Source organism: Paenibacillus sp. sgz302190, from assembly GCF_059820445.1.
This window is the reverse complement of record NZ_JBZYAO010000021.1, coordinates 57,672-142,546: the sequence shown is the minus strand read 5'-3', so window position 1 is coordinate 142,546 and position 84,875 is coordinate 57,672. Positions and strand designations below refer to the sequence as shown.

Sequence of the window (84,875 nt, the reverse complement as noted above, 5' to 3'; positions counted from 1 at the left end):
AGATTTTTTAATTATCCGCCAGACAAAAAGCATCAATAAAATACAGTTTTAGGAACATTTTGAAACAAATTTTTCATGTCAGGTTTGATGCAAAGCTAGTGGGAAAAGTGCATCTTTTTGCGCCCGGAAACCCTTTCCTCGCATAATTCCTGCAAATATGCAGTTTTTTTCACTCAAACGCAGAGCCAGCCCCGCTATGGGTGAATTCCTGCACAAATGCAGGCTTTTCCCAAAAACGAGCCGCTTTCACCGAAAAAACCTGCACAAATGCAGGTTTTCCCGCTTCTGGGGCAGAAAGAGATGAAGCTGCTGGAGGAATAGCACATAAATGGTGAGTATGCGGATAGATGGTGACGACGAGGCGGTTGCAACTTGGGTGAAGCGTATGGGGACGGCAGTTTGAATAGGCAGGGGGAGGATATGCGCCTAACGGGCAGCGAAAATGTGCTCAAAAAAATGCCTTGTGATCATAACTGCAATCACAAGGCATTTTTACGTCAAAAACATGTAAATGAACTGATTCGGCGCAAATCAATACCGAAGAACATCCAAAACCTGCCGTTCCATCTAAACCCGGAAACCGATGTTCGTCCTACAAAGGTAGGGAAAAACCAGAATTGCTCTCCATTGTTGAGCCAGACGTACGTATTGCGAAACAGGCAACCGGAGATAGCTCCCGGGTCGACTGCAAAAGGCATAACCTGCGGCTCGAATGACGGGGGAGGGGCTGTCGGAGCCTGCACTCCCTGTGGGCTTTGCGGTCCTTGCGGTCCGAAAGGTCCGAATTGGCCCGGCGGTCCTGGAGGCGGCATAAATCCCATCGATATTCACTCCTTTTCATGTTTCTCCCACATAGTATGCTGAATTAGCGGAGAAGTGCCTGTTAAAGCGCAATTAGCTACTGTCAAATACCTACAGCGGGACAATTTTCGCCAATGCCGTTGAATCGATGTCTGCATCGCCCCGAGCAGGCCGTAACGATGATTGCGACATCCGAACACGTATCCGGCCGACAAAGGCCGTCAAAGATGTACGGAACGATGAATTTCATCGTTCCAGTCAGCAGCGCCATCCGGCGGCCCGTCGCCGGCGCGATGTTTTAGCTTGGTGCCCGGAACCGATACGGATAGCGCTGCGGACACAAAGGACTGGCCTTTCCAGGACAAAAGATTTTCGACGTAGCCCAGCGTGTCCGCGTTCGTCGTGCCAATGATGCGCTGGAAGGCGAGCAGGTCGTAGCTCAAGCTTTTTTCGTTGGTCACGATCGGCTGTAAGGCGCCTATTGCCAACACTTCGCCTTGGACAGGCATTTTCAATTTGCCGTGCTCGTCGTACATTTGCGACAAATAATCGGCGCTTTTGGTGCTGATGTCGATCATAAACTGCGCGCCAAGGCGCGGGCTGGCCACGCTCACTTTGTACCCATCCTCGTAATTCACGCGGAACGCGTACTCCTCGTTGTAGCTTTCAAAATCGAACAGCTGGCGCAGCAGGCTGTGCCTGAACGAGTACACATAGAAGATACCGTACCCGCCGCTTCCTCCCGAATCGATGCCGATCCATATATCGGCGATCCGGTCCTGGTCAAAATCCCCGAGAAACAGCCTGGCGTTATAGCCGGCGCCGCTCGGAAGTTTCACTGCCGTCCGGTAATTGGTATACCCGTCCTCGATAACGAGCGTGATGTGGTCGGCAAAAAGCTCCGACGACCCTTCTGGCCTATGGCCGAGCAAGTACACGGTATCGAGAATTCCGTCTCCGGTTACGTCGCTCTGCATCGAGTCCAGCATAACCATGGCGGCATGGAAAGGTCCGTGCAAAATAAACCCCTCCTGTTCTAAAGTCAATCCTGCTTTGGTCTATCTTATGTGGGCAAGAATCCATTTGCCTGTGCAGCGGCCCAGCCCATTCGGCCCAAACGGCGGGACTTTTACGCCAGGGTCAGCGAGTTGAAAATAATATTTGACGTAGAAAAGATTTGCTGATATGATGGCTTATATAATTCCGATAGGAAAAGTAAGATTTGTTGATCGGTTCACCGAAAACACAGCTCCTCTTTTTGAGTTGTGTTTTTTTGCATTCATTTTATTTTAGGAGGTCATGCTTGATGACAGAAAGACAATTATCTCCGGAAACTTTGGCTATCCATGCGGGGCAGCAAATCGATCCCGCCACGCAATCGCGCGCCGTGCCGATTTACCAAACGACTTCGTACGGATTCCGGGATACGGAGCATGCGGCCAATTTGTTCGCTCTCAAGGAATTCGGCAACATCTACTCGCGAATTATGAATCCGACGACGGACGTGTTCGAACAAAGGATTGCCGCCCTGGAAAACGGGGCCGGAGCGCTCGGCGTAGCTTCAGGCCAAGCCGCCATCACCTATTCGATTTTGAATATCGCGGGAGCGGGAGACGAGATCGTATCGGCAACTAGCCTGTACGGGGGCACTTTTAATTTGTTCGCCACCACTCTGCCAAAGCTTGGGATTACGGTGAAATTCGTCGATCCGGGCGATCCGGAAAATTTCCGCAAAGCGATTACGAACAAAACGAAAGCTCTCTACGCCGAAACGATCGGCAATCCGAAAGGGGACGTCCTCGACATTGAAGCGGTCGCCGCCATCGCCCACGAGAACGGCATTCCGCTTATTGTGGACAATACGTTTCCGAGTCCGTTCCTGCTGCGTCCCATCGATTTTGGCGCGGATATCGTCGTCCATTCGGCCACGAAATTTATCGGCGGGCATGGCACGTCGATCGGCGGCGTCATCGTGGACGGCGGCAAATTCGACTGGAAAGCGAGCGGCAAATTTCCCGGCTTGACGGAACCGGACCCGAGCTATAACTGCGTCGTATATACCGAAGCGGTCGGGCCTGTCGCCTACATCATTAAAGCACGGGTGCAGCTGCTGAGGGATCTGGGCGCTTCTTTGTCCCCATTCAATTCATTCCTGCTGCTGCAAGGTCTGGAGACGCTGCACCTGCGGTTGGAACGCCACAGCGAGAATGCGCTGAAAACGGCGCAGTATCTGGAAAAGCATCCTTTGGTCGAGTGGGTGAACTACCCCGGTTTGGAGAGCCACGCTTCGTATGCACTGGCGCAAAAGTATTTGCCCAAAGGTCAGGGAGCCATTTTGACTTTCGGCATTAAAGGCGGCATAGAGGCAGGCAAAAAATTGATTCACGCCGTCCGCTTGTTTTCTCACCTGGCGAATGTCGGAGATTCCAAATCGCTCATCATTCATCCTGCGAGCACGACGCACCAGCAGTTGAGCGAAGCCGACCAGGCCAAAGCGGGCGTCACGCCCGGATTGATCCGTCTATCGATCGGGACGGAGGCAATCGGCGATATTTTATACGATCTTGAGCAGGCTTTGGCGGCGAGTCAGGCCATTCAAGCGGAATGAAGGGAGTTTGGCGAACATGATACAAGTGAAAGCGCCGGCCCAATATTGGAACGAACCCGGCATTTTATCGCAAGCCGGACGGTATATTGCGGAAATTGGCAAACGAGCCTATATGATCGGCGGCCCGGCGGCGCTGGAGGCAGTCAAGCCTGCGCTTTACGGCAGCCTGGACGAATCGGGGATCGGTTATTCCACGCATCTCTTCTCGGGAACTTGCACGACCGATGAAATCGAGGCGTACGCCCGCGAGGCGTCGGCAGACGGCAGCGACGTCATTATCGGCGTAGGCGGCGGCAAGGCGCTGGATTTGTCCAAAGCGGTCGGCGACAAGCTCGACCTGCCTGTCGTGACGGTCCCGACCATTGCGGCCACCTGCGCCGCCTGGTCGGCGCTCACGGTGCTGTACGACGCGGAGGGCCGCTCCACAGGCTACTTGCCGCTCAGGCACTCGCCGGCGCTGGTGCTGGCCGACACGCGCGTTTTGGCGCTCGCGCCCAAGCGCTATCTTGCATCGGGCATAGGCGACACGATCGTCAAGTGGTATGAAGTCGGCGTCAACGTGAAGGATGCGCCCGAAGCGCTGGACGTCCGGATCGGGACGCAGACGGCCAAACTGGCGCTCGATTTGCTGCTGCAGCACGCGCCTCGGGCTTACGAAACGGCGGGCAGCGGAGAGGTGACTCCCGCATTCGTTGAAACGACGAACGCTGTCCTGCTGCTGGCCGGTCTGGTCGGCAGCCTGAGCGGGGGAGCGGCCCGGGCCGGAATCGCCCACGCGATCCACTCCAGCCTGACCTATTTGCCGGAAACGCGCGGTACGCTGCACGGGGAGAAAGTCGCCTACGGACTGCTCGCGCAAGTTATTCTCGAAGGGAAGCCCCGGGAAGAAATCGAGCGGTTGGGGGCATTGCTGCACGGCTTCGGACTGCCGATTACGCTGAAAGCGCTCGGCATCGGCAAGGACGCGGCTGAGGTGGCGGCCGAAGTAGCGGAAGGCGTGCTGCTTCCGGAGGCGGCGGTCAGCGGGCTGCCGTTCCGGGTTAACGAAGAAACGTTGGCTCAGGCCGTTTATCGAACGAATGAAGTAGGACAACAAATTGAACTGGCATACGAAAGGGCGAATCCGAACTATGAAACGATCCAAACATAAATTGTTTTCCGGCACCGCATTTTTGCTTGTTCTCGCTCTGCTGGAGGGCTGCGCGAGCAGCGCTTCGACGGGAGGAAGCGCGTCCCGAAGCTCCGCGTCGCCGGAAGCGTCTTCCGCATCCCCGAATGCGGCCGTGTCAGCGTCGGGAGCCAAAGTCGATTTGAGCAAAGTGGTTTTGCGGATCAGCCAGACGGGATGGGCGAACCTGGATATCGGGTTTAAAGCCGCCGGGCTGCGCGATACCCCGTACAAAATCGAATTCAGCGTGTTCCAGGGCGGCAACCTGCAGCTGGAGGCGATGGCGGCCAGCCATCTGGACGTGGCGCTGACGAGCGAAATTCCGCCGATTTTTGCTTCGCAGGCTGCGGGCGGCGGCAATTTTAATATTGTTGCGGTGCAGGAGGCGAATACCTTAAATCAGGAACTGGTCGTGCCCAAGGGCTCGCCGATCAAAAGCGTCGCCGATCTGAAAGGCAAGCAGGTGGCCTATGTCGGCAGCACGACCGCACATTATTTTTTGCTCAAAATGCTGCAGCAAAACAGCCTGAAATGGGAAGATATCAAGCCCGTTCAACTGTCGACTTCCGACGGGTTGGGCGCGCTTGTCGGCGGCAAGGTCGATGCGCTGGCCAGCTACGGGAATGCGATTATTTCGGCCCGCCAGAACGGGGCAACGACTTTGGCCAGTGCAAAAGATATTTTATCCGGCAATTTCCTGATCGAAGCGCTCCCCGAGGCGATTGACGATCCTGGCCGGCATGCGGCGATTGTGGATTTTTTGCAGCGCCTGAACAAATTTTACGAGTGGACACGCAATAACCAGACGAAGTGGGCCGAAATTACGGCGGACAATACGAAGCAGGCCGTGGACCAGGCACTCGCTACTCTGAAAGAGGGCGAAGCGCAGCGCCAGTCGCGCATCGTCGCGATTTCCGACAAGGCGATCGCTTCCGAACAAGACGTAGCCGACGTGCTTCAAAGCGTGAATCTGCTCAAACAAAAAGTGAATGTCAGCACAACCTGGAGTCATGCATTTGACGAGGAGCTAAAGAAACCATGAAGCGAAACGGTTTGTTTGACAAAATCGCCCCGTGGATCGTTCCCGTCGTGATTTTGCTGGCGTGGCACGTGCTGACGACCGGCGGGGCGCTGGCGACGAATATTTTGCCGCAGCCGCTAAAGGTATTGAGCACCTTCTGTGAGCTGGTCCAGAGCGGCGACCTGCTGAAGCATATCGGCGTCAGCTCCAAAAGAGCGCTCAGCGGCTTTGTGATCGGCGGCGGGATCGGGTTCCTGCTGGGGCTCGTTAACGCCGTTTTTTATACGGCGGACAAATTGGTCGATTCGTCGATCCAGATGGTCCGCAACATTCCTCACCTGGCGCTTATTCCGCTGGTCATCATCTGGTTCGGCATCGGTGAGGAAGTCAAGCTGGTGCTTGTGTCTCTGGGCGTATTTTTTCCGGTCTACTTGAATACGTTCCACGGCATCCGCTCCATTGACCCCGGGCTGATCGAAATGGGCAAAGTGTACGGGTTAAAACGGTTTTCGCTGTACGCGCACGTCATTTTGCCCGGCGCACTGCCGTCCATTCTCGTCGGCGTCCGTTATTCGCTGGGCATCACCTGGCTGACCCTGATCGTCGCCGAGACGGTCGCTGCGGATTCCGGCATCGGGTATATGGCGATGCAGGCGAGAGAGCATTTGCAGATGGACATCATCGTGCTCAGCATTTTGATCTATGCGCTCCTCGGAAAGCTGTCGGATTCGATCGCCAAGCTGCTGGAGCGGAGGTTTTTGCGGTGGAGCCCGAATTTCCAAAAAGCATCCTCATGAAGATGGAAGGAGAAGCAGCATGAGCAAAATATCGACCGGAACGCGCATCCAGATCCAAAAGCTGCGCAAACAGTTCGGGAGCAAGCCGATTTTAAGCGATCTCGACATCGCGATCGGGCATGGCGAATTTATTGCGATCGTCGGCCGCAGCGGATGCGGCAAAAGCACGCTGCTGCGCCTGATCGCCGGGCTGGACCAACCGACAGGGGGCACGATTCTGCTGGGCAATGACAGAGGCGATGCGGCGCATTCCGATACGCGGTTCCTGTTCCAGGAAGCCCGGCTGCTGCCGTGGAAAACCGTGCTCGACAACGTGCGCGTCGGCGCTCCGCGCAAGGACAAGGCGCTGGCCGCTCAGGCGCTCGGGCAAGTCGGCCTGGCGGAACGCGCAGGCGAGTGGCCGAGCGTGCTATCCGGCGGGCAAAAGCAGCGCGTCGCGTTGGCGCGCGCGCTCGCCAGTCATCCGCGCCTGCTGCTGCTGGATGAACCGCTCGGCGCGCTGGACGCCTTGACGCGCATCGAGATGCAGAGCCTGATCGAGCGGCTCTGGCTGGAGCAAGGCTTCACTGTCATCCTCGTTACACACGATGTCAGCGAAGCGGTGGCGCTGGCTGATCGGGTGCTCCTGATCGATCAGGGCAAAATCTCCCTCGACACGCGCATCACGCTAGCCCGGCCGAGGGAGCGGGACAGCGGTTTCGCTTATTTCGAAAACCTGATCCTCAACCGGGTCATGGACAGAGAAGAAAATTTGGCTGCCGCCCCCGTCCCCGAGGAGAAAAAGCTGGCTTATTCCATATAAGCCGAAACGGGCCGGCGAGTGCCGCCCAGGCACCGCTGGCTTTTTTGCGCGTTCCGCGGGCTAACCTTCTGCCGGTGCAGGTACCGGACCGGCGGTCCGCACCCCGCACCCGGCAAGCTGTAAACCGCAAACCGCAAACCGCAAACCGCAAACCGCAAACCGCAAACCGCAAACCGCAAACCGCAAACCGCAAACCGCAAACCGCAAACCGCAAACCGCAACATACTGCCTTGCAAATAAAAATAACCCGCAGTCAGCGGGCCGCTTTATCCGCGCGAGGTGAAAAGAAAAAGGTGCTAACCCCAAACCCCTCACACTAGCGCAAGCAGCACATTTATTAGGAGTTTGTCCGATGAAATCAGTAGAAGGTATATGTACACGGAATGACGGATTTTATGCAATGTGAGCGGCATATTTGCAGTCATGATTCACCCCGTCATGCACAAAAGCAACTCTGCCCGCCAGACTCCTAGCAACGCGAAGAAAGCCTGCAAAAGTGCAGGCTTTCTTCGCGCTGGGGCGATTGCCGCGAAACTTTCCTGCAAAAATGCAGGCTTTTCATCGAACAAACCGGCTCAGAGTCCTTTTTATCGGAAATTCCTGTACAATTGCAGGCTTTTCGCCAAAATGAGTCACTTTCATGGAAAAAGCCTGCACTTTTGCAGGTTTTTCCCGCTGCCTGGCTAGGCCGCTCCCCGGCGAACGCCTGGGTAGGCGGCCCGCAAGGCACTCACTCCGGCAGCGCCTAACAGAGTGACGCGACCGCCCCCCGGCCCTCCGGCTTTCACAGGCATGCCGGCCGGTACCTGTCCCGGCCGCGGACGGCTGCACCGCCCTAGGCGGCCAATCACCGCAGCCGCCTACCTTTAGCGGGCCGGGGCGAAGCCCTCCACCTGCTTGAGAATCCGCTCGATGTGTTCGAGCGTCTCCGGTGCAAGCGTGATGTCCACGGCTCGCACGTTTTCCTCGATCTGCTGCGGATTGGTGGCGCCGATCAGGGCGGAGCTGACGCCCGGCTCTCTCAGCACCCATGCCAGCGCAAGCTGCGACAGCTTGATGCCGAGACCGCCCGCCAACCGGTCGAGCTCCTGCACGCAGCCCAGCACCTGATCGTTCAAGTAGCTGCCGATGACGCCGTTGATCGAGCTGTTCGCCGCTCGGCTGTTCGCAGGCAGCGCTTGCCCGGGCTTGTATTTTCCGGTCAGAATGCCTTGGGCGAGCGGCGAAAAGACGATTTGCCCGATGCCTTCCCGAACGGACACGGGGATCACCTCGCGCTCGATATAGCGCTCGAACATGTTGTAAATCGGCTGGTTGGAAATGAGCGGCCGCAAGTTGAGTCTTTTGCCGATGCCTGCAGCATCCGCGATTTGGGCGGCGCTCCATTCGCTGACGGCGGCATATAGGATTTTGCCCTGCGCCGTCAAATCGTCCAGAGCGCGCAGCGTTTCTTCCGGAGGCGTGTTCGGATCGTACCTGTGGCAAAAATAAATGTCGATGTAGTCGGTGCCCAGCCGCTTTAAGCTGGCTTCGCATTGCTCCATGATGTGCTTGCGGGAAAGTCCGCGGTCGTTCGGGCCTGTACCCATCGGGAAATACACTTTGGTCGACAGCACGTAGCTGGACCTTTCATACGGCTTGAGCGCGGCTCCGATCGCTTTTTCGCCTTCGCCGGTGTTGTAGGCGTTGGCCGTATCGAAGAAGTTGATTCCGCTTTCAAACGCGTTGCGAACGCACGCGTCGGCAGCCTGCTGCTCGGCCGCAGTACCGTAAGTAAGCCAGCTGCCGAGGCCGATTTCGCTCACTTTGAGTCCGCTTTTTCCTACATTTCTATATTTCACTGGTGCTCATCCTTTCTTAAACCGGGTTGTGAAAATTATATATGCAAGCGGGCATTCTGCAAAGTACGCAAAAGGTTTTCATTAAGTATCCTTGATGAAAGTAACTCAACTAAACTTTTCAAAGCAAGGCATTTAATTTGTCGGGTAACCGGATGCGGCGCGCAGCGGTATACTTGAAGAAATGCAAGCGTTTTCCAAACGCGCGGAAGGCGCTGCCGGACATTTTGTACGTTTCAGGAGGAGTCAACCGTATGGATCATCGCAAGGAGCCAGTTCCGTCATTATACCGGCTGTTCGCAGGCAGCTTCGATATCGGGGCGGCCGTGAGCCCGCAGACGCTGCAGACGCAAGCCGATTTGCTCGTGACGCACTACAACAGTCTGACCGCAGAAAATCATATGAAATTTAGCGAGATTCATCCTGAACCTGGCCGCTACACGTTTGAGCGTGCCGATGCGATTGTCGATTTTGCGGCGCAGCACGGCAAAAAGGTGCGCGGCCATACGCTGGTCTGGCACAACCAGACGCCGGATTGGGTTTTTGCCAGCGCTGACGGGAAGCCCGCGGCCAGGGACGTGCTGCTGGAGCGGATGCGGGAGCACATCGACTGCGTCGTGAAGCGGTACCGCGGCGCGGTATACGCGTGGGACGTCGTCAACGAAGCGATTGACGACGGCGAGGGCGGGACGCTCCGCAAGTCCGGGTGGCTGGAGTCGATCGGCGAGGACTATATCGCGAAAGCGTTCGAATACGCGCATCGGGCGGACCCGGACGCGTTGTTGTTTTACAACGATTACAACGAGACCGACCCGGTGAAGCGGGAGAAAATATTTGGCCTGGTCCAGTCGCTGCTCCGTCAGGGCGTGCCGATCCACGGTGTCGGCCTGCAGGGGCACTGGAACATTTACGGCCCGCCGCTGGACGAAATCCGCGAAGCCATCGAGCGCTACGCGGCGCTCGGCTTGCAGCTGCAAATTACGGAGCTGGATTTGTCCGTTTTTGAATTTAACGACCGCCGCACGGACATCGTGCATCCGACGGAAGCGATGATGGAGTTGCAGCAGCGCCGGTACGAAGACATTTTCAGATTGTTCAACGAATACAAGGGCGTCATTACAGCCGTGACGTTCTGGGGCGCTGCGGACGACTATACGTGGCTCGACAATTTTCCGGCGCAAGGCAGGAAAAATTGGCCTTTCCTGTTTGATGCCGGGCATGCCCCGAAAGGCTCGTTTTACCGGGTTGCGCAGCTGCGGGCGTAAAAATTCCTTTGCGAATCGGCCGATATCCCGTACAATATGAGCCAGACGCCGACACTTACATAACGAACGCGAGCCCGGTACATGCTGCCGGGCTCGCTTTGCCATCTTTTTCAGGAAAGGAACGGATGCTTCCATGTACAAAGTTTTGCTGGTTGACGATGAACCTTACGTGCGCATGGGTCTGCTCGGCATGATCGACTGGGAAGGGCTCGGCTACAGCGTCTGCTATGAAGCGGACAACGGACAAGACGCCCTTGACATCATCGCCAAGGAACAGCCGGATGTGGTCATCACGGATATTCGCATGCCTGTTTTTGACGGCCTGCAGCTCATCGAGCAGGTGCAAACGCGCAGCATAAGCACTTGCAAGTTTATTATTTTAAGCGGTTACAATGATTTTGCGTATGCACAAACCGCGCTTCGGCACGGCGTAAGCGACTATATGCTGAAACCGATCGAGGAAGAGGATCTGGAGGACATGCTGCGCAAGCTGGCACTGCAAATCGATGACGAGCGCCGGCGCCGCGAATTGCTGAGCCGGCAGGCCCTGGCAAGCCTGTTCGAGCAGCTGTCCTGTGGCAGCAATGCGGATGCCGCGCTGCGGGAGCTGGCGCCTCTTGTCTGCGTCCCCAAAGGCGCGCTCGTGCGCTGCGGCATTGTGGAAATCAACCGCGGCGTCGGCGCGGAAGACGGGGCGCCCGCAGGCCGGGAAGCCGACGACCCGTTGACCGTTGCGGAAGCGCTTCGCTCGCTGACGGGGCGTTCCTCCGGGCTCGCGCATGCTTTGCGCCGCAACCACTGCGCTTTCATCGTCGGCAGCGACATGCTGCAGCAGCATGGAGGGAGCGCGGAGCGGTTCGCGGGAGCGCTGCAAAACGAGCTGGAGCGGCGTCTTCGCCACCCGGTCTGCGTGTACGTCGGCATCGGTGTGAAAGATTTGCAGTCACTCGGACAATCGGTCCGGACCGCCAATGAGGTGTTTCAGTACAAGTATGTGCAGAGCTTGAAAGGGGTCGTCGTCCATGAGACGGCGAAGGCGGTTCCCCTTGTCTACGCGGAGCCGGATGACAGCTTGTTTCATGCGATCGTCGAAGCGGCCGAAGAGCGCGATACGGACCGGCTCAGCGCGGGGGTGCAGCGGCTGTTTGCGGAACTCGCGGCAAAGCCGATGGCCAAAGACGCGATTCGCGCGATTTTGAACCGTTACGTGCATAAAGCGGTCGGCATCCTGCAGAGCATGGAGGGCCCGGTTGAGCGGCTGGCTGCGTTAAGGCCGATGCTGGAGTGGGACCGCCACTCGCTTACCCTGCAGCAGCTTGGCGAGCTGTTCCGGGCGTTCATGTTGGAAAGCGCCGAATGGATGGACCGGCTGCGCGGCGAGCAGACGAAAGGCAGCATCCACAAAATCAAAGCTTACATCGAAAAGCATTATCAGGAGAACATCAATCTCAAAAGCATTGCCGCCGAATTTTTCATGAATCCCGTATATGTCGGCCAATTGTTCAAGAAGAAATACGGCATGTATTTCAACGAGTTTCTGCTGTCGATCCGCATCGGGGAGGCCAAGCAGCTGCTCAGGCAAACGGACCTGCGCATTTACGAAATTGCCGAAAAGGTCGGCTTCAACAATGCGGACTACTTCGTGACCCAATTCGAAAAAACTGAAGGACTCCCTCCATCCGAGTACCGGAAAAAACTTTTGACCAAACGAGGCGGCTGCTCAGATGAAAAAACGGTTCTTTCAACTTGACAATGTAAGGCTGCGGAACAAGCTGCTGATGCTGTATGTGCTGTGCGTGTTCATTCCGATTTTGCTGACAAATCTTATTTTTTACAGCATTACGACGCATAACGTGAAGAGGCAAAAAATGGAAGATATTTCATTGAATCTGGAAAAGCTGAGAAACGATTTCCGCGCCAAAATCGACAACGCCGTCGGGATATCGTCCGTTTTTTATACCGATAATTTGCTGAACGAGGCTTTGGAGCAAAAGTATACCGAGGCGATCGGGTTCGTCCGCCAGTACAATTCGCAGATAGCAGGGGTGCTCAGCAAATATACGCCGATTTACAAGGAAATCTCGTCGATTGAGCTGTATACCGATAATCCGACGATTATCGATTCGGGCGGCGTGCATCCGATTACGGACGTTACGCGGACGGAGGCGTGGTACCGCAGTTTGCAGCAATCGCTCCGCGCCGGGCAAACGTATCCGCTCGTCATTCGCGCCGGCTCTCGGGAGGACTCGTTCAGCGGGCTTACGCTCATCCGGTATATGAATTATTTTGCCTCCCAGAATACATACAACAAATATTTGAAAATCGACCTGAGCCCCGACGCCATCAAGCAGTTGTTCGGCAGCCAGACATTGCAGGGACGCCTCTACCTGCTGGACGACAGGGGGGACATCCAGTATTCGACCGATACGGGCCTGGACTGGAGCCGGGGGCAGATCAACTTCAATACGCTGCCAGTGCCGAAAGATGCGATCGTGCTGGAGGAAAAGTACACCGTCAACTACTTGAACGGGTGGCGCATCGTGCTCATCTCCGATTCGCACGTCCTCGACGCGGTGCGCAAGTCGCGGGAATTCGTCATTTACTTGGCGCTCGCCAACATTTTGCTGCCGACGCTCCTCATTATTTGGATCAGCCGCTCGCTGCACGTCCGCCTCGTCCGCATTGTGCAGCATATGAAAAAAGTGAAAAACCAACATTTCGAGTTGATCGGCGAAAATGAATCCAAGGACGAAATCGGCCAGCTGACGCGCGAATTCAACCGGATGACCGTTCAGATCAAAAGCCTGATCGATGACGTCTATATCGCCGATATCCAGAAGAAGGACCTGGAGCTGAAGCGCCGCCAATCGCAGCTGCACGCCCTGCAAAGCCAGATCAACCCGCATTTTCTGTTCAACGCGCTTGAAACGATCCGCATGCGCAGCATCATCAAAGAGGAAAACGAAACGGCCAAAATTATTAAAAATATGGCGAAAATGTTCCGCCGTTCCCTGGAATGGGGCGGGGATTGGGTCACGTTCCGGGATGAGATGGACCTGATCCTGTGTTTTCTGGAAATTCAGCGGTACCGGTTCGGCGACAAGCTGAGCTACCGCTTCGATGTGGACGAATCGGTCTACGACTGCACGATTCCGAAAATGACGCTGCTGCCGTTCATCGAGAATGCCAGCATTCACGGCATCGAGCCGCAGCAGGGCGAGGGCATGATCGAGTTGAAGGCGCAGCGCAGCGCCGAACGGCTGCTGTTCACGTTGTCGGACAGCGGGATCGGCATGCCTCCGGAGAAGCTCGCTTCCTTGCACGCATACATGATGAGCGGCGAAGAGGTCAAGGAGCACGTCGGCATGAAGAACGCTTATTTGCGATTGAAGCTGTATTACGGCAGCAGCGCTCAAGTCGCTATTTCCAGCGAATACGGCCGTGGGACGGCCGTTACGATCTCGATTCCGGCTGACCGCGACTGCGCGGATGCGGCATCTATGCTTTCCTAAGAAGATGCTAAAGTTTGCCGGGTAATCAAAATAATAGCGATTCTTTATAATGAAAGTGCTTACAGCGAATCGTTTGAAAGGGGAGTTTCAACCAGGATGAAGAAGTTAAAATGGTTTACGGCCGGTTTGTTGCTGACGCTTTCGTTAAGCGCTTGCGGCAGTGCGGATACGGCCAAGCCCGGCGCTTCGGGCGCGGCGGCCGGCCCCGGCGGCACGGCTGCTTCGGCGGACGACAAGGTGCCGGTCACATTTTCGATGTTTATTTTTAATGCAGGCAAGAACATCAATACGAACGAGACGCCGATCGGCAAAGAGCTGGAGAAGCAGACGGGGGTCAATTTCAAGCTGGAGAAGCTGGTCGGCGAATCGAAGACCAAAGCCGGCGTCATGATCGCCAGCAACGAATACCCGGACGTTATTCAGCCGGAGGGCGAAATCGACAAGTTTTTAGACGCCGGAGCGTTCATAGCGCTGGACGACCTGATTGAGAAATACGGTCCGAACATCAAGCGCGTGTATGGCCCGTATTTTAACAAAATGAAGCAAAAAGACGGTAAAATTTATCATCTTCCTTTCAGCGCGAATCAGGGCTACATCGCCAACCCGAACGTCGATCAAGGGGCGTTCTGGATTCAGCGCGGCGTCCTCAAGGAAATGGGCTATCCGAAGGTGACGACGCTTGACGAATACTTCGATTTGATCAAGCAGTACAAGGACAAGCATCCGCAGGTCGACGGCAAGGATACGATCGGGTTCTCGATGCTGACCTATGACACGAACTTTTTTACGATTACGAATCCGCCGATGCATCTGGCCGGCTATCCGAACGACGGCGACGTGATCGTCGACATGAAGTCGCGCGAAGCGAAAGTGTACGCCGTGGACGACATCACCAAGCGTTGGGTGAAAAAGCTGAACGACATGAACGCCGCAGGCTTGTTCGACAAAGAGTCGTTCACGATGAATAAAGATCAATATTTGGCCAAATTGACTTCCGGCCGTGTGATCGGCTACTTCGCATACGACTGGCAGGTGGGCGACGCCCGCAACAATCTGAAAAGAGCCGGTATCGACGACAAGCGCTACATGCCGCTGCCGATCGTGTTCGATAAAGGCACGAAGGACCAGTACCTCGATCCCCCGGGCTTCGTGAACAACCGCGGCGTCGCGATTACCAAAAGCGCGAAGGACCCGGTTCGCATCGTCAAGTTTTGGGACAACCTGCTGAAAGAAGACAACCAGGTGCTGATGCAGTGGGGCATCAAAGGCCAAACCTATGAAGTCGACGACAAAGGGAAGTTTTACCGCACGGACGAGCAAATCGCCAAAGTCGCCGATCCCAAGTTTTATGAGGATTTCGGGCTTAAGGATTTCGCCTGGAACTGGCCGCGCTACGGCAATTCCTCCGTGCTCAAGGACGGCAATGCGTTCGATCCGAACAAGCAGCCTTCGGTAGCCGAGAAAAATTTCACCGACGGCGACAAAACGATATTGAAAGCTTACAACGCGAAAGTGTTTACCGATTTGTTGAGCACGCCGGACGAACGCCCTTGGTATCCCGCATGGAGCATCAACAAAGGCCAGGGCACGCCGGAACAAATTTTCGGGCAAAAAAGCAGCGATGTCCAGAAAAAATATTACCCGGAAATGATTCTCGCCGCGCCTGACAAATTCGACAAATTGTGGGGCGATTACACGGCGCAAATGAACAAATTGGACGTAAAAGGATACGAAACGTTCGTCACCAAAATCGTGCAGGCCCGCGCGGCAGGCGATTGGTCCAAATAGCGTCACGGGGTGCCGGGCACGGGCGGGTGTGGCAAGTGCCCGGCGTATTTTTACCGGAAAAAGACAAGCAAGTCTTGGAGGAGCGAGTGATTTTCTATGGAGAGCCCTACTTCAAATACGATGGCTGGCCAAACAAAGCTGTCCGGGAAATCGACGGGAATTGCGCTGTTTTGGCACAAGCTCGGCAGGCAAAAAGCGTTGTTCGCCATGTCGGTTCCGTTTCTGATCTGGCTGTTCATGTTCAAATATGTCCCGCTGTGGGGCTGGACGATGGCGTTTCAAAACTACCGGCCGGCCAAAAAGTTCGCGGAGCAAACCTGGGTCGGGTTGGATCAGTTCAAGTTTTTGTTTCAGGATGAAGCATTTCTTCGCGTCCTGCGCAATACGTTTGCGATGAGTGTGATCAATCTTGTTCTCGGCTTCGCTACGGCGATTGCGCTGGCGATTTTGCTCAACGAGCTTCGGCAAGTTTTCTTTAAAAGAGTCGTGCAGACGATCAGCTATTTGCCTCACTTTATTTCCTGGGTTGTCGCGGCAAGCATTATTTCAGGCGCCTTGTCGACGGACGGTGGTATCATCAACGTGATCCTGCTGCAATTGCATCTGATTGACGAACCGATTCTGTGGCTTGGCAAAGGCGAATATTTCTGGGGCATTCTCGGAGCTTCCGAGGTATGGAAAAACGTCGGCTGGAACACGATCATTTATTTGGCGGCGATGACGACGATCGATCCGGCGCTTTACGAATCCGCGGAAATGGACGGAGCGGGCAGGCTCCAACGCATTTTGCACATTACGCTGCCAAGTTTAAAACCGGTTTTTATCATTCTGCTCATTATGAATTTGGGAAACATTCTGGAATCCGGCTTTGAGCCGCAATATTTGCTCGGCAACGGAATGACCGTCGACTATTCGGAAAATCTCGATATTTTCGTGCTAAAATACGGGATTTCGCTAGGGAATTTCTCGCTGGCGACGGCGGCGGGCATTTTCAAGACGGTGGTCAGCTTCGTGTTTTTGATCAGCGCCAATCAGATTGCCAAACGGGCCGGAGAAGCCCGGTTGTTCTAGACGGAAGGAGGGCGTTCGGCTTTGGAAACCGTGCGCGTTAAACGCTCGAACAGACGCTATTCTTCCCCGGGAGACCGTTTGTTCGACATATTCAATATCGGGTTCATGCTTTGTCTGGTCATCGTGACGCTGTATCCGTTTCTGAACACGTTGGCCGTAGCCTTGAACGATGCGAACGACGCGGTTCGCGGAGGCATTTATTTGTGGCCGAGAGTGTGGACCGGGAAAAATTTTCAATACGTATTCAGCGAGGCGCTCATTATTCATTCGACGTTCATTTCGATTCTGCGGACGGTGATCGGCACCGTCGTGACGGTGTTCTGCTCGGCGATGGTCGCCTACACGATTTCCCGCCGGGAGTACGTGCTGCGCAAATTCGTCTCGGTCGCTTTCATCTTTACGATGTATTTCAGCGGCGGCCTCATTCCGGGATATTTGCTTATCCGCGATCTCGGCATGGTCGGCAGTTTCTGGGTGTACATCATTCCCGGCCTGATCGGCGTATTCAACCTGATCGTCATCCGCTCGTTTATCGACGGGCTGCCCGACGGCATTCTGGAAGCGGCGCGGATCGACGGAGCAGGGGACTTCGCGATGTTCATCCGGGTCGTACTGCCGCTCATCGTGCCGGTACTGGCTACCGTTGCACTGTTCAGCGCGGTCGGGCAGTGGAACTCGTGGTTCGACGTATTTTTGTACAACTCGTCCAAAGATAATCTAAGCACGCTGCAATACGAACTGATGAAAATATTGCAAAATACGAACACGACGACGTCCCAGTCGGCAGCCGACGTATTCGCCAGCAGCGGCAACACCGGCGCGCTGACCGTAACGCCGACGACGATCCGCGCGACGATGACGATTGTGGCCAGCGTCCCGATCATCCTCGTCTACCCGTTCCTGCAAAAGTACTTTGTCAAAGGAATGACTGTCGGCGGTGTGAAGGGCTGATGCCGGCGATGAGGCGGCTATTCGGGGAGTAAGCCTGCGCAAAAGTCAGGCTGCCCGGAAACCCCTGCGTTAGAGGCGATAGCTACAACCTGCCTGGCTGCACGAAGAAAACCTGCAAAAATACATGAATTTGCTTCCTTGATCGCTGGATACGGAGAATTCCTGCAATTGTGCAGGCTTTTCAGCGGGGACATAGGATCAGGTTCACTTTCAGCGAAAATTCCTGCACTTTTGCAGGTTTTTCGCCAAAATAAGCCGATTTCAGAGGGAAAACCTGCACATTTGCAGGTTTTTTCTGCATCCCGTGCAGCTCCCAGCGCGCGGTGCTGCGCTTCATGACGGCGGTCAGTCGACCGCATTCCTGCCAAGCTACTCCTGCCTAGTTGCGCAGTTCCACGGCCTGCGCCGGGTGAGGCGCAAGTTGGGAAAAAGCGGTCTCACGGGTTCCCCTAGCCCTGAATAGTGCCGCGACTTTCTCGGGCTGCCTGGAAAGTGCAAGCTTTTTTACCCCCAAAACAGCTTGCGTCAATTCGTGAAAAGTACTCGAACCGGTTTTGTAGGTTCGTGTAGATTTTTATAGTTGAGGGTTTAGACTGAATAATGAAAGCGGTTTAATATCAATCTAAAGTTGAGCCAAATGTCTTTAAGGGGGAATTTTTCAAGTGAAGAAATTAACCGGGAAGAAAGTCGCGGCTATCGCTGTACTGACATTATCTCTCATATCTTCAGGGTGTGCGGTGAAAAACCAAACGGATGCACAAACAAAAAATACGGCCCCAAATGACCCGGCTCCCGTTACAAATTCGAGCAGTGCCGTCAAATCCAATTTGCCCAACATTCAAATTTTGGCAATGGGCGGCACGATCGCCGGAACCGGCTCTGTTGCCACGCAAACTACCGGTTATCAAGCGGGGGTTCTGACTCCGGATCAGCTTATTGAAGCGGTGCCATCGCTAAAAGATATTGCCAACCTGTCCGCTGCCCAAGTGGCGAAAATCGATTCAGGCACATCCAATACCGATGCCATCATGATCAAGCTGGCGAAGGAAGTCCAAAAGACATTGGATGATCCGAAGTATGACGGCGTTGTCATCAGCCACGGTACCGATACATTGGAGGAGACTGCCTATTTCCTCGATTTGACCGTTCATTCCGACAAACCGGTCGTGATCGTCGGTTCCATGCGTCCCTCTACGGCCATATCGGCTGACGGCCCGTTAAACCTGTACAACGCTGTAGCGTTAGCCGGTTCTAAAGAAGCCCAGGGCAAGGGTGTCCTGATTTCCTTGAACGACAAGATCGGAAACGCTCGCGATACTTTTAAAACCAGCACTACCGGCGTTGATACTTTCAAAAATCCGGAACTGGGTTACCTTGGATATATGCAGGGAGGTAAACCTTACTTTTACAACTTGCCGGTTAAAAAACATACAAGCCAGTCCGAATTTGACATTCGCAACATGACTGAAGATAGTTTGAAGCGCGTAGATATCGTCTACTCTCATGCCAATGACGACCGTATATTGGTTGACGCCGCGGTTTCAGCCGGAGCAAAGGGCATTATCCACGCCGGTACAGGCGACGGCTCCATTCATGAGAAAACGCTTCCGGGTCTGCAGGATGCTGTAAAAAAAGGTGTTGCCGTTGTTCGCGGTACCCGCGTGCCTGAAGGTATAGTTACCAGAGAAAAAATGGATGACGACAATAAATTTATCACTTCCGACAATCTCAGCCCGCAAAAAGCACGCATCTTGTTGATGTTGGCGCTCGCCAAAACCCAAGATCCGCAAAAGATTCAAGCGTATTTCAACCAATACTGAGAGATTATTCGAGTGCGCCGCTCCGTTCAGGGGCGGCGTTTTTATTTGTGAAGCCAGGGGTGTGCATATGTTGGATTAGTGGACATTTATTAGAAAACCAAGTTTAGTCCACCAAAACAAAATCATTCGAATTTCCGTTTGAAAGCGCGAACATTATAATCGGTTTACATAGGCGCTGCGAATGTGCATCTGCGGCAAGGAGGCTGATATGTCATTGTTTTCGTAAAAAAGAGAGCAACCAGGGAGTGGATAGCCGGACTGTTATTTGCGTCGCCGGTGCTGCTGGGATTTCTGATTTTTGTAGTCGGACCGCTGGCGTATACGTTCATTTTGAGCTTTACCGAGTACAATGTAGTTTCGGCTCCCCGTTTTATCGGTTTGGTGAATTACAGGGACCTTTTGGGGGGCAAGGACACCTTTTTCTTTCCTGCCGTGCGGGCCACTGCGTACTATGTGCTGATCAGCGTGCCGGCCGGAGTCGTGTTTGCGTTTGCGATGGCGATTCTTTTGAACCGGCGGATTAAAGGCAGGAGTGTGTTTCGGGCGATTTTTTATTTGCCGGTCATCATTCCCGCTGCCGCCGCCTCCATGATTTGGCTGTGGCTGCTGCAGCCGGATTTTGGCGTCGTGAACTATGTGCTGGACAGTCTGCATCTGCCGACCTCGCTTTGGCTGTCGTCCGACAGCACGGTGATGCCGACGTTCATTTTGTTGAGCTTGTGGACGACGGGCAACATGATCGTCATTTTTTTGGCCGGACTGCAATATATTCCGTCCCACCTGTACGAAGCCATCGAGGTCGACGGCGGCAGCGCGCTGCATAAGCTTGCGTATATTACCGTTCCGATGAGCTCGCCGATTGTTTTTTTCAACACGGTTATCGGCTTTATCAACGGGTTTCAAACGTTCGTGCAGCCGCATGTCATGACGCAGGGCGGGCCGAACAAGGCCAGCTATTTGTACGTGTATTATTTGTTCAAGGAAAGCTTCCAGTTTTCCAGGTTCGGCACTTCAAGCGCCAGCGCGGTGCTGCTGTTTCTCGTCATGCTGCTGATCACCGGCGTATGCTTCAAGCTTTCCAACTCGCTCGTCTATTACGAAGACCAGGAGCGGCGCCAATGAAGACTAAACATATGCTTTCGCAGGCAGCGATTTATGCCATTTTGCTCATGGGCAGCATCATTTGTTTGTTTCCCATTTATTGGATTTTTCGTACGACTTTAATCGATATGGGCCAAATTTTTCAGAAACCGCCGCAGTTTATTCCGGCAGCTTTGCAATGGAGCAATTTTGCTACTGCTTTGGGCAATTATCCTTTCGGCACTTACTTTTTGAACAGTGTGCTGGTGACCGGGCTTTCCGTGCTGGGCGTGCTGCTGACCGCTTCCATGTGCGCCTACAGTTTCTCGAAAATTCAGTGGCCGGGGAGGAACCGCGTGTTCGGAGTCATTTTGACGGGGATGATGCTGCCTTTTTTCGCCGTCATGATCCCGCATTTCATCGGCTGGAAAATGCTTGGGCTCACCGACACGCTCGTGCCGCTTATTGCTCCGTCCTGGTTTGGATGCGGCGTGTTTCATATTTTTTTGCTCAGGCAGTTTTTCCTGTCGATTCCGCGCGATCTGGATGAAGCGGCCAAAATGGACGGCGCCGGGCACGCCCAAATTTATTGGACCATCATCGTGCCGCTCGGCAAGCAGGCGATGACCGTCGTCGGTTTGCTGGCGTTTTTGGCCAGTTGGAACGATTTTCTCGGTCCGCTCGTGTTCATCACGTCCGAGAAGCACTACACGCTTATGCTCGGCTTGACGCTGTTTCAAGGCTCGTACTCGGCGCAGTGGAATTACATGATGGCCGCCACTTCGATCATCGTGCTGCCGTCGCTGCTGCTGTTTTTGTTCGCGCAGAGGGCGCTTATAGAAGGCATCACCATGACCGGCATCAAAGGCTAGGCAAGGAGGTTAAAAAAGCCGACTTTGATCAAGTTGATTCTGCTCATAGACGAGCGCAAGGAGGTATGACATGCCAACCGATGCAAAGGGTTTCAAAAAAGCGCTTGCCGTTTTGACCGTGTGTATTTCCGTTCTGACGCTGCTTGCCAGTCCGAGTCCGGCGCTTGCGGCTAACGACCCGGGAATGCCCGTATTTGGCGGGGCGGCGAATCCGGTGCCTGCCGAACCTGTGTCTTATACCGTGAACAGCATGATGCAAGCGATGTACGATACGGAGAAGGGCGGGACCGATTTCTGGATGGACCGCATGCTGTCCAGACCCGGCAACGATCCGGAAGGCTCCGATTTGATGACGAGGGGCAGGAGCGCCTATATGAAGGTGCACAATCCGGGCGTCCTCGGCTTTGCGGGTTCTTTTGCGTATCAGGACAATTTGAACGATAGGGACGCCTACACCGTTGCCGTTTCACCGGGAAGCTTCAGCGAGAATGTGTCCAAACGGCTGCAGACGCCGAGTTACTGGCAGAGCGAATTCAATGCAAGCGGCGTGCAAATTACGCAAAAGAAATTCATTACGCAAAACAATGTTTTCGTCACTTTGCTGTACATAACAAATCTTCATGCATAACCTGCTGAACAACGGAAAAGCAAGCCCCGGATACTACCTGGTCAATTTCGGAAAAGTGACGGACATGAGCTTCTCGGCGCTGGACCCGGTCTGGCTCGGCAAAGAAACAGCCGAACAGGCCATGAAAGCACTAGCGCCCAAAATCCAGCCGGAAATCAAAGGAAGATACGGCAAGTAATAAACACCAACGATGCGTGCCGAAACCGCGCCCTCCTTCAATTGAACTTCATTGAAGGAGGACGGTTTCGGCGACTTCCGTCGGTCGCCGGATACAAAACAAAGCCGCCGTCGTCCGCTCGCCGCTGCATACAAAGCAGATCCGCCGCGCCCTGCCCGCCGTCCGCATACAAACCAGACCCGCCGCCATCCGTCTGCCGCCCGCGTACAAACCAGATCCGCCGCGCCCTGCCCGCCGCCCGCGAACAAACCAGACCTGACGCCATCCGTATACCGCCCGCGTACAAACCAGATCTGCCGCCATCTGTCCGCCGTCCGCCGACAAACCAGATCTACCGTCGCCCATCCGCCACGCTCCAGTACTTCCATCTGTCCCCAGCCTAAAAAACCTGCAAAAGTGCATCTTTTTCCCCGACAGTACGCCTGCAGCGCAATATTCCTGCAAAAATACAGGCTTTTCAGCGTATATATGAGCTCAAAGCGGTTTGAGCCGGGAATTCCTGCACAATTGCAGGCTTTTCCTCAAAACGAACCACATATGCGGAAAAAGCCTGCACTTTTGCAGGTTTTTGGCGCATGGCCGGTGACGTATTCGTCATCCGGCTTTTCTGCATCGCTTTTCCTGCAAGTGACTACTCCTGGCGATTATTGCTATGGTACCCGCGGAGGAATTGCCGCCGGTTTTGTCGAAATAAGTTTTGTCGAATTAAGGTACTAGTCGAACTTAGTACTATGAATTATGCTGCGTTCCCTTACAATAGGAGCAAGGAGAACGTCACAACGTTGGAGGGCAGCATGATGCTAAAAGTGAAAATAACGGGAACAGGGGTCTATTTGCCGGGGCGCCGGATTACGGCTGCGGAAATGGACCGCAAATTGAACGTTGCACAGGGCTGGGTGAGCAAAAAGACGAATGTGCTGACCCGGCATTTTATCGATAAAGAGACTGCTTCCGAAATGGGAGCGAGGGCGGCGCAGCGGGCGCTTGAAGCTGCCGGACGGGATTTTGCGGAAATCGATTGCCTCGTTTGCGTCAGCGGCACGATGGAACAGCCGATCCCGTGTACGGCTGCTCTGATTCAGAGAGCGATGGGGCAGGAGCAATCGGGCGTGCCTTCGTTCGACATCAATTCCACCTGCCTCAGTTTTGTGGCCGGGCTGGATATCATGTCGTACATGGTTCACGCCGGGCGCTACAAAAGGGTGCTGTTGGTATCGACGGAAGTGGCGTCCAAAGGGCTGAACTGGCAGCACAAGGAGAGCGCCGCCCTGTTCGGGGATGGGGCGGCAGCGGCTGTTATCGAACAGGCGGGGTCGGAAGAGCGCTCAGGCATCGTGTTTGCGGCGATGGAGACGTACAGCGGCGGTGCGCATTATTCGGAAATACGCGGCGGCGGAAGCGCCCGGCATGCCAAGGAGTACGGTGAAGAATCCGCAGCGGACTACTTGTTCGACATGAACGGAGAGGCGATTTTCCGGATGGCTTCGAGGCTGCTTCCGGACTTTTTGCGGCGGATTTTGTCCGCAAGCGGCAGCGATATCCGGGATTACCGGCTCGTCATCCCGCACCAGGGCAGCGCGATGGCGATGCGGCTGCTGCGCCGCAAGCTGGGCATATCGGAGGAGCAGCTGATGTACATTACCCCGGACCACGGCAATACGATCGCCGCCTCGATTCCGATGGGGCTGCACGAGGCAATCCGGCAGGGGCGGATCGGGCGCGGCGACCGGGTGCTTTTGCTCGGAACGTCGGCGGGCTTCTCGTTGGGAGGCGTCGATTTTGTGTACTGAAGGGACGCCGGGGCAGCGGCCGCTCCGCAGGGTGCTGATCACGGGGGGCCGGGCTCCGGCCGCCCTGGAACTGGCCCGCCTGCTCGCTGCGGCGGGCTGCGAAGTGTACGCAGCGGAGAGCGCTGCGCATCATTTGTGCCGCGTTTCATCGGCCGTGAAACGAAACTTTGCGGTGCCGAGTCCGGCCCGGCATACGGCCGATTTTATTTCCGCGCTGGAGGACATCATCCGGCGCGAGGGCATTGATTTGCTGCTTCCGACCTGCGAGGAAGTGTTTTATGTGGCTTCGGCGCGGGAGCGGCTCAGCCGCAGCTGCCGCGTGTTTGCGCCTCCGCTCGGGCAGCTGCGCACCCTGCACAGCAAGTGGGCGTTCATCCGCCGGGCGGAAGCGCTGGGCTTCGCCGTGCCGGAGACACGGCTGCTGCGCACCGCCGGGGAGCTCGCCGAATACGCGGGAGCGGGCGGCGGTGGCGCAGCGGCGGCTTCCGCGTTCCCGGAAGGGTACGTGCTGAAGCCGGAATATTCGCGGTTCGCCGCCAAGGTTCGGATCGTGAAGCTGTCCGGCACCTTCTGCGGTCGTTCGACGTCGGAACAGGCGCAAGCGTCAGCTCGGGCGCAAGCGTCGGCACAAGCACAGACGCCGGCGGCAAACCCGGAGGCGTTCGGCTGCCCCTGGGTGGCGCAGCAGTATATTGCCGGCCGCAGCGTCTGCACGTACAGCGTCGCGCTCGAGGGGCGCCTGACCGCCCATGCGGCCTACGGCTCGCAGTATGCTTTCGGCGGCGGCGCGAGCATTTACTTCGAGCCGCTTGCTCATCAGGCGGCGCTGGAGTGGGTTCGCAAGTTTGTGAGACTGGAAAATTTCAGCGGACAAATCGCTTTTGATTTTATAGAAACGGCGGACGGGCGGTTGTTTCCGATCGAATGCAACCCGCGGACGACCAGCGGCATTCATCTGCTTGCGGCGGAGCCCGGCATGGCGGATGCTTTTGTGCAGCCGGAAGCTTTGCAGGGCCGCATCGTCGAGCCGTCGCCTCACGTGCGGAGGATGCTCGGACTGCCGATGCTGGCTTACGGCTTGTCCGGGCAGAGCGCCTGGCGCAGCCTGCCGGAATGGCTGCGCAAGCTGGCGGCGGCCAAGGACGTCATTTTCAGACGGTCGGATCCGAGGCCGTATCTGGAGCAGCTGCCGATGCTGGCCGATATGCGAAAAATCGCCTCCGCGCAGGGCATTTCGCTCATCGAAGCATCGACATCCGATCTGGAATGGAACGGTGATGAGCTATGAGAGCGTTAGTAACCGGCGGGACCGGTTTTTTGGGGCGGCGTCTGGCTGTCCGGCTTTGCCGGTCGGGTTGGGACGTCACCGCCATGGGAAGAAGGGCGGATGCAGGCCGCGAGCTGGAAGCTCTCGGTATCCGGTTCGCGCAGGCCGATTTGCGCAGCGCAGAGCAGACGGCCGCCGCTTGCGCCGGGCAGGACGCCGTATTTCACTGCGGCGCTTTATCCGCATCGTGGGGGGCTTACGGGCTTTTTTACGACGCCAACGTCAAAGGGACGGAACATCTGCTTGCCGGCTGCTTCCGGCACGGGGTCGGCCGGTTCATCCACGTATCCACGCCGAGCGTGTACTTCGGCGCGGCGCACAGGATGAACGTCAGCGAGGCCGACCCGCTGCCGGCGCGCCAGGCAAGCGCCTATGCCGCGACGAAGCGGCTTGCGGAAGCCGCCGTGGAACGCGCCTGCGCTGCCGGTCTGCCGGCCGTGATCGTGCGGCCGAGGGCGATTTTCGGGCCCGGCGATGCGTCGATCCTGCCCCGGATTATTGCGGCGAACGCCACGAGGGGCGTTCCGATGATTGACGGCGGCCGGGCGCTGATCGACCTCACTTACGTGGACAACGTCGTCGATGCGCTCCTTTTGTGCCAAAGCGCACCGGCCGCCGTGCTTGGCCGCGTCTACAACATCACGAACGGGGAGCCCTTGCCGTTCGCGGAGGCGGCCGCAAGGCTGTTCGCCAAGCTTGGCGTGCCGCTGCGACCGAAAAAGCTGCCGTTCGCAGCCGCCTATGCGGCAGCGGCGGCGATGGAACTGGCGGCGCTGTGGCTGCCGGGATCGCGCGAGCCGCTGCTGACGCGGGCGATGGCGGGGATGCTCGGCCGCAGCCAGACGCTCGACATCAGCGCGGCGCGCCGCGATTTGGGCTATGTGCCCCGCATCGGCGTGGACGAGGGGCTGGACGCTTTTGCAGCCTGGTGGAAGGAGCGGGAAGGCTATGGCAAGTAAGCTGCCGACAACGGCAAAAGTGAAGCTGCAGCTGTTCGCTGCCGGCTACTGCAAACACCCGGAATGGGTAACGATTCGCGGAGGAAAGCCGGGCGTCTGCCGCATTCCGGCGCTGTTCGCGCTGATCGAGCATCCGCGGGCGGGCTTCTTGCTGTGGGACACCGGCTATGCCGAGCGGTTTCTTGCGGAGACGGAGCGTCTGCCGAACCGGCTGTACCGGATGACGACGCCGGTCGTGTTTCGTGAGCCGGACAGCGCCGTCAGGCAGCTGCTTGCTTGCGGCGTCCGCCCGGAGCAGGTGAACGGCGTCATCATTTCGCATTTTCATGCCGACCATGTGGCAGGATTGAAAGATTTTCCGCACGCGGCATTTTGGTACGCGCCCGAAGCGTATGATGCCGTGCGGCATCTGCGCGGCATGGCCGCTCTGCGCAGAGCTTTTTTGCCGGGACTGCTGCCGGACGATTTCCTGCAGCGGTCCCGCTTTATCGAGCGCAGCTCGCAGGTCGCGCTGCCGCCCGAGTTCGGGTTCCCCTGCGCGATGGACGTGCTCGGCGACGGCAGCCTGCTGGCGGTCGAGCTGCCGGGCCACGCCGAGGGGCAGATCGGCCTGTTCCTGTCGACGGAACGGCACGATTATTTGCTCTGCGCGGATGCGGCCTGGTCGAGCCGGGCGTACCGGGAGAACCGCCCGCCGCACCCTTTGACCGGGCTGATCATGCCGGACAAGCGCCAATACGACGAGAGCTTCGAGCGCTTGGTCCGCCTGCACCGGGAAATCCCCGGGCTTCGCATCGTTCCGTCGCACTGTCCCGAGATTTGGGAAAACTGGATCCAGGGAGGCGTTCCGCTCTAATGCCGACCGATACTCTGCAAATCGCATATTGCTACGCGGCCGCCCGGATGAGACAGCGGTGGACCGACCGCGGACAGCTCGAACGCTGGCAGGAGGAGAAAGTGCGCCGCCATCTGGAACGGGTGCGGCAAGCGTCGGCGTTTTACCGCGAGCTTTGGGGAGATATGCCGGCGGCGGAGTGGCGCCGGTTTCCCGTCATCGACAAGCAGATGATGATGGATCATTTCGACGCGCTCAATACGGCGGGCATCCGCAAAGCTTCGGCGTTCGAGCTCGCTCTGGAGGCGGAGCGGACGCGGGAGTTTACGCCGATGATCGGCGGGATTACCGTCGGCCTGTCCTCCGGCACTTCGGGCAGCCGCGGGCTCTTTCTGGTCAGCCGGCGGGAACGGCTGGCATGGGCCGGAACCGTGCTGGCCAAAATCTTGCCCGGCTCGCTGCTTGGCCGTCACCGGATCGCCTTTTTTCTGCGGGCGAACAGCAATTTATACGGCTCGGTGGGCAGCCGCAGGCTGCAGTTCCGGTTTTACGATCTGCTCGATTCCCCGGAAGAGCACCTGGAACGGCTTAACATGCAAAAGCCTACGCTGCTCGTTGCCCCGCCGTCCATGCTGAGGCTGCTCGCCGACGCGAAGCGGGAGGGCCGGCTGCATATCGAGCCGGAGCGTATCGTCTCCGTCGCCGAGGTGCTCGACCCGCTGGACCGGCGAATCATGGAAGCGGCTTTCCGCCAGACGGTGCATCAGGTGTATCAATGCACCGAGGGGTTTTTGGCCGCCACCTGCCCGCACGGAACGCTGCACCTCAACGAAGACGTCGTCTGCGTGCAAAAGGAGTACGTGGACCGCGGACTGCGCAAATTCGTGCCCATCGTGACCGACTTTTCCAGATTCACGCAGCCGATCGTCCGCTATCGTCTTAACGATTTGCTGACGGAGCGGGCGGAGCCGTGTCCTTGCGGCTCGCCCTTTACCGCGATCGAGCGGATCGAGGGCCGGTGCGACGATCTGTTTTATTTGCCTACCTTGGAGGGGGACCGGCTGGCACCGGTATTTCCCGATTTTATTTCCCGGTGCATCATCGGCGCATCCGAACAGGTCAGCGCCTACCGCGCGATTCTCCATGCGCCGGAGCGGCTGGAAATTTCGCTGCAGGTGGACGATGGGCGGGGGGAGACCGAGGCTCGGGTTCAAGCCGCTGTCCGCAGCTCGCTTGAAGCTTTATGCGGCCGCATCGGCTGCCGGATGCCCGAAATCATTTTTACCAGCTTCCATCATGTGCCCGGAGACCGCAAGCTGCGCCGCGTGGAAAGGAGATTTACGCATGTCGACGGACATCCGCTTTTATGACAAAAACACGATAAAAAGCATGAATTGGCCGGAAACGGAAGACGGCTCATATGCGAAACGGTTTTTGCTCCCGTTCTTCGAGCAGCCGGCTGAAACGCTCATTCCCAACGTGCGGACGAAGCTGCATGCGCTGAAGCTGGACGAACACGTGCTGCCCGTTACCGAGAACGACGGCGAATACGGGAATTCTTACGTATGCTCGCCTTATACGCACTATATCAGCTACGCCAGACAGGAATTGTATTTGCTCAAATCGCGCGCCGCCCGGCTGCTGCTTCCGGCGCTGCTCGGCGGTCTGGGGCTGCTGCTGAAAGCGGGCCGTTTCAACCGGACCGTCCATGTCAACAATTGGCTGCTGTCGACGAACTTATATCCCAACCTGTCCGACAGGCATATCGACGAAGCGGTTGCGCTATTGCTGGACACATTTCCTCGGCATACGCTGGTGTTCCGCTCTTTGAACCGCACGACGAACGGCGCGCTGATGGACGCTTTGCAGTTGCGCGGATTCCGCCTTGTGCCGAGCAGGCAAATTTATTTTCTCCGGCCTTCGGAGGAAGCGGGAACGAACGCGAAAGCGCGCTGGCTCCTGAAGCGGGACTATGGGCTTCTGGAGGCGCATCGCTACGAGGTGTTGGGTCCCGAGCAGTTGTCGGAAAAGGACGTTCCGCGGCTGTCCGCCCTGTACAAGTCGCTTTACCTGGATAAATATTCGTATCATAATCCGCAGTTCGGCGACCGTTTTTTTGCGCTTGCGCTGAAGGAAAAGCTCCTGCAGTTCCATGCGCTGCGCAGCCGGAATACGGGGAGCATCGATGCGGTTTTGGGCTATTTTTGCCGCAATGGCGTCATGACGACTCCGGTGTTCGGCTACGATACGTCGCTGCCGCAGGAGCTCGGGCTGTACCGTATGCTCTCGGCGGTGTTGCTTGACATTGCCCGCCGCAGCGGGCATCTGCTTCATGAAAGCTCCGGCGCGGCGCAGTTCAAACGCAATCGCGGAGCCGTCTCCGATATGGAGTACAGCGCGGTATACGGCGCGCATCTCCCGGCCTACAGGCAGGCCGGATGGGCGTTTCTCCATAACGTCCTGGACAAAATCGGCGTACCGCTAATGCGAAAATATAAGCTGTAAAGGAGGCTCTGTGCGATGGGAAACGAACCGAAGGTCGCGCTGGTTACCGGAGCGTCAGGGGGCTTCGGGCTGCGAACGTCCGTCGCTCTGGCGGGAAGCGGGTACCGCGTCATCGCGGCCATGCGCAATTTGCAGAAGCGGGAACTGTTGCTTAAGCACGCAGAGCAGGCAGGCGTTTCGGCGGCGGAAAATATTGAAATCGTTCGCATGGATGTAACCGATCATGACGCGGTAGAGGCGGTTGTGGAAGACATTATGCGCACCTATGGGCGCATCGATGTGCTGGTCAACAATGCGGGCTTTGCCGCAGGCGGATTTGTCGAGGATGTGCCGATGGACGTATGGAGGGAGCAAATGGAGACGAATCTGTTCGGTGTCATCGCCGTCGCCAAGTCGGTTCTCCCTTACATGCGGAAGCAGCGATCAGGCGTCATCATCAACGTGAGCAGCGTGAGCGGGCGCTCGGGATATCCGGGCTACGGGCCTTACTGCACGTCCAAATTCGCCGTCGAGGGCTTCAGCGAGTCGCTGCGGCTGGAAATGAAGCCTTATGGAGTCGACGTCGTGCTCGTCGAGCCGGGGGCGTACCGGACTGACATTTGGCAAAAAGGGTTTGACGCCATCAGCGCCCCGGAGGAGTCGGCATACCGGAAGCCGCTGCATAAAGTGCTCGAATTTTCGCGCCGGACAGCCGAAACCGCTTCCGACCCGGGGGAAGTGGCCGATACGATCGTGCGAATCGCCGGCTCGGACAAACCGCGGCTGCGGTATCCTCTGGGACGCGGCGTCATCGCCGGCTTGTGGGGCAAAGCGCTGCTGCCGTGGAAATGGTACGAAGCCGTCCTGCTGCGCTTCCTCAAATAAAAAACGCGACAGCTGCGCATATCCGCACGGCTGCCGCGTTTTCTCATTTAACCAAATATTTGACGAGTTCATCGAGCATGAGATTGGCTGAAATGATGCCGCCGGACGAGTTCCAAATGCCGTCATTCACTTTGTGCACGTTGCCCGCTTTGACCACATTCAAATTTTTCCAGAGCGCTTCCTCCTGCCATGCTTTCTCGTTCTTCGTCGTTTCGCTTTTGTCGTCTTCCAGCGTGAAGTAGAATAGGACGTCGCCTTCCAGCTCGGGGATGCGCTCTTTCGGAATAATGTCGGCGAACGTATCTTTGTTTTGAACGGCAGGTCGCTTCAGGCCAACGGTTTTCAAAATATTGCCGGCAAACGTATCGTTATAATAAATACGGACTTTATCCCCTACGTAAAAGCGGGCCAGCGAGACTTGCGAGTTCACTTTGTCTCCGAGCTTTTGCTTGACTTCGGCGAGATGCTTGTCAAATTCGGCCAGTTTTTTGCCACCTTCTTCTTTTTTGTTCAAAGCTTCGGCAAACAGCATGAAGTTGATTTTCCAGTCTGCCTGCAGACGCTCGGACAAGACGGTCGGAGCGATCGCAGACAGCTGATCGTAAATTTTTTCCTGGCGGATCTTGTTGCCGATAATCAGGTCGGGCTTCAGCGATGTGATAAGCTCCAGATTCGGCTGCTGCTCGTCTCCGACGATTTGCACGCCTTGCAGATCGTTTTTCAGGTGCGGGTAGTAGGGCTCAACGCCCCATGCCCGGACCATGCCGACAGGCTTGACGCCGAGAGCCAAAATGTCCTCGACACCGTCGTTGACCAGGACGACGACGCGTTCCGGCTGCTTTTTGATCGTTGTCGTGCCCATGGCATGCTTGACGGTGTATTCCACCGCAGCGGCCGGAGCGGCAGTGGCCGGCGCTGTGGCGGGAGGCGGCGAGCCTGCGGCGGGTTTGCCGCTGCCGCAGCCTGAGAGCGCGAGGGCCAGCGAAAGCAGCAAAGTTGCTGCGATAGCTGCAAATTTTGTACGTTGAAACATGGTGTCTGTTCTCCCCTTTTACAATGATAATGAGAATTGTTATCATAAAATAGTGTAAAGTTTGCATGCCGATTCGTCCATGCCTTCAAGTATCCCGGTTTTGCCCGATTGTCACATCGGCTGCCGGATGAATAGAGGAGTTAGCTGCCTGCTATGGAACATACGCTGTATTTGTTTTCATCCGTGCGTACTTACAAAAGGACCGGAGAAGCCGTGGTTCGCCTTCGCCGTGTGCCGTTTCCGATGCTTTGCCTTGTCGTGAGAGGAAAGGCGGAAGTGCTGTTGGACGGCGCCGTCTATGAGGCGGAGCCGTACCGGCTGTTTTTCCTGCATCCGGGCATGTCGGTTGACGCTGCCGTGCTGTCCGACGAGTTGGAGTGCCAGATCGTCTTCATGCGCGCCGTTACGGTTTCCAGGCATAGAGGCGCATGGAATTTAAGCGGCGGCGATGGCGCGGGGCCGCCGGAGCATATGCCGCAGGGCTGCATCCCGATCGGCGAAGAGCGGCTGCTGCCGGAGCGGTTTCAGCGGCTGGCCCAATCGGCCATGGAGCGCTCCGGGCTGCGCGATCCGAACTTGCAGCTGCAGGAGCTGCTGCATGTCATCGCGAGGGACGCGGCGGCGCAGAGCGAGGTGCGCACGGGGAACGAAGCAATCGATCGAAGCATCGCTTATATGCACAAGCAATATGAGCGGAAGCTGAGCCGCGATACGCTGGCCCAAATAGCCCGGCTGTCGCCGAATTCCTTTTGCCGCAGCTTCAAAAAAGCGACCGGCGTGTCGCCGACCGACTATGTGAACCAAATCCGGCTGCAGCATGCGAAGCAGCGGCTTAGTTCGGGCGGCTCCGTTAAGGAGGTGTCGGCGTCCGTCGGTTTTGACAGCGAGTATTACTTCAGCCGTCTGTTTAAGCGGCATTCCGGCATTCCGCCTGCCCTTTACATAAAACGGTATCAGTTGAGAGTCGCCTCCGCTTCACGTTTTGGCTACCATGACAACTTGGCTGCGATTGGCGTCGAGCCTGTTGCAGCGATCGATTGCCATCCATATCCGGGGATGAGCGATGCCGAGCACAGGCGCTTGTGCAGCGTGCAGCTGGAGGAGTTGAAGCGTTCGAAGCCGGAGCTGATCGTGGCGGATTTTTCGCATCAGGCTTTGTACGATACATTCAAAAGTATCGCGCCGACGGTGCTGATGAAGTTCCATATGGATTGGCGCGTCACGCTGCTGAAGCTGGGGGAAATGTTCGACAGGGACAGCGAGGCCCTGCGGACGGTGCGGCAGTTGGAAGAGCGGACCGCCAGGGTGCGGAAAATGCTTGCTCCCGCCTTCCGGGACGAGGGCGTCACCTACATGCAGGTCATTCACTCGCAGTTTCGCGTTCAAGGGACTGCGAACCATCCGCTGAACGATTTGCTGTATGCGGAGCTCGGCTTCAACCCGGGAAGCGGCGTGCCCCGCGGGGCAATGAGGGAGCATTTTACGCCGGAGCAATTTCCCGACCTGGACGCCGATCATTTGTTCATTGAAAAGTTTTCCAGCCACCCGGAGATCGAGGAGACTTTCTCACAAATCCAGCGCCAGCGCCGCTGGCAATCGATCCGCGCTGTCCGGAACGGCCAGGCCCGGTTTATTCCGAATTGGCTGACGATGAGCTGGACGCCGCAGGGACGGCACCGGATTATCGACGAGCTCGTCTCGGTTTTCTGAAAAAGGTTTGGCCCGGCGCCGCCCGCCGAGAGTCATGATTCGTTCCTTGCGAAAAGCAGGGAATTGTTTTTTTACAATTATGATGATACAATTTGTATCATCATAAGAGGCGGTTGTGCTGCATTGCGGCAAAAGCAGCACCCAACGCGCGCGAACCCCGGGCGCGCGTTGGGTCGCCGACGCATGGCGGCGGTCAGAACCCCGGCGTTATTAGGAGCCGCGGAATTAGGAGTTTCGCGCGCGAGGGGCTTCGCGGGTGGGGAGCTTCGCAGGTGAGGAGCCGCATTCGCGAGGAGCTTCGCATGCGAGGAGCTATGCAGGTGAGGAGCTTGGCAAGTAAGGAGCTGCACTCGCGAGGAGATTCGCATGCGAGGAGCTTGGCAAGTAAGGAACTGCACTCGCAAGGAGATTCGCATGTGAGAAGCTTCGCAAGTATGCACTTACCTCGCAAGGAGCTTCACATGTGGGGGAGCTGCGGATACGAGGGGCTGTGCGCACGCTGCCGGCCAGGCGCCGACCGTTCTTTTTGAAAGCGTGTTCAAATCGGACAGGACGCTGCGGGCCTCGCGCTATTTTGATCCGGCAGTATATTTACTTTTACACTCGAAAGGACGGACTAGTACATGTTGAAAAGACTGCTTGTTGTTTGCACCACGTTGTTTGTATGCATCGCTTTGCTGCCGTTTGCGATTGCGGCCGCAGAAAGTCCCGCGTATTCTTTATCGGTCAGCGGCGATCAGGCCGGTTCCGATATTCGCGTCACGGTTAAAGGGGAGCATATCGAGGATATGTACAGCTATGAAATCAATGTAACATACGATACGAGCAAACTCCGCTTTAAAAAAGCGGTCAGCTCGGTTACGGGATTTTCCGTTCCGGCGATTGTGAAGGACGGTAAAGTGACTTTTGCGCACACGAAAGTGGGGCCAAAATCGGGCGAAAACGGCTCGGTCGAGTTGGCCGTTTTGACGTTTGAGAGCATCGGCGAGGGGGAAGCGGCCATCAAGCTGACGAGCGTCAAGAACGTCAACAGCCAACTGGCGGCAGCCGACTACACGCCGAATGTACAGCTGAATGTGAAGCCGCACGTCAGCGACAAGCCGGTCACGTTCGCCGACATTGCCGGCCATTGGGCAAAGAGCGGCATCGAACGAGCTGCAGGCCTCGGCATTGTGAACGGCTATGCGGACGGCACGTTCCGTCCGGAAGGGCAAGTGACGAGAGCGGAGTTTACGGCGATGCTGGTCAGAGCCGTCGACGTTCCGGTGAACGGCGGGATAACGCTGGCTTTCGCCGACGTGGACAGCATTCCCGAATGGGGCAAATCGTTCGTGTCGGAAGCGGTGTCGGCGGGCATCGTGACCGGCTACGACGACAACACGTTCCGCTCGGACAAGCTGATTTCCCGCGCCGAAATGGCCGTGATGGTCATGCGCGCAGCCGGCATCCGGGTGCCGGAAGGGGCGAAGTCCTCCTTCGCGGACGCCGATCAAATACCGGATTGGGCCCACGCCTACGTTGCGTCGGCTTTCAAAGAAGGGCTTGTTCACGGCCGTGACGGCAATGCGTTCGTGCCTTTCGATAACGCCACCCGCGCGGAAGCCGTGACGATGATCATCGCGCTGCTCGATCATAAAAAGTAGCCGCGCACCGGCTTCCGCTCCCTGGGGCGTTGCCGACCGGAGCAAAAACCGGCTGCGCCTTCGCACCGCGCGCAGCTCCCAGCGCTGCGCTGCATGACGGCGGTCGGTCAGCCAAGCCGGAACGTGAGCGGCCTAGGAGTCTGGCGGGTGACCCACGTAGAAGGTATATGGATGCAAAATGACAGTCATTATGCCGCGTAAGCGGCAATATATGCAGTCATAATTCACCCGGTATGCACAAAAGTATCTCCTCCCGCCAGACTCCAAGCGCAAAAAAACTGCAAAAGTGCAGTTTTTGCCCGATGGATACGCAGGCCATGACAAATTCCTGCAAATGTGCAGGCTTTTCGCCGCAAACATAGGCTCAGACTCATTTTCTCCGAAAATTCCTGCACTTTCGCAGGCTTTTCGCTTAAATGAACCATTTTTAAGGAAGAAGCCTGCACTTTTGCAGGTTTTTTCCTTGCCAAGCCGCCTTGTCCCCCACTTCAACTCCCCAATCCGTGTAGGAGAGGCATAGGTCGGGGAAGAGTGGCTGGCTGTGCCCTACGGTTCCTCTAACCCGGCACTTTATCATTTTTTCGCAGGTTTTCCCACTTCAGCTCCCAAACCAATGTAGGAGAGACATCGATAGGGGAAGAGTAGCTGACTGTGCCTCTCTTGTTCCTCTAACCCGGTACTTTATCAATTTTTCGCAGGTTTCCCCACTTCAGCTCCCCAATCCGATGTAGGAGAGGCATCGGTCGGGGAAGAGCGGCTACGACTCTCCAATGCACGTTGTCTCCACAGCCTGACTTTTGCCGGTTTTTGCGCAGCACGGCCTCGCAACAGCGTAACGCGCGCCGGGGATACGCTCGCGCGTACCACCGAAGCGCCTGAGATACGCTCGCGCGCAGTCGAAGCGCTCGGGGTACGCTTGCATGTACAGCCGAAGCGCCCGAGATTCGCTCGCGCTTGGGCAGCAGAAGCGTGCAAAAAGACTACCCCGAAGCGGGAAACTACGGGGTAGTCTTTTTGCCGTTCAGTTCTGGAGGAAGCCTTCCAGAGCGGCGGTCGGCTTGCCGTCGCTGCCCCATGCGCCCAATTTGTAGCCGCCGTTGTAATTCGGGAACGCTTCCGGTTCCCAGTAAAAGACGCCCAGCCCTTTGCCGTTTGGCAGCGATTTCGTTTTGCTGACCATATCGGCGACAAAGCTTTTGGCCTCGGCGGGACGGTCGTAGCTCATGCCGATTTCGGAGACCATGATTTCTTTGCCGAATTTGGCAATCATGTCGTTCATGGTCGTCAGCGTCTTGCTCGTTTGGGTCGACCAGTCGCTGTAAGAAGGATAAAGTGACATCGCGATCACGTCAAAGTTGGCGCCATTGTTGATAAGCCCGCTGATGTTCCACTGAAAGACGGCGTTGTCGGCGCCGTTCGCCAGATGGACGACCGTTTTCGTCGAGCTGCTGACGGATTTTACCGCATTGTGGCCGGTGTTGACCAGCCATGCATAATTTTTCATGTTTTTGGACGCTCTGCCGTCCTCCCACAGCATCCCGTCATTCGTTTCGTTGCCCACCTGCACCCATTCCGGCGTGACACCTTTGGCTTGCATCGCGAGCATCACATCGCGGGTATAGCTGTAAACGTTGTCCATCAACTGCTGAAACGTGAAATTTTTCCAGGCGGCAGGTTTGCTTTGCGCTCCCGGGTCCGCCCAGGTGTCGCTGTAGTGCAGGGTCAGCATGATCCGGAATCCCAGCTTTTTGGCGCGCTCAGCGAGCAGGGCGGCCCGTTCCTTGTTCATGTAACCGTTGCCATAATCGGACGACGGATTGACGAACACGCGGATGCGGACGGAATTGATTTGGTAGTCATCTTTCAAAATTTGTAAAATGTCGCGCTGGACGCCTTTTTTATCCTTCCATACGTAGCCTTGGGCTTCCATGCCCGGAACCCAGCTGATGTCCGCGCCTTTTGCGAAGGCGGCAGCCGCCTCCACACGGGCCGGCCCGGCGAAGTTCCCCGAACCAGCCGCAAGCAAAGTCAGGCAAATGGCCCAGATGAACATGAGACGAAACCTTTTTCTCAACATTGCGATTCTCCTCCATTTTGTTCAAATGCAATTCATATCCAAACCGCAAGCGCTTGCAAAACTGTGAGCCTCCTTTCCGCGACCGGGATAGTATACATCCTACTTTTTTCCTGGAGAGATAAAACCGTAGAAAACTATAATAACAGGGAAAATACTATCCACTTCGCCGAAATGGATTGAATTCTGTCATGAAGCGCTTACAATGAGGGGGAGTTTGCACAAAGCCGACAAAAAGGAGGAGAAAAACGTGAAAATCAGAAAGAGGCTGGCCATTGTGCTGATGGCGGCGGCTTTGTTCCAGGCGATGCCGGTTCCCGGTTCATATGCCGCGGTTCAGCCGGAGACGCCGATCCGGGTGAATCCGATCCCGGGGATCAGCCCTGATTTTATCAAGGGCGCGGATATTTCGATGTTAAAGCAGATTGAGGATCACGGGGGCGTCTATTACGACAACGGCGTGCGCAAAGACGCTTTGCAAATTTTCAAAGACCATGGGGTAAACTGGGTTCGCCTGCGCATTTGGAACAATCCGGATGACGCCAGCCGCATCGATAGCGGTGGCGGGGAGGCGATCACGCCGGCCGGAGGCCGCAACGACGAAGCGACGACCATAGCGCTTGCCAAAAGAGCGAAAGAACTGGGCCTCAAGGTGCTGCTCGATTTCCATTACAGCGATTATTGGGCGGACCCCGGCAAGCAGTACAAGCCATATGCGTGGAGGGATTTGTCGGGAACGGCTCTAGAGCAGGCCGTATACGATTATACGAAGCGGGTGATGAGCGATCTCACCGCGCAAAATGCGGCGCCGGACATGGTCCAGATCGGCAATGAGACGAACGGCGGCATGATTTGGCCGGACGGGAAGACGTGGCGGCAAAATGCCGGCGAAACGATCGGCGGCTATGACGGTTTTGCCCGCTTGCTGGAGCAGGGGGCGAAAGCGGTGCGGGACAACGATCCGAACCGGAACGATGCCGACCGGAAGATCAAAATCATGATCCATCTCGCCGACGGCGGGGACAATGAGCTGTACCACCGGGTCTTCGACCAGTTGAAGCAAAGAAATGTCGATTATGACGTCATCGGGTTTTCTTTTTATCCTTATTGGCACGGAACGATGGAGCAGCTGCAAAAAAACATGAACGACATTAGCGCCACGTACAACAAGGAAGTGCTTGTCGCCGAAACGGCTTACGCGTACACGCTGGACAATGCCGACAGCCAGAACAACAATTTTGGCGAAAACGAGGAAAATACCGGCGGCTACAAAGCTACTGTGCAGGGACAAGCCTCGGCCGTCCGCGACGTCATGAACGTTGTGGCGCAGGTGCCTGGCGGCAAAGGACTCGGCGTTTTTTATTGGGAGCCGGACTGGATTCCGGTGAAGGGTGCTGGCTGGACGGAAGGAGCGGACAGCGGCTGGGAAAACCAGGCGATGTTCGATTTTCAGGGCAACGTTTTGCCTTCTCTGGACGTGTTCAACCGCGTTTCCGCCGGCGGCGCAGTCGTTCCGCCTGTGTTAACAGGGCTTCGCCCGGTGAATATGACCGTGACTGTAGGCTCCTCCGCAGCGCTTCCGCTGACGGTAAAAGCCGATTATTCGGAGGATTCGGTCAGGAAGCTTCCCGTCGAATGGGAAGCCGTAGATGCGGAGCTGCTGAACAAGCCGGGAACTTTCACCGTGTACGGAACGATTGCGGGTGTTTCCGAAAAAGCGTCTGCCATCGTCACGGTAGAAGGCTTAACCAACTATGTGAGCAATCCCGGCTTTGAAACGGGGAATTTTGACGGTTGGACGATTGCCGGAGATACGTCCAAATTCAGAGTGAAGAACGAGCCGTCCAACGCCCACAGCGACGATTACTCCGTTCATTACTATGCCGATCAAGCATTTCAATTTACCGTCTCGCAGACGATTACGGGCTTGAAGAACGGAACTTACACGTTGAGCGCCAGAACGCAGGGCGGCGGCGGGGAAAAAAGCATGCGCCTGTTCGCCTCGGGCTTCGGCGGCTCGACGATGACGGCGGACATTCACAATACAAAATGGCACGATTGGCAGGAGCCTGTTTTGTCAGGAATCGAGGTTACGAACGGGCAAATCACGATCGGTATCGAGGCTGATGCCGAGACGGGAAATTGGGGCAATATCGACGATTTTGTCCTTGTGACGGACCATTCGGCGGCAGCTTTGACGGCGCCGGCCCAAGTGGCGCCGGGTGCCGAATTTACGGTGCAAGCCGGCGTTAGCGGCCTCGCCTACAAGGTGTACGCACAGGATTTGACGATCAACTACGACAGCGAACGGTTCGAATTCGTGAAGGCGGAAGCTGCGGCCGAGGGCACATCGCTTGTCGACATCGACAGCAGCACGCCGGGCGTGATCAAGCTGTTGGCGGCGTCCGGCAGCGGGCTCGCGGAGCCTGCGAATGTGGCGAAGCTCACTTTTAAGGCGAAAGCGGAGGGAGCGGGCAAAATCGCCATCGGGCACGCGGAGTGGGGCACTGCTCCCCAAGGGCTCGTCATCGTGCCGGCCGCGCTCGGAAGCGCGCTGGTCACCGTAAAGAGCGGGGATACCGGAGGTTCCCCGGGGGACGGCGGCAGCAATGGAGGCAGCGGAGGCAATAGCGGTGGTAGCGGTAGCGACAATGGCAGCAACGGTAACAACGGCGGCAGTAGCGGTAGCGCTGGAAGCAGCAGTAGCGGCGGCTCGGCGAGTTCGGATAAGCCGGAGCGACGCGCCGACGGCTCGATCAAGCTGAAGCAAACGGCGGTGTATGACGCCGTTCAAAAGAAAGCGGCCGCGTCACTGGACCGCGAAACGATGAAGCAGCTGCTGAGCGAAGCCAAGAGCGTCAGCGGCAAGAAGCGTATTGCGCTGGAAATTTCCCAAGCGGAGGGCGCACAGACATACGCGCAGGAACTTCCTGCGGAGCTGTTGACGTCGGCCGCAGCCGACGTATCGGTCGAGCTGGCAACTCCGCTCGGCAGGATGACCTTGCCGGGCAGCATGCTCCAAGGAGCCGGCGTCGGAAGCGGCAATGTCACCGTCCGGATCGGCCTTGCGGACGCTGCAAAATTCGGCGGCAAGCCCGTATGGGAGCTGACGCTGCTGTCCGCGGACGGGAAAATCGTCCCGTGGCACAATCCTGATGCGCCGGTTGCCGTGTCGCTTCCGTATAAGCCGAGCGCTGAGGAAGCCGGCAGCACGGAACATCTGGTCGTCCGGTATTTGAACGCAGACGGTGAGGCGGTTCCCGTACCGAATGCGAGATACAACCCCCAAACGCAGGAAATCTCATTTACGACGGCTCATTTCAGTTTTTACACCGTGGCACACGTCCGCCAAACTTTCGCCGATCTGGATAGCGTTCAATGGGCAAAACCGGCGATCGACGTTCTCGCGTCCAAAGGTGTCGTCACAGGCACAGGCGCGCAGAGTTTCTCTCCGCAAGCGCAAGTAACCCGGGCGGATTTCCTCGTGATGCTCGTCCGCGCGCTCGGTCTTTCGGCGAAAGCGGACGCCAATTTCAGCGACGTGCGCCAAGCCGATTACTACTTTGAGGCCGTCAGCATCGCCAAAAAACTCGGAATCGCCGGCGGGGCGGGCGATAACGCATTTCATCCCGGTGAGCTTATTACGCGGCAGGACATGATGACGCTGACGCAGAGAGCGCTTCATGCGGCTAGAGCCGTGCAGGCCGGAACATCCGATGCCGCCGTTTTAAGCAGATTCGAAGATCGCTCATCGATCTCCGCGTATGCCGAGGCGCCGATAGCCGAATTGCTGCGGCAGGGCATCGTGCAAGGCGGCGGTGACCGGATAGCGCCGCAGGACGCGGCAACAAGAGCGGAAGCGGCGGTTCTCATATACCGCGCTATGCACCAATAAAACGAAGAGGAGGAAACCATCGTGCAGGTTCATAAAATGATCGGCGCAGCGGCATTGTTCGCAAGCCTGCTGTTCTCCGCCTTCATGCCGGGCTCGGCGGCTTTGGCCGATGCCCCGGCCAACCTCGTGCAAAACCCCGGCTTTGAAGCCGGGTGGAGCCCGGACCCTTGGGAAGTTGCAGGCGATGCGTCCGCCGTATCCGTAAGCGATGAAGGATCGGGCAATGCGCACACAGGTTCCAAATATTTGAAATATTACAAAGGAACCGGCTTTTCTTTTTCCGTTACGCAAACGGTGTACGGCGTGCCTGACGGCATTTATACGCTGACGGCGGCGGTGCAGGGCAACGCAGGGGCCAACCTGTCGCAAATTTTTGCCAAAGATTACGGAGATATCGAGCTGACGCAAAACTTTGCGAATACCGGATGGGGGCAATGGTCCGAGCCGGCCATCGCGAATTTCAAAGTAACCGGCGGCAAAGTGACAATCGGGATGAGAATCCAGTCCCCCGGCGAACTGTGGGGCGTGCTGGACGATGTCGCGCTGGTCAAAGTCGGGGACATCTCCGCGGAGGCGCCTGTGGTCGCTGCGATCACTCCGGTTCAGGTCACCTCCATCGTCCATGATTTGCCGCTATTGCCGACCGTCGTCACCGCCGTGTACAGCGACAAAACGGCCAAAAGCCTCCCGGTCGTCTGGGAGCCGGTCGATCCGGCCAAGCTTCAACAGCCGGGCAGCTTTGAAGTGCGCGGTTCGGTGCAGGGCACGGACGTTCCTGCAACAGCATCGATTACCGTGACGTACAAATCGATCGATGTAAACAACGATCAAGCCATGAACGTCGGCGACCTTGCAGTAGCCGTGTACTATAAAGGCTTCCGTTCGGACAATGCCGGCTGGGCCCAGGCCAAAGCGGCCGATGTGAACAACGACGGAACAGTCGATGCGGCGGACATCCAACTGATCGCCCGCAAAATCCGCAATCCGTAAGCATCGCACGGATGCGAAAATAAGCCAAGCGAAGAAGCCTCCAAACCCACTGTTCAAGCGGGGTTGGAGGCTTCAGTCTGCCCGGGAAAGCGGCGGCACTCTGCTGGGCTTGGAGGAACTAGAGGACGCGCTTAAAGTAACCGTGTCCTAACGCGCGCGCTTCTCCTGGCGCGGATAACGCCTCGACCGACCGCCATGATGCAGCGCAACACCACGCGCAGGGAGCTGAGCGGGTGTTGCGCTGCATGTCGTGCGATCAAGAGCCGGTTTGGCAAGACAGGACAGGAGAAAACCTGCAAAAGTGCAGTTTTTTTCTGCGGAAATGGTTCATTTTGGCGAAAAACCTGCGAAAGTGCAGGAATTTTCGGCGATAATGAACCTGAGCCCCTGTGTGCGGCGAAAAGCCTGCACAATTGCAGGAATTGTTCGCGGCCAGCGCATCAAGGGCGCAAATTCATGTATTTTTGCAGGTTTTCTTCGCACCCGCCCACCCCCAGACAGATTATGGCTATCGGCTCAGGTGTGGCGTGGTGCGGCGCGGGGGGGCAACAGTTGGTCAGCCTCCAAACCGCTGCTAAAGTGGAGTTGAGGAACAGCTTGCTAAGCTGTTTTCCCGCCACTTGCGGGAAATGCCTGAGCCGCTTCTTGCTCCGGCAAAAGGATCGCCCCTTAGCTGCCAAGCCAGGGGCGATCCTTTTATTTCACCGGCATCGCTTGCGCCTCGTCTTGTACGAGCGGCACAATCGGCAGCCGAATCTCAACGGTTGTGCCTTGGCCTGGGCTGCTGCGGTAATGGAGGCCGTATTGCTCGCCGTAGTACAGCTTAATGCGGCGGTTAATGTTTTTGATGCCGTAGCCGTCTTTTTTATCGTGAACATCGTTCGCGTTCAGGCGGCTCACAAGCTCGTCCGGCATGCCGACGCCATTGTCCTCGACGCACAGCACCATATCCCCATTGTCCGTATAGGAGTGGATGACAATTTCCCCATGCCGTGAATCGCCCTCCATAATCCCGTGCAAAATGGCGTTTTCCACGATAGGCTGTAGCGTGATCTTGAGCATCGTGCAGTCGTACAAGCTTTCGTCGACATCAATGTGGAACGTAATCGCGTTGCCGTAGCGCTTGTTTTGAATCTCGACGTAAAGCTGCACGTGCTTCAGCTCGTTTTCCACCGAAATGATCTCGTCGCCCTTGTTCAGGCTGATTTTGTAAAACTGGCTGAGCGCCTGCACAATTTCCGGAATATCGGGCACGTTGTGGCGGATCGCCGTCCAATTGATCAAATCGAGCGTGTTGTACAAAAAGTGCGGATTGATTTGCGACTGCAGCGCCTTCAGCTCGGCATTTTTTGCCTCCTGCCCCAGCTTGTACTGCTCGCTTATAAAAAACTTCATCCGCCCGACCATAAAGTTGAAGTTCTCCACAAGCTCCCCGACCTCGTCGCGGGTCGTCTCCACTTTGACGGTGTCCAGCTCGCCGCTCTGCACTTTGCGCATTTTGCGGATCACGATGCCGATGCGGTTCGTAATGGAGCTGGAGATGAAATACAGACAAATGTTGGCTACTATGACCAGCACGGACATGACGATGATCGTCTGCTGCCGCAGCTTCTTGCTGGTCGAGTACATCTCTTCCAGCGGAACGACGGTGACGAGTTGCCAGTCGGTGCCTTTGATCGTTTTCGCCCCGACGAGCACGCTCTCGCCGCTGCGGGTCAGCGTCTGCCAAGGGTCGTCCTGATTGGCGATGCTTTGGGTGACGGGGGCTTCGAGCAGCCACCGCTTCAACTGCCGCTCGTTGGAGCTGACAATAATGGAGCCGCTGGAATTTTGCAAATAAGCGACCCCATTTTGCGTCGTATTCGCCCGTTTCACGATATCTTTCAGCATTTCCTCGCGGATATCGATGCTCAGCACGCCGACATTGTCGTCCAGGGCGCTGAAATTTTTGATGTAGCGGATCGAATGAATCGCTTTCTGCTCGGGATCTCGGAGCGCCGGAACCGCTTCCTCGTCGGAAATCCACTTCATTTTGCCCGTAGCTTGTTTAAGCAGCTGTTCCGTCGGGGAGCCGGCAAACAAGCTGATCGGATAAAACATCGTCTGCTCGTTCGAATAAATCAGCCCGTCTTTAATAAAAAGCCGGATTTTGACGATATCGTCCACCTTTTGAAAGGAGGAAAGATTCAGCGACAAGTTCTGAAAATCGCGCAGCTGATCGGATAGCGTATACGTCGCGACCGGGCGCGACAGCATGTCGTTCATATGGCTGTCGACTACGATGCTGTCGGAAATTTCGATAATTTTGCCTAACTTGTAGTTGAGGAACGAATCGGTTTGCTCCAGCACCTGTTTGGTCGAGAACAGCACTTCCGAATTGACGGTTTCCGAGCTTTGCTTGTAGGACATATAGGATAAAATGCTGAGCGTGATCATGATGAGCAGCGAATTGAAAATCATCAATTTTTGCTTGAGCTTCAAGTTGCGCAGCAGCTGCCACATGCTCATGAGTATTTCTCCTTATATTCCGTCGGCGTCATACCCGTCAGTTTTTTGAACGTTTTGGCAAAATAATTGGCATCCTGGAAGCCGACGAGGGCGGCGATTTCATAAAGCTTGCGCTTGCGGTCGCGCAGCAGCTCCTGCGCCCGCTCGATGCGCAATTCGGTTATATACTGGTTGATGGTCGAGCCCGTCTCTTTTTTAAATTGCAGGCTCAAATAGTTCGGCGTCAAATACAGCGCATCGGAAATCGATTTAATCGACAAATCCGGCTCGTCGACATGTTTGAGCACATGCTTTTGAATGCTGAGCGCGATGGAGCCGCCCTGTTCTCTTTGCTCCAAATACCCGAAAAACCGCTCCAGCTTGCCCAAGACGTACTGCTCTACCTCAGCCAACGTATGGAGCTGGACGATGATGTTCCACAAAAACTGCTCCCCGGCGCCCTCCTCCGACAGCGGCACATTTTTTTTGTCCCCTGCCCGGTAAATGGCCAACAGCATTTTGAAGAAAAAGTTTTTGGCGCTGTTGACCAGCGTGTCTTCGTTGTCGGCGATTTCTCCGGCCGCCTGCTTGACAACGGACATCGCCTGTTCCTTCTGCTCGGCCGCAAGGTGGGCGGAGAACTGTTCGATCCAGTGATCGTCGAGCGGGTGGGAGCGCTTGTGCGATTCGAACTCCCGGTAAACGGTCACCTGGTTGTAGCCTAGAAAAAATTGGCGCTGCACCGCGACGATCGCCGTTTGGTAAGACTCCAGCGCGCGGTGGGCGCGGTATACGATTTGCCCGATCCCGATGAACGTCTTCACGGGTTCGTTCAACAAGGTCTGCAGCTCTCCGCGGATGCGGCCCAGCGGGATGACGAGCTGGTTGGCATCGGCCAGCCGCTTGCTGTACGCGTGAATGACGATATGCTGCAAGTCCTTGAAGCCGCAAAAGCATTCCAGCTCGTAGTCCGCGCACACCGCTTCGATCCGCTCGAAGAGCGTCTTCTTGCTGGCCTGCAGCAGGTGCAGGGCGGCGTCCTCCAGCCCGAGCAGCTTGACGACGACCGAGGCGAGCGCCGCCCCGGGCGGAATGTCCTTGCCGGTGAGCAGCAGGGCTTCGGCCAGTTCCTCCGGGGTGAGCGGCTTGCTGGCGAGCTGCAGGGCGAACTCCTCCCGGAGCAAAGTCATGCTCATGCTCAGCTTGTGCTCCATCGTCGATTCCTTCAAGCGGCGGGACTGCTCTTCCTGCAGCAGCGCTGCGGCTTCGCGGATATGCTTTTTGATCTCTTCCAGGTTGACCGGCTTTTCCAAATAATCAAGCGCTTGCAGTTGTATCGCCGATTTTAAATACGCTTTGTCCGCGTAGCTGCTCAAAAAGATGATTTTGCAATGAGGAAGCGCCTCTCTAAGCTTCGTCGCGAACTGAATGCCGTCCATCCGCGGCATCTTCACATCGGTAAGCACGATGTCGGGCTTGTACTGCATGCTGAGCTGGAGCGCTTGCAGGCCGTCCTCGGCGTCTTTGACCATATCGATGCCGAGCTCGCGCCAAGGAATGAAATGCATGAGCCCGTCGCGGGTCATTTTTTCATCATCGACAATAAGTAATTTTAACAACGGTGATGCCCCCTAAAACTGCAGAAAATTTCGGATGATGGTATTCATCATATAGGCTGGTTCTTGTTAAATCAAGCCCGTGTGCGTCCGGCAAACCGTGTTGAATATTCCTTACTTTTATAGTTTTATTCTATTTTTTTCGCGTCCCCGCAGCCCTATGATAGAACTATGAAAAGCACAGACAGCCAGAAAGAGGGGACAATAAGGATGAACGCAATTGGACGGGGATTTTTCGGAGAAATACGCAAAAACAAAGTGAAGTTTTTGATGATTTTGCCCGCTGTCCTGTTTTTCTTTGTCATGGCGTACCTGCCGATGGCGGGGATTGTCATTGCATTTAAACAGTATAACTACACGGAAGGCATTTTCGGCAGCCCCTGGGTCGGGCTGGACAATTTCAAGTACTTTTTCGAATCGGGCCAGCTTTACCGGGTGACGATCAACACGGTTTTGTATAATACGGCCTTTATCATCATCAACAACGGGCTGGAGATTTTGTTTGCGATTATTCTCGCGGAGATGGCCGGCAAGCGCCTCCGCAAATTGCTGCAGTCGGCCGTATTTTTGCCTTACTTCATCTCGTGGGTTGTGGTAGGCGCGTTTGTCTACAACTTCTTCAACTACGAATTCGGCTCGGTGAACACGTTTCTCAAATCCATCGGCATGGAACCGATCGACGTGTACTCGAACCCGACGGCCTGGGTGTTTATTCTGATCTTCTTCTCAGCGTGGAAATCCGTCGGATACGGCACCGTCTTTTACCTGGCGGCGATTATGAACATCGACAATGAGACGTACGAAGCCGCCGAGATTGACGGCGCGAACATTTTTCAACGCATCCGCCTTATTACGCTGCCTGCGCTTGTGCCGACGATCATTATTTTGCTGCTGCTTTCGGTCGGCAATATCGTCAGAGGAGACTTCCAGCTGTTCTTCCAGGTTGTCGGCGACAACGGGCTCGTTTTTGACGCAACGGATGTGATCGACACGTTCGTCGTCCGCTCGCTCCTCAACATTCAGGAATTCGGGATGTCGTCTGCTGCAGGCGTATATCAATCCGTCATCTCGTTCATCATCATTATGACAGTCAATACCATCGTGCGAAAAGTGGAAAAAGATTACGCTTTATTTTAGGGGGGGAAACCGATGCGAAAAATACAAGCAGACAGACTATGGTTTAACCTTGTCGGTTATGTGCTCATTGGCAGTTTTGCCATTCTCTGTATTCTGCCGTTTATCATGGTGGTGACGGGCTCGTTCACGCCGCAGGAATTGATCGTGACCGACGGATACCGGCTCATTCCGCGATCGTTCTCGCTGGCCGCCTACGATATTTTATTCGAGTCGTCGGGCAAATTGTTCAGAGCCTACGGGGTTACGATCTTCGTCACGGCCGTCGGAACGGCTGTCGGGCTCTTATTGACCGCGATGACCGCCTACGTGCTGAACTGCCAGGATTTCAAGTACCGGAACCATTTCGCGTTTTACTTTTATTTCACGACGTTGTTCAGCGGCGGACTCGTTCCGTGGTATATTCTGATCGTCAAATATTTGCATTTGAAAAATAATCTGCTAGCATTAATTATTCCGCTCCTGCTGAACGTGTTCTATATCCTGATCATGCGCAGTTTCGTCAGCGCGATTCCGGAGGCGATCAAGGAATCCGCCAAAATCGACGGCGCCGGCGATTTCACCATTTTCACGCGGCTTATTTTGCCGCTTCTGCAATCGGCGCTGGCGACCATCGGTCTGTTCATCGCGCTGAATTACTGGAACGACTGGTTCAACTCGATGCTTTTCATCGACAACGAAAAACTGTACAACCTGCAATATTTCCTGTACCAAATTTTGAGCAAGCTCGATTTCGTCAGCGCGGCGATGACGCAAGCGGGAATCTCTTTGCCTACGATGCCGACCGATTCCTACAAAATGGCGATGACGCTCGTAGCGACAGGCCCGATCGTGCTGCTGTACCCGTTCGTGCAGCGGTATTTCGTCAAAGGCATTACGATCGGCGCGGTCAAAGGATAAAATCGGCTTGCCCGATTTATCATATATACACATAATTGAAAGGGGAAAACAAACATGATAAAGAGCTTGAAATGGAAAGGCCTCGTTGCTGTACCGATGGCACTGTCGCTTGCCCTGGCCGGCTGCTCGTCGTCGAAGACGGCGGAGCCTGGCAAATCGCCGGAGGCCAGCGCGGCGCCGACTGCGGCTTCCGCGACAGGCTCCCAAAAAGCCGATACGTCCAAAGAAGTGAAGCTGAAAATGTATCTGCTCGGGGACAAGCCCAAAGATTTCGATCTCGTCTACGGCGAAGTCAACAAAATGTTGAAGCAGGACATTAACGCTACGGTGGACGTCAGCTTCCTGTCCTGGGGAGACTGGCAGCAAAAATACCCGCTGCTGTTCGCATCCGGGGAAGATTTCGACCTGATTTATACCGCCAACTGGGCGCAGTACAACACCCAGGCGACGAAAGGCGGATTTTTGGAAATTACGCAGGATATGCTGAAACAATATGCCCCCAAAACCGCGGCAAGCATTTACCCGGAAGCTTGGGAGCAGTCGAAGCTGAACGGCAAAGTGCACATGCTGCCGATGAATTTTAAAGAAATTCAGGGCGTTATCTCGCTGTTCCGCGGTGACCTGGCCGAGAAATACAACGTGGACGTCAAAGACGCGGCGTCGAGCTCGATCAATATGGCGAAGTATTACGAGCCAGTCGCAAAAGGCGAAAAAGGGCTGCTGCCGATCAACGGAGCCGGTTTGCAATGGGTTGGTTATCCGATCTACTTGCCTAAGGACAAGATGAAAAACTGGTTCGAAATCGGCGGCACCGGCAACTTCTCCATGTGGTACAATGCTTCGGACAAAGATGTGAAGGCGGTTTCTTTATACGACACGGACTTCTTCACGGAAGGCGTCAAAGTATCTTCCGATTGGGCGGGCAAAGGCTACTGGTCCAAAAGCGCGATGGTCAGCAAAACGACCGACAACGACGCGTTCAAAAACGGCAAAGCGGCAATCGTCAGCGGCAACCTCTCCACAATGAACTCTTTGTACACAACTGTGAACAAAGAACATCCGGACTGGAAAGTCATTGCGGCAGACACCAACTACGGCAATCCGGTCGATTTGAAGCCGTACATCCAGAACGGCGTTGCGATCAACAAAAACTCGAAAAATCCGGAGCGCGCTCTGATGATGCTCGATTTGTTCCGCAACGATCCGCGGTATTTCGACCTGACGTTCTACGGCATCAAAGGCAAGCACTATGACATAGGCGCGGACGGCAAAAGCATCAAGCTGCTGGCCGACAGCCCGAACTATGCTCCTGAGGGCGCATGCCCTTGGGGATGGCGCGAAGACAAGCTCGTCCGCCCGATCGAAGGCGGCATTCCGAACTACAACGAGCTGCGCGACAACATGCTCAAAACAGCTGTAACGGCGCCGCTCCAAGCGTTCAACTTCGACGACAGCAAAGTGAAAAACGAGCTTGCGGCCGTGAACAACATTTTGACGCAATACGTGAAACCGCTGACTTTCGGCGTTGTGAAATCCGATGCGGACGCCGAGATCAAAGACGTCAGAAAACGTCTGGAAGATGCGGGAAGCAAAAAAATCGTAGACGAATTCAATCGTCAAATCGGCGAGTTTTTAGCGGCTCAAAAGAAATAGAAATTTGAGGCTATGACCTTATGCGCGGCGGGTGCCGCTTGCGGGATATGTTTGATCCGCGGGCGGCACCCGCCGTTTTTTTTCGCGCAATAAACACTGTTTTTTTAACAAAAATAACCGATTTCTGAATTCTTTACGCTTCCCAAAAGATGGATAATGAAAATGTAAGCGCTATCTGTTTGCATTTAAACAGAACCAGGGGAGGAAATAGAGATGAAAAAAACGTTCTGGGCGTGAATGCGCTCGAAACGACGCTGGACGTGAACACACTGAAAAGCTTGAATATCGACCTGCCGGGTAAAGACTGGACTTGGGACGATTTTGAGGCGTTAGCCGCCAAGGCAAAAGCAGGAGGCAAGCAGGTCGGAGGATTTGCGCAGCGTTACGAAGTTTATTTCCCTTATTATTTGAGATCGCTCGATCAAAAAATGTACAATGCCGACGGAACCGCGCTCGGCTACGCGGATGACAAGCCTTTTATCGATTTCTTCAAACGATATCAACAATGGTATGACGCCGGATACGTGCTCTCGCTCGACAAGGAATCGCAAAAGAAAGGCGTAGCGGAGGAAGATGAAATCCTGCTCGGCCACGCCGTCTCGGGCCACGGCTGGTCCAACCAGTTCCTGGCGGTTGCCAACCTCATCAAGGACCGCCCGCTCGAGCTGTACCCGATGCCCGGACGCAACGGCAGCAAAGCGCTGTACCTGAAGCCGAGCATGTATTTCTCCGTGACAAACAGTTCGAAGCAAAAGGAGGAAGCAGCCAAATTCATCAGCTTCTTCGTCAACGATATCGAAGCGAACAAATTGATCAAAGGCGACCGGGGCGTGCCGGTATCTTCGAAAGTGGAGGACGCGCTCAAACCGCTTTTAAGCGCCAATGAAGTGAAAATCTTTGATTATGTCGCCTGGGCCGAGCAAAACAGCAGCCCGATGGACCCTCCGAGCCCTGTAGGCTCGATTGAAGTCGAGAAACTGCTGAAAGCCGCAGGGGAGCAAATCTTGTACAAAAAAATATCCGTCGAAGAGGCGGCGACCAAGTTCCGCAAAGACGCAAACGCCATTTTGGAGAAAAACAAAAGTTCTAAATAAAGCCACCACGGTATGAAGCATACGGCTAACCCCTGCTCCCCTGTTCCCCCTGAGAACAGGCGGTGTGCGGGGGCTTTTGCCATCATGCGAAAGCCCGCATCCCTGCACTATTCGGCAATCCGGTCTTGCGCGAAAGCCGAATCAATGGAATAATTTGCAGGAGAAGCAATCTTTTTAATAAGAAAAGAGGCGGTGCGAGATGCCCAAAATATTGTTATGTTATCCGAACGGAAAACATAAAGCGCTTACGATGAGCTACGATGACGGCAGAGCGGCTGACCGGAGGCTGGTCGGCATATTTAACCGGAACGGGATCAAGGGGACGTTCCACTTGAATTCGGGGATGTTCGGCGAAGGCGACCGCCTCACGGAGGCCGAGGCTCCTTCGCTGTATCAGGGGCACGAGGTTTCCGCCCATACGCTGACCCATCCGACCATTGCGCGCTGCCCCAAAGAGCAGCTCGTCCATGAAATCATGGAAGACCGCAAAAGACTGGAGCAAACTTTCGGATATACGGTGAGAGGCATGTCTTATCCGAACGGTTCGTTCAACAAGCAAATCAAAGACATGCTCCCGCACCTCGGAATCGAGTACGCCCGAGTCGTGCAAACGACGAAAGACTTTGGCATTCCCGACGATTGGCTGGAGTGGAAGCCGACCTGTCACCATAAAGACAACCTGCTGCCGCTTGCCGAAAGCTTCATAGCTCTGCACAAACAGCAGTATCTGTATTTAATGTACGTATGGGGGCACAGCTATGAATTCGATACGGACAACAACTGGGAGCTGATTGAGCAATTTTGCGAGCTTGCCGGCGGCAGAGACGATATTTGGTACGCGACGAACATGGAAATCGTGGATTACTTTCAAGCGTTTCATCGGCTTAAGTTTTCGGCTGCACAGGATTTTGTGTACAATCCGTCCTCGTCATCCGTATGGCTCAGCGTCGATCAACATATTATGGAAGTGAAGGGCGGCAGTCAAACAAGACTTACGGCAATACCGGTACAAACTTAACGAATAGAGGAGGCACCAAACCTATGCAAACCTTGCAGGCGGAAGAACTGCTCAAGCGAGTATTTGAACGAATGATTTCAGCCAATAAAGACAATTCGAACGACCACATGAATTTCGATACTTGGGAATGGCCTGTCGGCGTGGCTCTGTTCGGGCTGTACAAATATTACCGGCGCACCGGACGCGAAGCGTATTTGACTTTCATGACCGATTGGTTCGACCGTCACATGCAGGAGGGCCTGCCCAGCAAAAATGTGAACACCGTAGCCCCCTTGCTGACGATGGCGCATATTTACGAAATAAGCCGCAATGAATCATACCTGAATACTTGCCTGGAGTGGACGGATTGGATCATGAACGGCATGCCGAGGACGGAAGAAGGCGGCCTTCAGCATATTACGATACTCGATGCGAACGACAGGCAGCTTTGGGACGATACGCTGTTCATGACCGTGCTGTTTTTAGCGAAAATGGGACAAATCACCGGCAAAAAAGAACTGCAGGAAGAAGCCGAATATCAGTTTTTGCTACATATCAAATACTTGTATGATACGCCGACAGGCCTCTGGTATCACGGCTGGAACTTTATCGGCAGGCACGCGTACGGCAAGTCGCTGTGGGCCCGCGGGAACTGCTGGTTCACATCCAGCGTTGTGGAGTTCCTTGAGCTGACAGGGCTTGAAGGGGCGCTGAAACGATACTTACTGGAAACGCTGCACGCCCAGGTCGAGCGGCTGAGCGAGCTGCAGGAGCCGGACGGCATGTGGCATACGCTGCTCATGGACCCGGGTTCCTACGTCGAAACCTCGGCCACAGCCGGTTTTGGTTATGGCATTCTTAAGGGGATCCGCCTCGGCTACCTCCCTGAACGCTTTAAAGAAACGGGACGCAAAGCGCTCGAAGCCGTCGTTAACCGGATCGGCGAAGACGGAACCGTCACCGGAGTATCATATGGCACAGCGATCGGCATGAACGACGATCATTACAAAGCAATTCCGCTTACACCCACAGCGTATGGCCAGGCACTGGCAATCATGCTGCTGTCCGAAGCGATGGAGCTCTCTCCCCAATCATAAGTTTACAAAATTACATGGCTGACGCCCGATTGAATTTAGTGAAATCGGCTGCGATCAGCCATGATGCGTTGTACACAGTTCAGCTTCGAATATCAAACCCCGCTATCAACCCCCCGCCCCGATTTCTTCGGATTCCTCTAAAGTAACAATCAATTTTCTTTGAAGAGTAAACATAACTATAAAAAGTAAACATAACAAAACCTATAATTAAGTTGACTGAATTTCAATTCCATAATAAAATAAATCAGAGAGTAACTGAAAACGGTTTCTTTCTCGTTCGTAAAAATCCAGTTTTTTCGAAAGAGGGATTGGGAGATGTTCGTCTATTCAGACTCCATGAGTGAACGCAGCTTGAATGAAAAACTTTCCGCTCGGGATTTGAGCCATTCTTATATATTTCCCGCCATTGCTTTAGTTGAACTGTCAGAACTCCATAACGTCGAGAACGGTTTGTACAAGGAACTGGAGAAGCTTGCACATTTTCTCAAACTAACCTTGTCTGACAGTAACGACGTTTTTGTTTTTATGGACGGCTTGGACCGGATAGGTATACTATTCTCGTGGCATTCAAAGGGAATGGCCGAACTGCTTCAGGAAAAAATCGTTCAATATCCTACCTGCAAGGTAAATATCGGAGTCGGCAAACCGTCCGATCATCTGGATTGCATCTATGAATCTTATCGGCAAGCTTCGCGCGCCCTGCAGCACATGTTCTACCTCGGGCATGGGAAAGTCGCGTATTACGACGACATCAAAGAGAACCGGCAAGCCTGTGAATACCCGGACGCTCTGGAGAAGGCGCTGTTCACTGCGCTGATGTCCGGGTGCAAAAACGCGGAGCTGCATCAAGAAATCGAAGCTTTTTACAAAACCATCCTTCAAAACGGCACCGTTGCAGTCAATGAAATTTACGAAATATCAATTCGCTTATTAATCGGAATCGAAAAGAGAGCCGCATCGGAATTCGGCAGCGATCTTGACTGCCGCCAATTCGATATCGTTTCAATTGTACGGATGAACACGCTTCAGGAAGTAATCACCCATGTCCGAAAATGCCTCGAACAACTCGGCCATGCCATCTCGCAAAAATACAACAGCGCACACTCCAGCATCATTCAAAAAACGATTCAGAACATGGAAAAATACTGCGAACACGCAACCCTGCACAATATGGCGCAAAAAGTCTACATGACGCCAACTTACCTGAGCCTGCTGTTCAAAATGAACACAGGCAAAACCTTTATCGAACAACTGACAGAAATCCGAATGAACAAAGCCAAACAACTGCTCCGCAACACTTACCTCAAAAACTATGAAGTCGCCGAAAAAGTAGGCTATCAAGACTCCCGTTACTTTAGCCAAATCTTCAAAAAGAAAGTCGGCCTATCCCCAAGCGACTACAGAGAATCGTACCACCGATAAATATTTGCCAAAGCAGCCGACGAAACGGCACAAGAAACACAGCACAAACAGCAAGATCAGACCAGGTTAAGAACCTAAGAAACTTAAAAGCATGGTATGTGGAGGGGAGGAGTGAGACGAGATGATATACTTTCAACCACTGCTTATGACCACTATCCCATCAACTCAGATACAACGCACAAACCAATATTAAAAAACACTACCATGATAGTTGACCCATGATAACTGACTCTCGGATTTTGAATCTCTCTTGAAGCTACTCTAAACCAGTCATTAATCCAATCTAAACTCCCTGTAGGGACTATGATGCGATTTTCGCAACTTGTGAAACTGATGGAGAAGTAGCGAAACATATTCGTGTTAAATGGGGGAATGGCGGCTCGGTACGAATGGAGAGATTCAAACGGTAGCTGAATTCGTCCAGATAGTTTTGCAAGTATTTATGTCCAATTCCATGAAAATTTTTATTGATCCACTTGCCGGCTTGAGCGGCAATGGCTAATAAGGAGCGGAAGCGTTTGGGGCTATAGCGGCCGGTTATGATTTGGACATCGCTAGTTTGAGGTTCTACATGCTTCTTAATAAATGTGGCGTCTTCAGACCGTAAAATAACGCTGTTGTGAATGTTTGCCTCTGAAATCAGCTTCATTTTCAAGTAATTGGATTCTCCGTGCTCGTTAAGCGAAGAGCCGATGAGAAAATAGTGCTCCTGCGGATGCTTCCGAATAGAGGGATTGTACGGTTTTCCGTAGATGGCGGAATTAATCCTTACAATGCCGGACAACAGAGCGGATTGGTCGGCCTCACTAATCATTTTGCGTATTTTGTGGAGGATCAGCCAGGCTGTTTTATATGTAACTTGAATGATTTTTGAGAGTTCTACTGCGTTAATGCCCTGATCGGCGGGGCGGGAAACTAGGAACATAGCAATCAACCATTTGCGCAAATCCGTCCGGCTACCTTCCAGGATCGTGCCTGCAGTAAGCGACGTTTGGTGGCGGCAATGCCGGCATTCGTAAAGCGGGAGCCGCCGTGTGCCTGTCACATAGGCATGTTGGTGTCCGCATCGAGGGCAAACAAACCCGATAGGCCATTTCGTCTGAAACAAATACTCCACACATGCTTCTTCAGTAGCAAAATGCTGACAAAACTGCTCTAAAGACACACTACAGTTCATTTCATCCATCGATTTGCCCCCTCCCAACGCCAAAAAGCAAACATATGTTCTTTTTACATGTTACCAAACATTTGTTCTTGTTTCAAGTGGTTTGGTGAAAATTTTTAAAAAGTAAAGTTGCGCCACTGAGCAAAAGGGATAGTGGTCGGAAGGGGCATCGTTGAGATACGGCATCCTGCGTTTGAATAATTGGGGTTAGTGTCTGATAGGTAAGTCTCCAGGATACAGCCTCTTACGTCTGAGTAATTGGGATAGTGACTGAAAGGAAGAACAGCGGGATACGGCCTTCTGTATCTGAGTAAAGGGGATAGTGCTAAGAGGGATGACTATTGGGATATAAGCAAGCCGAATCTGAGTAGTAGGAAAGCGGTCGAAAGGGTATGTCGTCAGGGGAAGCATCTTGTATCTGAGCAAAGGGGATAGCGAAGTATTTTGTCTCTGTAGGAGGATGGATAAAAGGTGCGCTCGGGGACATCTAAGAAGGACTGGAGGCTTGAACCTCCGGTCCTTTGTTTGTATTATCTGGCTTCCTACAGCTCGTTGGTCCACTCTAAGTGCCGGTAGGGGGCGGCGTCTCCGGTTGTTTCGAACCATGTGAGAAAGTCGTTCCAAATGGCGGTTGTCCAGGGGGAGTCGATTTGGGCTGTTGTGTAGGCTCCTTCTTTCAGGCGGACGAAGCCGAATATGTCGCGGACCTGGGATTTTTCCGCTTGGATGAGCGCAGGTTCGGCCAGATGCGGCGGAATAAAGATGACCCCGGACGGAGTGCCCAGCACAACGTCGCCGGGCATGCAGATGGCTCGTCCGATTCTGCAAGGCGTATTTAGGCCGACTAACGATACATCGCCAATGGCCGTAGGATCGCTGCCACGGTAATAGACGTTGATGCCTTCTATTTTTTCGACCTGTTGATTGTCGCGAATGCCTCCCCAAATGACGGCGCCGCCTGTTTTGGTTTTCGCCGCGATTGCCGTGGACAGGTTGCCGCCTACGAATGTTCCTTCGTACACTTTATCGAACATGTCGACGACTGCCACATCGCCTTCCTCCAAAATATCGATGACCCACTGATTGAAAAAACCGCTTCTGCCTTCCTGTTGATGACCGTAGTTCAGCAATGTTTCGTGGAGGTCGGGGCGTTTTGGCACGAGTACGGCTGTCACCGCTCTGCCCGCCATTATTTTGTTCGGATGGATGATTTTAAAATCGCCTTCAAACTGGTAGCGGTAGCCGGCGTTCCAAAGGGGCCCCCATGCTTCCTCCAATGTAATTCTTGTCATCCTGTGTAAAATGTCGTCCGGAACCCGCGGCCGTCCGTTCGGAAATCTGTCGCCTTGCCATAGCGGAGTAAGCTGTTTGATGGTTTCAGGATCGTCGTATTTCATGTTCGCATCCCTCTTTTCTCACGGTTATTATGTCTTATGGTAAAGAAAAATAAGGGATTGTCGACAGTGAATTTTTTACGATCCGGGGGAGTATTTTACAGCGATGAAAAATATCAAACATTATCATAAAATCGTCGCCTGTGCAGGCAAAATCCGCTTTGCTAAAATGGCTGTAGAATTTCATTTGGAAGGGTGCGTGCGGTGATGCAATTAGCGGAGTTTTTTACTTCAAAGCCGAATCGGCTGTGGCATTTGGCTAAACAGATGGGTGTCAATTATGCGGTGGGGCCGCTTCCTGAAGCGGAGCACGGTACGAAACCGTGGGATTTTGTCAATCTTATGCATATGAAAAAGCGGTTCGAGGATTTTGGCATTGAACTGCTCGTGATCGAGTCAGCGCCTCCGACGAATAAAATTAAACTGGGGCTGCCGGGCAGAGACGAGGAAATTGAGGTCATGCAGCAGTTGATTACCCATATGGGCGCGTTAGGTATCCCGGTTCTCTGCTATAATTTTATGGCTCAATTCGGTTGGTTTCGCACTTCGACAACGACCCGCACGCGGGGAGGGGCGCTTGTGTCGAGCTATGATCACGCTTTGATGAAGGACGCTCCGCTTACGGAAGCGGGGATCGTCAGCGAGGAGAAGCTGTGGGACAACCTGAAGTATTATCTGGAGCGGATTGTCCCGGTAGCTGAAAAGGCGAAGGTCAAGCTGGCTCTGCATCCGGACGATCCGCCGATCTCCCCGATCCGCGGCGTATCGCGGATATTGACGAGCGCCGATGCTTTGCAGCGCGCTATCGACCTCGTGCCGAGCGCTTACAGCGGGATTACGCTGTGTCAAGGCACGCTGGCTGCGGCCGGTGAGGATATTCCCGCTGTTATCCGCCGATTTTCGGCGCAGGGTAAAGTCTTCTTCGTTCATTTTCGCGATGTGCGGGGCAACGCGGAGCGGTTCGAAGAAACGTTCCATGACGACGGCAAAACGAACATGCTGGAAGCGATGAAGCTGTACTACGAGCTGGGTTACGACGGCCCGGCGAGACCCGATCATGTTCCAACGATGGAAGGGGAGGACAACGCCAATCCCGGTTACGAACTGTTAGGCCGTTTGTATGGCGTAGGCTATATCAAAGGCCTCATGGAAGCGGCGGCTTGCCATGCGCGTCGGAACTAAAATTCACCGGCATCTGCGATTAGGCGGATGCCGGTTTTCTTTTGCCTGAAGGGCCGCCGTTTTGTTCATTCTGCGGGCTGCCCGGTGCATTTTTTTCGATAGTTGAGCGGGGACATGCCTTCTTTGCTGGAAAAGCAGTAGGAAAAGTAAGAGCCATGCTGAAATCCGACTTCTTCCGCGATGCGCGTCATGGACCATTTGGTTTGAATCAGCAGCTTCTTGGCTTGCTCGATGCGATACTGCTGCAAGTAATCCATGGGCGTCATTCCGTATACTTTTAGCATGCATTTGGCCAAATAGTTGGGATGGTAGTTCAAATCTTTTTGCAGTTGGGAATTTGTAATTTTTTGCGTATAGTTTTGGCGGAGATAGAGCTCCACTTTTTCGGCTAGATGGAATGCGGTCACATCCGAAGCTGCGGCAAAATCCCTGTCGATGTGCTGAAAAAAAAGCTGAAAAGCCGTCTGTCTTTTCCAGTTTCTCAAAGACCTCGGTTCTTCGTCGAGCTGGAAAAATTGCTCCAGTATGTCCATCGCTTTCGATGACAGCTTCATAAATTTAGGAATGAAAATCGAACAAACCTCGCTGTGGTTCAAATAAGCCATCTTCTTATGATTGTCGATGAGGGCGGCCTGATTTTCCAGGCAAACGTCCATGCAGTTGCATTCGCTCCAGGCTCCGAATGTCTGAAAATGAATCCAGATGATCTCCGTATCGCTCTCGCACGGCAGCGTGCCGAAATGGCTCGAATCGGGTCTGAGAATGAAAGCTTCCCCTTGCCCGATCGCCCATTCGGTATCCCTTTCTCCCAGATGCAAAGTGCCTTTGGTGACCACGATCAAGTCGAACACTCCGATTTGTTTTCTGCTTATATGGTACTCTCCCTTATGGTAAGAAGCTCTGCCGCAATCGATGAAATAGGGGACCGGCGGTGAGATGAAATGAAGAATCGGTGAGCTCATAGCATACCTCCAAAAGGTTGAAATATTTAAAAATATAGTTGTAAAAGGATATATAAATACTATGTTACTACATGTATCATGATAATAAAAGCGCTTACTTAAAAGGTGGTATTTATAAAATGATTAACGTGCAGATTGCGGACGCATTTTGGTCCGAATATATTCGATTGGTTCGGGAAGTTGTCGTCCCTTATCAGTGGGAAGCGTTGAATGACCGGGTGGAGGGGGCGGAGCCCAGCCATGCGATTCAGAATTTCAAAATAGCCGCCGGACTTGAGCATGGGGAGTACTATGGCATGGTTTTTCAGGACAGCGACGTAGCCAAATGGCTGGAAGCCGTCAGCTACTTGCTGGAAACCGGAAAGGACCCGGAATTGGAGCGCTTGGCGGATGAAGTGATCGAGCTGATCGCCAGCGCCCAGCAGAAGGACGGGTACTTGAACACCTACTTTACGTTGAAAGAGCCTGACGGCAGGTGGACGAACCTGGCGGAATGCCACGAGCTGTACTGCGCAGGGCACATGATCGAGGCGGCGGTCGCTTATTATCAGGCGACAAGGAAACGAAAAATTTTGGACGTCGCCTGCCGGCTGGCCGACTGTATCGATGAAGCGTTCGGTCCGGGGGAAGATCAGATCCATGGCTATGACGGCCATGAAGAAATCGAGCTGGCGCTTGTCAAGCTGTATCGCGTGACAGGGAATGAGAAATATTTGACGCTCAGCAAATATTTTTTGGATGAGCGGGGCCGGGAGCCCGGCTTCTACGCGTGGGAGTTCGAGCGCCGGGGCGGCCAGGTGCATTTTCCGCAGCTGGATATGGCGCACGATCTGTCTTACAGCCAGGCCCATCTGCCGGTCAGGCAGCAAACAACGGCGGAAGGCCACGCTGTCCGCGTCGCGTATTTATGCGCCGGGATGGCGGACGTGGCGGCGGAAACCGGGGACCGGGAGCTGCTGCAGGCATGCCTCACTCTTTGGAACAACATCGTAACGAAGCGCATGTACGTTACGGGAGGGATCGGCTCCATGGCGCACGGGGAGTCTTTTACGCTCGACTACGACTTGCCCGGCGATACGGCTTATGCGGAAACATGCGCCTCGATCGGACTCATTTTTTTCGCGCAAAGAATGCTTGCGATCGAACCGAAAAGCGAATACGCCGATGTGATGGAGCTGGCTTTGTACAATACGGTTCTCGGCGGCATGTCCCGCGACGGGAGGCATTTTTTCTACGTCAATCCGCTTGAAGTGTGGCCTGACGCTTGTGACAAGAACCACAACATGCACCATGTAAAACCGGAGCGCCAGGGCTGGTTCGGATGCGCTTGCTGCCCGCCGAATATCGCGAGATTGCTCGCTTCGCTGGGGCGCTACATTTACTCGGCCAAAGACAAGACGATTTATACGCATCTTTATATAGGTAGCGAAGCGGAAACCGAAATCGACGGTCAACCGGTCCGCTTGACGCAAACGTCCAAGTTTCCTTGGGACGGAGAGATCCGGTTTGACATCCGGACGGAACGGCCGGTTCATTTTGACCTGGCCTGCAGGGTGCCTCGTTGGTGCAAAGAAGCGAAGCTTCGAATCAACGGGGAGGAGATTCAAACGGGCGGCCGGCTCGCGGACGGATATTTGCACATAAGCCGGGAGTGGCGCCCGGACGATGTGTTGGAGCTAAGCCTGCCGATGTCCGTCAGCCGGGTGAAAGGCCATCCGCTCATTCGGGATACGATGGGCAAAACGGCTCTGCAGCGCGGTCCGATGGTCTACTGCCTGGAAGAAGCCGATAACGGAGCGAATTTGCACCAGATTGTGCTGAACAGCGGCTCCGGTGAAGAGGTGCATTTTGACCGGAATTTGCTTGGCGGCGTTCAAACGATTCAAGTGCCCGCATACAGAGTGCAAGCTGAAAATTGGGGCGGATCGTTGTATGGATACGACGTAAATTTTCAAAAGCAGTCTGTCACCGCAGCGTTCATCCCTTATTTTGCCTGGGCGAACCGGGGGCGGGGGGAGATGGCCGTGTGGGTCCGCGAGCAATAAGTCCGGAATCCTGCCGGAGAAGAGGGATTGTGGCTTCAACCTGAAAAGGTTAAGTATATTCATGGAAACTAATAATGGAGGGGTTCATGTGAAATTCAAAGGATTCATGAAAGCGGGAACCGTAACCTTATTGGCGGCTTCCGTCGCCGCCGGCTGCAGCTCGACGACGAATACGCCGTCGGCTTCAGGAACGGGGGCGTCGGCGGCGCCGTCCGCAGGAGCGCAGACGAAAGCGCCCGACAGCGGCGGGGACAAAGTCACCATCCGCTTTACGGACTGGGCCAACAACGAGGAGGCCAAATCGACGCGGGTCAGCCTGGACGCATTCGAGAAAGCGCATCCAAACATCAAAGTCGACTACCAGAACGTGGCGCTGAGCGAATTTGGCGCCAAATTAAGCGCCATGGCTGCTTCGAATACGCTTCCCGACGTCAGCACGATGTTGGAAGCGCAGGCGCTGAAATATGCCGAGTCCGGCATTTTGATGGATTTGTCCCCGTACTACAAGGACGGGTCGGTTACGCCGAAGATCGAAAGCAACAAATTCGTATCGCCCGACGGCAAGCTGCTGGGCTACAGCGTAGCGAACGAAGTTATTATTTTGCACTATAACAAAGATATGTTCGATGAGGCCAAAATCCCTTATCCTCCGGCAGAGACAGAGAAGGCGTGGACCTGGGATCAAATGCTCGACGTCGCGAAAAAATTGACGAAGGACAAAAACGGGAAGCATCCGGGCGAAGCGGGATTTGACCCGAAAAACATCGTTCAATACGGCATCAACATCAGCAAAAGCGCGGACTTTTTCTGGACACCGTTCGCCATCAGCAACGGCGGCGGCGAAGTGAGCCAGGACGGCAAGGAACTGCTGCTCGACAAGCCGGAAACGATCGAGGCTATACAAAAAATCGCCGATCTGTCCAACGTGGAGCACGTCTCCCCGACAGCGGCCCAATCTTCCGGGCTTCCCGGCGACGTAGGCCAACTGCTGCTGTCCAAAAAAGTAGCCATGGTCACGTCCGGCCAATGGGAGCTGGTCAACATCAATCCGCAGCTGAAAAACGGCTTGAAAAACGGCGTCGGCGTGCTTCCGATCTTTAAAAAGCCGGCGACGACCAATACCGGAACGCCGATCGTCATCTACAAAAACACGAAGCATGCGAAAGAAGCGATCGAGCTGTACAAATGGCTGATGGATACGGAGAAAAACTTGGCGAACATCGACAGCGGCGTATGGATGCCGACGGAGATGAGCTGGTATACCGACCAGGACAAAATCAAGCGCTGGACGCAGTCGCCGGTTCATCCGCCGGAGTACAAAACAGCGGTTATCGACTACGCGCTCAAGGCGACTTATCCGACGCCATGGTTCTTCCTGCCGACGTACAGCCGCATCAGCGATGTGCTGAATCCGGGGCTTGATCCGGTATGGCTGGGCACCAAATCGGCGAAGGACGCGATCGCTGAAATGATGCCGAAAATCAAGCCGATCTTCGAAAGCGGCAAAGCGAACTGATCGCAGCCGGAGCTGGTTATATAAAAAACGCCTACAGAGGCAGCGGCAGCCCGATTGCCTCTGTAAGCGATTACGTTGACGGCCCGCAATCGTCAGGCTTTACAGTTGCGGGGGTTGCAGGGGAGAAAGAGGAGGTACCCGGAATGTCTACAGTGAAGTCATCCAGTTTCTGGAGTCTTAAGCGGCAGCAGGCGCTTATCGGTTATGTTTGCATACTGCCCGCCATACTTGGGCTGCTGATTTTTACGTTAGGACCGCTGCTGTACAGCTTGTATTTAAGCTTTACCGACTGGACGATCTTGAAGCCGAAGGAATGGGTCGGCTTGGCCAATTACCGCAACATTTTCACAGAAGATTTGTTTTTCTACGACTCGCTCAAAGCGACAGCCTACTATTCCATCGGTTCCGTCATTGCGTCGATCGTTTTTTGCTTCATCATCGCTCTGTTTTTGAACCAGAATATACGGGGGAGAGCCGCTTTCCGGGCTATTTTCTATTTGCCTTCGATTATTCCGGTTTTGGCCAGCAGCATTATTTGGCTGTGGTTGTACAATCCGGACTTCGGGATTATCAATCATATTTTGAGTTTTGCCGGCATTGAGAAACAGATGTGGGTGAACAGCCCGGATACATCCGTTCTTTCGATGATTATTATTGCAGTGTGGGGCTCCGGGAACGTCATCGTCATCTTTCTCGCCGGATTGCAGGATGTTCCTTCGCACTTGCTCGAGGCTGTGGAAATCGATGGTGGGGGCTGGTGGCACAAGCTCAAATCGGTCACAATTCCGCTCATGTCGCCCATTATTTTCTATAATGTGATTCTCGGTTTCGTGAATTCAATCACGGCGTTCACCCAGGCGTACTCGATGACGCAGGGCGGACCGGAAAATACGACGCTGTTCTATGCGTTCTATATTTACCGTGAAGCGTTTCAACGCCAAAATATGGGCTATGCGTGCGCCTTGGCCTGGGTGCTGTTCGTCATTGTCGCCTTCTTCACGTACCTGCTCTTCAGAACCTCGTCCGGTTGGGTGCACTACGAAGGAGGTAAAAAATAATGACTTACCGCTTGCGAGGAAAAATCGTCACTTACTTCATTCTGGGCCTGCTGTCGTTGATCGTCTTTTTCCCGATGTACTGGATTCTTCGCTCTTCGCTATTGAATTTGCAGGAAATTTTGGAATTTCCGCCGATTTGGGTTCCGCATGCATTCCGCATTGAAAACTATTCCGAGGTGATGGACCGGATTAATTTCGGCCAATATTTTTTAAATACGCTGATCATCATCGTGCCCGTTCTCATCGGGGTCGGCTTGACCAGCAGTATTGCGGCTTTCGGCTTTGCCAGACTGGAATTCCCGCTCAAAAACTTCTGGTTCGGCCTCATCGTCATGACGATTTTGTTGCCCAGCATCGTTACGCTGGTGCCGACCTACCTCGGCTGGTCCAAGCTGCAGCTGACCAATTCGTATTGGCCCCTGATCATACCCGCGTTTTTCGGCGGTGGCGCTTTCAACATATTTTTGCTCCGGCAGTTTTTGATGACGATTCCGAAGGAACTGGACGAATCCGCGGTCATTGACGGAGCGGGGTATTTTACCATCTACTCGAAAATCATTCTCCCACTGATCAAGCCCGCTATCGTCGTTGTCCTGCTGTTCACTTTCGTCGGCGTATGGAACGACTTTTTGGGACAGCTCGTCTATTTGAACGATTCCAACAAATACACGGTGTCTCTGGGCTTATCCACCCTGCGGGGAGCGAACAATACGCCTATGAACCTACTCATGGCAGGAACCGCGATCATGGTCATGCCGGCGATTATCGTGTACCTGCTCGGACAGCGGTATTTTATCGAAGGCATTGCGACTACGGGAATCAAGGGGTGAGGAGATGGGAGGGGGCTGCTGCGGCAGCTTCTTTTTTGTTGTTGTGCGGCAAGCATGCGCCGAGCTGGCTAATCCGGCAGGATTCACCCGCAGCGGCTGAGCTTGGCATAGCGGCCTGAAAAGCCTGCAAAAGTGCAGGCTTTTTCCGCGTAAGTGGCATGATTTGGCGAAAAGCCTGCGATTGTGCAGGAATTTTCGGTTAAAATGAGTCTGAGCGCGAATAAGCGCTGGAAAACCTGCACATTTGCAGGAATTTTCCCATGCACGCGTCTCAACGAGCAAAAAGATGTATTTTTGCAGGCTTTCTTCGCGTAGCTCAGACAAATGCGCTGCTGCCTACAGCTGGCGAGTTGTTCAACAGTCTGAGAAGAGGGGTTTTTGTTGAAAAACCCCATGAATTATATTATTTTGAGGAAAAAGGAGGAAAAAATGAGGTTCTATAGAATTATTTGTAATAAAATTAAGGTTATAAGTCCTAAGACTTATGGGATGGTATTACACGAGTTGATTGGAGCTTATCAGATAAGGAGATATATTAACGTGCATCTATTTATTTCACTTAAAAGCACTAATGTTGTAAAACTTCCGATGCATTACAATTACATACTTCAGGCGCTGATTTATCAATCTTTGGATGAGAAATTAGCTGCTTTTTTACATGATAAAGGGTATACATACGGATCAAGGACATTTAAATTGTTCGCAATATCAAGATTAATGGGGCAATTTGACATTGATCGCAATCTTCAACAAATTCAGTTCCAAAAAGATATTCGATTTATTATTTCTTCTCCGATTCAATCATTTTGTGAGTCTATTGCTCTTAACTTTCTTAAGAAGCCGGAACTGCGTTTAGGACAAAATTCCGTAACGGTTGACCGGATTGAGGCGAAACAATTGCAAGCTGCTGGCGAGAAAATTAGAGTGAAGACGGTTTCTCCGGTAGTAGCTTACAGTACGTTCTTGAGGCCGGATCAACGAAAATATACTTGTTACTTTCAACCTGGAGAGGCGGATTTTGAACAACTCGTTCGACAAAACTTGCATAAAAAACATTCGATTCTACATGGTTCCGAGGCTGCAGCCGATGGTTTACGGATACGAAAAATAGGTTTGATCAAACAACAAATAATTAAATACAAAGATACGGTAATTAAAGGGTACACTGGTATGTTGGAATTAACCGGAGATCAACAAGTGCTCCAGACTGCATTGGATTGTGGCATTGGGTCTAAAAATTCGCAAGGATTCGGCTGTATTGTTTTGGAGTAGGGTAGTTAAACAAACCTCATAGGTAGGCTGATCAATATCTAAACATTTCAATTCCTTGTTCAGGTAATTGGTATCATTATATCTATCAATTCTGGAATTGACAATTTAGAATTTGCGATTGACAAATATTAGTAATAAAATTACAATTATTTACTATAAAGGGTGATTTAATAAATATATAAACTAAAGAGAAAAGAGGTGACAACATTTGAACGCTCTTAAATCATACCGTATCAAGCAGCGTCATCAATTTTGGATCGATTCTGGAATTGTAGGTTTGCGTAGTGTTGCTCATTATCTTAATTCGATATTTCCTGGAATTGAAATTGCGATTTCTTCCGACGATAATGAGCTCGTATTTACTTATGAGTCTGGAGACGAGCTGCGATCTTTCTTGCATGCATGCTATGAAGAACTTGCGAAACGGCACTGGAATGTCTCGACTTCAAAGCAACTGGAACAACGCGAATGGATTATTTACAATCGTGAACTTGATCGGTTCGAGCAATGGGCGAAGAGACAGCCTACCCCCATCCCTGCTCTTTTCGTCAAAGGTTCCAGTTGGCGGGCTAATGCAGTACCTATTGACGAACTATCTCTTCAGGAACCACAACTGGCACAACGGGCGAAGGAGTATGTTGAGCAGGGGAAAAAGACGTTTTGGGGGTCTAAAAAGCAATTGCTTTTTGAACCCGCCGTTTGCCATTCCGTTCTTGATATTTTACCTGAAGAGAAGCGAAAGAAAAGTGTTTGTTCTGTTTGCGGACAAGCTTCGTCATCATGCGATGAAGTATCGCAACCCGCTTTTCTGTTATTTGCAAGCCAGTCGGCAGCCAAATCTTTCAATTCGGAATTAAAAAATCCGGATAAAATTTGTTGGGAATGCAGTTTGCTCAGCCGGTTTGCTATTGAAACCGCGCTTTATCGAAAAATGGGAGATAAGTTGTTTATCTTACAAATTAATTCTCCAAGCTTATCCAAATTACACAATTTGCAAGGGACACTAGGCGTTGGTTCGCAAATTCACGAATTGGACGATGCTTATTTTTTTTGCAATATCAGTATGAAGGATGGTTTGCTGTATCGAACGCAAAAGCCGTATGAATTCCTTTGGGCCTACTATTTGAAGGTCTTTACATGGTTTGAAGAAAACAATCCGCAAGCTTCAGATGAATTTGTACTTCTCGAATTAATGGAAATGGCGTTGGATCAAGCTCCGGTCGAGTTAGCACTGTTCTCTTTGTCCTCCAAGGGCCAAACTTTTCTTGTTGACGATTTGATTTTATATAATGAAACCGTATATATGTTCCGGCTTATGCACGCTATGCGTTATTCCGAACATCCAGTTGATTTAAAAGCGTTTTACTTTGATTTGCAGGACCGCACGGATGAGAAAAATCCGACGCTGCGTCGAAACCGTATTTTGCGCAGGGTGATGGAAAAGAAACTGATCATCACAGAGATCGAGCGGTTTTCTTTTCATATTAGCCGAAAGGGACAGCATCCGAATATTAATCATATTTTGCAATTTACAATTGTTTATGAATCGCTCATTCGACAAGGTATGAACGACAATGAGGAAAGGGGACGTACAATGGACGTCGAGCAAATCAAAATTGCAACGCAGATGGGCAAGCAAGTCGTGATTAGAGCACGCGATTACTTGTGTGGGAATGATCCCAAACGTATCGATGAATTAAAGAAGATTAAGGGTGATTTGTTCACCTTGCGCAAAACGCGAACTTTAGCTGACTTTATGAATCAAATTAACACATTTCAATTGCGTTACGGTTTTGTCGTTTCTAAAGAATATTCCGAAGGTGCATTTGAGAAATGCAACTTTGAACACGTTAAAGCTTACGTGGTAACAAGCGCTCTTAACACTTACAACTCATTAATATATCACATGGGGAAAGATGAGGAGGAGAAACATGAGTAAACCTTGGAAGCAAGCCAAATGTCTTACTATCACTTATGTGACAAAAGGTTCGTATGTTTCATTAAATGGTTCGGATAAAGAAGCGGATAACATCTCCAGTATTAAGAAGATTCAAATGAACGATGGTAAAGAGTACCCTTATTGCTCGTCTCAAGCAGTGCGTCGCGCTCTGCGCGAACAGTTAAGTACATTAGGGTGCACACTTTCCGAAGGGGCGGCGTCCGAGAAAGACAAGGGAGCGGCGACAACGCAATGCGATCCGCAGCAATATATCGACGACGATCTTTTTGGCTTTATGCGAGCGGACAAAGATACGGTTAAAAGAACCAGCCCCGTTCGGGTTTCGCCGTTGATTGCGCTTGACCCGTACAGAGGGGAGCTCGATTTCGCCACAAATTATATGTCGACGAAAACCGGCGGAAATCCAAACATTTTTGAAACGGAGATCCATTCGGGCTTTTATCGGGGGACAATTCTTATTGAGTTGGATCGTGTGGGAGTTAAATCCGTCGGTGACAAGTATGATTTGGAGCTAACCTCCGAAGAAAAGGTTGAACGGGTGTCGCTGTTGCTGGATGCCATTCAGAGTTTATGGACGGTAGGACGTCAAAGCCGCTTCCTATCGGACATGTCGCCCAAATTTGTAAGTGCAGCCTTGCTTCGCGTAAAAAATCCGATATTCCTCGAATCTGTGTTTTTACAAGATAACGTTGTACAAATACATTCGATTAAGCAAACGATTAATGACTTTGAACCAGTACTTGTTGAACACATTTTAGGAGAAAGAAAAGGTTTTTTTGGAACTGATCATGAAGGGATCGGTACGGTCGGAGAGGCTTTCTTTCAAATGAAAAATTGGCTGCAAGAGGTTTATCAATAATAAATACTGATGAGATGAGGGATAGGGAAGCCGTGTATGGAATTAAGGTTGCGCTAGTAGCTGAAACCGCATGTTTTCGTGACCCTGGCGGACAATTGTATCACGCAACATTGCCGCTTCCTCCCGTCTCCACTATCGTGGGTTTGGCAGGGGCTGCATTAGGACTGTCTTTTGACCGGGTGTGGGAGTGGTTTCGGCAAAAACAGGTGAGTGTCGGGGTGAATGGCACCCCGTTCGGCAAAGGCAAGGATTTATGGAATTACACAAAGCGAACCGTCGATTTGGAGAAAAATCCGCGAACAGATATTTTGAATCGCGAGTTTTTATGTTTTGCTCCTCGATTTATGCAGGAACAATCGGATTCGGGCAGCGTAAATATTTATTACGCTTGTGAGGATCAAATTAGTGCACGTCAATTGTATGAAGCATTTTTAGAGCCGGTGTTCGCATTGACGCTTGGATCGAGCGATGATTTGGCAAAATGCAAATCGGTGAAATGGTTTGACAACTTATCTGCTGTTACTACAAGCGAACTGCAGGACGTAATGGTTGAGGGCGATTGGAGCCAACAATTTACGTTTGATTTTGAAGCTATAAAAAAATCTCCTTTGTCTGTATCGCTTTCGGCGCCAAAAGTAAAACGGCTGCCTGTGGATTATTCATTCGATGAATCCGGTGTGCGAAAGGCAGTACGATATGAAAGTTTTACTTTTCTTAGCAATATGCAACGTTTGAAAGAACAAGTTCCCGCTTATTGCTATGGGGAGGAGCAAATTCCGCTTTCCGCTATTCGATGAAATCAGATTTCAGTTGGGGAGAGTGCCATGAATATCCCGCATTATTACGCTAAACCCGAACATGGTGAAACAGGGAGTTACGATTATCATATAGACCGCTGCTATGCTGTATGGCAGCGGATTTTTTTAAGTTCTTGGTCAACCGAACTGCGTCAGGTAGTGGAAAAACTTGAACTAAGTTGGGATGATTTCCAGGAGCGGACTTGTTATGCAGTTCTTATGCATGATTCGGGAAAATTAATCCCGCCTTTTCAAATGAGGATGAAGCAACTGCTTCAATTGGAGGAGCAGGATAGCATTGAATCTCAATCAAATGCTCCTCAGCATTTTCGCCATGAACTTTGGTCTGCACTATGCATGGTTCCTCGTGTGTTGATAGATCAAGCACATCGTTTTCCATTCGAATGGTTTGCTGTTCTAGGCCATCATAAAGCGCTTGACAGAAGTTGGGAATCTTTCGTAAGAGAAAGAGAACGGGTCCAGTGGCCGATAATGGACGCAAACGCATTGCAATATATTTTTGACCACGCTGCTTCGCGAATCAAGGAATTCATTACCGGTGGAAAAATGATTGATTCCCAGCGGCACATTGCCGTGATAAAAACTTTTAAACCTGAGATTAGTGGAAAACAGATGATTGTTTTGATGAATGCAATTTCAAATAAAATGAGAAATCGAGAATTTGGTCTATCGCCTGTACAGATGAGATTGCAATACGCTTTGGCCAAAGGTTTGCTTCATACATGCGATTGGCTTGCATCCGGAAATTCGGACGATCATTGGGTGTTGGAGTGTTCCACAACGAAACAAGATCTTTGGGGGAAAATACGGGCCAAAGTAGAATCGACGGGAAAGAATGGAAAGATGGAATATAAGGAACGTCAGTTCCACAAAGCTTGCGCGCAAGCTGAAGGAAGTATGATCGTTATTGCTCCGACAGGTTCAGGCAAAACAGAGGCCGCTCTGCTATGGGCACTTAGGGCAAATGGCAGTAAACTGCTGTTTCTTATGCCCACGATGGTTACTTCCAACAGTTTATTTCAAAGGTTTAAAGATCATTACTTTCAAGCTTCAGAATGTGGTTTATCTCACTCAGGGGCAGAGACATATTTTTCCATGGAAAATGAAGCTGCCGCGGAGGATAATTTGCCCGAACTTCGTAAATCATTGCTGCTTTCCAAAGCATTTATGAAGCCGGTGATGGTATCGACAGTTGACCAATTATTAACGACCAATTTTAATGTCGGGTATTGGACGCAAAAGTTGTTCTCACTCGTTGGAAACCATGTTGTATTCGATGAAATCCATGCCTACGATACGTATACTTTAGCACTAATTACAGAGACAATAAAAACTATTCAACTGTTAGGCGGGCAAGTGCTGCTCATGAGTGCGACCATGCCCAGCGGATTGCGGGAACATTTCCGACAAGAGGTCGGGATTGATCAAATTGTAGTTGCTGAAGAGCTAATGGACCGGCAGCGTGTTTCTTGGCGTTATGTGCGGTATTCAATTGAAGATCGTGAGCTTGAAAGCGAAATTGAAAGTAAACTAAACGAGGGCAAGCGGGTAGCAATAGTAGTCAATACGGTAGAAAGAGCCAAATCGTTATACATGTTATGGAAAAAAAAGCTGGGTAGTAGTGTATTATGCTATCATTCTCAATTTACAATGGAGGATCGATTAATTAAGGAGGAAAGATTAATTCAATCGAATGGGGAAATTGTCCGGCTGTTAATAGCCACGCAAGCGATTGAGGTATCTTTAGATATTAGCTTTGATATCATGTACAGTGAATGCGCCCCTTTTGATGCTTTGGTACAGCGGGCAGGACGCTGCAATCGTTTCGACCTTATACGTGACGCCGAAATGGTTGTGTTTCCAATTAGCGAAACAGCGTATCAATTTGTTTATGAAGGAAAGAGGGAGATTGTAGAACGGACAGTGGAGCTGCTGGAAAGAAATCAAGGAAAGTGGAGCGAACGTGATATCGCCCGTTTTATGGAAATCATTTACCGCGATATGGTGTGGAAGGACCATTACTATGAAGATGGACAGCGTACGGTTCAACTTGGTGTAAGCGACATCATCTTCGACAATCCTATTACTGTTGAAAAAACGAGATTATTCCAATACGCTAAAATATCAATTATTCCATCTTGTTACTATAATAAGGTGATGAGTCTCTGCAAGCAGAAAAAATTTGCGCTTCTACCTAAATACGAAGTACCCGTCAGCAGAGCGCTATTTCAAAAAGAGATTGTTAACAAGCCCAAGTCTAATCCGTATCAATTGCCGATTTATGAGGTGGATTATTGCGATAAAATCGGACTTTCTTTCTCAAACGAATCCAGTTAATGGTTGTTTGGAAAAAGGTGGAACTAATAGGGGCCCCAGGATCGGGTATTTGCACACAACGAATTTTCGCCGGTTTACTTTGAATCTGGATGTAGCTGAAATTTTTAAACCTGTACTGGTCGATCGATTGATTTTTTCGCTTATCGGCAAGAAGCAGTTGACCAAAGCTCATTTTCGAAGCATGGGATGAAAAATTGAAAACGACGATCAAACATCGTGCTCTCAATAAAGAAGTTAGCTACCGCCGCTTAATGCGCATGGAGCTGTACAAATTGCAGAAACATCTGATGGGAGAACAGGCATACGAGCCATTCGAGGCTCTGTGGTAAAGGAGGAAACGTGATTTGTTCGTTATCATCGTATATGATGTCGGTGAAAAACGCGTCGCCAAAGCTTTGAAAACATGCCGGAAATATTTGAACTGGGTGCAGAATTCCGTCTTAGAAGGAGAAATTTCCGATGTTAATTTGAAAAAATTAAAAGCCGAAATGGAAAAGCTCATTGATGAAACGGAAGACTCCGTTATCTTTTATACATGGCGGACACAGAAATATTCAGACCGTGAAATCATAGGCTTGGAAAAAGGCGGAACTAGTAATATTATATAGAAAGCATGAGTAATTTTGTCGTCGACCCTGAATAGCGCAAAAAAGCCCGGGGATCGACGACAAATATGGTTTGTGAAAAAACAGTATCTGTAAGGGTTCCAGCACTTTGGAAGCAAGACTGCGGCGATTGATCCTGCAGTAAGGCGCTGCAAAAAGTGGCTATTTTGCTGGGTTTTTGTGGGTTTGTATCGTACCTATGAGGAATTGAAACTCTAAAACTATATTAGTGTTAGTCAACTAATAACCGTTTGTATCGTACCTATGAGAAATTGAAAACGATTTCATTCATTCTCCATCACCCTTGTATCCAAAGTTTGTATCGTACCTATGAGGAATTGAAACGAGAGAAATGGGTTACCCACGTTAAGCTCCATGGTGTTTGTATCGTACCTATGAGGAATTTTGCAGGTATCATTGAAGTTTTACACTTTTAGTAGTTTCATCAAGAAAACAGATATAGTACAATTGGCTTTAATTGGGGGAAAATATAGATATATTTAAGGAGTCACAAATTCTTATAGCCGAGGTGCAACGTGAGAGAGTATCGTGTGATAGAAGTCAAGAAAAAGGGAGCTTTTATGGGTACAAGTTTGGATGCGAACAAACTTACGAATATTCTGAATGAACATGCACAACGTGGATGGATTTTTGATAAGGCACTTGATGGGCAAACGTTGTATTTGGATAAAGATATCTTTATGCTAGTCTTCTACAAAGAGACGTAATTTTGATGTCGGAAAAACTGTGTATTTTAATAATTATATAAAAGGATACTATGGTAAAATGAACAGATGGAACATTAAAAAGTTGTCGTCGACCTACAATAGTGCAAAAAAGCCGGGGGGATCGACGACAAACATGTTTTGTGAAATTCCAGTGTTTATAAGGATGTTGGGGCTTAGACCGTAAGGTAAGGTAATTTAACTTTGTGATGGTGCGTTGCAAAAAGTGGCTGTATTGCTGGGTTTTTGTGGGTTTATATCGTACCTATAAGGAATTGAAACCAGCACCATGCTGCATGGAGGGGAGACAGTGCGAACGGTTTATATCGTACCTATAAGGAATTGAAACCACTCTGAGCGACGCCCCAACAAAGATTCACCCGCCGTTTATATCGTACCTATAAGGAATTGAAACTTATGTTTCCTTGCTCTTCTACAGATTTGGATGCTCAGTTTATATCGTACCTATAAGGAATTGAAACGTTGTATGCACGGACCAAGAACTGAAAAATGCGCTTGTTAATATCGTACCTATAAGGAATTGAAACCCTATATGTACACGACAGACACGACAAATTTTGGCTCTATGTTTATATCGTACCTACAAGGAATTGAAACCGAGCTGGGGTATCAAACCCCGCCTCACACCACACCACGTTTATATCGTACCTATAAGGAATTGAAACATACGCGCAAGCTGTGGTGCCGTGATGCGGTATGGGTTTATATCGTATCTATAAGGAATTGAAAGAACTAAAGGAAGTCATCGAGCGTCGGCGCCAAGGTTGTACCAATGTAAGTTCCACTAGTATGACAAAATTTACAGTAAGGCCTCTTTTTTCTCATTAAAAGGAAGGGGGGTCGCGTTGGATGGTCACGTACTTACCTTATGAAAGCAGGGCTAATTGAATACGTTCGCCGTGGATATTGCAAAATTACTTCTCGTGGATTATCTGTGCTGAACGAGGGCCTTAGTAATATTAACGTAGCTCACCTTAAGCGTTTTCCTGAATTCAACGAATTTCATACGGCAAAGGAAACAGAGGTACCTAAGGCTGAAGTAGGAAGAGATATTTTCGAGGAACGGACACCAGCTGAAAATTTGGAATATAGCTATCTGGCAATTCGTACAGAGCTTGCTCATGATCTCTTACAGCGTCTGAAGATGGGAAGCCCGCAGTTTTTTGAAAAAGTCGTAGTTGAGCTTCTGGTTAAGATGGGCTACGGTGGTTCTATGGCTGATGCAGGAAAGGCTGTAGGGAAGAGTGGCGATGGTGGAATAGATGGTATGATAAAGGAGGATCGTCTTGGTCTCGATGTCATTTATATTCAAGCAAAGCGTTGGGAAGGTACTGTCGGCCGTCCTGAGATTCAGAAATTTGTTGGAGCTCTTCAGATGCATAAAGCTCGCAAAGGGGTCTTCCTAACGACCTCTGTGTTTACAAAAGAAGCTAAAGAGTATGTCACACTTATTGATAATAAGGTTGTTCTGATTGATGGAGTCCAGCTTACTCAGTATATGATTGATTATAATTTAGGCGTTTCGACCGTTGCTATTTATGAGGAAAAGAAGATTGATCAGGATTTTTTCTCTGAAGAATAATCTTAAACCAATTGCTAGATTAATGTGACAAGAGTATGAGAGGAGAAGTAAGTTGTCCTTCTCCGATATATGTCGTCCCTATAAAAGACTTCTCCCCTATAGCTCCCCCCTCCGCAATCCCCTCTCCCAATCCCTACCCAGCCCGAGAAGCGGGCACGGTCTCTTTAAACAATCGCAGCAGCGAAGAATGAAAGTTGGAAAAATCGATGGAGGCTCCGACGAAGTAGCCGATTGAGATGAAAATCAGGCACCAGCATAGGGCTCCTGCCCCTGCGTAGAGCATGTATTTTCGCATGCTCATGGCGCTTACTCCTGCCAGGTAGCAGGTTAGGTGGCGTAGGCCGGGAATGTAGTAGCCGATGCAAATAGCCCATGGTCCGTAGCGCTCGAACCAGGTCTCGGTTTTTTCCAGCCTTTTGGTCGTAAGTTTGATCCACTTTCCGTATTTCCAGAGCAGCGGTTTGCCGAATTTTCGCCCGAGGGCGTAGCTGCACAGCATGCCGGACATGGTTCCGATGAAACTGACCGCCACGGACACCGGGAAATGAAGCAGCCCGGCGGAGGCGAGATAGCCGACTAAGGTCATCAGGATTTCGTCGGGGACCGGCAAGCCTATGATACCCAGAGCCAAACAGAAGAAAATGGCGATGTATCCGTATTGTGTGATCATGTCTTGTAGGAAGTCTATGACGTTCACGCTCCGTTTCTTCGGATAGGCTGCTGATTTGCCGCGGCTGCTTCGTATTTTTACTGATAGGAACTTTTTTGGCTGATTGCGGGTATTTTGATTCGGCTGACCATCAGGCAGCACAGAACGATAACCAGAATCACGGTCATTTCAAGGTGATACAGGGGCGGAGACCAAAGCGCGAATACGGCTAAAATGCAGCCGGCGACCTGGATCGGCAATCCTGTATGATAGCTGCTTGCACAAGCTGAAATGTTGAACCGGGCCAGCCGCAGCGCGCCGCAAATAATAAAGAGAGAAGCGAGCAGCAGTCCGGTGACGGGCATTTTGTGCAAGGTGGCAAGATAAACGGTCAAAGCCGGGGCCGCGCCGAAGGAAATCAGCTCTGCGAGCGAGCGGAATTCTTTGCCGAATTCGTTGGCCAGGCGCAGTCTGTTCACGATGTAACCGTCGAGTCCGGCCAGCGCCGCCGCGAGAATAATGCTGAGCACTGCCTCGGAAGATTTGTCGTGAAACGAGAACAGCATGGACATCATGCCTGCGCTGAGGACGGTCATCGTAAGCAGCGTGGGAATCATTTGGACCGGCATGGAAAATCACTCCTTTTCAATGAAGGCTGGGCGTTGGAAGCGCAGGCTGTCCGGATTTTTGCACATCCAAAATATCAAGCAGAAAAACGAAGGTCGGAATGCCGACGATCAATCCCCAAATACCGAAAAAATGTTCGGAAAAGAGCAGAACGAGAAAGGTGTAAAATACAGGAAGATGCGTTTTGGACGCCATCAGCCGGGGATTGAGCACGTAAGCTTCCAAAGCATGAATGACCGTGACGGCGATAATCAGGTACAGCACATACGTGAACCCGCCCAGACTGAAAGCAATCATGCTTAGCGGAAAGAGCGATATAAATACGCCGGCCACCGGTATAAGCCCCAGGACAAAAATAAGCAGCGAGAGTCCAATTAAATTCGGAAAACCCATCAGCCACAGCGCGAAAGTCGTCAGCAGGCAGTTGAATAGGGCGATCAGCAGCTGGGCTTCGATCACTTTGCCGAACGTTTGCATAAGTTTTTTGCCGAAAAATTCAATCTCCTTGGCGAACCAGCCCAGCTTGCTGGTGTGAAATTGCGCGGTAAAGCGAATGACGTTCTCTTTGCCCAGCAGCAGAAAAAGGCTCATCATCAAAGCCAAAAAGATTTGAAATCCGACATTTCCGATTTTCACCACGATATCGAAGCCTGGCTTAACTATGCTCGGAATGTCGATGCTGTCCAGCCATGTTTTTACGTAGCCGGCCACTTCGTTATCAGGATTGTAGTACGCATGTTTGACAAGTTCGAACAATTGGGTGATCTGGTGGGCCAGAGCGGGAAAAAATTTGGCGCCTGCAAAAGCCAGAACCGACAGAAGGGCGGCGTATATGACCGCAAGCAGCAATTTGGAGTTGACGGGAACGACTTTGTCGATCCAATACTTGCTGAATTGATGCAGCCGGTTCATCAGGAACGTCAGCAGGAAGGTCAGTAAAATAAGGTTCAGCATGCTGCGGATAAAAAATAGAAGAAGGCAAAACAACGCCAATACCGCAAAGCGCTGCACATCTTTTTTTTGCAAAATTGCTATAATATTCATGCGCGACATCCTTTCAGCGTCTCCGTTTCGATCTGTACAAATTCGATTATAGAGATGCGGTGTGTACTTCATGTGTTTTGTAGCAGGCGATTTTTTGTATAATAGTACTGACTGAAAACACACGAAAAACACAACAATCGGTTATTCTTGCTCTATACCGTTTTTTTGCGCGAAGGAGGCTGCGGCTGCATGGATCGCAAAGTTTTGCTAATCGAAGATGAAAGTTTGATCCGCGAAATCGTGGCCGATTATTTCAAGCGGGAGCAGTGGAGCGTCTATGAGGCCGAGAATGGGCTCCAGGCGCTGGACATATTGGAAAAGCTGGATGCCGATCTCGTCATTCTGGATATTCTTATGCCTGAGCTGGACGGCTGGACCGTATGCAAACGGATTCGCGCGCGATCAGCTGTGCCAATCATTATGCTGACCGCCAAATCCGAGGACGACGATAAAATGCTTGGTTTTGAGCTGGGTGCAGACGATTACGTAACGAAACCGTTCAGCCCCAAGGTGCTGGTCGCCCGGGCAGTCAGTCTAATGAAGCGCGTCGAGGGGACTGTCGGAAAAGAAGACCATCTTCTGAGCTTCGGCCGGATTTCGATTAATAGAAGATCGCGTCGCGTCGAGGTGGATGGGCAGGAAATCGAGCTGACGCCCAAAGAATACGAGCTGCTTCTGTATTTGACGAAAAACGAAGGCATCGTGCTTTCCCGCGAAACGATTCTCGATCATATATGGGGCTTCGATTATTTTGGCGACCTGCGCGTCGTCGATACGCATATCAAAAAGCTGCGCGGCAAGCTCGGCGACGAAGCCCGCCATATCCGCACGGTCATTCGGTCCGGGTACAAATTCGAGGAGGAACGATGATAAAACGTGGGGTCACTATGAAGCTGTTTGCCATCACAGCTTTCTTTTTTCTGTTGTTTTATGCCATTGTTTTGCTGGGACAGCTTAATTTATTTGAAACCTTTTACCAGCATCAGAAAACCGCCACACTGGAAAAGAGGCTCCAGACATTCACCGACAGCTACGCCAAAAAACGCTGGGACGACGACCGCATCTCCCGCGAAATGGCCCTGTTCATCAGCCAAAATAAAGCGCAGCTTGCGATTCTCGGGCCTGAAGGCAATGTGAAGCATGACAATCTGTTCCGCATCGTCATCAAGGACGATCATGGAAATCCGGTTCGGATAGCCCTCTCTTTTTTGCTCAATTCCAATTTGCGGAAGCTGCTGGAGGCGAACTTTCAGCGCGGCGATCGGATCGAGGTGGAGGGGTATTATGAGGATACGGTGGAAAAAGATCTTTTTTACCCGGTCATTATCCATAAAGCCGGCTTCAAGGAAATCGGGAGTGTAGATCTAGGCACGAACGAGCCCCTGGAAAAGATTTCCGGCGTTATCACGGACGCGGTGCTGCCCGCTTCCAATCAATGGAATTCGCGGCAAGGCATTTTGTATCTGGCGCTGGAGGACTGGTTCCCGCTTTCGGATGAGCGGAAAGCCGTTTTGCAGAACGGGGGTACGATCCAGGAGGAATGGACGGATACGATCAGCGGCACGCGCAGCGTTGTGGCGATTCAGCCGATTTTGCGCGATGGGAAGGTAAACGAACTGGTTTTTGTGCTCGCCTCCCTGCAGCAGATCAGCGAAGCGTATGATGCCCTGCGTCTGTTTTACATTTACATCGGAATCGGGGGCATCGTGCTCATTCTGCTGCTCTCGCTCGTCTTTACCAAAATTGTGTCCAAACCGCTGCTCTCGCTGAACCAAATCGCGTTGCGTATGGCGAAGCTCGATTTTTCGGTGAAATCGCCAATCCGCAACAACGATGAGATCGGGAGCTTGTCCCACAGCTTGAACAGCTTGTCCGAGAAATTGGACGATACGTTAAAGGAACTGTACGACGCCAATGAGCAGCTGCGGGCGGATATGGAACAAAAACAGCGCATGGAGCAGCTGCAAAAAGAGTTTATTTCCAACGTTTCCCACGAATTAAAAACGCCGCTCAGCATCGTGAAAGGGTACGTGGAGGGCATCCGGGATGGAATCAGCGAAACGAAGCGGGACCGGTATCTTGAAGTGATCTTGGGCGAAACCGATAAGATGGAAGCACTCATCAAAGACATGCTGGAGCTGGCCAAACTGGAATCGAAAACGATCAAGCTGAAAAAGAGCCATTTTTTGCTGAGCGAACAAGTGGAAGATATCGTCGAGAAGCTGTCGAACCACCTTCATGAAAAAGAGCTTAAGGTGGTCACCGTCACCGTAGGCGAACACGAAGTGCAGGCGGATCAGGTCAAAATGGAGCAGGTGCTGGTCAACCTGCTAATGAACGCGATTCGCCATGCGACAGCCGGCAGCGAGATCGCCGTCCGCATCGAAAGCGAAGGCGAACACATCCGCATGGCGATCGAAAACGAAGGCGAAGCTATCCCAGAAGATCAGCTGGAAACGATATGGGAACGTTTCTACCGGGTCGAACGGTCGCGAAACCGCAAAACCGGCGGAACCGGCCTCGGCCTTGCCATCGTCAAGCAAGTGCTGGACCTCCACGAAAGCCGGTACGGAGCGGAAAACACGGAGCGGGGCGTTCGTTTTTATTTTTATGTGTAGGCTTTGCACACTTGTGGTCGCCGCGGCAGGAGTTCCTCGCGACAAAAAACCGGGGGGACGTTTGCTGCCGTGCGGCGGCAAACATCATAAAGGGAAGTCATGCGGGGAAAGTTTCCCCTAAGGACTTGGAAAAAAGCGGAACTGGTACTATGATAGAGATACCCGGACATTTTTGTCGTCGACCTGCAATAGCGTAAAAAAGCCGGGGGATCGACGACAGGGACGATTTGGGGAATCCCGATGTTTATAAGGGATTTGCAACTGGAGCCGTGAGGCCAGCCAGGTCAACTTGTGGATGAGGTATTACGAAAAGTGGCTGTGCTGCTGGGTTTTTGTGGGTTTTTATCGTACCTATGAGGAATTGAAATTTGGATGTCGTAAATACACCGCGTCCGATGAGAATGTGTTTTTATCGTACCTATGAGGAATTGGAATTCGCATCATCATCGTGATTCATAGCCACATGAGGGCTAGTTTTTATCGTACCTATGAGGAAGTGGAATTCGGCTGCGAGATCGGGCTCCATGATTTCGAGAGCAGTTTTTATCGTACCTATGAGGAATTGGAATAAAAGTAATCTGTCGATTGGGGATTCCCATATTCATCGTTTGTATCGTACCTATGAGGAATTGGAATCATCTTCGCTTTTTGGTGGTCCACAAGTGCCATCTTCGTTTGTATCGTACCTATGAGGAATTGGAATTCACGAATGATAAACCAATAGGGAGTAGAATTTACGTTTGTATCGTACCTATGAGGAATTGGAATCAGACCCTGAGATCGTTGTAGCTAGTCGGATGCTTGAGTTTGTATCGTTCCTATGAGGAATTGGAATGGATTACAGTAGGCGGCCACGCGAGGTATATGTTGTTTGTATCGTACCTATGAGGAATTGAAATCGGGCAAGGAGGAAGGGCATAAAGGAATTGACTTTGTTTGTATCGTACCTATGAGGAATTGAAATCGGGCAAGGAGGAAGGGCATAAAGGAATTGACTTTGTTTGTATCGTACCTATGAGGAATTGAAATTCAATGACGCGGATTGCATATAAATTCCGCAGTCGAAGTTTGTATCGTACCTATGAGGAATTGAAATAGGACGTTCGTAACGGATTTGTCACCCTCCGTTTTCAGTTTGTATCGTACCTATGAGGAATTGAAATAACCACTGTCCATTCGTAGGGGATGTAATAGTTGGCGCGTTTGTATCGTACCTATGAGGAATTGAAACTTTTTCTCATGAGCCCGCGGCGACAAAATAACAAAAGGTTAGTATCGTACCTATGAGGAATTGAAACTGGTTTATCACGCTTTGAATATCTGGAACGTTCCCTTTGTTAGTATCGTATCTATGAGGAATTGAAATGACTTTGCTGACTCCCTCATCAAAAGGAGAAGCGACAGTTTGTATCGTACCTATAAGGAATTGAAACGAGGGGCGCGCGGTCTCTTTTGACTTTTTTTATTTTGTTTGTATCGTACCTATAAGGAATTGAAACTTTCATATGGAAACTGAATCTGTGCCATGACCCCACGTTTGTATCGTACCTATAAGGAATTGAAACATATCTCGGCAGCTGCCGGTCAAACTGGTGTGATTGAGTTTGTATCGTACCTATAAGGAATTGAAACCTCCTTCAAGATCTATATTTGCAGCATGGTTTTCAGCGTTTGTATCGTACCTAGTAAGGAATTGAAACTTGGATCGACTTTCGCGTCTGCACAAGGTATCGGTATAGTTTGTATCGTACCTACAAGGAATTGAAACATGGAATCTGCTAAATTCTTCGGTGTATTGATAACTCCGTTTGTATCGTACCTATAAGGAATTGAAACGCGTATTTGCCGGGGATGCCGAGACTTTTCGCAAGTTTGTATCGTACCTATAAGGAATTGAAACTACGATGCTGTTACAGCTGCTCCCCTTCCATTCCAATTGGCTTGTATCGTACCTATAAGGAATTGAAACTCGATTTGAACCGATTCGTGCATAGCAATATCCTGCGTTTGTTTCGTACCTAAGGGGATTTGAAACCGTCATATTCGATGCACATGTTTATCGTCTTTGGTATAGTCGGGGCTTATGCTGTTTCCGGTGTTTCAAGAGTTCGTCATTTAAAGAAGTACCAAAGACTCGAAAACAAAAAGAGGAACTGCCATGAGGCAAGTTCCTTTTAACCGTTCCGTTTCGTTATTCTTCATGCTCTCGTTCGCAGATTACTTCTGTAAACAAGTTTAGTGGAAATAGGGTGGGCACGTCCTTCCCAGGGATCCTCACAAACTCAACAAAATCTTTTCCTACAAGGATCAGTTTCCCTTTTAAGGTTCCGATGTCCTCCGCAGAGGCTGTCAAGTCAAAAGGCTTTGTGATTGTCACGTGATTTCTCAGATCAATAAAAAAGGATGTTTTAAAAACTACATTTGTGGATCCTACCATAAAGGAAGTGGAAGTAATATTTGTTAGCTTTCCTATTGTTTTGGTCAATTGTGGAAATCCCGGTTGGAAAACAGTCACTGTACGACCTACAAGCGGTTGTAGGCGTTGAATCAAAGTAATGTTTTGAGGCGCAGGACAGCCAATAATACTTATGTCATCGGCCATAAAGCAAATTCTCCTTTCTCTTCATTTTATATCCTATACGGAATTTTCATTTTTGTGTGGGCTTTTGTTGAGTTATAGGGCAAAATACAAAGAAACAGGGTAAGCCGCGGATCATTCGAGGCTGGGAGCGAGAGGTGCCAAGGTGGATTTTGGGGACCGAATGGGGACGCGTTTCACCGATATTCACCCGGATTATTGACGGATACTAGCAGGAAAATCCCTTGATTATCATGCGTCACAAAATGTATTTCGTTTGTATAATACCTATAAGGAATTGAATTCTAGCGTCATTGCATATATGTCGGTATGACCTTCGGTTCTTATCATATCTAAGAGGAAAATGTCTCTTTTGTACTTGGAAAAAAGCGGAACTGGTACTATGATAGAGATACCCGGGTATTTTTGTCGTCGACCTGCGATGGTGCAAAAAAGCCAGGGGATCGACGACAGGAAAGATTTGTGGAATCCCCAGTGTATATAAGGGATTTGCCGCTTGAGCCGTGAGGTCAGCCGGGTTAACTTTGTGGTGAGGCATTGCATGAAGTGGCTGTGCCGCTGGGTTTTTATGGGTTTGTATCGTACCTATGAGGAATTGAAATTCCTTTGAACTATAAAGGCCGGTATGTGCAATTTGGGTTTGTATCGTACCTATGAGGAATTGAAATTTCTCAACGAGAACGGTCTGTCTGATTTATCCAATTGTTTGTATCGTACCTATGAGGAATTGAAATTCTTCAAATTCTTTGTCGTAAACAGATATATGTTTCCCGTTTGTATCGTACCTATGAGGAATTGAAATTTGGCTTTCTTTGCGGTTGCGGGTATTTGTGTTCTCGGTTTGTATCGTACCTATGAGGAATTGAAATTAGGATCAATTTGTTGTTGTGGGTAAGAAGGTTGTTGTTTGTATCGTACCTATGAGGAATTGAAATAAGTATACTGTGCCGTTTGGGTAAGCAATAGTTTGAGTTTGTATCGTACCTATGAGGAATTGATATCACGATAGGCGGTATGGTCTGCCATTTCCCTCAAGAGCTTGTATCGTACCTATGAGGAATTGAAATGAACAATGCTCCGAAGAGACGGACGAACTGAATGCGTTTGTATCGTACCTATGAGGAATTGAAATCGGAGCAAAACACCAATTGGAGCAACGTTGATCCTTTGTTTGTATCGTACCTATGAGGAATTGAAATAATAATCAAATACAAGGGAGGATAGCTTCTTCCCCCTGTTTGTATCGTACCTATGAGGAATTGAAATAAAATCGGTGGTTGATTGGACAGCGTACATGAATTCGGTTTGTATCGTACCTATGAGGAATTGAAATTTGGCATAAACGCTCGAACATATCGTGAGTCAAAAGGTTTGTATCGTACCTATGAGGAATTGAAATTGTACAGAGCTGCAGCTTGCGGTTGTGCAGAAATTACGTTTGTATTGTACCAATAAGGAAGTGAAATGATAGGCAATGATCGATTTTCGCGTTTTCCCGAGTTGTTTGTATTGTACCCTATGAGGAATTAAATGCGCGAGGCTCGGGCTATACGCGCGGGGAATAGCTGAGTTTGTATTATACCTATGATTAGTTGAAACGTGGAACAAACCGTTAACTAAAGGTCGAGTGCAAAAGGGTTTGAGCCCATAAAAATAGCTCAGTAGAAAAATCCCTCCGTCGGCCAATCAACGCCAGCGGAGGGATGCTTTGCTTAAAAGACAGTTATCGATCAATTTTCTCGGGAGGCATCCACTTCACAACAATGATAGCGAAAACTATAAGAATTGAGATAAGCGAAATGACGCCTTTGTAAGTGCCATTTATCAGTAACCAAATACATAAGCCTAACATCAAAACAATTGCAATTAAATACCAGTAACCAATATACTTTTTGTTATTATTTGTTTTCTTTTTTATTATTAGCGTGATTATAAAAAAGACTGCAACGTAAAAAAACAAGAATAAATAAATAAGTATATTTGCCAATAGCATTCTGCCTCAACAACTTTCTAGTTTGGAGTAGATTCAAAGTAAGTAATTGGAAGCCAATGTAAATTCAATGTTACCCCGTTTCCTCTATCATTGCGTGACATTGAATCTGCAATCATAAATGATCCAACAGACGTAATTACTGCAGCCGCTGAAACAGCAGCACCAGCAGGCGCAGCAACAACGGCTATAGCTGCACCGACAACTGCTACAAGTTGCCATACTTGCCCAGATTGGTTTAAATAATAAATCATATCCTGGGTTTCTTGTTCGTTAAATGTTACCGCGACTCCCCACCAATAGGGGTTTGCATAAACATTTGTATGCACTCCTGAAGTAGATGATTTTGCGGAAACATTAGCAACAGGTAAACCATTTTCGATTTTCAATAATTTTTGTTGAAGTGCTTGGTTTACACTGTCAACAGCATTGGAATAAGACTGATATACCTCGCTACTATACAATGATTTAACTGTAGGATCAATGTGATATAAATTGTCTTGACCTAGCTGGATGTACTTCGTAATTGAATCGCCTGCTTTTAAAATATCCATAGTCAGTGCATCATTTGTGATTGTTATTTTGGGATACTGATTTGGTGAAATACTTTGTTTATCGCTTTGCTGATCAGGTATTGTAGATTCAGCGTAAGCAGAAATGGGCAAAAGACTTGCAAACAACATTGCAGCAGAGGATAAAGCAATAATTGATTTTTTAAGCATCATACTTTAAGGTCGCTCTCCTAAACACTGCTGTAATAAATGGAATTATGATCGCCGCGTAGCAAATCAA

At 52.1% G+C, this 84,875-nt stretch carries 66 protein-coding genes, 2 pseudogenes and 2 CRISPR repeat arrays; of the genes and pseudogenes, 50 read left to right on the top strand and 18 right to left on the bottom strand.

The genetic code is table 11. From position 1 onward, the window contains the following. Positions 1 to 497: 497 nt before the first annotated feature. The gene (locus tag AC6RNO_RS22440; protein ID WP_474684735.1) at positions 498 to 821 is read right to left on the bottom strand and encodes a transporter; all 324 of its coding nucleotides are present in this window, start codon (positions 819 to 821) and stop codon (positions 498 to 500) included. Between the two features lie 201 nt (positions 822 to 1,022). Then, positions 1,023 to 1,820, bottom strand: a complete 798-nt coding sequence (locus AC6RNO_RS22435) for a YybI family spore inner coat protein (RefSeq protein ID WP_497106821.1) — start codon at positions 1,818 to 1,820, stop codon at positions 1,023 to 1,025. Between the two features lie 284 nt (positions 1,821 to 2,104). Here AC6RNO_RS22435 and AC6RNO_RS22430 point away from each other — a divergent pair, with 284 nt between their 5' ends. The 5 genes from AC6RNO_RS22430 to AC6RNO_RS22410 are packed head-to-tail and all read left to right on the top strand — an operon-like array spanning position 2,105 to position 7,197. Beyond that, positions 2,105 to 3,409, top strand: coding sequence for a homocysteine synthase (locus AC6RNO_RS22430; RefSeq protein ID WP_497106820.1), 1,305 nt, complete (start codon positions 2,105 to 2,107; stop codon positions 3,407 to 3,409). A 16-nt stretch (positions 3,410 to 3,425) separates the two neighbouring features. After that, positions 3,426 to 4,559, top strand: coding sequence for an iron-containing alcohol dehydrogenase (locus tag AC6RNO_RS22425; protein WP_497106819.1), 1,134 nt, complete (start codon positions 3,426 to 3,428; stop codon positions 4,557 to 4,559). Further along, positions 4,540 to 5,619: a PhnD/SsuA/transferrin family substrate-binding protein gene (locus tag AC6RNO_RS22420; RefSeq protein ID WP_497106818.1), complete on the top strand. Its 1,080-nt coding sequence runs from the start codon at positions 4,540 to 4,542 to the stop codon at positions 5,617 to 5,619. Before AC6RNO_RS22425 ends, AC6RNO_RS22420 begins: the two co-directional genes overlap by 20 nt. Beyond that, positions 5,616 to 6,395, top strand: a complete 780-nt coding sequence (locus tag AC6RNO_RS22415) for an ABC transporter permease subunit (RefSeq protein WP_474684740.1) — start codon at positions 5,616 to 5,618, stop codon at positions 6,393 to 6,395. Before AC6RNO_RS22420 ends, AC6RNO_RS22415 begins: the two co-directional genes overlap by 4 nt. A gap of 19 nt (positions 6,396 to 6,414) precedes the next feature. Next, positions 6,415 to 7,197: an ATP-binding cassette domain-containing protein gene (locus AC6RNO_RS22410; RefSeq protein ID WP_497106817.1), complete on the top strand. Its 783-nt coding sequence runs from the start codon at positions 6,415 to 6,417 to the stop codon at positions 7,195 to 7,197. Between the two features lie 866 nt (positions 7,198 to 8,063). Here the strand turns inward: AC6RNO_RS22410 and AC6RNO_RS22405 are convergent. Then, positions 8,064 to 9,038, bottom strand: coding sequence for an aldo/keto reductase (locus tag AC6RNO_RS22405; protein WP_497106816.1), 975 nt, complete (start codon positions 9,036 to 9,038; stop codon positions 8,064 to 8,066). A gap of 251 nt (positions 9,039 to 9,289) precedes the next feature. Between AC6RNO_RS22405 and AC6RNO_RS22400 the strand changes: the two genes are divergently transcribed. The 6 genes from AC6RNO_RS22400 to AC6RNO_RS22375 all read left to right on the top strand — a co-directional run bounded on the left by AC6RNO_RS22400 (position 9,290) and on the right by AC6RNO_RS22375 (position 17,622). After that, a complete protein-coding gene (locus AC6RNO_RS22400; protein ID WP_497106815.1) occupies positions 9,290 to 10,300 on the top strand; it encodes an endo-1,4-beta-xylanase in 1,011 nt (336 codons plus the stop codon). A 133-nt stretch (positions 10,301 to 10,433) separates the two neighbouring features. Beyond that, positions 10,434 to 12,050: a response regulator gene (locus AC6RNO_RS22395; RefSeq protein ID WP_497106814.1), complete on the top strand. Its 1,617-nt coding sequence runs from the start codon at positions 10,434 to 10,436 to the stop codon at positions 12,048 to 12,050. After that, positions 12,025 to 13,812: a sensor histidine kinase gene (locus AC6RNO_RS22390; protein ID WP_488437167.1), complete on the top strand. Its 1,788-nt coding sequence runs from the start codon at positions 12,025 to 12,027 to the stop codon at positions 13,810 to 13,812. The genes AC6RNO_RS22395 and AC6RNO_RS22390 overlap by 26 nt, the downstream gene beginning before the upstream one ends. A 96-nt stretch (positions 13,813 to 13,908) precedes the next feature. After that, positions 13,909 to 15,600 (top strand): extracellular solute-binding protein, encoded by a 1,692-nt coding sequence (locus tag AC6RNO_RS22385; RefSeq protein WP_497106813.1) that lies wholly within the window; start codon positions 13,909 to 13,911, stop codon positions 15,598 to 15,600. A 120-nt stretch (positions 15,601 to 15,720) separates the two neighbouring features. Beyond that, a complete protein-coding gene (locus AC6RNO_RS22380) occupies positions 15,721 to 16,671 on the top strand; it encodes an ABC transporter permease (RefSeq protein ID WP_488437243.1) in 951 nt (316 codons plus the stop codon). 30 nt (positions 16,672 to 16,701) lie between these two features. Beyond that, positions 16,702 to 17,622 carry a carbohydrate ABC transporter permease gene (locus AC6RNO_RS22375; protein WP_474684765.1) on the top strand — a complete coding sequence of 307 codons (921 nt, stop codon included), beginning with the start codon at positions 16,702 to 16,704 and terminating at the stop codon, positions 17,620 to 17,622. 17 nt (positions 17,623 to 17,639) lie between these two features. Here the strand turns inward: AC6RNO_RS22375 and AC6RNO_RS22370 are convergent, their stop codons facing one another. Continuing rightward, positions 17,640 to 17,981: a hypothetical protein gene (locus AC6RNO_RS22370; RefSeq protein ID WP_497106812.1), complete on the bottom strand. Its 342-nt coding sequence runs from the start codon at positions 17,979 to 17,981 to the stop codon at positions 17,640 to 17,642. A gap of 303 nt (positions 17,982 to 18,284) precedes the next feature. Between AC6RNO_RS22370 and AC6RNO_RS22365 the strand changes: the two genes are divergently transcribed. From AC6RNO_RS22365 to AC6RNO_RS22345, 5 genes are all read left to right on the top strand, one after another. Then, entirely contained in the window at positions 18,285 to 19,442 is a 1,158-nt protein-coding gene (locus AC6RNO_RS22365; protein WP_474684752.1) for a type II asparaginase, read from the top strand. Positions 19,443 to 19,718: 276 nt separating this feature from the next. After that, on the top strand, positions 19,719 to 20,564 hold the full coding sequence (locus AC6RNO_RS22360; protein WP_488437171.1) for a carbohydrate ABC transporter permease: 846 nt from the start codon (positions 19,719 to 19,721) through the stop codon (positions 20,562 to 20,564). Next, positions 20,561 to 21,394, top strand: a complete 834-nt coding sequence (locus AC6RNO_RS22355) for a carbohydrate ABC transporter permease (RefSeq protein ID WP_488437172.1) — start codon at positions 20,561 to 20,563, stop codon at positions 21,392 to 21,394. The genes AC6RNO_RS22360 and AC6RNO_RS22355 overlap by 4 nt, the downstream gene beginning before the upstream one ends. 70 nt (positions 21,395 to 21,464) lie before the next feature. Beyond that, entirely contained in the window at positions 21,465 to 22,022 is a 558-nt protein-coding gene (locus tag AC6RNO_RS22350; protein WP_497106811.1) for a hypothetical protein, read from the top strand. Then, a complete protein-coding gene (locus tag AC6RNO_RS22345; protein WP_474684756.1) occupies positions 22,015 to 22,200 on the top strand; it encodes a hypothetical protein in 186 nt (61 codons plus the stop codon). Before AC6RNO_RS22350 ends, AC6RNO_RS22345 begins: the two co-directional genes overlap by 8 nt. 48 nt (positions 22,201 to 22,248) lie before the next feature. Here the strand turns inward: AC6RNO_RS22345 and AC6RNO_RS22340 are convergent, their stop codons facing one another. After that, positions 22,249 to 22,545 carry a hypothetical protein gene (locus tag AC6RNO_RS22340; protein ID WP_497106810.1) on the bottom strand — a complete coding sequence of 99 codons (297 nt, stop codon included), beginning with the start codon at positions 22,543 to 22,545 and terminating at the stop codon, positions 22,249 to 22,251. Between the two features lie 449 nt (positions 22,546 to 22,994). On the opposite strand from AC6RNO_RS22340, the gene AC6RNO_RS22335 reads away from it, so the two are divergent. Genes AC6RNO_RS22335 through AC6RNO_RS22305 form a run of 7 tightly spaced genes read left to right on the top strand, consistent with a single transcriptional unit; the run spans position 22,995 to position 30,480 of the window. Beyond that, positions 22,995 to 23,990, top strand: coding sequence for a beta-ketoacyl-ACP synthase III (locus tag AC6RNO_RS22335; protein WP_497106809.1), 996 nt, complete (start codon positions 22,995 to 22,997; stop codon positions 23,988 to 23,990). Beyond that, entirely contained in the window at positions 23,980 to 25,278 is a 1,299-nt protein-coding gene (locus tag AC6RNO_RS22330) for an ATP-grasp domain-containing protein (RefSeq protein WP_497106808.1), read from the top strand. The genes AC6RNO_RS22335 and AC6RNO_RS22330 overlap by 11 nt, the downstream gene beginning before the upstream one ends. Further along, positions 25,275 to 26,276: an NAD-dependent epimerase/dehydratase family protein gene (locus AC6RNO_RS22325; protein WP_497106807.1), complete on the top strand. Its 1,002-nt coding sequence runs from the start codon at positions 25,275 to 25,277 to the stop codon at positions 26,274 to 26,276. Before AC6RNO_RS22330 ends, AC6RNO_RS22325 begins: the two co-directional genes overlap by 4 nt. Next, positions 26,266 to 27,132 carry an MBL fold metallo-hydrolase gene (locus AC6RNO_RS22320; RefSeq protein WP_497106806.1) on the top strand — a complete coding sequence of 289 codons (867 nt, stop codon included), beginning with the start codon at positions 26,266 to 26,268 and terminating at the stop codon, positions 27,130 to 27,132. The genes AC6RNO_RS22325 and AC6RNO_RS22320 overlap by 11 nt, the downstream gene beginning before the upstream one ends. After that, positions 27,132 to 28,481, top strand: a complete 1,350-nt coding sequence (locus AC6RNO_RS22315) for a F390 synthetase-related protein (protein ID WP_497106805.1) — start codon at positions 27,132 to 27,134, stop codon at positions 28,479 to 28,481. Before AC6RNO_RS22320 ends, AC6RNO_RS22315 begins: the two co-directional genes overlap by 1 nt. After that, the gene (locus AC6RNO_RS22310; RefSeq protein WP_497106804.1) at positions 28,456 to 29,616 is read left to right on the top strand and encodes a GNAT family N-acetyltransferase; all 1,161 of its coding nucleotides are present in this window, start codon (positions 28,456 to 28,458) and stop codon (positions 29,614 to 29,616) included. The genes AC6RNO_RS22315 and AC6RNO_RS22310 overlap by 26 nt, the downstream gene beginning before the upstream one ends. Positions 29,617 to 29,631: 15 nt before the next feature. Continuing rightward, positions 29,632 to 30,480, top strand: coding sequence for an SDR family oxidoreductase (locus AC6RNO_RS22305; protein ID WP_497106803.1), 849 nt, complete (start codon positions 29,632 to 29,634; stop codon positions 30,478 to 30,480). Between the two features lie 43 nt (positions 30,481 to 30,523). Here AC6RNO_RS22305 and AC6RNO_RS22300 read toward each other — a convergent pair whose 3' ends face one another. Beyond that, the gene (locus tag AC6RNO_RS22300) at positions 30,524 to 31,513 is read right to left on the bottom strand and encodes an ABC transporter substrate-binding protein (RefSeq protein WP_497106802.1); all 990 of its coding nucleotides are present in this window, start codon (positions 31,511 to 31,513) and stop codon (positions 30,524 to 30,526) included. A gap of 153 nt (positions 31,514 to 31,666) precedes the next feature. Here AC6RNO_RS22300 and AC6RNO_RS22295 point away from each other — a divergent pair, with 153 nt between their 5' ends. Then, positions 31,667 to 33,223: a helix-turn-helix domain-containing protein gene (locus tag AC6RNO_RS22295; RefSeq protein ID WP_497106801.1), complete on the top strand. Its 1,557-nt coding sequence runs from the start codon at positions 31,667 to 31,669 to the stop codon at positions 33,221 to 33,223. Between the two features lie 623 nt (positions 33,224 to 33,846). Beyond that, on the top strand, positions 33,847 to 34,866 hold the full coding sequence (locus tag AC6RNO_RS22290) for an S-layer homology domain-containing protein (protein WP_497106800.1): 1,020 nt from the start codon (positions 33,847 to 33,849) through the stop codon (positions 34,864 to 34,866). Between the two features lie 224 nt (positions 34,867 to 35,090). Here AC6RNO_RS22290 and AC6RNO_RS22285 read toward each other — a convergent pair whose 3' ends face one another. Next, positions 35,091 to 35,336: a hypothetical protein gene (locus tag AC6RNO_RS22285; RefSeq protein ID WP_497106799.1), complete on the bottom strand. Its 246-nt coding sequence runs from the start codon at positions 35,334 to 35,336 to the stop codon at positions 35,091 to 35,093. A 551-nt stretch (positions 35,337 to 35,887) separates the two neighbouring features. Next, entirely contained in the window at positions 35,888 to 36,943 is a 1,056-nt protein-coding gene (locus AC6RNO_RS22280; RefSeq protein WP_497106798.1) for a glycosyl hydrolase 53 family protein, read from the bottom strand. Between the two features lie 247 nt (positions 36,944 to 37,190). Between AC6RNO_RS22280 and AC6RNO_RS22275 the strand changes: the two genes are divergently transcribed. Next, a complete protein-coding gene (locus AC6RNO_RS22275; RefSeq protein WP_497106797.1) occupies positions 37,191 to 40,835 on the top strand; it encodes a glycosyl hydrolase 53 family protein in 3,645 nt (1,214 codons plus the stop codon). A 21-nt stretch (positions 40,836 to 40,856) separates the two neighbouring features. Then, positions 40,857 to 41,825, top strand: coding sequence for an Ig-like domain-containing protein (locus tag AC6RNO_RS22270; RefSeq protein WP_497106796.1), 969 nt, complete (start codon positions 40,857 to 40,859; stop codon positions 41,823 to 41,825). A gap of 696 nt (positions 41,826 to 42,521) precedes the next feature. On the opposite strand, the gene AC6RNO_RS22265 is transcribed toward AC6RNO_RS22270, so the two are convergent. Together AC6RNO_RS22265 and AC6RNO_RS22260 are read right to left on the bottom strand one after the other, a co-directional pair. Continuing rightward, the gene (locus AC6RNO_RS22265; protein WP_497106795.1) at positions 42,522 to 44,333 is read right to left on the bottom strand and encodes a histidine kinase; all 1,812 of its coding nucleotides are present in this window, start codon (positions 44,331 to 44,333) and stop codon (positions 42,522 to 42,524) included. Continuing rightward, positions 44,330 to 45,931 carry a response regulator gene (locus AC6RNO_RS22260; RefSeq protein ID WP_497106794.1) on the bottom strand — a complete coding sequence of 534 codons (1,602 nt, stop codon included), beginning with the start codon at positions 45,929 to 45,931 and terminating at the stop codon, positions 44,330 to 44,332. Before AC6RNO_RS22260 ends, AC6RNO_RS22265 begins: the two co-directional genes overlap by 4 nt. 207 nt (positions 45,932 to 46,138) lie before the next feature. Between AC6RNO_RS22260 and AC6RNO_RS22255 the strand changes: the two genes are divergently transcribed. The 7 genes and pseudogenes from AC6RNO_RS22255 (at position 46,139) to AC6RNO_RS22225 (ending at position 54,225) form a co-directional block, all read left to right on the top strand. After that, complete coding sequence (locus AC6RNO_RS22255) at positions 46,139 to 47,065, top strand: ABC transporter permease (RefSeq protein WP_474683284.1); 927 nt, start codon at positions 46,139 to 46,141, stop codon at positions 47,063 to 47,065. 12 nt (positions 47,066 to 47,077) lie between these two features. Beyond that, positions 47,078 to 47,962, top strand: a complete 885-nt coding sequence (locus AC6RNO_RS22250; protein ID WP_488437189.1) for a carbohydrate ABC transporter permease — start codon at positions 47,078 to 47,080, stop codon at positions 47,960 to 47,962. Between the two features lie 54 nt (positions 47,963 to 48,016). Next, positions 48,017 to 49,615, top strand: coding sequence for an ABC transporter substrate-binding protein (locus AC6RNO_RS22245; RefSeq protein WP_488437190.1), 1,599 nt, complete (start codon positions 48,017 to 48,019; stop codon positions 49,613 to 49,615). A gap of 227 nt (positions 49,616 to 49,842) precedes the next feature. Continuing rightward, positions 49,843 to 50,709, top strand: a pseudogene (locus AC6RNO_RS22240) (extracellular solute-binding protein); the annotation flags it as partial. Positions 50,710 to 50,908: 199 nt separating this feature from the next. After that, positions 50,909 to 51,727, top strand: coding sequence for a polysaccharide deacetylase family protein (locus tag AC6RNO_RS22235; protein WP_488437191.1), 819 nt, complete (start codon positions 50,909 to 50,911; stop codon positions 51,725 to 51,727). A gap of 23 nt (positions 51,728 to 51,750) precedes the next feature. Next, positions 51,751 to 52,803: a beta-galactosidase BglB gene (gene bglB / locus AC6RNO_RS22230; RefSeq protein WP_497106793.1), complete on the top strand. Its 1,053-nt coding sequence runs from the start codon at positions 51,751 to 51,753 to the stop codon at positions 52,801 to 52,803. Between the two features lie 315 nt (positions 52,804 to 53,118). Further along, the gene (locus tag AC6RNO_RS22225) at positions 53,119 to 54,225 is read left to right on the top strand and encodes a helix-turn-helix domain-containing protein (RefSeq protein WP_488437193.1); all 1,107 of its coding nucleotides are present in this window, start codon (positions 53,119 to 53,121) and stop codon (positions 54,223 to 54,225) included. 301 nt (positions 54,226 to 54,526) lie between these two features. On the opposite strand, the gene AC6RNO_RS22220 is transcribed toward AC6RNO_RS22225, so the two are convergent. Next, entirely contained in the window at positions 54,527 to 55,411 is an 885-nt protein-coding gene (locus tag AC6RNO_RS22220; RefSeq protein WP_488437194.1) for a transposase, read from the bottom strand. 521 nt (positions 55,412 to 55,932) lie between these two features. Beyond that, positions 55,933 to 56,787, bottom strand: a complete 855-nt coding sequence (locus AC6RNO_RS22215) for an RraA family protein (RefSeq protein WP_497106792.1) — start codon at positions 56,785 to 56,787, stop codon at positions 55,933 to 55,935. A 204-nt stretch (positions 56,788 to 56,991) separates the two neighbouring features. On the opposite strand from AC6RNO_RS22215, the gene AC6RNO_RS22210 reads away from it, so the two are divergent. Then, positions 56,992 to 57,966 carry a mannonate dehydratase gene (locus tag AC6RNO_RS22210; RefSeq protein ID WP_497106824.1) on the top strand — a complete coding sequence of 325 codons (975 nt, stop codon included), beginning with the start codon at positions 56,992 to 56,994 and terminating at the stop codon, positions 57,964 to 57,966. Between the two features lie 65 nt (positions 57,967 to 58,031). Here AC6RNO_RS22210 and AC6RNO_RS22205 read toward each other — a convergent pair whose 3' ends face one another. Next, complete coding sequence (locus AC6RNO_RS22205) at positions 58,032 to 58,928, bottom strand: helix-turn-helix domain-containing protein (RefSeq protein WP_497106791.1); 897 nt, start codon at positions 58,926 to 58,928, stop codon at positions 58,032 to 58,034. 119 nt (positions 58,929 to 59,047) lie between these two features. On the opposite strand from AC6RNO_RS22205, the gene AC6RNO_RS22200 reads away from it, so the two are divergent. From AC6RNO_RS22200 to AC6RNO_RS22140, 13 genes and pseudogenes are all read left to right on the top strand, one after another. Then, a complete protein-coding gene (locus AC6RNO_RS22200) occupies positions 59,048 to 60,973 on the top strand; it encodes a beta-L-arabinofuranosidase domain-containing protein (RefSeq protein WP_497106790.1) in 1,926 nt (641 codons plus the stop codon). Between the two features lie 88 nt (positions 60,974 to 61,061). Then, positions 61,062 to 62,489 (top strand): extracellular solute-binding protein, encoded by a 1,428-nt coding sequence (locus AC6RNO_RS22195; protein WP_497106789.1) that lies wholly within the window; start codon positions 61,062 to 61,064, stop codon positions 62,487 to 62,489. Positions 62,490 to 62,632: 143 nt separating this feature from the next. Next, positions 62,633 to 63,547, top strand: a complete 915-nt coding sequence (locus tag AC6RNO_RS22190) for a carbohydrate ABC transporter permease (protein WP_474683295.1) — start codon at positions 62,633 to 62,635, stop codon at positions 63,545 to 63,547. Continuing rightward, a complete protein-coding gene (locus AC6RNO_RS22185; protein WP_497106788.1) occupies positions 63,547 to 64,377 on the top strand; it encodes an ABC transporter permease subunit in 831 nt (276 codons plus the stop codon). Before AC6RNO_RS22190 ends, AC6RNO_RS22185 begins: the two co-directional genes overlap by 1 nt. 540 nt (positions 64,378 to 64,917) lie before the next feature. Further along, complete coding sequence (gene cas6 / locus AC6RNO_RS22180; protein ID WP_497106787.1) at positions 64,918 to 65,649, top strand: CRISPR-associated endoribonuclease Cas6; 732 nt, start codon at positions 64,918 to 64,920, stop codon at positions 65,647 to 65,649. A gap of 208 nt (positions 65,650 to 65,857) precedes the next feature. After that, entirely contained in the window at positions 65,858 to 67,588 is a 1,731-nt protein-coding gene (locus tag AC6RNO_RS22175; protein WP_497106786.1) for a hypothetical protein, read from the top strand. Continuing rightward, entirely contained in the window at positions 67,581 to 68,468 is an 888-nt protein-coding gene (gene cas7i / locus AC6RNO_RS22170) for a type I-B CRISPR-associated protein Cas7/Cst2/DevR (protein ID WP_497106785.1), read from the top strand. Before AC6RNO_RS22175 ends, cas7i begins: the two co-directional genes overlap by 8 nt. 32 nt (positions 68,469 to 68,500) lie before the next feature. Further along, positions 68,501 to 69,265, top strand: a complete 765-nt coding sequence (gene cas5 / locus AC6RNO_RS22165; RefSeq protein ID WP_497106784.1) for a CRISPR-associated protein Cas5 — start codon at positions 68,501 to 68,503, stop codon at positions 69,263 to 69,265. 27 nt (positions 69,266 to 69,292) lie between these two features. Further along, a complete protein-coding gene (gene cas3 / locus AC6RNO_RS22160) occupies positions 69,293 to 71,623 on the top strand; it encodes a CRISPR-associated helicase Cas3' (RefSeq protein ID WP_497106783.1) in 2,331 nt (776 codons plus the stop codon). Between the two features lie 34 nt (positions 71,624 to 71,657). Beyond that, a pseudogene (gene cas1 / locus AC6RNO_RS22155) lies at positions 71,658 to 71,952 on the top strand (CRISPR-associated endonuclease Cas1); the annotation flags it as partial. 15 nt (positions 71,953 to 71,967) lie between these two features. Beyond that, positions 71,968 to 72,231, top strand: coding sequence for a CRISPR-associated endonuclease Cas2 (cas2, locus tag AC6RNO_RS22150; protein ID WP_497106782.1), 264 nt, complete (start codon positions 71,968 to 71,970; stop codon positions 72,229 to 72,231). A 548-nt stretch (positions 72,232 to 72,779) separates the two neighbouring features. Next, positions 72,780 to 72,956 (top strand): DUF4177 domain-containing protein, encoded by a 177-nt coding sequence (locus tag AC6RNO_RS22145; RefSeq protein WP_497106781.1) that lies wholly within the window; start codon positions 72,780 to 72,782, stop codon positions 72,954 to 72,956. Positions 72,957 to 73,204: 248 nt separating this feature from the next. Next, positions 73,205 to 73,704: a CRISPR direct-repeat array (repeat unit 30 nt; unit sequence GTTTATATCGTACCTATAAGGAATTGAAAC). Between the two features lie 138 nt (positions 73,705 to 73,842). Beyond that, the gene (locus tag AC6RNO_RS22140; RefSeq protein ID WP_497106780.1) at positions 73,843 to 74,556 is read left to right on the top strand and encodes a restriction endonuclease; all 714 of its coding nucleotides are present in this window, start codon (positions 73,843 to 73,845) and stop codon (positions 74,554 to 74,556) included. 133 nt (positions 74,557 to 74,689) lie between these two features. On the opposite strand, the gene AC6RNO_RS22135 is transcribed toward AC6RNO_RS22140, so the two are convergent. From AC6RNO_RS22135 to AC6RNO_RS22125, 3 genes are read right to left on the bottom strand one after another with little or no spacing between them, the layout of a single operon-like run. Then, on the bottom strand, positions 74,690 to 75,244 hold the full coding sequence (locus tag AC6RNO_RS22135) for a DedA family protein (RefSeq protein ID WP_474683458.1): 555 nt from the start codon (positions 75,242 to 75,244) through the stop codon (positions 74,690 to 74,692). A gap of 59 nt (positions 75,245 to 75,303) precedes the next feature. After that, complete coding sequence (gene pssA, locus AC6RNO_RS22130; protein WP_474683309.1) at positions 75,304 to 75,834, bottom strand: CDP-diacylglycerol--serine O-phosphatidyltransferase; 531 nt, start codon at positions 75,832 to 75,834, stop codon at positions 75,304 to 75,306. 16 nt (positions 75,835 to 75,850) lie between these two features. Beyond that, entirely contained in the window at positions 75,851 to 76,876 is a 1,026-nt protein-coding gene (locus tag AC6RNO_RS22125; protein WP_497106779.1) for an AI-2E family transporter, read from the bottom strand. Between the two features lie 189 nt (positions 76,877 to 77,065). Between AC6RNO_RS22125 and AC6RNO_RS22120 the strand changes: the two genes are divergently transcribed. Both AC6RNO_RS22120 and AC6RNO_RS22115 read left to right on the top strand, forming a co-directional pair. Then, the gene (locus tag AC6RNO_RS22120) at positions 77,066 to 77,746 is read left to right on the top strand and encodes a response regulator transcription factor (protein WP_474683311.1); all 681 of its coding nucleotides are present in this window, start codon (positions 77,066 to 77,068) and stop codon (positions 77,744 to 77,746) included. Then, positions 77,743 to 79,494 carry a sensor histidine kinase gene (locus AC6RNO_RS22115; RefSeq protein WP_488437203.1) on the top strand — a complete coding sequence of 584 codons (1,752 nt, stop codon included), beginning with the start codon at positions 77,743 to 77,745 and terminating at the stop codon, positions 79,492 to 79,494. Before AC6RNO_RS22120 ends, AC6RNO_RS22115 begins: the two co-directional genes overlap by 4 nt. 2,191 nt (positions 79,495 to 81,685) lie before the next feature. Here the strand turns inward: AC6RNO_RS22115 and AC6RNO_RS22110 are convergent. Both AC6RNO_RS22110 and AC6RNO_RS22105 read right to left on the bottom strand, forming a co-directional pair. Further along, positions 81,686 to 82,096: a hypothetical protein gene (locus tag AC6RNO_RS22110; RefSeq protein ID WP_474683313.1), complete on the bottom strand. Its 411-nt coding sequence runs from the start codon at positions 82,094 to 82,096 to the stop codon at positions 81,686 to 81,688. Between the two features lie 568 nt (positions 82,097 to 82,664). Continuing rightward, a CRISPR array of direct repeats spans positions 82,665 to 83,559; the repeat unit is 30 nt. 544 nt (positions 83,560 to 84,103) lie between these two features. Beyond that, a complete protein-coding gene (locus tag AC6RNO_RS22105) occupies positions 84,104 to 84,808 on the bottom strand; it encodes a hypothetical protein (RefSeq protein ID WP_497106778.1) in 705 nt (234 codons plus the stop codon). Positions 84,809 to 84,875 lie beyond the last annotated feature (67 nt).

Bases quoted from the DNA above. Each gene is read 5' to 3' on its own strand.
- AC6RNO_RS22440 (WP_474684735.1), bottom strand. From the start codon at position 821: ATGGGATTTATGCCGCCTCCAGGACCGCCGGGCCAATTCGGACCTTTC.
- AC6RNO_RS22425 (WP_497106819.1), top strand. From the start codon at position 3,426: ATGATACAAGTGAAAGCGCCGGCCCAATATTGGAACGAACCCGGCATT.
- AC6RNO_RS22420 (WP_497106818.1), top strand. From the start codon at position 4,540: ATGAAACGATCCAAACATAAATTGTTTTCCGGCACCGCATTTTTGCTT.
- AC6RNO_RS22415 (WP_474684740.1), top strand. From the start codon at position 5,616: ATGAAGCGAAACGGTTTGTTTGACAAAATCGCCCCGTGGATCGTTCCC.
- AC6RNO_RS22410 (WP_497106817.1), top strand. From the start codon at position 6,415: ATGAGCAAAATATCGACCGGAACGCGCATCCAGATCCAAAAGCTGCGC.
- AC6RNO_RS22400 (WP_497106815.1), top strand. From the start codon at position 9,290: ATGGATCATCGCAAGGAGCCAGTTCCGTCATTATACCGGCTGTTCGCA.
- AC6RNO_RS22395 (WP_497106814.1), top strand. From the start codon at position 10,434: ATGTACAAAGTTTTGCTGGTTGACGATGAACCTTACGTGCGCATGGGT.
- AC6RNO_RS22390 (WP_488437167.1), top strand. From the start codon at position 12,025: ATGAAAAAACGGTTCTTTCAACTTGACAATGTAAGGCTGCGGAACAAG.
- AC6RNO_RS22385 (WP_497106813.1), top strand. From the start codon at position 13,909: ATGAAGAAGTTAAAATGGTTTACGGCCGGTTTGTTGCTGACGCTTTCG.
- AC6RNO_RS22380 (WP_488437243.1), top strand. From the start codon at position 15,721: ATGGCTGGCCAAACAAAGCTGTCCGGGAAATCGACGGGAATTGCGCTG.
- AC6RNO_RS22370 (WP_497106812.1), bottom strand. From the start codon at position 17,981: ATGCGGTCGACTGACCGCCGTCATGAAGCGCAGCACCGCGCGCTGGGA.
- AC6RNO_RS22355 (WP_488437172.1), top strand. From the start codon at position 20,561: ATGAAGACTAAACATATGCTTTCGCAGGCAGCGATTTATGCCATTTTG.
- AC6RNO_RS22350 (WP_497106811.1), top strand. From the start codon at position 21,465: ATGCCAACCGATGCAAAGGGTTTCAAAAAAGCGCTTGCCGTTTTGACC.
- AC6RNO_RS22345 (WP_474684756.1), top strand. From the start codon at position 22,015: ATGCATAACCTGCTGAACAACGGAAAAGCAAGCCCCGGATACTACCTG.
- AC6RNO_RS22340 (WP_497106810.1), bottom strand. From the start codon at position 22,545: ATGGGCGACGGTAGATCTGGTTTGTCGGCGGACGGCGGACAGATGGCG.
- AC6RNO_RS22335 (WP_497106809.1), top strand. From the start codon at position 22,995: ATGATGCTAAAAGTGAAAATAACGGGAACAGGGGTCTATTTGCCGGGG.
- AC6RNO_RS22325 (WP_497106807.1), top strand. From the start codon at position 25,275: ATGAGAGCGTTAGTAACCGGCGGGACCGGTTTTTTGGGGCGGCGTCTG.
- AC6RNO_RS22320 (WP_497106806.1), top strand. From the start codon at position 26,266: ATGGCAAGTAAGCTGCCGACAACGGCAAAAGTGAAGCTGCAGCTGTTC.
- AC6RNO_RS22315 (WP_497106805.1), top strand. From the start codon at position 27,132: ATGCCGACCGATACTCTGCAAATCGCATATTGCTACGCGGCCGCCCGG.
- AC6RNO_RS22310 (WP_497106804.1), top strand. From the start codon at position 28,456: ATGTCGACGGACATCCGCTTTTATGACAAAAACACGATAAAAAGCATG.
- AC6RNO_RS22305 (WP_497106803.1), top strand. From the start codon at position 29,632: ATGGGAAACGAACCGAAGGTCGCGCTGGTTACCGGAGCGTCAGGGGGC.
- AC6RNO_RS22300 (WP_497106802.1), bottom strand. From the start codon at position 31,513: ATGTTTCAACGTACAAAATTTGCAGCTATCGCAGCAACTTTGCTGCTT.
- AC6RNO_RS22295 (WP_497106801.1), top strand. From the start codon at position 31,667: ATGGAACATACGCTGTATTTGTTTTCATCCGTGCGTACTTACAAAAGG.
- AC6RNO_RS22290 (WP_497106800.1), top strand. From the start codon at position 33,847: ATGTTGAAAAGACTGCTTGTTGTTTGCACCACGTTGTTTGTATGCATC.
- AC6RNO_RS22280 (WP_497106798.1), bottom strand. From the start codon at position 36,943: ATGTTGAGAAAAAGGTTTCGTCTCATGTTCATCTGGGCCATTTGCCTG.
- AC6RNO_RS22265 (WP_497106795.1), bottom strand. From the start codon at position 44,333: ATGAGCATGTGGCAGCTGCTGCGCAACTTGAAGCTCAAGCAAAAATTG.
- AC6RNO_RS22255 (WP_474683284.1), top strand. From the start codon at position 46,139: ATGAACGCAATTGGACGGGGATTTTTCGGAGAAATACGCAAAAACAAA.
- AC6RNO_RS22250 (WP_488437189.1), top strand. From the start codon at position 47,078: ATGCGAAAAATACAAGCAGACAGACTATGGTTTAACCTTGTCGGTTAT.
- AC6RNO_RS22245 (WP_488437190.1), top strand. From the start codon at position 48,017: ATGATAAAGAGCTTGAAATGGAAAGGCCTCGTTGCTGTACCGATGGCA.
- AC6RNO_RS22235 (WP_488437191.1), top strand. From the start codon at position 50,909: ATGCCCAAAATATTGTTATGTTATCCGAACGGAAAACATAAAGCGCTT.
- bglB (WP_497106793.1), top strand. From the start codon at position 51,751: ATGCAAACCTTGCAGGCGGAAGAACTGCTCAAGCGAGTATTTGAACGA.
- AC6RNO_RS22225 (WP_488437193.1), top strand. From the start codon at position 53,119: ATGTTCGTCTATTCAGACTCCATGAGTGAACGCAGCTTGAATGAAAAA.
- AC6RNO_RS22220 (WP_488437194.1), bottom strand. From the start codon at position 55,411: ATGGATGAAATGAACTGTAGTGTGTCTTTAGAGCAGTTTTGTCAGCAT.
- AC6RNO_RS22215 (WP_497106792.1), bottom strand. From the start codon at position 56,787: ATGAAATACGACGATCCTGAAACCATCAAACAGCTTACTCCGCTATGG.
- AC6RNO_RS22210 (WP_497106824.1), top strand. From the start codon at position 56,992: ATGCAATTAGCGGAGTTTTTTACTTCAAAGCCGAATCGGCTGTGGCAT.
- AC6RNO_RS22205 (WP_497106791.1), bottom strand. From the start codon at position 58,928: ATGAGCTCACCGATTCTTCATTTCATCTCACCGCCGGTCCCCTATTTC.
- AC6RNO_RS22200 (WP_497106790.1), top strand. From the start codon at position 59,048: ATGATTAACGTGCAGATTGCGGACGCATTTTGGTCCGAATATATTCGA.
- AC6RNO_RS22190 (WP_474683295.1), top strand. From the start codon at position 62,633: ATGTCTACAGTGAAGTCATCCAGTTTCTGGAGTCTTAAGCGGCAGCAG.
- AC6RNO_RS22185 (WP_497106788.1), top strand. From the start codon at position 63,547: ATGACTTACCGCTTGCGAGGAAAAATCGTCACTTACTTCATTCTGGGC.
- cas7i (WP_497106785.1), top strand. From the start codon at position 67,581: ATGAGTAAACCTTGGAAGCAAGCCAAATGTCTTACTATCACTTATGTG.
- cas3 (WP_497106783.1), top strand. From the start codon at position 69,293: ATGAATATCCCGCATTATTACGCTAAACCCGAACATGGTGAAACAGGG.
- AC6RNO_RS22140 (WP_497106780.1), top strand. From the start codon at position 73,843: ATGAAAGCAGGGCTAATTGAATACGTTCGCCGTGGATATTGCAAAATT.
- pssA (WP_474683309.1), bottom strand. From the start codon at position 75,834: ATGCCGGTCCAAATGATTCCCACGCTGCTTACGATGACCGTCCTCAGC.
- AC6RNO_RS22125 (WP_497106779.1), bottom strand. From the start codon at position 76,876: ATGAATATTATAGCAATTTTGCAAAAAAAAGATGTGCAGCGCTTTGCG.
- AC6RNO_RS22120 (WP_474683311.1), top strand. From the start codon at position 77,066: ATGGATCGCAAAGTTTTGCTAATCGAAGATGAAAGTTTGATCCGCGAA.
- AC6RNO_RS22115 (WP_488437203.1), top strand. From the start codon at position 77,743: ATGATAAAACGTGGGGTCACTATGAAGCTGTTTGCCATCACAGCTTTC.
- AC6RNO_RS22110 (WP_474683313.1), bottom strand. From the start codon at position 82,096: ATGGCCGATGACATAAGTATTATTGGCTGTCCTGCGCCTCAAAACATT.
- AC6RNO_RS22105 (WP_497106778.1), bottom strand. From the start codon at position 84,808: ATGATGCTTAAAAAATCAATTATTGCTTTATCCTCTGCTGCAATGTTG.